Source organism: Vibrio sp. Y29_XK_CS5, from assembly GCF_024181835.1.
GTDB classification, from domain to species: domain Bacteria; phylum Pseudomonadota; class Gammaproteobacteria; order Enterobacterales; family Vibrionaceae; genus Vibrio; species Vibrio harveyi.
In genome coordinates this window covers 618,914-734,256 of sequence record NZ_JAMZAM010000002.1, presented here as the reverse complement: position 1 = coordinate 734,256, position 115,343 = coordinate 618,914, and the positions used below count along the sequence as shown (strand labels likewise).

The window sequence follows — 115,343 nt, the reverse complement described above, 5'->3', positions numbered from 1 at the left end:
GATAACGGTCAAAAATGGCATGTTGAGTTCGATGTGCGCGAAGACGCGAAAAGCAACTCAAACGAAGAAGAATAAATAGAAATCAAACGGCATCCAATCGGGTGCCGTTTTTAAATACACGAAGGTTTGTATGGCATCTCCTCGTTTCCTTGTTGGTATTGACCTTGGCACCACAAACACTGTGGTGGCGTATTGTGAAATCACCGACAACCTTGAACAATCCGAAATATCCCTATTCGACATCGACCAATTGATTGGTCCGGGTGAAGTGGTTCGTAAACCATTGCTGCCCTCTTTCCGCTATCACCCTGCGGTTGGTCAAATCTCCCCTTCTGACCTAACACTCCCTTGGGAAAACGAACCTGTAGCTGGCGACATTAGTAATGTGATCGTGGGTGAATGGGCTCGTGAACTAGGCGCTAAGGTGGAAGGACGTCAAGTATCCAGTGCTAAAAGCTGGCTATCGCACCAAGCAGTGGATCGTAGTTCAGACATTCTTCCTTGGGCGGGCGCGCAAGACGTAGATAAAGTCTCACCCGTTATTGCCAGCGCAAGCTACCTCAACCACATTCGTCAAGCATGGAACTACCGTCACCCTAGCAATAAGCTAGAAGACCAAGATGTGGTTGTGACCGTTCCAGCGTCGTTCGATGAAACCGCTCGTAAGCTCACGCTTGAAGCCGCTGAGTTGGCAGGTTTGAAAAAAATCGTCCTGCTCGAAGAACCACAAGCCGTATGTTACGACTGGTACGCACGCCACCAGCAAACCGCAGCTGATGAACTCAAAGAGTTACCGCTGATTCTGGTGTGTGATGTGGGCGGTGGTACTACCGACTTGAGCTTGATTGAAGCCAGTTTCTCTTCTCAAGATGAACTAGCCCTTGATCGTATTGGTGTTGGCGAGCACTTGATGCTTGGTGGTGATAACCTCGACTTAGCATTAGCACACCTTGCAGAGAGCCGCCTTTCTCAAAATAAAGGGGAACAAAGTAAGAAGCTCACTGCAGCAAGCCTGACTAAGCTGATTCAGCAAACTCGCAAGGCGAAAGAAAACCTGCTTTCAGCAAGTGCACCTGAAGAAGTAAAAATCACCATGCTAGGCAGCGGCTCGAAACTTCTTGGCGGAACAAAGAGTATTGGGCTGAGCAAACAAGAAGTGCACCAAATCGCTTTGGATGGCTTCTTCCCGCTTTCTGATTTCAGTGAAGTACCAGACAAACGCCGCAGCGCGGTTGTCGAGTTTGGTCTTCCATACGTTGCTGACCCAGCAGTGAGCAAACACGTTGCCGAGTTCTTAACTCAGCATCAGCAAGTTGCTCGTGCCGCTCTTGGCATTGAAGACGACAAACAAAATGCCATTCCAGTCGGTTTGCTACTCAACGGTGGTGTGTTCAACAGTGAACTTGTGACCGAGCGAGTCACTACCCTACTTTCCGATTGGCGCGGCGCTCCGGTTACGGTATTAGATAACCCACACCCAGATTGGTCTGTTGCACTAGGTGCTGTTGCGTTTGGTAAAGCACGTCGTGGGGCACAGCTAAAAATTGGTGGTGGTGCAGCGCGTTCTTACTTCTTGCATCTTCAAGAAAAGAACAAGATGGGCAAAGCGCTCTGTTTGCTTGCAAAAGGTACAGAAGAAGGTCACGAGATCCGCTTAAGTGGTCGTCGTTTCTCACTTACCCTAGGGGAACCCGTTCGCTTTAACCTGCTGACTTCTACCCACGACACCTTAACCAATAACACTGCCATTCAAAACGGTGTGATGGTGGACGTTGATCCTGACTTATTTGCTCCTCTGCCGCCTTATATCACCACCCTTGAAGGTGAAGGCGCTGAACTGCAAGCCAACCAGAAAGAGCGTGTAGAAGTACAACTGGCGTGTCAGTTGACCGAAGTCGGCACGCTTAAGATGGAATGTGTCAGCGCAGAAGATGATAGCAAACGTTGGGAGCTGGAATTCGAAGTTCGTAACAAGCAAACCGATGACAGCGAGCAAGTTAAGCTTCACCCTAAACTGAACGAATGTAAGGAGCTGATCGCTCGCCTTTACAGCGGTAACAAGAAAAGCGCAGAAAGCAAAGAGATCAAAACCTTAGCCAAAGATCTTGAGAAGAAACTGGGCAAACGGGACGAGTGGGATTTCACTACCCTACGTCAACTGTTTGATACCTTTGCGCAAGGTCGTAAGCGTCGTCGCCGTTCTGAACAACACGAGAAAAACTGGCTTCGTTTGGCAGGTTTTGCACTGCGTCCGGGCTTTGGCGATCCAACCGACTCATGGCGCATTGAGCAAGTTTGGGGTCTCTACCAGCAAAACATTCAATTCAAGAACCATCAAGGTTGGACCGACTGGTGGGTGTTCTGGCGCCGTATCGCAGGTGGCTTGAGCCAAGAGCAACAAGAGACCATCTTGGCGGACATCGCGAAATACCTACATCCTGGTGCGATGAAAAACCCACAATCAGCCAAAGCGGCACAAGATATGGGTTACGAGTCGATGGTACGTTTGTCTGCCTCTCTGGAGCATCTAGAAGTCGAAGACAAAGTTCTATTGGCAACGTGGTTCTTGAGCAAAGCCATCAACCATAACCAGTTCGAACAAGCGCACTGGTGGGCAATGGGTCGTTTGGCATCGCGTACGCCTTTGTATGGCAGCCAGCATAACGTCATTCCTCGTGAACAAGCGGAACAGTGGTTGCCTAAGCTGTTAGAGCAGAACTGGCAGAAAGAACCAATGATCGCGTTTGCAGCCGTAATGATTTGTCGTAAGACGGGCGACCGACTATTCGATATCTCAGACGACTACCGTGAACAAGTTCTCACCAAGCTGAAGCAAAGCAAGGTGCCTGAATCTTGGGTATCACTGGTTGAAGAAGTCAAAGAGCTTTCTGAGAGCGAATCGAAGCGTATCTTTGGTGATGCACTCCCAAGCGGTCTGACGCTGGTAAACAACTAAGCTCCCATGCTTATAAACACAACAAAGCCCTTCATGAGAAGGGCTTTGTTTTATCTGATTCTAATAGCTGACGAAAAGCGGTTCGTTAGTTCATTTCCGTATTGATCACCACGTCACGCGTTTCATTATCCATATCACTGATGCCAACAACTGAGATTTCACGGTCAGATAAATTCTCAATCATGCTGTCTTCTAACCCACCGTCCGTCATCCACGCATAGAATTTTTCTGCAATACGATCCGAACCTTCCCCGACAAACGTTAATGTGACCTTCTTCATTTGTGACACTCCATCAATTTACGATTCAGCCACTTAAGCGTAGTATGTTTCGCAAATATCGACATAAACTAGGACTAACTTCTTTTATGAGTATCGAAAAATTTGACGCGATTTATCAGCGCGCTGCTGAGCGTAAAGGTGGTGAAGATCAACTTGAAGCGCTTTTGTCTCATCCACTAAGCAAAGAAGAATTGGCAGCGATTCCCGATGACCGTTGGCTGGCCGCTTTTTCGATGAAGGTATTCCAAAGTGGGATTTCGTGGAGCGTAGTTCGCAACAAGTGGCCGAACTTCGAAGAAGTATTCTTCGGATTTAAGATTGAGCCCTTGTTAATGCTGTCAGACGAGCAATGGGAAACCAAAGCAACCGACAAACGCATCATTCGCCATCTCACTAAAGTCATGTCGATCCCTGCTAATGCTCGTATGATCCACGAAGCAAAAATCGAATACGGCTCGTTTGGCAAAATGGTTGCCGATTGGCCGCAAGAGAAAATCACCGACCTATGGGCATATTTGAAGAAACACGGTAATCGCCTAGGTGGAAATACCGGTCCTTACACACTTCGCCAAATGGGCGTTGATACCTTTATCTTGTCTAGCGACGTCGAGGCTTACCTGCGTAATTGCAAGATCATTGAAGGTGGCAAAGACACTAAAAAGTCGCTCGACGCCACCAACAAAGCATTTGTGCAATGGCAACAAGAAAGTGGTAGAAGCCTGTCTGAAATAAGCCAAGTTATTGCGTTCAGCACCGGCGATAATCGCATTTAACCGAGATTAAACCCAAAATACAAACGGCGCACTGATCATTGGATTTAGTGCGCCGTTTTTATGTTCATTGGTTCAAGTACAGACTTACTTTGAACCCAGTGATTCCCACTCAGTCAGTATCTGCATAATGCGGTGAGAGTCTTCCCATGTTGCACAAGGGTTTTCTAACGAGGTACGCCCCTCCTCAACCGCTTGGCGAATAGTGCGCACTTGATAGAAGAAAGCGTCCCCAACTGCCGGTACAAACACTTCACGCTTCGACGTCTCGTAAATTTCCACACTAAACTGGTTATCTTGCGTTGGTAGCCATGGGTTCGAGTCTAACGTAATACAGCCTTTGCTACCCAGAATGATGAATTGGTGTTTCAATCCGTGATCTTCGGCGGTATGCACGCTCGCTGTTTGTTGCTCACCGAATTGCATCATCAAGCTCGATTCACAGATATTCCCATCGTTACCTCGTCGACCAATCGCCGTCATAGAGCGGTTTCCAAAGGCTTGTTCACCCAACATGGTTTTCACCACCAAGTGCACCAATGATATTGGGTAGCAACCTAAATTATACAAAGCACCTTTGCTGTCTGGATTAACAAACTGCGCAATCGACGCAATATAAGAAGTATGGATGGAGCGAAGTTCACCGATCTCTCCCGATTTAAGCACCGAAAGTAACTCGCTGATCAACGGGTGATGCAAGTACATCAAGCCTTCAGCAAAGAATACCTTGTGCGATTCGACTGCCTTTAGAGCCAACTCGGTTTTTTCCATATCTACCGAAAGTGACTTCTCACAAAGAATCGCTTTCCCTTTCTCTGCCGCTTTGATAATAAAGTCATGATGAAGGTGATTTGGCAGTGCGATGTAAATAATGTCGACTTGTTCATCGGCAATCAACGCATCGTAATCGTTGAACGTGTTCTCGATACCATATTGCTCAGCGAATGCCTTCAAGTTCTGCTCCGAACGCCCAGCCACCGCGTAGAGCTTACTCTTGTCATCGCCTTGGATTGCCTCTGCCATGACACCTGAGATAAAGCTTGTGCCTAAAATGCCCCATTTCATGTTCACGTCTCCTATTGCGCTTGAGTTTCGAATGCTTGGACTAACTCTGCCATTTCAGCTGCAATGAACGCTTGTGTATGCGGCATAGCAAAATGCGCTTCAATCGCGGCGCGGTTTTCATATCGCTCCCAAAGAATCACACGCAGTGGTTCTTTCGAATCGTAGGTCGCATTCGCTTGCAAACACCCCGCTTCGCTCTGCATATCAAGGCAAAATTGTTCAATGGTCTCAACCACTTGTTGTCTTGGCTTATCGGCATTCATTTTCAGTTCGGCGGTAACAAAAATCGTCTTGCTCATGATGGATCTCTTTCTCCACTCTTAATCATACGTCCACTGTAATTAACCTCATATGATTGATAAACTCTGCTTTAGTTATTTCTTTATCAACTCTGGGTATGTAATGGATAAATTAACAAGCATGAAGGTTTTCGCTTACGTGGTCGAACATGGCAGCTTTCGTAACGCCGCACACCACTTTGACATTTCACCGACCATGGTTGGCAAACACGTGAGCTTTCTTGAGCAAAACTTAGGTACGCAGCTGATTCATCGCACCACGCGCAAACAGTCCTTGACCGAAGCTGGCAGACTCTACTATCAAGAGTGCCACCGCATTATTGAAGACATCACCAACGCAGAGAACCTAATCCAGACGCTGATCAACCGCCCAACTGGAACAGTAAAAGTTAACTGCCCAGTTACCTATGGTAAAAAGGTGATTGCGCCCATCGTGGCTGACTTCTTAGCAGAATTTCCCGAACTGAACGTTGAGTTAATGTTGGATAACAGTTTGATTGACCCATATCGAAGCGAAGCAGACGTGATTATTCGTATTGGTGAGTTGGTCGATTCATCGTTAGTTGCAAGAAAACTCGGGGAATACGACATGACTTACTGCGCCTCACCCTCTTACCTTGAGCAACATGCCCCTATCCAATCGCTTGATGACCTTGAACATCATCATTGTTTGGGATTTCAGTATCACCAAGGAGAAAGCCAACAAGTGGTGAACATGCCATCTAATACCTTTGGAAACAGCAACACCCGATTAACGTCTAATAATGGTGATGTGCTTAAGTTTGCCGCGTTAAAAGGCTCTGGTGTTCTTCTACAACCAAAGATCTTAGTTGAACAAGAAATCCAGTCTGGCGCGTTGGTAGAAATTCTCCATTCACACATTCCCAAGCCAAAGCCGATCCACCTGCTTTACCGTTCAAAACAGCTTTCCCTTAAAAATCGCACCTTCGTCGATTTTGTTCTTTCTCATGTGAGCCAATAATACAAACAGACAAAACGGCGGTAATTTAACCAAGCAATTAGTTTTTATTGTCGATATGACAAATATTATTTCTCATTAATTATCTTTATTTTTCATAACGTTAGTACAGAACGCTCATTTGATGAACATAATTTATTGATTCCCATCAATTGCATTGCCCTGACAAAGTGACTAGGATTGCCGCCTTTCCTGAGTGAACTATCAAAATAACATCGAGAAATTTAATCTAATTTCTCTCCAAGTTCGTGCGTAATCACGACATTTGCACTCATTTCAAACTGCATAAGCACATTCCTTTGCTTATGAAAACGACATTGATTTCTCAACACTTTTGGTCACGTATGTGACTTTTTTCGTTGGGAGCGATTTTTCAATCAAGGTTGGTCACAAGGACGCTACCCCTTGACTGCATTTACTGGAGGATAAAATGCCTAAAGGTCTAATGCTGACTGACTTAGCCATTGCTGGCTTACTATTGATTTTGGCAAAAGTCATTCGCGTTCACACGCCACTACTACAACGTATGTACATTCCATCGGCGGTTCTCGCGGGATTATTCGGTCTGATTTTTGGACCAGCCCTGCTAAACATACTGCCGTGGACCGATACATTTACCGCTAACGCAAGCCTATTAACTGCTGCACTTTTTTCTGCGTTAGGTCTGGCAACTGATGTCCCATCACCTAAGACCGTCGCACAGCGCGCTGGCTCATTGTGGGCATTCAACCAAATCGCTTCTGTTTCACAGTGGTTATTTGCAGCAATGTTTGGCCTCGCGATCACTACCTTCTTCTGGCCAGAGATTAATCCAGGCTTTGGCGTGACAATGTCTGCAGGCTTTATGGGCGGTCACGGTTCAGCTTCTGTTGTTGGCGAAATATTCACGGGGCTTGGTTGGGAAGATGGCTTCACACTAGGTTTAACCTTCGCAACCGTGGGTATCTTCATTTCGATTTCTGTCGGCATGCTCATGCTGCAATTCGCATTGAAGATGGGTTGGATTCGTAGCTTTACGACATTCGATAGCATGGACGAACACGAACGCAAAGGTCTTGTTAAACCTGATGATCAAGAACCGGTAATGAAAGACACTATGTCTTCCCTGTCGGTTGATTCTTTTGCGATTCACGCCGCATTGGTGGTTGTAGTAACGGCGTTCTCCTATGTTGCTGCTAACTATTTATCTTCCTTCCACGATAAGGTGCAGATCCCAACGTTTGTAACCGGGTTCCTTGGCGGTATGTTGGTTCGAATTGTCGCAAAGCAGACCAAAGCGTCACGTTACCTTTGTGATGGCGCGTTCAAACATGCAGCGGGCATCAGCACCGACTATTTGATTATCTTCGGTATCTCTGCAATCAAGATTACCGTCTTGGCCCAATACTTAATGCCTATGGTAGTACTAGCTCTTGGCGGCGTATGTTTCACACTTTGGTTAATCTTTTGGGTGGCTCCACGCATCATGGGAGACGATTGGTTTGAAAAAGGCATCTTCTCTTGGGGTTGGCTGACGGGTACGGTTGCAATGGGTATTGCCCTACTGCGTATTGTCGATCCAAAGATGCGTAGCAAGGTACTTGATGATTACGCCATCGCTTATGTCCCAGGCTCAATCACTGACATCTTCATCATATCTTTGATGCCAATCGCGATGTATAACGGCATGCACTGGCAAGCTCTTGGTGTTGGTTTAGCATACATAGCCGTAGTTCTTTTTATTTGGCGTTTTGTTTTCAAACAAGGCTCACAGACCGCAACGAATCCATCATAACGACCTGATTTACCGAGCCTCATTTTAGCTGAAATGGGGCTTTTTCTTACTGATATCTCAATAACTTTTTATGTAAAAACAAACACACTTCAAGTTAAAAAAATGAGCAATTTGTTTTATATATAAGAACATGACTACTCATCGCATAACTTCATTCTTTTTCAATACCTTTCCAGCCATAATTTTGTTCCAGAATAGCAGTCTATAAAAGCAAATTCGGAGGTTGGCTGTGCGTAATTCCAAAGGTTTTACTCTGATAGAATTGGTGATTTGTATCGTCATTCTGGGAATAGTAAGTGTTGTGGCGTTTCCAAAATTTTTAGACATCCAAAAAGACGCCCGTATTGCGGTCTTGCATGGCGCAAGAGAAGCTTTGATGACCGCAAACAATCAAGTTTATGCGAAAGCAGTCATGCAATCTCAAGAACAAGTCGATGGTGGAGAGGTCAAGAATATTGACTTGGATAGCGATGGTGTTAAGGATTTAATTGGCTATTACGGATACATAAAGAACGTAATACCTGCACAAGAACTCGCTGGTTTTGACCCTCAATTGACTATCAATCGATGGTATGGCGTGGATGATGAAAATGAACCTTACTTCTTGATTGGCTTTGCTAATAAGCCCGTAGATATCTCTCATCTTTGTTATGTTGAGGTTTACTACCCGAAAACATCAGGTGGTCAAATAAAATACGGAATTCAAACTAGAGACTGCTAAAACCACTCAGAATGAGCTTCAAAAGCATCACTTTTGAAGCTTTTATCCCCTAACAATCCAAAACCCTTCAAAACTTCAAATTAACAATAAATTCACATTATCTCGTTACATCCACACCTTTCAGCGATACATAAGGCAGCAAACCACACTGTTCCTGCCAAATCGACACATTGTATTGTTTTTCATTTCGCTCAAAAATTCCGCTTGTAAACTCATTAATTCGCTCAATAATAGTTCTATAACAAATTCAATAATTTAAGCAGGAGGCGAAATGAGAATATTCTGGCAGCTGCGTTGGTACTTCCAACTCAAATGGAAACAATATGTGGGGTCAATCCTATTGTTTGCCGTCATTTCAGCCCTTCAGCTTGTTCCCCCTAAAGCAGTCGGCATTATTGTCGATGGTGTGGTTGATAACACGCTAGAAACCAGCACCTTACTGATGTGGTTAACCGGTCTTATTGCGTTATTTTTTGCGATATATGGCTGTCGAATTCTATGGCGTATCTGGTTATTTGGCGCGAGTTGGGAATTAGGCACTATTTTACGTAACCGACTCTACCACCATATATCCACGCAACCTCCTCGATTCTTCGAAAGATACAAAACTGGCGACCTGATGGCTCGTGGCACCAATGACGTGCGCAACGTCGTGATGACAGCCGGTGAAGGCGTATTAACCGCGGCAGATTCGGTGATTACTGGTATTGCTGTTTTCATTATTATGGTGACACAAATCAGTTGGAAGCTGACGTTAATGGCTCTTTTACCGATGCCATTCCTCGCGATCATCATCTTTTTCATTGTTCGCATTCTGCATAAACGTTTTAAGATCGCACAAGAAGCTTTCTCCACAATGTCAGACATGACTCAAGAATCATTGAATGGCGTACGTATGCTGCGTGCTTTTGGGTTAGAAAACCAAGAGCAAAAGCGTTTTGAAGATGTCGTCGATGATACTGGCGAGAAGAATATCGCGGTAGCTCGCGTTGACGCACGTTTTGACCCAGCAATCCAATTGACCATTGGCATGTCTTTCTTCCTAAGCGTGGCATCAGGTGCGTATTTAGTTGACCAAGGTGATATTACACTTGGGGATTTGACCGCATTTACCATGTACTTAGGTCTTATGATTTGGCCGATGTTGGCATTCGCGTTCTTGTTCAATATTCTGGAACGAGGCTCTGCTGCGTGGAATCGCCTACAAGAAATATTTGATGAGAAGCCAGAAATCATCAGTGGCGATACACCATTAGGCACGGATCCATTACCTTTGCAGATCAAGATTAATGAGTTCCACTGGTCAAAAGATCTGCCCGCTGCGCTCACCGATGTTCACATCACTTTGGAGCCTGGAAAAATGCTCGGCATTGCAGGTCCTGTCGGTAGTGGCAAATCAACCTTGCTAACCCTACTGCTTCGTCAACATGACATGGACAACGGTACGATTCAATTTGGTGATATCAAAATCAAAAACGCACTCTTACCAGAATGGCGAAACCGCTTTGCCGTGGTCAATCAAAGCCCGTTCTTGTTCTCTAAATCTATCTTCGACAACATCGCTCTAGGTAACCCTGACGCATCAAAAGAAGACGTTTATCGTGCGGCGAAACTGGCTTGTATCCACGACGATATTGAGAAGTTTCCTGAAGGCTATCAAACAGAAGTGGGCGAAAAAGGCATTACCCTCTCTGGAGGTCAGAAACAACGTATCGCTATTGCTCGCGCCATGTTGCTCAATGCACAAGTGCTGGTCTTGGATGACGCACTATCTGCCGTTGATGGGCGTACAGAGCATCAAATACTAAAGAACCTAGAGACGTATTACCGTGACCAGGCGTTAATCGTCATCGCTCATCGCCTCACTGCACTAGAGGCAGCCGAAGAGATTGTCGTACTCAACCACGGTCACATCGCAGAACGTGGTCAACATCGCGCGCTCCTTGAGCGGCAAGGTTGGTACGCAGAGATGTACCAATATCAAAAACTAGAACAAGCAATGGAGGACGAATAATGAAGCAATCAACAACGTTTAAACGGTTATTGTCTTACCCATTGTCGCAACCAAAGCCGATGTTAAAAGGCTTAGCACTGCTGTTTATAGCCGCGTTAGCCAGCGCGGGTGGACCTTGGCTCGTTCAATACTTTATTGATGAACACATCGCGAAAGGTGATTATTCACGAGATATTTTGATTTCATTGGCAGCGGGCTACATCGCATTACAGCTTATTTCAGCGACGTTTCAATATTTCCAATCGCTGCAGTTCAGCATTGTGGCGACCAACACAATAAAAACGATTCGCAAACAAGTTTTCGCTGGCGTCATCAAGCAACCCTTGTCCGAGTTTGATTACACTCCTGCTGGTAAGTTGGTTTCAAGAATCACCAACGACACGGAATCGCTGCAACAGTTTTACGAACTGCTAATCGCGACGGTAGTGAAGAACGCCGTGATGATCTTGGTAATGCTTGGGGTTATGTTTTACATGAGCTGGAAGCTGACTATCGTGGTGTTAGTGCTCCTACCTATCGTTATCGGCTTCATGTACCTGTTCAAAAAACTAAGTACCGAAAGCTACCGCAACATGCGTGATTTACTGACAGACATTAACGCCAACTTGAGTGAGTCTATTCAAGGCATGAGTGTAGTGCAGTTGATGCAGCAAGAAAAACGATTCAACAAGCAATTCAACGGGCTCACCGCAGATCATTTAGTCGCATCAAAGAAAGTTATTCGTTTGAACGGCTTCCTACTGCGTCCGCTCATGGATTTACTCGCGGGTCTTGCACTGCTCTCACTCGTTGCTATCTTTGGTTTTAATGGCGTAGAAATGATTGGTGTCGGCGTTCTTTATGCCTTCATAAGCTACTTAGCGCGCGTAACGGAACCTTTGATTGAAATGACTCAGCAGTTGGCACTACTTCAGCAAGCATTAGTATCGAGTGAGCGAGTGTTCGAGTTGATGGATGCGAAAGAACAAACCTATGGTGACGATCACCGCCCACTCCAAACGGGTGCAATCGAATTGAGCAACCTCACTTTCAGCTACGATGGCAAACAAGACGTGTTGAAAGACATTTCTCTCAAAGCTGCTCACCAAGACTTTATCGCTCTTGTTGGTCATACCGGCAGTGGTAAAAGTACTCTCGCATCACTACTGATGGGCTTTTATCCAACGAACATCGGTGAGTTACGCATCGATGGTCGTCCATTAAAGTCCCTAGGAAAAGACGTACTTCGTAAAGACGTTGCCATGGTTCAACAAGACCCGCATATCTTACCTGCTAGCGTAAGAGAAAATATTTCTTTAGGTAGAGCGGTCGAAGATACTCAAGTTTGGGATGCACTAGAAAAGGTAGGATTGGCAGAACAAATTCGTCGTTATCCGAATGGTCTAGACACACAACTTGGACAAGGCGAAACGAATCTTTCTGCAGGTCAAAAGCAGTTGCTTGCGCTGGCGCGTGTTTTGGTGGCTAAACCAAAAATCCTTATCTTGGATGAGGCAACCGCGAACATCGATTCGGGTACTGAAGCTCTGATTCAAAAAAGCTTAGAAGTTCTGCGCCAAGATATGACGCTTGTCGTCATTGCGCACCGATTATCGACTATTTTAGATGCCGATCAGATTATCGTTTTGCATCATGGCGATTTGGTTGAAAGTGGCACGCACAAAGCGCTGTTAAAACACAATGGACGATACGCGCAGATGTACCAGCTTCAGCAAGCAAATCGACATATTCAGCAACTTGAAGAGGAAGATGACAAACAGTTTGAGGAAGCTGTTTAAACAGTCTACAGACCCAGACATTAAGCCCGTTGGTCATACTGCGGGCTTTTGTTTATCCCCAATACGGGCGAACCGATTTGGTGTCTCGTTCTTCGGTTTCCACCGCCTACATTTCTAGTTTTCTTAGACTATACCCAAGTAACCTCGAGATGCTAGGTTCAGCGAGAATGACTTGGTTTGTAGACGCGGCGACGATTTAAAGATCTAGTCACTCTAAATCAAGAATCGGCAACAAAGTATACAAGCCAAGACAGCTCGCCCTTCGGGAGCGTGGCATTGCCCCGCTTTTTTAATTAAACCAATGGCTGCGTCAAACAACTTGGAAAGAGCTGGCTATTTCGCTGCGTTGTTTTCCTTGACCTCGAATCAATGACAACGCTCTGAATCCTACATCTTGAAGTCACTTGGGTATATAACCCGTTATCCATTCTTATTTTAAAACTATTTACTTTGTATTTTTATGTATTTATTTGTACGTGAACACATACAAAAAAACACCGTTCAATAATGAATTATCTATAAATTCCTTGGTCACATATTACCGAAAACATTATTTAGAATGATAGGAATTGGATGGATGAGTTTAAAAGCGAATATTAAGTTTATAGCGCTTGCTACTGCTGGTTTTTCAATAAGTTCACAAGCTGCACTATATCAAGTAGTGCAAGTCGTTCCCGATAACACTAATTTATCTTCATTTGGTTCCGCGATTCAAAGTGGAGACATTAATGATCCAATTACTGGACAACCTTACTCACTCGGTTGCTTTGAAAAAGAAGCGAATTGTGATGCCAGTAAATTCAAAATAGCACTCGATGTTCGCTCAACGGCTATGCTAGAGGGGAAACCTATTGATGTATCTGAACTGAGAGAAGAAGTACCTTTTGCAATGGATTCTAGCTTTGCATATCGAGGTAGTGAATCTGGTTTTAAACGATACTGTGACAACGAAAAAAAATACAAGATTTGTTCAGCGTGGGCGAGCACACTCTGGCAAGCATGGTCATTGGGTCACAATGAAGCATCTGAGCCAACAGTAACCGCATACGTAGAAGGTGACCACAACACAGCCTTCCCTCTCTTTAACCCAAATACCAAAAACAGCGTGGTTAATGCTTTAACAAAAGACGCAAAGCCAATTGGGACGGTGGCGACTGGATTAGACTCTAAAGACACCATTTCACCAGTTAAACCAAACTTTACTACTGCAGGCGATCAAGCAGCCATAGTCGCAACCCGAGCATGGGCGACAGATGGCGCTATCACTGTTGGCAGCGTGGCGAGAAAATCAGGGTCAAACCACAGTTCTAAAGCTGCAATATGGGATGACAAAGGAAATGCGCTAGAACTCGAATGGCAAAGCAAACGACTCAAAGGCGGCAAAAGACTTGCTCAAGGTAGCATGCGAGACTTTGTTACTGATGGTAGTACTGTCTATGGCGTCGGCTACAACTCGTATCAGAAAGACAACTACATGGACGCCACCGTCTTTGTTGGCGACCTAAATAAAAAAGAAGATTGGGTCAACAAACCCGTGGACGGGGCACAGCAACGAATTAAAAACAAAACACTGCATAGCAATTCAAGGTTAACCGGCGTTAACTCTAACTTCGTTGCGATTGGTGAAGCGAAACGTTCAGGGCAGTATTTAATGCCAACAGGTTCTGCGCCCAACCGTTTATTCGTCGTCAATGATGTAAGAGCAAAAACATTGCGAGCCAACTATTTGCAATCCGGGATTTTCTTTGACGGTGCGAGTGGAAAAATGGGTGCAATCAATACATACAATGAAATTGTCGGCAGAGTGGATGCAGAAAAGGTACGCGCATCGAAAGGCAAACCACGTAGACAACGAGCGTTTATCTTGCCTTATGCAAAAAATAGTAAAGTCAGTGAAAGAGCAAAAACGCTGTTTGATGGAAAAGCGTGGTATTTGGATGATTTAACAAACGGTTCAGATTCAAGCGATACTTCGTCCACCTCTTACTCCCAAGAAAATAACCGATTCAGAATTATCGATGCGAGCGACATTAATGATGCGGGTATTATTTCTGCAACAGCGCTGAAGTGTCATTCTGGATATAAAACCACCGCCAATAATGCGACTTGTTCAGATAAGGAAGAAGTCGTTGCGGTTAAGTTAATTCCAATTAAAGGAAAAACAGCGAAGAATATTGTACCTAGGGATGTTGAAAAAACACCAACGAAACGTAATGGCGCGGGTTTGGGGCTATTTACCGCATTCGGGTTGATTATTCTTTCAATTACGAGAAACGTTAAGACAAGAAAAATAAACATTAAATAGGAAAATATTGGATCAAGTTAAAAACGTGAAAGCTCGTTTTTTATCTCCTCGCTAAAAACACATCGTAGATGACAATGGTGACTCCCCTGTTTCTGAACAACCAATTAAAACAGAAATGGGGGCGTTCATGAGCTTAAAACTCTATTTGAAGTTCAGAACAGGCAAGGCTAATGAGATTTACGCCCTAGCTTTGAGCTTTTGATGAAGACTCGAAACTGACGTCCCTTTCCTTTTACAAAGTCGGAAGTACACTAAGGTTACTTTGGAGGTGTTCAAGTTAAAATCCCCATAAAACCACCTGATTCTATTCATAATCTAAACAATTTTTTTATTTCTTACCTATTATTGACATAACCCCTCGCTATTTTGAGCGATGTCGTTGTAAAATCGCGCTAATTACCGACACGTTTTCCCTCAGCAAAGTGGATTCATTCTGCTTGCCGGGACTCGCGTCTATCAATTTTCCTATTGCATGTTAATTTCATGACTGAAGTCCATGGACCAAGATAAGTTTACTAACATCTATCGCTTGCCAGGTTCGCTACAAATTCGAATCGCTAAGTGGCAAAAGACCTTCCGCGGCACATCTGATTTGGTTCTTCATCAGGTGCTAATGGAACGTAATAAGCAATTTAAGAAACCAAGCTTTTTACCAAAGAGTTGGTGCATCACGCCTATCGATGAGAATGACATCACCATTACTCATCACGGTAAATACATTCAAACCGTCATGCGTACCATGCTGGACAGAAAGGTTTCTTACAAACGCCTATTCTTATCTCGAATGGATGCGGACAAGGGTGAGAAGGTATTACGCGAGTACAAGCTTGAGTGGGTAAGAAAGCACAATCAGATTGCTAAAAAGTACAACCAAATCAAGAAAAAACAGTACATGAACTTTGCAAGAGAAGAGGAAGAAACGCTCTACCCTTCAATCCCAAAAGGCGAGTTCGATAAAGCGTTATGGAATAAATTGGTGGTTTCTACCTTTGGTCCCGAGAAAAAGTACAAAAACCCTCATTACGTGCGCAAAGCTGATTTCTAAAAAATCCCCCGATAATTCGGGGGATTTTTGTTTCACACTAATATTTACCAATCGTAGGTTAAGCTCGCGATAACATTACGACGGTCGCCGTACCAACAAAAGCCATCACATGTCGCGACATACTCTTTATCTGCTAGGTTCTTAGCTGCAACTTGCAACTTGTAATCACCAATACGGTAGCTCACCGTCGCATCCATCAAGAAGTAGCCCGGCACTTTAATTGTTTCAGTGTTATCGCCGTATGATTCACCGGTGTAACGCGCCCCAAGCCCAACAGCTAAGCCATCAAGTGTCCCTTCTAGGAAACGGTAATGCGCCCAAGCGGATGATACCGTGTTCGCCACTTGAGATGGAGAATTGCCCACCCATGCTGCGTTCACATCTTCTTTGATTTCAGAATCCACATAAGCAATGTTACCAAGTAATGTCAGTGACGGGGTCACATTTGCTACTGCTTCAAATTCAATACCCTTATTTTCTACTTTACCAATTTGAGTTAACTGATTGAGGTGGATTCGAGCAAGGTTCTCTTTCGTTGCTTGGTAAGCTGCAATATTAAAGTAGCCATCGAACGTACGAGGTTGGTATTTCACACCGATTTCAAACTGGTCTCCACTTTCTGGCTTCGCAGGCTTGCCTGCACTGTCTTGCTGAATAATAGGATCAAAATACTGCGAATAACTAAAGTATGGCGTAAAACCAGCCTCTGAAATGTATGCAGTACCTACGCTAAACGTCCACTCTTCATTATCAACTTTAGTTCGAGAGCCTGTCGTTACATTGTGAACCTCATTGCTCGTATCATCATAACGTGCGCCAAGAAGAACCGCCCACTTGTCATTGACCAGAATGTGGTCTTGTAGATAGATACCAAGCTGCTCGTTATCAACCTTTGTTCGCTGCTTGTCGGCGTCAGTCAAAGGCTGAAGCGTTGTTGGGTCTAGCAACCAAACATTGTTCGAATAACTTGGGTTGAAAACATCAAAACGCGGTTCTGGCAAGATTCCAATAGGCGTGGTTAAGAGTGAATTTCCATCAGCCACCAATGGGTCGCTTGCAAAGTCTTGACCATCAATACTGACCATCTGATAGTCAATACCAACCATGAGGTTATGTTCAACACTTCCCCATTGCATGTTGTGCATCAAGCGGTTATCAATATTGAAAGCATCAGAAGAGCCCTCTTCTGTACTGGCCGCACGCAGGATGCTTTTGCGCTCATTCAAAGGATCAAGCAGCGGACCTAATCCTGGGACGTCAGCAGCATAGACGTACGAATACATTTGTCGAAGGTTGACGTCCATTTGGCTATAACGAGTCGACTGAACAAAAGAAGTCGTGTCATTGAACATATGTGCAAACTCGTAACCAACAGAAAGCTGTTCGCGTTCAAACGTTTCCCAATCCGTGTTCCCGACCGCAAGACTATCGCTTATCTTACCGTTTTTGTTTGGCTTCAATGTTCCCTCTACAGGTAAGAACTGCAGGTATGGGTCAGAATCATCTTTTTGGTAACTGGTCAGCAAAGTAATTTCTGACGTATCAGTGAACTTGTAAGTCAGTGAAGGAGCAATAAGGAAACGCTCGGCCTCAACGCCATCAACACGTGTGCCGTTCTTTCGCGCCAAACCTTGCACACGAACAGCAAGCTTCTCATTCACTTCTGAGTTCACATCCAGAGAAATCTGTTTGCGATCTTCAGAACCATACTCCACCGACACCTGGCCAGAGCCACCATCAAACTGAGGGCGTTTGCTCACTAAATTGATAACACCACCTGGAGGGTTTTGACCATAAAGCACAGAGGCCGCGCCACGAAGCACTTCCACTCGCTCTAATGCAAACGGGTCAATCTGCCAACTGTAAAATCCAGATGAATACAGACGAGTTCCATCTTGATATAAGCCACTATTCGCCTGCTTAAAACCACGGATAATAAACCAATCTTGCTTGTTATCTTCACCAAAATAATTGGTTTGAATGCTTGGCGTATATTGCAGTGCATCTGAGACACTGATTGATGCGCGGTCATCCATTTGCTCACGAGTCACAACGGAAACAGCGCGTGGCGTTTCGTTGATCGCTAAATCCATCTTCGTTGCAGTACGACTCTTCGCACCAAGGTAGCTAAAATCAGGACCAACGGCACTGTCTTCTTGTAGACCAATTACAACAATGTTTTCATCTTCTTGAGCAAGCACTTGAGGGGTTACTAGCACCATCGCAATAGCCACTGCTGCGGGTGTTAGCATAAACTGCCGATTCATCATTTTTCTCCTTTTTTGTCGGCAACCTTTCCAACCTTTTATGCGTTGAGCGAATAGACAAGCCCACACGGGTTGGTTCCGGCATAACCACTGATTTTCCTTAAATGCAAAAACACAGGACGTGCTTTGCTAGCATCACAAACTGGGTGATGAGAGCGATCACCCAGTTCTAGATTTTTATTGTTTTGATATGTGAGGAATGAAGCCAAATCGTCGTTACAGTCGACGTAGTCCCCACATCAGATACAAACCACCAATAAGAGATGCCACCAATCCTGCAGGGATCTCTTGCGGATAAAGTACCTGTCTGCCCATCCAGTCAGCCAATAGCATCACGCCTGCACCAAGCAAGGCGGCACATAGCATGTGTTGCGATGCTTTATTAAAGCCAAACAAACGTGCCAAATGTGGCGCAAGCAAACCGACGAAGCTAATAGGGCCAACAACCAAAGTCGCGCTGACAGTAAGACAAGCCACAAGCAATAGTAAAATGGCACGAGAACGGTCAACTTTGAGACCGAGAGCTTTAGAAGAAGAAGCCCCGATCGGCAAAATATCTAACCAGCGAACACAAACAAAACTCAAACCAATAAACACAATGGCAGAAAGAGCGAGCGGGAGCAGCGTGTCCATTGACACGTAATACGTCGAGCCTGAAAGCCAAGCCAATGCTTGATAACTGCGTGGGTCACCCGTTGCCAAAATAAAACTCTGGATGGCATTCATGAGTGCAGTAATGGCAATACCTGTCAGCAAGATTCGTTCTGGTTGGAAGCCAGATTTTCTATTCAATAAGACAATGATTAGTACCGTCAACAAGGCACCAATCAAGCCACCAATAGACAAAGTCACAACCGATGCACCGACGCCAGTAAACATAGCAATGATCAAGCCCATTGCTGTTCCTGAGCTGATACCAATTACTTCCGGGCTAGCCATCGGGTTGCCGCTTAATCGCTGAATCATGGTTCCTGCAATCGCCAACATAGCCCCGGCCATCGCCGCGGCTAAAAGCCTAGGTGTGCGCCATTCCAAAAATAGCCATTCATGGGTAGAGAAAAGCGATGTCCAGCCGTCGTTCTGAACTGAAACGGTGCTGAAGAGCACGATGCCCGCCAAGATGATCAACAAAGTAAATGTGATAGCGTGTTTGTTAAGTTTGTTGACGCGCTCCGAGTGACGAGTGAGCACGGTTTGCGTATGCCCTTGCGTCTTTTGTGATAATCGAGGTAGTAACCAAAGTAAAAGTGGTGCGCCTAACGCGGCAGTGGCAGCTCCTGTTGGAATAAAGCTCGCCATCAAACCCGGTAATTGTTGAATGACTAAATCGGTGAGGGTCAAAAGCATTGCACCAATCAACATTGAGATCCAAAGTTTGTGCTGAATCTTATGCACACCAATCAAGCGTGTAATAGCTGGCGCAGCAAGACCGATAAAACCGATGATACCCACCGTCGCCACAACCCAAGAAGTAATAAGCACCGCTAAGCCAAGGCAAACAAAGCGCAGCTTCGCTAGCGACACACCTAAGCTCTTTGCTCCTTGCTCTGATAGCTCCAAAAGGCTCAAAGGTTTAGCAAACAAAAATGCCACTAGTGCAGCAATGGCGACTCTTGGTGCAAGATAGCTGAAATCATCCCAACCACTTTGAACTAAGGAGCCTGCTCCCCAGATCATGAGTCCATTGAGCTTCTCCGTATTCATCATCAAAATGACCGTACTCAGAGAAGCAAAATACAAGTTGATCACCAAGCCAGAAACAACAACAACGGTCGGAGAAAGAGCCCGTCGCCAAGACAACAACATCACTAGCCCCATTGAAGTGATACCACCAACCAAAGCAACTAAATTGGCAGAAAAGTCCAGCATCCAAGGTGTGAATAACGTGGCAAGCATGAGCGTAAAGTTCGCCCCACTCGCAACGCCTAAAGTCGTAGGAGATGCCAACGGATTACGTAGAACCTGTTGCATCAACACACCAGCAACTGCCAAGCCCGCTCCGGAGATCACCGTCGTAAATACGCGTGGCCACCAGCTAAAATGAAGAAGAACGGAATTTATCGACTGGAAATCAGGCTGCCAAAGGCTTGCTAAACCATTGGAAAAGGCGGTGGTTTGACTCAGATGTAACGCTCCAACCGACACCGTAAACATAGAAAGTAAGATCACTAAGGATAAAGGAAAAGCTCTCATTAGAAGTGATCCTTCTCTTTTGCCGCAGCGACTAAATGAGCAAAGCGAACCGCAGAGGGCATGGCACCAAAGCTCCAAACAGGATCAACGCGCATAACAGGGTGACCTGATTGTTCTACGATATATTGCCAAAATTGGTCTTGTGCCAACTGTTGCTCTCCACCATGAGGAAGCGGATCCACAATAACGATCTGCGCTTTTATTCCCGCAAGTTTGTCGATACCGACCATACTAAAACCCCAGCTATTGGTTTTTTCCGTCCACGCATTAGAGAGACCAAGCTGGTTTATTGCTTGTGAATACAAACTGTTCTCGCCAAAGACACGCACGTGTTTAGTGTCCATAAACTGGACCATTAATAATGGCGCTAAATCTTGGTCGACTTTTTCTTTGAGTGAGGCAAGCTGTGCCTCTGACTGTTCAATAAACGTTTCTGCTTCTACCTCTCGTCCCAATTCTTTGCCGAAAGTACGAGTGAATTGAGTCAATACCGACCAATCCGTGATTCCCTGCCCGTAAAGATCTATCGTTGTAACAGGCGCAATTTCCGCTAATCGGCTTTCCATCGCAGAAAAATAAGGGGCAATAAAAATACGGTCGGGTTTGAGTTCGTAGATACGCTCAATGTTGGGTTGCGTTCTTAAACCCACATCTTTTGTTTGTTTTGGTAATATTGGGGCTTTCACCCATGCGTCATAATCTTGCCCTTGTGCGACGCCAACCGGAACAACACCGAGTGCAAGCATGGTTTCGGTCTGTGTCCAATCCACCGACATCACTCGTGGTGATGGCGTCTTATCAACTGCATGAGCAAACAGAGGAAAAGCAAGACTTGTCGCCCAAACAAGTCGCTTCAGCAATGAAATAAGCGGCTTACAATCCATTGTTGACCCCACTTAGCTTGGCATCGCTACTGGATACCCAGCAGGATGGTCAGAAATACGCATTTCAATGCCATAGATTTGCTGCAACTTAGGCTCGGTAAATACTTGTTGAACGTCACCTTGCGCTATCAAGTCACCTTGGTGCAATGCGACAATCTCATCACAAAAGCGTGCAGCTAAGTTAATGTCATGCAGTACGATGATGACCCCTAAACCTAGGTCTTTACTAAGTTTAGAGATCAAAGAAAGCATATCGACCTGATGACTAATATCGAGCGCAGACAAGGGCTCATCAAGCAACAGGTATTCGGTTTTCTGTGCGAGTAACATCGCAAGCCACACTCGTTGGCGCTCACCACCAGAAAGCGTGTCGACAAGGCGATCGGCATATTTGGATGTTCCTGTCATTTCCATCGCCTCTTCCACGATGGTTTTATCTTTTGTACTCAACCGTCCTAATAAACCATGCCAAGGGTAACGACCAAAGCTCACTAAATCTCGACCGAGAATGCTGTCGGTCATGGGTAAGTGCTGAGGAAGGTAAGCGATGTGCTGGGCGAATTTCTTTGCCGATAAACGGTTGATGTTGTCACCATGCAGCAAAATATCGCCATCACTGTATGGTTGTTGCTGAGCGAGCAGCTTGAGAAGTGTGGATTTGCCAGAACCATTGTGTCCGACAAGCGCGTACGTTTTTCCAGTTTCAAACGTCAAATCAAATGCTTTCAACAAAGACTTACCGTCAATATCGAATTGGAGTGCTTTGGCTTCTAACATCCCTACTTCACCTAATCCTATTTACGTCTCGGGGCTGGTGAAACTTCGCTTTGCCGTCTACCTTCCCGTTACGTTTTATAATTTTATTCAACAAAACGATTAATAAGCTTGGCTTTATATAACAGCAAAGATACAAATGCAAACCATTGTCATTATCATTAATAAATAATTTTATAAATCTTATTGGGAGCACATTCTCGCTACAAAAAGCACGTCAGAAGCAAGGGGAAAAGCAATTTAAAACGAAATGAAATAGGGATTGGAAATGAGGACTATCGGCGGCGAGCATCGCCATTCGCAATGCTCGCTCAAGGAATAAGTTAAGCTGCGACGATAAGAAAAGTTGGATGAGAGCCGCAGCGTTGTTGAACCAGTTAATGACGAGCGTCAGCGCCAAACTCTACTTCTTTATAGATATCGGCCAGCGACTTCTTACCTTGTTTGTCTTTGGCTGAACGCTTTCTTGGTTGGTAGTGATACTCTTGGTCATGCAAAGCTTCTTCATGTTCCTTTGCCGACTCTACGAATTCAGCATTCGCAAGTGCTTGTTGGCGTAAGCGGTTTACTCTTTCTAGGGTTTCCCACAACATACTTCACCTCCAAACGAGTTACTGTATACATATACAGTATTATTTATTCCGACCTCCTAGTCAATATTTTGATTCCTTTCATAGTTTGCTCCTCTACTTTCACATTAACCCCATGCCAGCATAATGCTCTGGGTACTTATGAATAATTTGTTTTAAGTAGCCTTGATGTTCGCGCAAAGCATTCACGCATTCTCGGGATAACAAGCCTTGGTAAACGCGTTTTTCAAGCTCTAACAAGGCATACGGGATTGACCACGCTTGACGATATGGATGATGGGTGGTCATGACATCAAACACATTAGCAACTGCCGCGATTTGAGCGGCGATAGGAATCCCTGAACGATCTAGCCCATGTGGATAGCCAGACCCATCGAGGTTTTCATATTGGTAAGACGTAATTTGCTGAAATAAAGTGACACTCGGATGAACTGGATTACCAATTCTCGCCACAATGTTATCTGCTGACTCAACACATTGTTCAATATGCTCAGATAGCAGCGCTTCTTGCTCTGCATTCACACATCGGCGATTACATACCACATCAGCAGGGAGTTTTATTTCACTCAAAGCATGATAACGAGTGAACATTCCAATTTGCTCGACAACTTCATCACTAAATTGATAAACATCGGCAAGCTCTGTCGCAATTAATTGGGCGTACATACCAATACGCTTAGTGTGCGAGTAAACTTCCGGCGAATACCCTGGCATCAAGCACTGCATTCTTTCTGCCAAGATTTCAATCGCATTGACGACGTGGTCTTCAGATTCAACGGCAAATTGCACCATCTCAAAATAGGGTCTTAGCCCATTTAAAGCCTCGACGCTAAACGCATTGGGTTGAATCGAATTGAGAAACACAAACCCAGTAAAGGTTTGACGGTCATAACAAGGAATAGCGACAGACGAGTGGTAGCCTTGTTTCAACAAGGTTTGAATACGTGGACAGTGGTTGATGTCGTAAAGATCGTTAACAAGACGAGGGATGGCATTGTCTGCAGCAATGCTCAGGTTGTGCAGTTTTCGAAGTGGCGCTTCGTGATGAGCCAAACACCAAGTGTCGAACTCACTTTCGGCAAAAGATTTAAGCATGCCTTGTTTAGGGTGATACTTAGCAAAAGACACCCTATCGACACACGGTAAATGTGCCTGCATCCTATTCTTCAACGTTTGCATTTGCTCATTGAGCGGTTTTGCAAACGGGTAAAAACTCCGGTGCGCCATACTTCACCTCCACACCAAGTAGAGAAACCAGAAGAAAAGGCTCATGAAAGTCAGCGTATTTGATGTGATTAGAGCGGCTTTTCTCCACCTAAATTATCGACATACCACAACTTAAGTGTACGAAATAAAACCAGTTTTTCGCCAATCTTTTCACCGAATATTCTACGGTAATTTAATCCAGATCAAAAAAAACCAGTGCTATTTTGAGCACTGGCTGTTTTATGCAAATTGAGTTTTCCGATATCAATCCGTTTGGTGATTAACCCAACGCAGGAAGAACACCCAAAGTAATGAGTAGCTGCGCCATCACAATACCAGTACCAGCGATACCTGTTACTAATAGTGCTCCTTGTCCACCTGCCACACGGTATTCACCCGTAAACTCATCAGAGCGACGCACCTTTACCACCATAACTAGCGGTAGGAAGATAGCAAGAATAGCTAAAGCGATTGCAGCATAACCTAGCGCCATGATGAAACCTTGCGGGTAAAACAATGCAAAGCCTAGTGGTGGTGTAAATGTGATCACTGCTGCAACCAAACGGTTTGGCTTTTCACTGTCGCCTTTGATCGTGTCACCCAAGAATTCAAACAGACCCAAACTCACACCTAGGAAAGACGTCAGAAGTGCAAGGTCAGCAAATACGCCTACCACACTACCAAGATTTGACTGGTGAACAGTTTGCGACAGTTGACCAATCAATGCGCTCAAACCACCGTTTTCAATCAAGGTATCTTGGCTTACTACACCAAGCGTTACGATTTGCCAGAAAATGTAGATCACGAGCGGAATTGTAGAGCCAACGATGATCGCTTTACGCAGAGACGACGTGTCACCGTCGAGGTAGTTAACAATAGCCGGGATACTGCCGTGGAAACCAAAAGAGGTAAAGATTACTGGAATAGCGGCAACGACAAGACCTTGCTCTATTGGCATGCTTAGCAAGTAAGATTCGGTCACGTTTGGCGCAAGAAATGACAAGACTGCAATCATGGTCACCATTTTAAGACCAAACAGCACGCGGTTTACTTTGTCTACAGTGCCAGTGCCCACTGTCACAACCATGGTCACGATAAGGGTAAAGATGATGGTTGAAGTCGAGCCAGAAATATCCAGACCAAACCACTCTGTCAGACGGTCACCAAACTGAGCACCACCACCCGCAATGTAAGCAGCACACAATGAGTAGAACAAGAAGAGCATGGCAAAGCTTGCAACCCATTTGCCCTTCTGACCAAGAATTTGTTTCGCTAGAGTATGAAGAGTTGCACTGCTGTCCGCATATTGGTGAAGCTCCAGCATCAACAACGCAGTAAACGCCATTAACGCCCATAACCCCAGCATAATAATTAAAGAGGTAGAAAAACCAATGCCAGCAGAGGCAAGAGGAAGCGCCAGCATGCCAGCACCAATCGTAGTCCCAGCAATAATCAGGGTGCTACCAAACACTTTAGATCGACTCATTGTATATTTATCTTTACAGCTTTATAAGATTTATCAGCATCAGATCGGGCAACGGCATACCAAACCTAACACCATATTTGGAATGATGACGATTCTGTAGGATCTTTCTAATAAGATCAAGCAAAGTGTAAGGATAAAAATCCACACACGTAAACTTAAGTGTACATAACTTTTTTAAACTCTAATTTCTGCAAGCAATTGGGCGCACTCCTCTTCATTCATAAATTTAGGAACAGGATAATTCCAGTGCGCTTCTTTAAGGATCAAACTCACTAACTCTCCAGTATCAGAGGATTGCAACAGTGGCGATGTTTGTTCGATACCAATTGCGTTATACAAATCTTCTAGCCTATGAATGAAATCTTGTGCACTCGCTCTATCCTCACCTTGCGTTCCGATCAAGGCTTCACTTAGGGCTGTCAGTTGTGGCTCAATCTCAGAGAAAGAAAATCGAAGGACAGGGAGCAAAGCAAGACCATTCGCCATTCCGTGAGGTATGCCATACTTGGCACCCAAGTTATGCGCGAATGCGTGAACGTAACCAAGACTCGCTTTGGTGAAGGCTAACCCAGCATAGTAAGACGCCATTGCCATTTTGTTTCGAGCCTCAATATTACTTCCGTCTTCTACGGCTTGAGGTAAGTACTTGAAGATAAACTTAATAGCCGCAATCGAATAGGCTTTGGTATCAACAGTCGCATTACGGGAAATGAAAGCTTCGACCGCGTGTGTCAACGCATCAATACCCGTATCAGCCGTTATCTTTGCTGGTAAACCAACCAGTAAATTCGCGTCCAATGCGGCCATTAAAGGCACCAATTTCGGATCCATTAATGGGGTTTTGTGGTGGGTGTCTGGTTCAGAAACAACAGCAGCAATCGTCACCTCAGATCCAGTACCAGACGTTGTCGGAATCACAAATAAAGGCGCAGGAGTTCTCCACACACGAAACAAACCAGCAAGCTTCTTAATGGATTTCCTGTTTGTCACCCGGGCTGCGATGACTTTGGCACAATCCATGGCAGAACCACCGCCAAGCGCTAAAATCGCGTCACATCCTGAGTCGAAATACATCGTTAATCCAGTCTCTACTTGATCGTATGTGGGATCTGGTTTTACTTCAGAAAACAGCACAACGTCTAAACCTCTGGCTTTCGCGCTTTCTATTACCTGCTCCGCCATACCAATTTTTACTAAGCCGTCATCAGTCACAAGAAGCAACTTTTTAAAACCAAGATCAGCAATCGCCTCCGTCAATTCATGGAGGCTGCCAGCACCAGAGAATAATGTCGGTTTAGGGAGTGGGAGTACATAGGCGGCGGCTTTCAAACCATTGGTATAACCGCGATAAAGCAGATGTTTTAACATAACAAGTCCTTTTGTTTTGAGCTTTTATTCTAGTTGCTTTTCTACTCAATTCGAGTGAGGAGTTCACAGAATTTTGTATTGATGTGTCTCAGTTTTTAACCCATCAAAACCAATTTTTATCTACTACTCTATAACTTAAGTACTAATGAATAAGGGCGAGCTATGGAATATAAGCTGTTTGTTTTGCTTGCTTTTTCAAGCTCTGCTTTCGGAAACTCGTTAGCGAGCTTCCCTAACAACTTTGAGCAACTAGTACTGGTAAAACAAAGTGTTATACCAGGAAGAAATGTCGTTTTGCCGCCAAGTACACCAACCTTCATTCAAGAAACAGTGAAAATGTACAACTGGACCAATCAAGGCAAAGGTACCAACTTGAATATTTACGTTCCTAGACACAAAGTCGAAGCCTATAAAAACCATGGTCCTTACTCCGACGGTCTAACCGCTGTCGCAATTTACGAAGAGGAGGACATTATTTTTGTCACCGAGCATCTGGCTGGTGAGGCACTTTATGGGAGTTATGATCGACGAGGCAATGACATATCAGATCGCCATCCATCATTAAGGGTCGAAGCTTGCTATCGATGTCATAACGGATATAAGGACATTTGCATAAACGGAACTTGTGCCGTTCCGATTATTGATGTGTTTAATGAGTAATTCATCACGTGGGAACTTCAATAAGAATAAAGATATTCCTATCGCATTTTGTTCTCGTCATTCTCATGATCGGCGGTTTGGGTTACTACAATTTTCATAACTCAATGGACACGATCGTAAAGACGACGATTACCTCTCGCGAACAAAGCGCAAGTGCACTTGTTCACCATGTGAGTGACGCGGTGCACGGGGGTAACTATGCCAACCTAATGCTGCCTAGCTTTAAAAACCAATTAAAAATGCATACTGATCTCCGTTATTTTTACGTCAATGGTTATTCCTCTGTAACTAATACTCCCATGTCTGTTACCTATAATCGCAACGCAGACGAAATCTGGCGGACTGACTACCCTCCCACGTTTGAGCAAGACTTGGAGCAACGCATTGCTAGATTAACCTCCGTTAAAAATGCTGGCTCAAAGTCCAGTATTAAAGTGAACTATCTGCTCGCGCGCCTTAATGACGCTCAAAACCAATTCCACCTCAGTCAGGAGTTGAAAAAGAACTACACGCTAGACCTAGCACCCTGTCGTATCGTTGGAGAAAGCCATCTCAGTTTCGACAAGAATATTCTCTACATAACTTTGCCATTAACAGGGAATAATCAAGGTAATATCGAACTGCTTTATGACATCGAATTGGTTAGTGACATACGTGATGCATTTTTGATGGACTCTATTCGCGAACTTGTTCTGGGCATGATGATTTCATATCCTCTCTTGTTCTTATTGTCTTACCATATTTCCTCTCCTATTAAGAACTTATCGACCTTTATGCGTCAGAACTTTGAGGCTATAAGCCTATTGCAAGTACCTAACATGAAGAGAAAAGACGAAATAGGCGATCTTGCTCGTGCATTTAGCCTTCTTGTAGATAAAGTAGTAAGAAAAAACAGAGAGTTAGATGAAATGGTTAAGCACGATCCTCTTACCGGCTTGTACAATCGGCGTTCACTTGAAGCCTCGTTCCGCTCTCTGTGCTATCAAGCTAATAAAACGTTTATCGCCTGTTTTTTTATCGATATAGACCACTTTAAAGAGTTTAATGACCATAGAGGGCATTTAGAGGGAGACAAAGCGCTTAAGCGCGTCGCCGACGCCTTGGAATCTTTTGCCGCTCAAAGCCATGGTTATGCATTGAGACTGGGTGGTGAAGAGTTCGTTGTATTAGCGCCAGTACATGATGCCAGAGAAGCGATCGCAAAAGGCAATCAGTTACGAGGAAGAATAAAGCAGCTCAAGATTATTCATCAAGATGAACCGGAACCTAAATATCTGACAGTCTCTATAGGAGTTAGCCTTTCTGAACGAACTCAAGCTGATGCGATCAACCCAAACGGGCTGCTAGATGAATCCGATGAGGCACTGTATGCTGCTAAAAATTTAGGGCGAGACCAAGTCGCATTGTATTCAAATGAAAACAGGGACAGCGCCTAAACACTCTCCCTGTTTTTGATTCATTCGCTTAGCACATTTAGTACGTTAATTCTGGATCGACACAATGGAAGATCTCTCCGCTTCCTCTGCCGTCTTCAAGCATGTCAAAAATCAAACGAGCAACTTCTTGACGATATACCAATCCGTGCACTTCTTTCGGCTCGACCAAAACACCGTTGCCTGTCACGTCACCATCTTTAAGACCACCTGGGCGAATAATGGTGTAGTCCAAATCACTAGTCTGTAACCATGCTTCTGCCAATGACTTCTCCCGGACGACACCGCCGAAGCCCGCTTTAGAGCGTTCAGAGAGATACTGCCAGCTGTCACCACAACCGAGAGACGTCACCAATACAAAACGTTTCAGTGAAGCGTGGCAAGCAGCGTCGATAAGATGGCGATGACCAAGATAATCCACCGGAATATCCGCACGAAAGCTGCCCATAGTACTGATGATGATGTCATCTTGATTAAGCTGCTCGACAACCGCATTCACCTCAGCCGCTACCGTTGCATCACACGTAAAGGTCGAGTGGCATATCGTCTTCAATTCCGGATTCTTATCTGGATTTCTTGCTACGCCAATCACTTGAGTACCCTTATCAGCAAAATACTGCGCAACTGCCAAACCAAGACCACTGCTCGCGCCCCATATAACGACTCTTTTCATAACTTACCTTTCACAATACACATGATAATGAGAATACTTTACATCACTATTTGTGTGGTTTTCAAAGGAAGTCAATCGAACAAGGAGAAATCTTTCGAAATCAATACGTAGTTCAAAGAAATGACCAAGAGTTCTGGGCTTCGGATGAATTTTACGTGCGACAAGCAGTATTATTCTCGGCATAACTATAACTAAGCCATGTGCACCCTTTTTAGGTATCAGTTCGCTGTCGCATTCCCCTAAAAAATCAAAATAAAATAAGCACAGGCGAGTAAAAACGTCGGTAATTACAATGAAGCATTCTTCCCACTCCATCTCGGGGTTTGAAGTCGATCTAAAACAAGCCCTGATCTGGGTAGCGCGTGCGTTAGATTACGTAGGCGTAGACGATACACACCATAGCCATCGAGTCGCCTATATTGCCTATCAATGTGCGATCACCTTAGGTTGGGACATCAAAAAAGCAGAGTTCTGTTACTTTGCTGGCATGATCCACGACTGCGGAGTTTCCGAGACCCGCGAGCACATGATGCTGCTTGAACAGCTTGTTCCTCAAGACGCCAAAGCGCACTGCATCCGTGGCTACCACACGCTTAAGCAATGTCGGTTGCTCACTCAATTCGCAACGCCAATTCTTTATCATCATACGCACTGGAAAGAACTCGAACAGATCGATCTTCCGACATTTGAAAAAGACGTAGCTGCACTGCTTTACCTTTCTGATCGTCTCGATTTTATGCGTGCGTATTACGTATCTAACTGCCATAGCGACCTTGTCACCTTGCATGAGGAACTGATTGCCGAGTGTGTAATGGCAAATGCGGGCACGCTGTTTAACCCAGACATGTGCGACGCGATGGTTCAATTGATCATGACAGATGCGTTTTGGTTTGCGATGGAGTCAGAGCATATCGAAACGATTGGACTTCAATTTGAGAATATAGACTGGCTGCAAAAACAACTAACCATAGAAGACATGAACAGCTTGGGTTTGTTCTTAGCTCGTATTGTTGATGCCAAGAGCCCTTTTACTTATCAACATTCACAAAAGGTCGCTGAACTGTCTCGTTACTTGGCGAAGAAAATGGGGTTGGATGAGCACGAACAAGAGATGATTTTTATTGCTGGACTCGTTCACGATATTGGTAAACTCAAAACTCCGGATGAGATCCTTCATAAGGAAGGACCGCTGGACAAACACGAATACACTCGAATTAAACGTCACACCGTGGACACAGAGTTAGCACTGCATAAAGTGTTTCCTAACGCCAAAATTGCTGAATGGGCTTCCAATCATCACGAGCGCTTAGACGGCTCAGGTTATCCATACCATAAAACAGGTGAAGCCTTGGACGTACCATCGCGCATTATTGCGGTCGCAGATGTCTTTCAAGCACTTTCTCAAGATCGTCCCTACCGTGGACGCATGACGCCACAAGAAATCGCCATCATCATGGATGAGCAGATCAAATCAGGTAAGCTCTGTGCTGATGTATATCGAGTTTTGTCATCACACATGCAAACGTGTTATGAGCTCTCCACTCAAGCTTAACGCCAAGCCGTAAACAAAATAAAACAAAGGGACACCAGATTGGCGTCCCTTTGTTATTTCAAACGTATTTCAACGCGACCACAATAATAAGGTCTAGTGAGCGATGTCCAGCTGGTTATCTTTGACACCGTTAATACGGAACCAACCTGCAATACTGAATCGCTCAGCGTTTGTCGGCAACACTTCGTGTGGGAATTGCTCAGATAGGAACACGAACAGACGACCAGAACGCGGTGGAATAGTCGCAATTTTGTTGTCATTCAAATCGTACACCACCAACTCACCTGCATCTTCTTCGCTCCACGACTCATTCATGTAGAACACCGTGGTTAGGCGGCGGTTTTCATTGCCCTTAAAGCAGTCGAGGTGTTTTTGGTAGAAGTCACCTTTCTCGTATTTCGCGAAGTGCGCTTCGTACTCAAACAAGCCTAGAAAGAAATGACGGTTTGCTTCCAAACGGATCTCTTCCATCTTGTCTAAGAAAGACGCCACTGGTGCACCCATGTCGCGTTTCAACCATTGGATCTTGTCACTGCGAATGGTTTCAATACGAGTCACGTCGTCGTTACGACCAATACGTGCTTTCTTCCAATCATCAGGAATACAGTCACGCAGCTCAGCCACTTCCTCTTGAGAAATAAAATCATCCCAGATGTAGTATCCGTGCGTCGATAACGCGTCGATCAGTTTGTTCATTCTATTTTGTTCACTCGTATAGGTTTGGGCGGTCTATATAAGAAATCCGTGCTACAACAACAAATTCCATTTTCTATCGACACGACAAATCCACACAGTTCACAGAATACAGACGTAAAAAAGCCGCTCTCAAGAGCGGCTCAGTTTGGTTCAGTTGCTACGTTTCAATTATCGAGTTTGAAGCGCAACAGAACGAGGTCGGATTGGACGAATTCGTTGAATCACTGGGCGTTGTTTTTTCTTTAGCTGGATATGACACATTTCCAACACTAGACCAAACGCCATCGCGAAATACACGTAACCTTTGTTGATGTGAATAGCAAAACCTTCTGCCATCAACAGACCACCTAGCAATACTAGGAACAGTAGAGCAAGTGTCTTAAAGCCCGGGTAACGCGTCACTAGATTGTTGATTTTCTCCGCCGTTAATACCATTACAATTGCTGACGAGATGATTGCCGCCACCATAATAGGTACCTCGCTCGTTAAACCAACTGCGGTGATCACCGAGTCCATTGAGAACACAGCGTCAACTGCAACGATCTGCAATAGAACCACGGCAAGACCAGTACGAACATGAGTCGAGTGACCGTGTTCTGTATGCGTTAACCAACTCCACAACTCTTTCAAGCTTTTCGCCAACAGGAACGCACCACCTGCAATCATAATCAAATCACGACCAGTAAATGCGTAGTCGCTAAAGCTGATTAACGGCTGAGTAAGCTGCATGATCCAAGAGATCGAGAACACCAAAACAATGCGAGCCATAACGGCAAGACCGATACCTAGGTTTCGGGCAAGTTTACGCTGGTGTTGTGGTAATCGTTCACACAGAACGGAGATGAATACGACGTTATCAACGCCTAAGACAACTTCAAGAGCAAACAAGGTAGCGAAGATAGCCCACGCTTCTGGTTGCATGAAAAGTTCTAACATGAGTACGCCTCCGATGATTGGAAGCCATACAGTGAATTGTTCAGTCGACTAAAGGGGTCGTCCATTAAGTTTATTTAAACCTCTGTTACTTAGGAAAGTTGAGTAAATCACCTCTCCTATTTGTTCGCAATCCCCTATTTTGTCAGGCTTATGTCAACCATCTTTCGTCCTCTAAGGGTTATTGCCACTACTCACCCCCATAAAGTGCCCAGTTGAGCCAAATCTTTATGTAGAACACGAAAAGAAACACCTCTTTTTGCGTGCTTCAACAATCGTAAAAAAATGTTTCACAATAATATTTTGATATACTGAGAAAAATCACACTAGTTAGTCTTACGAATGGATTACATAACACTCTCACGCATTAGCCTTAAACACCTCACCGTATTGCACATGTTGCTCACAACACACAGTGTGACTCAAGCAGCAGAACAGCTTTGCGTGACCCCTTCTAGCGTGAGTAAAACGCTAAGCCAATTGCGCGACATTCTTAAAGATGACCTTTTTTACCGCGATGGTACTCGCTTAGTTCCAACGCCGTTTGCTCTAAACATCGGTCCTTCGGTACACGGCATTCTTTCCAGTATGAACGGTTTGCTTTATCAAGGCTCATTCAATCCTGCGTATTACGAAGGTCGCTTCTCTTTGGCGATGCGTGAAAGTACCTTTGAAATTTTCGCACCAATGCTACAAAACCTATCTCAACAAATGGGCAGTCGAGCACAATTGAACGTCTACGCGAAAGAGCAGATGAGTTTTGATTCTTTAATCCGTGGACAAGTGGACTTTATGATTCTGCCGCACGATATCAGCCAACCACCTACGCATAATAAAGACTTGGTTTGGCAAACGATTTTGGAAGATGAGATGATCTGTTTGATGGGCAGTAACAACCCATTGTCAAAAGAAGCTCTCTCGGTAGAAAACTACTTGTGTGCTAGGCACATTGGCATTCACGATAAAGACTTATCTCAACCTTACTTTGAGCAGAACTTAACTCAGCGCTACGCCAAACGCAGTATCGCGATGCACGTGGCGGACTTTGGGTCCGCAGCTGTGATGTGTCACCACTCAGATTATCTGTTCACTTGTTCAAAGCTTTGGGCACAAATGGCACTACAAGCGAAAGGATTAGTAGAAAGACCATTGCCGTTCGAATATGGACAAGTGGCGTATAGCTTGGTGTGGAACAAAGCGAGCCTCAACGATCCCGCTTTAAGATGGCTACAACAACAAGTGCTTAAGGCTTGTGAAACCTTGGGAGGATGCAGCAAACCAAGAGTGAATAAACTCTAAAGTTATCCCCGCTGCATTACACGTAGACCGATGGCATGGTCATTGGTTTGCTAACGAATTGGCTCAATTGAGCGTGGAAGCGCTCCATTTCATCCTGAGAGCATTTCTCCCAGCCAAGGGCTTCGCCTGTTACACCATGATGCTGAAACGCGTTCAAACGAATGTTGACTGATTCAGGTAACGCTTGCAGATAGTGCCCAACTGTTGCGACTTCCGTATCGAGATCGCTCTTACCTGGAATATGCAGTAAACGCACTTCATACAACTTGCTTGCTTCGGCTAAATACTGAATTGCTTGAAATACACGGTGATTATCCCGCCCTACTAACCAGTGATGCGTTTCACTTTGCCACGATTTTAGGTCGATCATCGCCCCATCCATATACGGTAGGACTTTTTCCCAACCTGCGGTAGATAAAGAGCCATTGCTATCAATGAAGCAAGTAAGATGTTGCAATTCAGGGTCCTGTTTAATCCCTCTAAACAGCGCAATAATGAAAGGAAGCTGTAAGGTAGATTCCCCACCGGATACCGTCACACCGCTAATAAAAAAGCGCTGTTTTCGTATCAAATCGAGCATTGCTTCCACAGAGTAGTCAGTAATTTTTGGATTAGATTGGTGCTGACATATCTCTATACAACGGTCGCAGTGGGTGCACTCCTCTTTAAGCCAAACAACGTTGTTGCTTTTGTCGAACTTCAGTGCGCCAACAGGACACTCGCTCACACAATCACCACAATGGTTGCAGTGATTGATTGTGTGCGGATTGTGGCAGTTGATGCACTGATAGTTACAACCCTGTAGAAAGATGACTAGACGGTTTCCAGGTCCATCAACACAAGAGAACGGAAGGATACGAGTTACCTTAGCCAAGAGGTGTTCCGATCGTCTAGCCATCTTATTCTTATCCGTCACCAATTACTTAGCGTAAATCGGTGACATTTCATGACTCACCACACGTGGAGAACGCTCCAAAATACCAGTGTTCTTCGCCGCTTCTGCGCCTAGGAATGTAGTATTAGTACGTGAACCTTCTGCATCGTATTTCGCGATATCAGACAGCTTCACCATGTAACCCGTCACGCGAACCAAGTCGTTCGATGCTACGTTTGCCGTAAACTCGCGGTAACCAGCATTCAATGCGCCTTTACATAGGTTGAACATCGCTTCTGGGTTCGATTTCACGGTTTCGTCGATAGTCAGAATGTCACTGATGCCAGAACGGTAGTATTGGTGATGACCTGCCGTCGCTTGCACGTAAGACACTGGATCTGGTTCGTTGCCGTAAGGAATGCGCACACCCGGCGTCACGTCCAAATCTAAGCTGATGCCACCTTGCGCGTGCAGTAGCGCTTTGCCTTCCAAACCAAATTTCACTGATGTGCTTTCTACCAATTCAGCCAATTTCGCAGAGATCTTATGGCCTAGCTCATTTGCCGCTGTGTCTTGACCATAACGGCTCGCATTGCCCTCTTTCTCTAGCAATACGTTTACCGCTTCTGCCATGCCATAAATGCCATACATTGGCGCAAAACGAGACTCTTCGATCAGACCTTCTTGCGTTAGAAAGCCTTTAAAGAATTCAGATTTCTCATGCAAATGTGAAGCTCGAGCATCCATCAACTCAACCATCAAACCGTGGTATTCTGGCAGAACGTTGTTGAAGAAATCTTTACAGTTATCTGCACGATTCGCCGCTTCTTTTAGATTCATACGCACTAACGTGTTTGAACCACCAGCCAATGGCAGAGAGTTGTAGCAACTCACGATACCAAAGCGACCACCTTCGTACGCGCTCACATGCATTGGGTAGTTTGCGATGTGCGGCTTGCTGCACTCACAAATGTTTTGTGTTGCTTGTTTTAACAGGTCGTCTGGTGTAACTGCTTTGTCGTACATGAACGTTAAGTTTGGCGCGATCTGTTTTAGCTCTGCGTCAACTTTCAAAATCGTACGACAAATGATGTTGTCCGTAGGACCAATATTCACGTGCATGAACGCGTCTGGCAATGTGCGATCAAGCATGACCCAGAAGTGTTTCAGTTTTTTGTATATTTGCTCGTCAGTTAGGTCACCCACGTAAGGCATTAGCACGTCATCAAGTTGACCAAGGTAAACGGGAATGTTGGTTACCGAAGGCACGTGATGATAAATGATGGTCAACATGTTGATCGCATCATCAAAATCTTCTGCTGGAGCTAACTCCAAGTATTCAGAACCTTGAGAAAGAAATTTTGCGTAATCTGGCAAAACATAGCGCGGCTTAAATGGCGCGTGACCTTCAAACATGTCACATATGACGCCTTGCTGCATCGCTTGGCTTACCTCGTCAGAGACGGTCATATATGGAATTGTGGCTTCGGCTTCCAAAGCAAGAAAGTTTGATTTCTGTTTTGGAGATAAGTTGCTATCGGTCGCGATAGCAAGGAAACGCTGCTGAAGATCAGAAAGGCTTTGAGTCATCTAAGATGTTCCTGGAGAAAATACAACGAATACGTCCTTTCAAATCGTCTGCTCACTTTTGAGCATTGGTTGAAAGGACGCGTTGAATTCTACGCCTTGAGAGTCTTTGCCACTAATGAAAAAAACCAAAAAGTTGATTTCCATTTTGGAAATAAGATTTTGCTAATTTAGCCTAAGTTTTAATAACTTAGCGAAATAATTATCAATTCAGCTACGATGCGCAGTCGACAACATAACGCCCGCGCTAATGAATACACCGCCCGTTAAACGATTGAATAACTTCGCTCGTCCTTTCGCAAATAACCAATCCGATGTTTTCACTCCCAGCAAACCATAGAAGGTCAGCCAGCTCAGTTCAAACACCACAAAGGTACTAGCAAAGACAATATATTGAGTGAATAACGATGCAGATGGGTCAATAAATTGAGGAAACAGCGCGGTAAAGAACACAATGGCTTTCGGGTTACTCGAACCCACAATAAAACCACTGGTAAATGCGCTTAAATAATTCGAAGAAGATTGCTCCGGTTGCGCTTGTGAGAAATCCGTTTGTTTAGAGCGTAATGCTTGAATACCAAGCCAAATAAGATACGCAGCACCACACCATTTAATGATGTTAAACACCAGTTCTGAAGAGGCGATAACGACGCCAAGCCCAGTAAAAGATAAGGTAAGAATTATGGTAATTGCCGTCAGACTACCAAGGGCGGTCGCAAAGGCATGGCGAAATCCATTACTGACGCCCTTACTCAAACAAAGCAGCGAGCTAGGACCAGGAGAGGCAGTCAGAACAAGTATCGCAAGGGTGTAGTAGATCCAAGTATCGAGTTGCATTGGCGCTCCTTTCCAATGTGTTGATGGGGGTACAGATCGTGTAGCCTACTTGCCTTTCTCGACGTTTCTATCCATGAAACGTAACGCGGAAAGACACCACATAGCTTTTATGAAAGCTGAACGACGATAACTGAACAGGCTCAAAACCAACCTAGCTTTTAATAAAGCCTATGAGTAAGCAAGCTAAGTAGAAAAACTCAGTTTGCCTCGCTTCTAGTCCACTTTGAGCTGTTTAGTTATGCAATCAACATACTGGTAATATGCAACCGTGTAAAGCGATTCGTTACTCGACAGATATTGTGAATAACCCACCTTAATTGCGCTTAATCGTAGAAAGGTTTTGGATCCACTTCTAGCGATGATGGCGCTACTGCTTTCTCAACCGAATGTGAGCTGTTTTTTAAATCTACCATAGCAACATCGATGTAACGCTTATACTTACGTGAGTAGAAACACTTCACGATGGGTTTAAGTGGCTGAGAATCGTTGGATGTCCACACAATGCCAACTCGACCATCACTCAATTGTACTATCGAGCCCACAGGGTACACACCTATGCAGTTGATGAACTTGTACACCAAGTCGGGATCAAGGTGGAAGGGCGTCAAACTCAATAAGATTTTAAACGCTTCTGCCGAGCTCATGCCCTTTTTGTAGACGCGATCCGCCGTCAATGCATCATAGATATCAACGATACAGCTCATGCGCCCATGCATCGGAATTTGCTCACCTGATAAGCCCAGTGGGTAACCAGTACCATCAAGTTTCTCGTGGTGCATCAAGCACACATCACGACTCACGCTACTCAATCCTTTAACGCCAACAATGATCTCACCTGCAAACACTTGGTGGAGTTTCATGTGTTCAAATTCTTCCGGTGTTAAGCGAGCAGGTTTATGCAAGATCTCATCATCAACTTTGATTTTACCAACATCATGAATGATGCCGCCGATCGCAAGTTGTTTCAGCGTCTCTTTGTCTAGCCCTAAATGCTTACCGAAAGAAACCAACAAACAAGCGACATTCACTGAGTGCTCCAAAAGGTAACTGTCTTTTTGGCGCAGCGCTGATACACATTGGAGTGCATCAGAATCGATGAATACGCTGTCAATCATGTCATCGGCCCACGATTCAATCTCGTTGACCTCAATGATTTTTCCTTCAAAGGTTTGGTTCAGCAGCTTTTGCGCTAAACACTTCGCTTCCGCAATCAGTTTTTTGGCACGCTTGTGCTGCGCCTCGCGGGAACGGAACGCTCGCTGGATTTGAGGAGTGGTCGTGATTTCAGAAGCTGACAACGTAATGTCATGCTCTTCCTCAACAGGCTTAAAGACGCACTGCTGCGCTGAGAGTTTCTGATCGACCCAAACGTACTTTACGCCGCTCGCATGCAGTTTTTTGATGCCCTGCTCCGTAGAGACACGACCAGCATTCGCGAGGTTGACACGTTTGTTCTGTTCAATCGCAGTAACGAACATACCGATACTGACGTCTGCGATCGCTATTTTTATTGAGTCTTCTGGTTTGTACTGCATACGCGCAACTTGTTAACACTTATTATTTAGCAAACGCATTATAAGAGATCTGACCATTCACTGTTATAAGAATTCACTATCATTTAGAATTAATGAGCTTTTGGTCAATATATGAGACAACATCGCCACAATAAACCACTTTTATTTTATGGACTTAGGTCAAGATTTCATCACAGATGCTGACAATTTCGATAATTTGGGTGCTGAATCAATAACTTCTCAATACAAATGGTATTTACTGTTGACTAAGTTTTATAAATACCGATTATTAGTCGCATTACTCTAATAATTATTCTACTTACACATAAACACCGTAAGCTCATTAACATAACAGACTGTCAATCTGGACCGACTTCTTTCGTTTGCAGTGTAAAAGGACAAACTTCAAAAATATGTCATTTGCGTGTAGCTCGACTTATATACTTATCTCCAAGACGGCTTGGGTTATGGGGGAAGTATCTTGACCAACAAGGTTGATCAAACTATTTCAGAACACGATCGTGATTTTTTACAGATCGTTGAACAACGCTTCATTCATATCTTCGATGTGTTTAATGAAGGACTCTTCTACATGGATGAGTTCGGCAGCATGGTTTTTTACAACCAGCGTTTTTATGAGCAGTTCGGCATCAACGCTGGGCGTATCAACCTCGATAGATGGTTAGAGTTGGTGCACCCGTTAGATCGAGAACGCTTATCTAAACGTGTCGATGAACACATCACGACCGACAACACTCGCGTCACGACCACCTACCGCCTTCGTAAACCCAACGGACAATATGTTTGGATCGAAGGCGTTGCAATGACCAAAGAAACCGAACTGGGTCATTATATGGTTGGCAGCCATCGCGATATTTCTGAACGTAAGTTGATGGAGAGTTACATTCATCAAGTCGCTTTCCATGACAACGCATCCGGTATGGCCAACCGCGCTCACTTACTGCTTAACATCAGTGAATGCGTAAAATCCAACGGTGCTCATGCGTCGATTTTTTACATCCAGATCGAAGAGATCAAGTCGTACCTAAACCAATACGGTAGCGAGCTTGTTGATGGTTTAGTAGAAAAGCTATTGCAAACGCTTAGTCACTTACCTTCACCAAACTGCACGGTTTATCGTGTTCACGATGACGACTTCGCGATTTTGGTACTTGACGACGTGCCGCTCGAACAGTTGCAAGAATACGCTCAGACCATCAAGCAAAATTATCACGATGCCGTTGTCGAACAAGGGCAATATCTTGGCAGTAACATCAGTATCGGTTTATACCCTTCCATCGATCCGGAACACTCTGCTGAAGAAATTTTGCGTAAAGCCGCACGCACTTGCCAATACGCCAATGAGAAGAACAAAGATCGTATTGCCGTATACAGCCAGAAAACGCAGTATGCAGTAGATCGCTATTTCTTTATTGAGCAAGGCTTAAAAAACGCACTTGAAGAGCGAACACTGAGTGTAAAATTCCAACCAATCGTCAGTGCATCCGATCTGCAAGTCGTGAGTTTCGAGTCTTTGGTACGTTGGCGCAGTAAAGAGTTCGGTGAGATCTATCCAGACGAGTTCATTCCCGTCGCAGAAAACAAAGGCTTGATCGTTGAGCTTGGCTATCAAGTATTCGAGAAAGCGTGTCAGTTCATAAAGAGCTATCGTGAGCGCTATCAAAACCAAGTAAGGGTGAACGTAAACGTATCAGTATTACAGCTTCTCAATAGCGAATTTCCAAACAAAATTAAAGCAATGGCTGACGAAGTAGGAGTCGAGCCACAAGCAATTGTTTTGGAGCTTACTGAAACCTTTATATTGGACAATAACCAGGCAGCTATTGCTCCTTTGAACACCTTGAGTGAGTTGGGCTTCGCTCTCTCTTTGGATGACTTCGGTGCTGGTTACAGCTCATTAAACTGCTTCTTCGATCTGCCAATGACACAGATTAAGATTGATAAGTCGATGGCTTGGAAGACATTAACCAACCGCTCCTCTCATGAGTACCTGAAGTTCTTGATCACTATGTGTCGCGAACAAAATATAGAAGTGGTTATCGAAGGGATTGAAGACGCAAAAATGCGCGACTTCTTTACCAGTATGGGCGTGGACTACCTACAAGGCTATTGGTTCTCGAAACCGCTTTCAGTGGCGAGCGCAAGCCGATATACCTTAAGTCAATAAAGGCGCTCACTAAGAATCGGTCCTCATCATTGAACTTCCCTGAGCTGGAGACACTCCAGCTCAGGCTTTTCATTTTGTTTGCGATTTATCTCAAGCGATCAAACACAACATTTTGATCTAAGTGCTCATGATATTCGGTGTAGTCTAATCCCATATCAAAGATATATTTAGTCACCAAATTTCTGACACATTCGACCAATTGTTCCGCTTGCCATGGCTTTTCAAAGTAACGGTCAATACCTGCCGAGTTAATCGCATTAATCGTATCCGTATGGGTTGCTTGTCCTGTCAGCAGTACTTTTCGCGTATGGAGAAAACGACTGTCTTTGGAAATTTCCGTTAGCAGCTCTACACCTGTTTTCCCTGGCATGACGTGATCTGAAATAATGAGAGCAATCATCTCACCTTCCGCATCCAATTCGTCCATCAGCTCAAGAACTTCATCGGCAGACTCGCAATCTTCAATGTTGAGCCATTGGCTTAACGACTGTAAGTCTTGCAGAACCGCGCTTAACACCTCTCGCTGGTCATCAACGCAAATTAAATTAAGCTTGTCCATGTTCATCCTCTACCGGTAATTTAATTCTAAATATGGTTTTCTCACTGTCGCTTTTCACCGCAATTGAGCCGTTATAGCCAGCCACAATACGTTTCACTATCGACAGCCCCAACCCTAAGCCAAACGACAACCCACCTTTTTTCGTGGTGAAGTTTGGTCGAAAAATCTTTCTGCGCGTCGCTTCATCAATCTCTGGACCATTATTCGCAATGGTCACAAGTATCTTGCTTTTACTCACACGAGTTTGGATCTCAATCGCAGGTGATTCTGTCTCTCTCATCGCATCACATGCGTTCTTTAGGATGTTGACCCAGATCTGCACCAATTCCGTTTGTGAACCAACAAACAAAGGCAAGTCAGCAGGACTAAAGCGCACGCTTACGCGTCGTAAATCGCTTTGTAACAAAGCAAGCGCTTGGTTTATCGAGTCATTGACTCTAAGCCCTTCTTCTTTATCGATGTCAGTGCGACCAAGCTGTTTCACCGATTTCACGATGCCAACAGTGTGCTTGGAGGCAATGCGTAAGTCGTGTAAATCACGCCCCATTTGCCAGTAACGAATGGCTTCTTCTGGTCGCTTTAACCAATGTTCATTTAGGTAATCAGTCGGCACTGCACGGGCGAGTTCACGAGCCAATTCTTTGGGTAAACCGTAATATTTTTCGAAATGGCGTCCCCGCTTTCTTGCCTCACTGGAAGAAACTTTTTGCCCTTGCATCAAACCAAAATCAAAGAACTGACTTGCTTCCGGATGAACTTCTTCAAGTAATTCCATGATCACGGATTCCAAACGCTCCGACTTACTACTCACCACCCCAATGGCATTATTAAGCTCATGCGCAATGCCTGCAGCAAGTTGACCTAACGTCGTCATTTGCTCTGCGGTGTGCAGCTTTTGCAGTGCTTTCTCTTTGGCTAAGGCTTCTTGCATCGCTCGACGTTGACGGCGCGACAGCTCATTGACCATGACAGGCATAAACTGCGCCGTTAATGGTCCGTATTTGCCCGCTTCCACAGCCGGAGTATTGCGCTCTATCCACGCTAGCTCAACATCCGTTTGCGCTATCACCGTTGACGACGCGGTCCACGTTCCTGAAAAGAAACTGTGCACACCGATAAATGCCCCTTTCGATGCAGAAAAAACTTCGGTTTGCTTTTTACCGTCTTCGGAAAAGTAGCCAGCAAGCTCGCCTGATAACACGTAATAGAGTCGCTCGTTGTAACCGTCTTGTTCAATCAATACCGAACCTGCCGCTACGGTAATGCGACGCTCGATATGATTGAAGTAACGCTCGACCAGCGTATCTAATTTACTTTCGTACATGGCTTAACCAATGTGTCCAACCGTGTGAAGAATCCACACCATCAAGAAGCTCAACAACACACCAACCACACCGAGCACAACGCCGACACGAGCCATTTGATTGCTTTGTACATGCCCAGTTGCATGAGCCAATGCGTTTGGTGGTGTACTGATTGGGAGAGACATTCCTAATGACGCTGCGAAAGTCACTACTAGAATCAATGTCACTTCACCACCCAACGGAGTCAAGGACGCCATAGATGTACCAAGCGCAGCCATAATAGGCATCAGCAAGTTAGCCGTCGCCGTGTGGGACATAAAGTTCGCCATCACCAAACATAAGAACGCCGCACCAAACAACACAACATAAGGTGAGAATTCATCAAACGGAATACTATGCACTACCAGCTTAGCTAGACCCGTTTTATCCAGAGCAAGCCCAAGCGCAATACCACCAGACACGAGCCAAAGCACATCCCAAGAGATTTTTTTCAAGTCTTCTTTGTTGATGATGCCAGTTAGCGAGAATACCGCGACAGGAATTAAAGCGACGGTGTACGAGTTCATGCCATGAGCAGAACCCATCAACCAAAGTAAAATGGTGCCTGCAAAGGTGATATAAACAATCATCGCTTTCGGTGTTTTTAGGAATTTGCTCTTAATATTGAGGTCAATCGTGGTTTGTTCCGCTTTATACATAAAGCCGATTAAGAACCAAGCAAGAGCCATCATCACAACCACAAAAGGAACACCGAAGACCATCCACTCACCGAAGGTAATTAAGTTATCACCAACGAGATACTTCAAGGCAATCGCATTTGGAGGCGTACCAATTGGCGTGCCGATGCCACCAATGTTTGCAGCAACAGGAATACACAAAGCAAACGCGATACGCCCAGGGTCTTTGGGACCAAACACCGCAATCACTGGCGTTAGAATCGACAACATCATTGCGGTTGTCGCGGTGTTCGACATAAACATCGAAAAAATCGCCGTGATCAGCATTAAACCTAACATCACGTATTTAGGATTTTGCCCAAAAGGCTTGAGTAGCACACGCGCCAAGTTCACATCCAAGCGATATTTAGTTGCGGCCATCGCAAGAAAGAAACCGCCCAAAAACAGCATAATGATTGGGCTAGCAAAGGTCGCCATGATGTCGTTGTATTGCAATAGCTCGCCAAAATGAGGCTGCCCTTCATCAAACCTAAAGAAAATGATGCTCTTGTTGGATACGAGCAACAGCTCAAGCACGATGATCACCACCGACGTGGCATAAATTGGGATCGGTTCAAATACCCAGCAAAGCGCTGCAAGCAAGAAGATTGCAATCACTCGTTGCTGAATAATGGTGATTCCTTCGAATGGAAAGGCTGACAATGGCATCAGCAAAACGAGCAAAGGGATCACCGTTGGGATGATGTATTTGAGATAAGGGCGCATAGTACTACTTCTCTTCCTGAGATGGTTTACCGTGAGATAACAAGCGTAAGAAGCTGTTTTTATTGGCTTCCTTTCGCCACTCCGAGAAGAAATTATGCGCGCCCTTTAGAGGAGGGTTTCTGGTGTTAGATCAATGAACTCTTATTCACGACGGAAAACATGCGGTATCTGTGTTCAAGCTCACTAATTGAGCGAAATATATTTATCGATCACACAGCGCTTCCATCATACGCTCGCTCCATAACATAGTTCGTCAGTATCGCTCCACGCACCTCAACTTGTTGTTCCTTAAGCACAGAGAATCCCATGTGCTCAAAGAACGGACGAGCGGTAATACTCACCTCCGAATAGAGCCGTGTCAGCCCTTTTTCTTTAGCTTGCTTGAATACATGCGCCATTAGTGCGCGTCCAACCCCCTGCCCTTGATATGCGTGATGACAGAAAAAGTGGTCAACAAGCCCGCTTGATTGAACATCGCTATAGCCCACAATGACCCTATCTAACTCTGCGACAAAGGGTTGAATGTCCGTCATTTTCTGCAGCCAAATTTCTGAATCAAACTCGTCTGGCGCCCACGCTTTCAGTTGCTGTTCGTTGTAGTCTCGACGGTTGACATTACGTACCGTGTTATAGAAAAGTGCCCAGAGTATTGGTGCATCTTGCTCACGAAAATCACGAATAACAATCATAGTTTTTCTATTAAATCGAACTGCATTAATTGGCCTCGCACACCTGGCTCACCTACTGGGTACCAACCATGCTTGAGGTAGAAACGTTCTCCCGCATCATTACCCGGAATATAACGCAATCTTGCATATACGCAGCCCTCTTCAACAAAGCGTTTGAATAGGAAATCTTGCAATTGCTTACCCAGCCCTTGATGACGAAACTCCGGCAGCAAATAAAACAGGTTGATGTATCCGAATCTATGACCCTCTTCATCGACTACCGGATACCGACACTCTAATTGCCCGATAATTTGGTCATCTTTGATCACATGAAAAAAACCCGCTTCGGGATCTTCCACTATCGACTTGAACCACAAGGTGATTTCTTGAGTATCGAACCCATTTTGATGACCAAAACTCACCTCATACGCGTCTTGTCGAAATGCAATGCACAAATCCAAATGACGAGATAAATCGACGGGAACAAATTCCATTTAAGCCTTTCCTTTTCTTGCTTAACTTGCCTATATAGACATTAGTTATTTTATATAACCATAAATTCAAGAATTTTATAATTCAACCGTCGGTCATTTGAAATCATGCTTTTATAGGAGAAGTTATTATGCATGCATCATCTATTACCCAAAAACCGACTCAATTTGGCTACTACCTAGGCGTATTTGGTGTTGCCTTGGTTCTTATCTGGCTAGGTATTTATAAGTTCACCCCTACAGAAGCCAAGCTAATTGAACCTTTGGTGCTTAATCACCCAGCAATGTCTTGGCTGTACAGCATCATCTCAGTTCAAGCAGTTTCTAATATCATTGGTCTGACAGAAATCATTGTCGCACTTGGATTGATCATCGGTTTGAAAAAACCAACCGTTGCCTACTGGTCTGGTATTGCGGCTAGTGTCATCTTTCTTGCTACACTGAGCTTCTTAGTTACGACACCAAACACATGGAAAGTTTCCGACGGTGTTCTAATCGCGAACTTTTTCCTAGTGAAAGATATTTTGTTCCTAGCAATTTCAATCAGTGTGATTGAGAAGAATAAACCGAGCTCGTTTACAAAGGCAGCCGCTTAAGTAACAGGCACTTTTAAAGTGAATGAAGAGGAGCGCCATTTGATAGTGGCGCTTTTAATCAGGCGTAATACAACGCAGTGTTTTTCCATGTCAGCTCCCTTTTTAATCCTTTAAAATCGAACTTGTTAAAGTGCAAATAAAAGTACGCTTTGAAGTCCTTGAAGTTCCCAACTTAAATATCATCTATAAGAATCATACCTCCCCTATCACGCTGATTTAAATAAACATTTAATCTCGGCTCATACATAACTACTGATAAATAGTTACTTCGCTTCGAAAATTTTCATTGGGCAGCTTTTCTGTGATTGGTGCGTCTGAAATTTAGCTTGTAATCGAATACACTCCATATGCACCCCGTGCAATAAAAAAGGAATTATATGAAAACGCTTATTTACGACACGCTTGTCAACCTTGCTAACCAAGAACCTGAACACCACGCAAAGATCCGCCAAAACTTGTATGAGCAACTCGATCTGCCATTTGATAAGCAACTTGCATTGTATGCATGCGCTCTTGGCCCAGCGAGTTCAGGGAAACTGGAAAGCCGTGAAGGAATAGACAATGCAGTAGACAGCGCGATTAGACTGTTAACGACTCCTGAGCGTTAATTTGCTTTTTGTTCTGTGACGGCCCTACTCCCCTAAGGGCCGTTTTTCTTTCCGAGATTTAATCAGAAGTCGTGAGTCGCTGGACTTGTTCTGAGTGTGAGAAGTCGATGCAATAAGCGAGCTCTACCGTCCCTCCTCTTTTCGCTTGATACTGTTCTACCGCTTTACGGTCAATGAGTTCATGAATACCTGCAAACACTTCTATCGATAGATCTGAAAACTCTACGTACCCCTGCATTGCCACTTTCGCGTCTTTTGCCACTTCTGTTTTTGGATAAAACGTGGCGATGCACGAAGCAAGAGCAAAGTTCGTCAACAACTGCTCGTTACTGTGATTTTCAAGCGGACTTGCTCCTACCAATAAACTGTAAAACCAACCGACACACCCTAACCAGACGCTATTTTTCAATGTCTTCATCCTTGAGTCTCATCCAAAAAGTTTAAACTTTAAGCTAGATGCAACCTAGCGCACCTTTACGTCTCATTGCACCCAGCATTTGGAATTTGCGACACATTCGAGGAAAGTGATTGTTCATTGGGAGTGAGGACGTCATATGTAATCAAGCCAGCAACGACCTTGCTGGCTTAAGGTTAACGTTTAAGGAATTCGTTCAAGGAGAATGAGTTGAAACCCTATTCAAGAGCGAGCGTGACACCATCTGTTGTTGATGCCATCTTTGTGGTCACTTGGTAGTTTTTATCTTTAACACTAGAGAGCATGTACCAAGTAGATTGCGCTTTTTCTGGTGTAAAGGTTACACGCATAAAGCCACGCTGTTTAATGTCTGTCCATTGCAACTCAGAAACCAAATGCGGCAATGTGTACTCCATTTGTGCGATGGCAACGGGCTCTAACGCTAAGTATTCTTCTAAGCCCGGAGAGCTAACTGAACTTGTCGCAAACTCGACACCAACAGGGTTATTAGATACATCCTTTAACTCACTGGTCCATGCATTGTGCGTATCACCAGCTAAGCAAACAAAATGACCTTCACTCGCTTTTGCAATCTCATACACTCGCTCTCGCTCAACATAGTACCCATCCCAAGCATCGAGGTTATATGGCAGCTTAATCGTATCTGAGCTTGGATCAGCGAGGTAATTTGAAATCGCACTGTTCACCGCGAGAAGAGCATCCATTTTCTGCTCGTCTGTGGCATTGAATAACTGAAACATTGCTAACATAACCGAGCTCGGAAGCTCCATACGCGACATAAGAACTTGCTGCCCAAGAACATTCCATTTGGCGTCTTGGCTGTTAAACGCATTCATCAACCAAGCCAGTTGCTCAGTACCAAGTAACTCCCTATCAGCACTGCGTGATTGCGCTACGAGTCCACCAATCGCATCCATTGTCGGTGCACTAAGCGAAAAGTAGTCCAACGGCTGATCTCGCCCAACTAAGCGAGTATCGAGCATCATTAGGTTGATCAAATCACCAAACGAGAACTGACGATAAATCAACATATTCGAAAAGGTATTCTCGCGAACAGGCAACCACTCAGTCCATGCTGCGGCAGCGGCGGCGCGTCTGTCGACAAAACTGCCTTCATTATCTTGATGGTTTTCTGCACCATTTTTCCATGCGTCATTTGCAAGCTCATGGTCATCCCAAACCGCAATCATTGGCAATGCAGCATGCAAAGCTTGGAGATCTTGATCTTGACGGTATTGAGCATAGCGCTTTCGATAGTCATCTAAAGTAATGCATTCGGTACCTTTACTTGGCTCACGCCCCAACCTAGCTGCATCTTCACTAGCATAACCACCAGCACCATATTCGTAGATGTAATCACCAAGGTGCAAAACTACATCGAACGACTCTGTTTGATGCTGTTTGAGAATCTCCTTATAAACGTTGAAATAACCCGCGGGATAATTTGCGCAAGACACGACAGCCATGGATGCTTTATCTACGCTGCCTTCAGGTAGAGTTTGTGTCATCCCAACGATGCTAGTGGTCTCGCCCACCATGAAGCGGTAGTAATACTGAGTACTCGGGTTGAGGTTTTGCACATCCACCTTAACCGTAAAGTCTCGACTAGTGTCCGTGGCGAAAGTACCGCTTTGCTCAATGGTTGAAAAATCTTCTGCTCTTGAGACCTGCCATGTTACATCCACGTAACTGGCGGCGGTGGTCACTCGAGTCCAGATAATCACTTGAGTTTGGGTCGGGTCGCCGCTGGCCACACCGTATTCGAATGATCCCGTGGGAGTCGCATCGCTATCATCGCTACCACAGGCGGTAAGTGTTGTTGCAACAGCTCCTGAAGAGACGGCTTTTATGAAATCTCGACGAGACAATGACATAGTAACTTCCTTTGTTATTGTGTTTTATTAACGCGCTCGTTCCTGCACGATTTAACCAGTCAATAGACGCATTATGCTTCTTTGGCTAATTACTCTAAAAAACATTAAGTTAGAAGGTAGTTATGACAATTGCATTTCTTGATGTTACATTTTTGTTAATTTAAGTGTAAATACTCTATATTCATCACACTTCCAACAAATCATGAAGGTATTTATAAATCTGATAGGTAAAACAAAAAAAGCGACCTTTTGACAGGTCGCTTTTGTGTTTGGGGATCGTTCCTTGGGTGTTAGAGCCTCAAATTCAGCACATCTTGCTCGGCAGTTTCTACTTTTAGTTTGCTTCGAGATTCAATGTACTCAATCTGCTTTGAGTCTAACGAATAAGGCATAACTACACGTAATTCATGGATCCCTTCATGTTTTGCTAGCTTCACCAACATCACTAGATTGGATTCATCACTCTGACGTGAAGACATCGATTTTAAGGCAGCATCCCAAAGGCGATCCTCTGGTAAGCTCAACTCCGCGATGTTCTGTTTCCACATCAAGCCAAAAATGGGAGCGATGGTGGCGAATGCCTCCAAGAAGGTCCACTTCTTACTTCCCGTTGCCCCTAGGAAGCTTGTGTAGTCGAATTCAATGCATGTCTTTCCTTGTTGCTCCATCCTATGCCTCGACACTCTGAAATGAGATATACAAAATATCGTTCAATTACTTTGATATAGCAATAGGATATAAAACAATGGTCTTTTATGCCCTAATTTAACCTCAAAAGGAAATATTAAAACCAGCTTTGTAACAAATGGAGTACAGCTTCGCCATATATAAGCATTCAATTGATTAATATTTTAAACGACGAACTAAAACTATGGTGTGCCAAGGCATGCCAGTGGATGACGACTATAAGTTCAAAAGACAAATATCAAGTCCTACTTGCGTTTGTGATTAATCATAATCTATCAAGGTTTCTCCGTAGTCGTGATACCCCTGCACATACAGACCTAAGATGTCATTAAAGTACGAGGTGTCGCTTAGTTCGATTCCGCCTTTACTATTCCGGTTTAGGTTATTTTACATCGAGCACTCGGCTGGCTTTCTTATATTGCACTTTCCAGCCTGACCATCTTGGTAGCTCCCAGCGTTTTGGGTCACCTTTCCGGTTACCTTCTGTGTAGATGACATGAACCAATTTACGTGACACAAAGTACTCTACGTCGAGTTTTAGTTCAGCTAACACCAGCTTAAGTGGAAACTGTTCTGCAAAATCTTGATATTCCCAACCTGGAATACCTTCGAAAGGGATATCATCCGCGTCAAACAGTTCGATGTCTTCTACACTTTCGACACCAAGCGTTTCCAGCTGTTCGGCCAGCCAAGTAGAAAAAGACAAATCATCAAGCATGCTCTTATCAACAGGAGTTTGGTTTAACCCGAGAGCGTTATAGATCTTCCAATGCTGAATTTGTTGCTTTCTTAGTGGCGCAAATCCCGGCAATAGCGCTTGTTCATCAATCATCTCAACAATAGACTGAACCGCCACTTCTCCTTGAAGTGCTTGGTATTCAGTACAAATGGTTCGCCCTGCATAGATCAAATGCATGGTCGCGCGCGGGACTTCTTCTTCATAATTGGTTTCGCCTTGCTGCCATTCGCCAAGTTCTAATTCACGTAGCAGCGCCAAGGAAACAGGTAACATCACAGATGCAAGGTTAAGCGTCTGCTTTACGCCTCTTCCGGGGACACTATGGCTATCGAGTACCAATGCTGCCTCACTTTTATCAGGGAAGCGGCTATTGCGACCGACCACCATTTCCATCAAGCCATTGCCCAAAGCGTCACGGCGTCGTTCTCGACGAACGAAGACCAGCTCAGGATGCAACTTGGCGATTGCTTTGGTCAGTTCATCACGTTTGTATCGCGATGCTACGTCAAGTTCTGGCAATTCAAACACTTCTCGCATCTGTTTCGCCAAGCCTTGTGCTTCTTCAAGTACGCTCACATCAACATTAACGCCGGGAAGTTGCTCTACTCTCACCAAGCGAATCATCAGCGATGCATCACAACCAAATGGTTCTTCTTGCGCTAGGGCTTCGGCAGACTCACCGCCTTGCAATTGATACAACTGAGCTGGAACAGAGAGTGCGGCAGCTAAGTCGATCATCGCTTCTTTTCTGATTTGGTTTGCATACGAGTGACTAAATCAGCAAACAATGCGTCAATAGGTAAGGGGTAAACTTTTTTACCATGCTCGGTTACATCACCTTGTTGGTCTATCGCTTCCATACCTCGCAAGGTTTGGCTCGCGGAGAGCAGCGATTTTTCAGGTAACGCATCAAGAAATTGAAGTTCGGAAAGTCTATAGCCGCAACAAGCAGCCGCAAGCATAGGCTCCACAAGTTCTTCACGATGTAATTCGGGTGGGGTAACCAATTCTAATGGCGCATGTTCACCAAACAGACGAATACACGCCCCTTCTGCAACACGACCAGCACGCCCCATTCGCTGAGCGGCACTGGCTTTGGAGATATGAGTTAATGTCAGAGCTGTGCGTCCGTTTCGTTGCACCGTTCTGCGTTCCAAACCACTGTCGATCACCACGCGGATATTGGGAATGGTCAGCGAGGTTTCCGCCACGTTGGTCGCTAAAACCACTTTGCGTTGATTTTGTACCGTTAACGCAAAGTGTCGCTCTTCATCACTCACCGAAGCATGCAGCTTCACAATCATTACGTCATTGATGTTTTGCAGCATTTGTGCGCATTGAGTAATTTCTTTGCGACCCGGTAAGAAAACGAGAATATCGCCCTCTTCGTCTTCCAGCGCCTCCTTCACTGTTCGAACGACATCATTCTCGCAACCTTTTTTGTTCGGCAAGTAACGGCTATCCAGTGAACGATGGGTAACGGTAACAGGAAAACAACGACCTTCCGATCGCAGCCGTTTGGCATCCAAATAGTTCGCCAGTTTTTCACCTTCTAAGGTTGCTGACGTCACGATCAAGCGGTGTTGCTTTTCTTGCTTTAAAATCGCCGTAAGGAGATCAATGTCCCAGCGACGCTCATGAAATTCGTCCACCATCACGATATCGAAGCTAGCAAGCTTGTCTTCTGCGAACCAACGTAGTGCAACACCAGGCGTCACAAACACGACTTTGGTGTTTTCATCATAGTGAGCGTGAAGCTTAATCGCGTAACCAATCTGCTTCCCTAACGGTTGACCAGATTGATCAGCAAGAAACTCTGCCAATGACGTACATGCGATTCGACGCGGCTCAATGACCAATACTCGACCATGATTAGCAGACCAAAGCGGTAAACGCGTAGATTTACCAGAGCCCGTTTCGGCTTCTACCACCAAATGGTGGTGATTCACGAGTTGGTCAAATTCAGCTTGTAAGCTATCGATAGGCAATTGAGGCATAACAAATAAGAACGTGATAATGGATTGCGGGGCATTATACCTGAGTGAGAAATTCCTGCTTTAGGAATCGATTTCATGGTTATGTTTTCTTTCCAGTGACGATATTTTCGTCGGGAACTGAATTTTTTTGCGACATTACGTTGATGTACATCAACGAATGTTTACAACTAAATAGTGAACCCGTTAGAATTTTGCACGCATCCTTCAACCCTACATTTAAGGCACCCAATGAACAACGACAAGCGCCCACTCTATATCCCATATGCGGGTCCGGCTCTTTTAGCGACTCCTCTATTGAACAAGGGCAGTGCGTTCTCTGCAGAAGAACGTAGTTCATTTAACTTGGAAGGTCTTCTACCAGAGACAACTGAAACGATCCAAGAACAGGTAGAGCGTGCGTACCAACAGTACAAAAGCTTTGAAAGCGACATGGATAAGCACATTTACCTGCGCAACATCCAAGATACAAACGAAACGCTATACTACCGACTAGTTCAAAACCACATTTCAGAGATGATGCCTATCATCTACACACCAACTGTTGGTGCAGCGTGTGAGAACTTCTCAAATATCTACCGTCGTGGTCGTGGTCTATTTATCTCATACCCGAACCGCGATCGTATCGATGATCTGCTAAACAACGCAGCCAACCACAACGTTAAAGTTATCGTAGTGACTGATGGCGAACGAATCTTGGGCTTGGGTGACCAAGGTATCGGCGGCATGGGCATTCCAATCGGTAAACTTTCTTTATACACGGCGTGTGGTGGTATCAGCCCTGCGTACACGCTACCAATCGTACTGGATGTAGGTACTAACAACCCGCAACGTCTAGCAGACCCAATGTACATGGGCTGGCGTCATCCTCGTATCACGGGTCCAGATTACGATGCGTTTGTTGAAGAGTTTATCCAAGCAGTACAACGTCGTTGGCCAGATGCACTAATCCAGTTCGAAGACTTTGCACAGAAAAACGCAATGCCGCTTCTAGAGCGCTACAAAGATCGCATCTGTTGTTTCAACGATGACATTCAAGGTACAGCTGCGGTAACGGTAGGCTCTCTACTAGCAGCATGTAAAGCGGCAGGCACTAAGCTTTCAGATCAACGTATTACTTTCTTGGGTGCAGGTTCAGCAGGTTGTGGTATCGCCGAAGCGATCATCGCACAAATGGTGTCGGAAGGGATTTCTGATAAGAAAGCGCGTTCACAAGTTTACATGGTTGACCGTTGGGGTCTATTGCAAGAGGGTATGCCTAACCTTCTTGATTTCCAGCAACGCTTGGTTCAGAAGTTCGACAACACAAAAGAGTGGGAAAATGAAGGAAATGGCTTCTCACTTCTTGATGTGATGCACAACGCGAAACCAACAGTGCTGATCGGTGTATCGGGTGCTCCGGGTCTGTTCAGTGAAGAAGTAATCAAAGAGATGCACAAACACTGTAAGCGTCCGATCGTGTTCCCATTGTCGAACCCAACTAGCCGTGTAGAAGCAACGCCAAACGACATCATTCGTTGGACAAACGGCGAAGCATTGGTTGCAACAGGTAGCCCATTCGAGCCAGTGGTTCATGAAGGTCGTTCTTACCCTATCGCACAATGTAACAACAGTTACATCTTCCCGGGTATTGGACTTGGTGTTCTGGCGGTAAATGCGAAGCGTGTAACCGATGAAATGCTGATGGAATCAAGCCGAGCGTTGGCAACATGTTCGCCATTAGCTATCAACGGCAACGGTGCCCTACTTCCACCACTAGAAGAAATTCACTTGGTATCGAAGAAGATTGCATTCGCTGTTGCGAAGAAAGCAATTGAGCAAGGCGTTGCGCTAGAAATCACCGATGAAGCGTTAAACGACGCCATTGACCAAGCGTTCTGGCAGCCTGTTTATCGCCGTTACAAACGCACAGCATTCTAAATTTTGCTACGCTTTGTATAATAATTAGCCCTCGCATTGCGGGGGCTTTTGTTTTTTATGCTTTTTTTTCTCATCCTAACCGTATTTTGGCATAAATGGGCTTCTCTCTTTTCATTTCTATCAGATATGATGAGGGATACACATTGAAATAAGGACATCGAACGTTTTGCTGTTTTCCCGCATAAAGTCAAAGTGGAAGCTTAAATTCTCATGGAAGCGTCTGGCTTTGGTTTTGTCGATCTCTTTAATCGGTCTCCTAGTCACCGTTATCGCCATAGACCGTTGGGTTGTGCTACAAGCACAAGAACAAATTTTTACCGACTACGAGCAAGTACCCGAGCATGAAGTCGCCGTTGTTCTTGGTACCAGTAAATACATTGGTAAGGTGCTCAACACCTATTACACACACCGAATCAATGCGGCTATTGAGTTGTACAAACAAGGCAAAGTGAAGCAATTTTTGTTGAGTGGGGATAACGCTCACCGCTCTTACAATGAACCTTGGACAATGAAACGAGACTTACTGAAAGCTGGTGTGCCGGAGGAGGTCATCCATCTCGATTACGCAGGATTTCGTACTTTGGATTCGATTGTTCGAGCAAAGAAGATTTTTGCCTCTGAGCGCTTCCTAATTGTCACACAGCGATTCCACTGTGAGCGTGCTCTTTTCATTGCCGATGCATACAATATCGACGCGCAATGTTTGGCAGTAGCAGGTCCAACGGCAAGCAAGCAAAAACTCAACATGCGCACTCGTGAACTTATGGCTCGTGTAAAAGCATTCTTAGATCTGTACGTAATGCATACTCAACCGCGCTTTCTTGGTCCTCAAGAACCAATCGTTGCCGTGGAAGAGGTACCAGAAACCATCGATAACGAACGTAATATCCCTGTGCAGTAAACCTTATGAGATGTCGTTTATTTCAACCACTCAGCCATGCATTACACACCGATAACAATTCATTAAAAGTAAATGGGTAGCTTTCTACCCATTTCTAATTCCCAACCTCACACTTTCTTGCTCGACCGTCGATTCAGACAAAATTACCTTTCGCATTCGCAGTAACATTTAATCAATAAATAACTACAAGTCAGTTACTTTGCCATAAAAAACCAACACTAAGGCAATGCAAAAGGAGCACAACCATGACCGCACTCGCTGTGACATTGAAGAACTGGTTCTTCACTCGCAACAGCATGATATTAACGTCTAATGTCCTGCTATTCGCTATATTGTTCAACACCCTACCCTTTGACCCTCAAGTCGTAACTGGCTTGTGTATTTTGATTTTCGTAGCTGTACTTTGGTTAACGGAAGCAATCCATGTGAGCATCACGGCTCTTTTGATCCCGCTACTCGCGGTATTTTTAGGGGTCTTTAATACGCAAGCCGCACTGAACAACTTCTCAAACTCGATCATCTTCTTGTTCTTGGGTGGATTTGCTCTTGCCGCTGCCCTTCATAAACAAAAGCTCGATCAAGCTATCGCCGATAAAGTGTTGCTCATCGCACGCGGTAAGATGTCAGTTGCTGTGTTCATGTTGTTTGGTGTTAGCGCGGGTCTTTCAATGTGGATTTCAAACACTGCAACCACAGCCATGATGTTGCCATTGGTTCTAGGTGTAATGAGCAAACTGGATGCGAAGAAAAGTCACAGTACCTACTTGTTCGTTCTACTGGGCATTGCTTACAGCGCCTCTATTGGTGGCATTGCAACGCTAGTTGGTAGCCCACCGAACGCTATCGCAGCGGCAGAAGTCGGTTTGAGTTTTACAGAGTGGATGGAACTAGGTTTACCAATTTCATTGATTCTCATGCCTATCGCTATCTTGGTCCTTTACACCATGACTAAGCCTGATTTGAGCCACAAGTTCGAACTTGACCACCAGCCTGTTGAGTGGACAAACGGCAAAATGATCACGCTAGCCATCTTCCTATTGACGGTTACTTTGTGGATTTTCAGCAAACCAATCAACGCGATGCTAGGTGGCTTTGCTAAATTCGATACCTTAGTGGCAATCGGTGCAATTCTTTTGCTTGGTGCGTCACGAGCAGTGGAATGGAAAGATATTGAGAAAACCACCGATTGGGGCGTACTGATCTTGTTCGGCGGTGGTATCTGTCTGAGCAATGTGCTTAAAGCGACAGGAACAAGCGTATTCCTAGCAAATGGTCTAGCTGGATTCCTAGAGCAAGCAGGCGTGCTACTGACTATCTTAGCCGTTGTCGCATTCGTCGTTTTCTTAACTGAGTTTGCAAGTAACACGGCGAGTGCTGCACTGTTGGTGCCTGTATTTGCAACCATTGCTGAGGCTCTTGGTCTATCGCCAGTGATTCTATCTGCGCTAATCGCTGTTGCTGCGTCTTGTGCCTTCATGCTTCCAGTAGCAACACCACCAAATGCTATTGTTTTTGCAACGGGTCATATTAAACAGAAAGAAATGATGCGAATTGGTATGGTTCTGAACATCGCATGTATTGGTGCACTAACGCTGTTCGCTTGGTTGTTCTGGTAACAACGAGGTTCTGGAAAAACGCAGAGAGCTACATCATGCGCAGCTCTCTGTCGTCAAAGTCTAGCACTACAGCTGCTGTTCTCGGTAATCATATGAATACCTAGCTACTACCCCATAGTCATGTTCAGCAGTTTCCCTTTTGGTGGTCGGTCGGCCACCTTTTTTCTTCTCTGTATTTCTCTGTCTAAGGCTGGATTTAAGACGCCACATCTGACTTCATTTGCATGCCGTAATTCACTTCGATTCGGTTGCGACCATTGCGCTTAGCTAAGTAGAGCACTTCGTCTGCACGAGCCATCGTCTCAGAGACTCGTTCATTTTGCATCTGAGCGACACCGATACTGCACGTCAAAGGTTCACCATGAACCCACAAGTGACTTTCAACATTCTGTCTTATGACTTCTGCTTTTTTCACCGCTTGTTCCACATTGGTGTCTGGGCAAAAAACCACAAACTCTTCCCCACCCCATCGAACCAGGCGATCTTCGGGTTGAATCGAACTTGAGATTACCATGACGAACTCACGCAGAATATCATCACCCATCTGGTGACCGTACTTGTCGTTCACACGTTTGAATTTATCTAAGTCCATATACAAAATGGAAAATGAGTCGTGCCCCCATCGAACCTGTCGAGCTTGCTGTTCTAGCCAACTTTGTACCGCATGACGGTTCATCGCTCCAGTCAATGCATCACGGTGCGCCAGTTCAGCGAATTCATAATTTTGCGCACGTAACGTGTTGTTAACTTTCTCTAGATGACGATGACGTTTTTTCGCTTTGTTGTAAGCCATTTTGTTCTTTCGCATCTCGTGCAGTGAAAATGCCAAACCTAATGCCATCCAGGAGAACAATAAAACAAACAACAGCGTTGATTGCTGGACGTACGCACCTTCAAACTCAATTTTGTCGATCACGATCTTATGTTTACCAAGCGCCGCACCTGCACCTGTCGCTAAATCAATGCGTGTAATGTTAGAAAACTCCGGAGCAGAGTGCTCAATAGCAACATCATTGTCATTCAACCACCATGTCATGACTTGAAGGTTCTTAATTGGAATCTCAATAATCTCACTGAAATCGGAAGGAGAAAACTGCATACCATTGTATTTAATGGTGTATTCATCCGTTGGTATTGAGTAGGCAGAGTTAAAGTTTCTTAAATACAAACGTAGATTTTTGCTTGGGCTTTGCCCATCACCTGCAGCCTCGTAACGGATCTTCAAACGGACCGTGTGGTAACTAGAAAGATCCAACCCCTTGGTTGCTTCTTTTACATCGGTGTACACGGAAATTCCACAGTATGGCCATGCGTACTTACTCTCTTTGAGATCACAATTTAAAGTCAAACTGTGGTTTTGATAGGTAATATCTGACTCACTCAGACCGCCCGCAATAGCGTCATTGGTTACATGGATATTGAACTTGTCTGGTGTAACTTCAAGTTTGCGGGTGTCACCAAGCAAGCTATATAACGCCACCAAACTGATGGTGCATATCGATAATGCAAAAATTAATCTATGTATCCATTTCATCACGACCAACCTAGTTACTGAGTATCATTCTGTTTATATCGACCAATGTACTGAATGTTATTTCACTTTTCAAATAAAGTTATTTATCAAGCCAAAAAGTGATTTTTAACTCAAATTCTCACTATTGATACATTACATATGGTTATACAACATGATCTTGCTCCAAAGTAGCCTGTGTATTTTCATTTAGGTGCTTGTGCGAAGCACTTCAAACCCTAATAGAGTACATCGATTAAAAAACCAACAAAGAACACTCAAATCCCGCAACTTCGCCCCCTCTTCCTGCCTATCGAGCCCGGTTCGGTATATACTGTGCAAAAACACAATAATGAGTAATGTCATGTCAATAATTGCTACTGGTACGCTAAGTAAGATGCGTGCTTCTCTAGACGGTGCCGTAAGTTACCGTTTACCTGTCGGTGATGAAGAAGTGGATCTAAGTCCGTTTCTTGGTCAAACACTTACCTTGACTCACACTGGCAATATTTACTGCTGCTCTTGCGGCAAGAAAACTAAGAAAAGCTATTCTCAAGGTCACTGTTTTGTTTGTATGAAAAAGTTAGCGAGTTGCGACATGTGCATCATGAAGCCAGAAACTTGTCACTACGAGCAAGGCACCTGCCGTGAACCTCAATGGGGTGAAGATAATTGCATGGTAGACCACTTCGTTTACCTGTCGAATACGTCAAGCTTGAAAGTTGGTATCACACGTCATACTCAAATCCCAACCCGCTGGATCGATCAGGGTGCGACGCAAGGCCTACCGATCTTCAAGGTGAAAACCCGCCATATCTCTGGTCTGATTGAAGTAGAGTTAGCGAAACACATTGCCGATAAGACGAATTGGCGTACTCTATTAAAAGGTGATGGAGAACCAATTGAGCTACAAGAGCGTTTCGCTGAGCTGCTGCCATTGGTGGAAGATAAAATTGCTGAGATTAAGCAACAATACGGTGATGATGCTATTGAAGTATTAAGTGAGAACATCACTTCCCTGAGCTACCCAGTTCAGCAACATCCAACAAAAATCACCTCACACAACTTTGATAAGAACCCTGTCGTCACTGGCACGCTACAAGGCATTAAAGGTCAATACCTAATCTTTGATACTGGGGTGATTAACGTACGTAAATTTACTTCGTATGAGATTGAAGTGAGCGAATAAGCCTCGATTAATTGAATTTAGAGAAACGAAAAAGCTCGAGCCAAGTGCCCGAGCTTTTTGTTCTTTGAGTTTTCGATTCTTACGCGTCCAGTATACTCTCTAACACATCAAATAACATATCGATCTCAGCTGTGGTGTTGTAGTGCATACAACCAATTCGCACCACGCCACCAGATTCTTCGAGCCCCAATTGGCGAACCAACCCGAGTGCGTAGAAGTGCCCGTTCCAAACGCAGATATTGTGTTCCCCCAACGTTTTAGCAATGAACTCTGGAGCGTATTTATCAAACGTAAGAGCAAACGTGGGTGTCCTCAGTTGGCTACTTTCATCGTTAATACCAAACAGATTCACCCCATCAAGCGCACTCAGACGCTGTAAGAAATGCGCACTTAATTGCTGTTCATGCTGATTATATAACGCGTAGCTTTGCTCTAAACGCTGACGAAGTGATGCACCTTCATCACCAAATTGCGCTAAGTATTCGATAGCAGCAGTCACGCCTGCTAAACCTTCAAAACTCTGCGTTCCTGTTTCGAAGCGTCCTGGTCCGATATTCGTTGCAGGTTCCACTTTATACGGTTTGATACTGTGCAACCATTGGTCAGCAATGTAAGCGATACCGACATGTGGTCCAAAAAACTTATATGCGGAACACGCCAAGAAATCACACCCTATAGCTTGCACATCGACTAAGTGGTGCGGCGCATAATGAACAGCATCCACATAAACCTGAGCACCAATGCGATGCGCCAGTTCTACCACTTGATGAATGTCGACAATTGAGCCGGTGGTATTCGATGCGTAAGTCACAGCGACTAAGCGAGTTTTTTTGCTCAGCAGACTTTGCAGATGTTCTAGATCTAACGTACAGTCATGTTCGTTGATTCTCACTTGGTGAACAATGACGCCTTTGTCTTCTGCGGCTTGCTGCCAGCTAGATACATTGGAGTAGTGATCTAATGCCGAGACAATGATTTCATCTCCCTCTTTCCAATCGCGACTGATCGCACGGCTTAACTGGAAAGTCAGTGACGTCATATTGGCACCAAAAACGATATTACCGGATGAAGGTGCATTGAGCAGTGCTTGCGCAGACTCACGAGCGGATTGCATAACGTCAACCGTCGCTTGACTCGAGAAATAGTGCCCACCGAGATTAGAGTTAAAATGCCCAAGGTAACTCACCATACTGTCTAACACCGACTGCGGTACCTGTGAACCGCCAGGACCATCAAAAAACGTTACTGGACGGTCGTTATGGTATTGCGCCAATGCCGGAAACTGCTCTCGAATTTGATTAAGATTGAAGTTCATTTCGTTTGTCCGTCGCTGTCAGTACAAATACATCCATGTGACCTTCTTGATCATTAATCACTGAGCGAATTGGAACGGCGTTGTGCCACAGTTTGCTGTCTGCCAGCATTGCTACTTCCCCATTCTCCAGCACTTTACGGAAGAAAGGCGCTTGATTGTGGCTGCTGTAAAGCATGATGTCCCCGCCCATGATGTTGTGACGTCCCACGCCGACAAGCGCGATATGGTCAAAGCCATCTTGGTGCACGCCTTCGGGAGCAACTTGAGTTTCATCATAAATCGCTGTGATTCGAATCTGGTGAATTTCGATTTCCTGACCTTCTGGTAGGTGATTAGCATTAACAAACAACGCGCACATTTCACGGAAGCCGTCACTTGAAAGAATACCTTTCTCAATCGGCTCAAATTGACGAACGACATCACCTTGAAAGCGGTTGATATCCGATGACTGAACAAAGCTGTTCTTATTTAAATCAATCACTTGACCATTTTCAAACCCCACGACGGAGTAGCGGCGTAAACGATACTGACCATCGGCATGTTCTGTCCGAGGTAGTCCTTCAAAGGAAGGAGAAAGTTGCTCAATCGCGGCCATGCTGAGCTGAGTTAAATGTAGGGTGTTCTCACGTGAATGTAACATCATTGGCTCCTTTAATGAGGCACATCTAGTTTGTTTTAGTTAACATTTAATTTACATTCTAGGATACGCAAATATTCTGCAATTACCAGAATTTGACGTTGATAGCTTCAACAAAAACAAAAAAACAACATACATATCTAATATTTTGTAAAATATCAGTCTAAACATTCAGAATGAAGCATTCACCACATTTGAAACTAGAACTCTCCACTATGAATAGAATTTTATTCTGGAATGGCACACTCGATGATATACCCAAGTGACTTCAAGATGCAGGATTCAGAGCGTTGTCATTGATTCGAGTTCAAGGAAAACAACACCGCGTAATAGCCAGCTCTTTCCAAGTTGTTTGACGCAGAAATCGAGGCAATGACACGCTCCCGAAGGGCGAGTTGTCTTGGCTTGTATACTTTGTTGCCGATTCTTGATTTAGACCCACTAAACCTTTAAATCGTCGCCGCGTCTACAAACCAAGTCATTCTCGCTGAACCTAGCATCTCGAGGTTACTTGGGTATAAACATCAGCAAGTTCTAACCTATAACCAATAATTCGGTTGGCTCCTTTCGTTTATGCTTTTAAAGCACTAAGAATTTCCATACAATCGGAGAAAATGTTCAGCCCTCTATGGAGCCATAATGAGCGACGTAAAACACTGTAAACTATTAATTCTTGGTTCTGGTCCAGCAGGTTACACCGCAGCAGTCTACGCAGCGCGTGCCAATCTAAACCCTGTGCTTGTGACGGGAATGCAGCAAGGTGGTCAGCTAACGACCACAACAGAAGTAGAAAACTGGCCTGGTGATGCAGAAGGTCTTACTGGTCCTGGTTTGATGGAACGCATGAAAGAGCACGCAGAACGATTCGAAACAGAAATCGTGTTCGATCACATTAACGAAGTGGAATTGTCTCAACGTCCATTCCGTCTAAAAGGTGACTCTGGTGAGTACACTTGTGATGCGTTAATTATCTCTACCGGCGCATCAGCAAAATACCTAGGTCTTGAATCTGAAGAAGCGTTCAAAGGTCGTGGTGTATCGGCATGTGCAACCTGTGATGGTTTCTTCTACCGTAATCAAAAAGTAGCGGTAGTGGGTGGTGGTAACACAGCGGTAGAAGAAGCGCTTTACCTATCAAACATTGCCTCTGAAGTTCACCTGATCCACCGTCGCGACTCATTCCGCGCTGAAAAGATCCTCGTGAAGCGTCTGATGGATAAAGTAGAAAGCGGTAACATCATTCTTCATACTGATCGCACTCTAGATGAAGTGCTAGGTGACGACATGGGCGTTACTGGCGTTCGTATCAAAGATGTGAACAGCGGTGCGACCGAGGATCTCGAAGTAATGGGCGCATTCATCGCAATCGGTCACCAACCAAATACACAGATCTTTGAAGGCCAGGTAGACATGAAAGATGGTTACATCATCGTTCAATCTGGTCTTGAAGGAAACGCGACACAAACCAGCATTAAAGGTGTGTTCGCAGCGGGTGATGTGATGGATCATAACTACCGTCAAGCTATCACCTCTGCAGGTACTGGTTGTATGGCTGCACTGGATGCAGAACGTTTCCTAGACGCACTTACTGACAAATAACTTTTCACATTTGTGTCATATCCTTAAAGCCCAGCGGTATTCCCGCTGGGTTTTCTTTTGTATACTACCGCCTCATTAAAACAATTATCATTAAGCCTTCACGATGGATAAGAAAAAGCAAAGCAGCTTGAATAAGTGGCTTAAGCAACAAAGTAAGTTAGCCAAGCGCTGGCTGATGGTTGCGATAGGCCTAGGCGTACTATCAAGCGTGTTTTTATTGGCTCAAGCAGCCCTGCTCGCCTCCATTCTCCACCAGTTAATCATTGAGCATGTCGACAAAAGTGAACTTGTTTGGCACTTCGTCGGATTAGGAGTCACCGTTGTTGGTCGCGCAGCCTGTACTTGGGGACGCGAAATTGCGGGATACCGTTGTGGTGAACAAATCCGCGTTTATATTCGTCAACTGATTCTCGATAAAGTCCACCAACTTGGTCCTGCTTACATCAAAGGCAAACCAGCGGGCAGTTGGGCAACTCTGATTTTAGAGCAAGTAGAAGATATGCAAGATTTCTTCTCTCGCTACCTTCCACAAATGTCGTTGTCTGTATTGGTGCCTTTCATCATTCTGGTGGTGGTCTTCCCTATTAACTGGGCAGCGGGTTTAATTTTCCTAGTAACTGCGCCATTGGTCCCAATGTTTATGGCCTTGGTTGGTATGAAAGCCGCTGACGCAAACCGCAAGAACTTCAAAGCGCTACAACGTCTTTCTGGGCATTTCTACGACCGCTTACAAGCGATGACAACGATTCGTTTGTTCGATCGCACTAAGTCAGAAACCGAGACATTAAAAGGGGCATCAGAAGTCTTCCGTACACGTACGATGGATGTCTTGAAGATTGCCTTTCTATCTTCTGCCGTGCTTGAGTTCTTCACTTCGATTTCAATTGCGATTACTGCGGTATACTTCGGTTTCAGCTACATCGGTGAACTGAACTTCGGCTATTACGGCGCTGGCGTAACCCTCTTCGCCGGTTTGTTTATTCTGATCCTTGCGCCTGAATTCTATCAACCACTGCGCGATCTAGGCACTTTCTATCATGCGAAGCAGCAAGCAGTCGGTGCAGCAGAAAGCATCGTTGAGTTCTTAGAGCTAGACGTTGACCAAGTGAAAGACGGCAATAAAGTCGTTGAGCAAAACGCAGCGATTCACATCGAAGCCAGTGACCTTGTTATCTTCAGTCCAGAAGGCAAACAACTCGTCGGTCCCCTAACCTTCTCTTTAGACGCCAACCAAAGCACGGCATTAGTTGGCCCTAGTGGTGCAGGTAAAACCAGCTTAGTGAACACCATCCTTGGCTTTATGCCATACAAGGGCAGTCTGAAAGTTAACGGTTGTGAATTATCTGAGTTGGACTTGTCTACATGGCGAAAAGCCATCAGTTGGATTGGGCAAAACCCGATGCTTTTACATGGCAGCATTCGTGACAACGTCACCTTGGGCAAGCAAGATATTCAAGACCAACAAGTCCATTCAGTACTCAACGACTCTCACGCCGCAGAGTTTGTTGAAATGCATGGCTTGGATTACCAAATTTCTGACCGCTCCGGTGGTCTATCTGTTGGTCAGGCACAGCGTCTTGCACTTGCGCGTGCGATGCTACAAAACGGGCGTTTTTGGTTACTCGATGAGCCAACCGCCAGCTTGGATGCTCGGAGCGAGAAACTTGTGATGGAAGGCATCGGTAAATACACCGAATCCACCACTAACTTGATGATCACTCACCAATTGGCACCACTGCAAAATGTGTCTCAGATTTTGGTGATGCAAGAAGGTCAAATTGTCCAACGTGGTGATTACGAAACTCTGGCATCTCAAGATGGTTTATTTAAAGAAATGTTGGCTGCCAACCTAGCTCAACGTGAATCAGACAAGGGGAACTTAGATGCGTGATTTACTCCCTTATCTAAAACTGTATAAAAAGCACTGGTTTGGTTTGTCGCTGGGTATGCTACTGGCTTTCCTAACACTGGCCGCTTCCATTGGTCTGCTAACCTTATCAGGCTGGTTTATTTCGGCTGCTGCTGTGGCAGGATTGACCATAGCTCGCGAGACCTTTAACTACATGTTGCCTGGCGCAGGTGTTCGTGGTGCGGCAATGGCACGTACGGCAGGTCGTTGGGGTGAACGAGTGGTTAGCCACAATGCAACCTTCAAGCTACTAACGGATCTACGTATCTTCTTCTTCAAGAAGCTTGCGCCGTTGATCCCCGGTCGTGTTTCGACTTTGCGTGATGCAGACTTACTAAACCGTCTAGTGGCGGATGTAGATGCAATGGATCATGTTTATTTGCGTCTTATCAGCCCTGTGATTGTTGGCGTATTCGGCATCTTGTCGCTAACCGCAGTGCTTGCTTTCTTTGACTGGCATCTTGCCCTATTGCTTGGCGGTATTCTAACGGTAATGCTGTTAGTGTGGCCGGTACTGTTCTACAAACTGGGTAAGCATAACGGCGAACATCTGACACAAAATAAAGCACAGCTACGCGTGGCAACATTAGACTGGTTGCAAGGTTACAGCGAACTAAGCTTATTCGGCGCAGAAGAGCGCTACCGCAATGTGATTCTTGAGAAGCAAAAACAACTGCTATCCAACCAGTTTGTCAACGCGAACCTAACGGGCATGGCGTCTGGCCTGCTGATGCTAGCGAATGGTTTAACGCTCGTTGCGATGCTGTGGTTTGCTGCGGATGGCGTTGGTGGTCGTGCACCAGATCCTTGGATTGCGCTGTTCGCATTTGCCACCATGGCGAGCTTTGAAATTCTGATGCCAATCGCCGGTGCTTTCCAATACCTAGGTCAAACACTGACTTCAGCACGTCGATTAAACGAAATCACGCTAGCTGAACCAGACGTTATCTTCCCTGAACGTTCTAAACGCGAAGATAAGCCGTTAGATATTGAGTTCAGTAAGGTAGATTTCACCTACCCTGATGGTCAGCAAAAAGTACTGAAAGATCTAACGCTATCACTGCCACTGGGCTCGAAAACGGCGATTGTTGGTCAAACTGGTTCAGGTAAATCAACACTTATTCAATTGCTTTGTCGCTACTGGGATGTAAACCAGGGTCAAGTGAGCATCGGTGGCGCACCTCTGCAAGATTGGAGTGAATCTGATCTGCGCGCGGCAATCACAGTAGTAAGCCAACGTGTTGATGTTCTTAATGGCACATTACGTGACAACCTGCTGCTTGCAGCCCCTGAAGCCTCGGACGAGCAGCTAGCTGATATTCTGACCAAAGTGGACTTGGCGAATCTCTTAGAAGAGCCAGGATTGAACGCTTGGTTAGGTGATGGCGGACGTCAACTGTCTGGTGGTGAAAAGCGTCGAATTGGTATTGCGCGCGCTCTATTGCGTGATGCCCCAATCCTGCTTCTTGATGAACCAACTGAAGGTCTAGACAAACGCACAGAGCAAACGGTAATGGCATTGTTCAAAGAGCACTTTGCGAACAAAACCGTGGTATTTATCACCCACCGTTTGATTGAGCTAGAGAGTATGGACAACATCTGTCTGATGGAGCAAGGCGAGATCATCGAACAAGGTAGCCACCAAGCGCTACTAGCTGAGAAAGGTCGTTACCACCAGCTATTACAATCTCTGTAGTCTGGAATTAACATAAGCAAAGGGCTCATCCATTGATGAGCCCTTTTTTATACCAATCACAGTAAGCAAGTGTTCAAAGTTAGCGCAGGAAAAACGCTTGAGAACAAGGCTAAAATTTTCGATAAGTAGTTACTCTACAATTAACTTACTTTGAAACGAAAAGTAAACAAAGTTATCAAGCGTTATAACCAGCTAGAATGACCAGTTATTTGCTACGATTGGTATTAGTCTCACAGTTCCCAAAGCAAGAGTAAACTCGATTACCGACCAGATTTCGCAAGGTACGCCGACATTTCAGCCTCTGGCACCATGCCGCCACCCGTAGCCCAAACTAGGTGAATGGCGTTCTTCATCTTATCTTCACTAAATTGCATTCGAGCTTGGTAAACTTGGTCTTGTGAAACGTGAACTGCTCCCATCATGCCCGCCAACGCAGAAGGCTCTAAACGAATGTCTTCTTGTTCACTTAGCTCACATAGATGATGGTACATGCGCTCATCCGTCATGGTGTAGTAACCATCAAGCAGTCTTTCCATTGCTCGTCCCACAAAACCAGACGCACGCCCTACCGCTAGACCATCAGCGGCAGTAATGTTGTCGATACCAAGATCTTGCACCGCGATGTCATCATGTAAGCCAGTGTGCACCCCAAGCAGCATACACGGAGAGTGTGTCGGCTCCGCGAAGATACAATGAACGTGGTCACCAAATGCCATCTTCAAGCCAAACGCCACACCACCAGGGCCACCGCCCACCCCACAAGGTAGGTAAACGAACAGAGGGTGCTCCGCGTCAACGATGATACCCATATCATCAAACTGTTGCTTCAAGCGTTCGCCTGCAACGGAATAACCTAAGAACAAGGTCTGAGAGTTCTCATCATCAATAAAGAAGCAAGTTGGATCTTTCTCCGCTTCTTTGCGTCCCTGCTCTACAGCAACACCGTAATCTTGCTCGTACTCCACCACGTTTACGCCATGAGAACGCAGCTTGTTTTTCTTCCACTCTCGTGCATCCGCTGACATATGAACCGATACCGAGAAGCCAAGTTTTGCACTCATGATGCCGATAGACATACCTAGATTCCCTGTCGAACCTACGGCAATGCTGTACTGCTGAAAGAACTGACGAAACTCTTCACTGAACAATTTGCTGTAATCATCACTTTCACTTAGAAGCCCAGCTTCAATCGCCAACTTCTCTGCATGTGTTAGCACTTCATAGATGCCACCACGCGCCTTTATTGATCCTGAAATAGGCAAATGACTGTCTTTTTTCAGCATCAAACGTCCAAGAATTTGAGTGCCGTATTGCGCTTCCAAGCAGGACTTCATCTTGTCGATGTCAACAACGTTCGATTCAATAATTCCGTTAGAAGCCACCGTTTCTGGGAAGGCTTTCATTAAGTATGGAGCAAAGCGTTTTAGTCGTTCACTCGCGTCTTTGATGTTGGCTGCACCTAAACCAACGTACGGCAGACCTTCTTCAAGTGTGGTGATATTTGGGTTGAACCAAACCACCTCTTCTAACCCAATGAGTCGCTCAACCAAAGGGAATTCTGCTACTAGTGCGTTTACGTTATGCGTAGTCATTATTGTTTACCTTTATTAGATCATGTACGACAGAAGGAATGTGCCTGCTAATGCAACAAAAGAGGCAATGAATGTCGCTGTCGTGTAGTACTTGAAGATTTCTGTCATCGTGGCTCCGCAATATTGCTTCACCAACCAAAAGAGCGAATCGGTCACTATCGTACAACCAATTGCGCCAGAGCCTATAGCCAGAGTAATGATTTCTGGACTTACGTTCGGATAAAGTGGGAGTAATGGAGCCACAATTGCCGTCGCGCCCATCATGGCAACGGTGGCAGAGCCCACTGCCGCATGCAGAATAATCGCGACAAGCCATGCAAGAAGGATCGGATGCATATCGAGATTAGAAAGTAACTGTGCCAATACATCCGCCAAACCACTGCCCTTTAATACGCCGTTGAATGCACCACCAGCGCCAATAATCAGCAAGATGTTGGCAATCGAAGAAAATGCACCTTCCGTTTTCTCAAGCAGTACACTCATGCCCATGTTCTGCTTAATACCTAACATGTAATAAGCAACAAAAGCGGCGATAAACATTGCTGTAATTGGGTTACCGATAAACTCCAAAGTGGTGTACAGCGCACTGCCATGTTCCATATTGAGTTCTGCCGCCGTTTTTAACAGCATCAGCGCAATAGGTAACATCACGGTGAATAGCGTCGCCCCCAAAGATGGTAATTGTGATTCATCTTTCACTTCTAATGAGGTGAACTCTTCAGGTACGGTTTTGAAAGGTAGACGAGCACCCATCATCTTCAAGAACAGCGGACCGCCAACTAAAGACGCAACCAAACCTATGAGTAAGCCATAGAAAATCACAGAACCGATATCAGCACCAAGCTCATTGGTCACAAACAATGCGGCAGGGTGTGGAGGAACAATACAGTGCACTGCCATCAAGGCGGTACAAAGCGGAATGGCGAGATTTAAAAGTGAGGTATTGGTTTTTTTCGCAATCGAAAAAGCCAGTGGAATTAACAGCACCACGCCAACTTCTACGAATAGGGTAATTCCGCAAACAAGGCCGATTAACACCATAATGACTTCAGGTGATAGCCAGCGAATCTTTTGTAGGGTAAGCCCAATTCGCTCAGCGGCCCCAGACACTTCCATCATCTTGCCAAGTATGGTGCCTAAACCAATCACGACAGCAAGAAAACCAAGAGTGCCGCCAATGCCACTTTCGATAGCACTGACCATCTCTAAAGGTTGCATGCCCATCATCCCACCAACGTAAAAACTGGCGAGTAACAGCGCTAAAAAAGGATGGAGTTTAAACTTAACGATCGCAAAAACGATCATTAAGATACTCGTTATGAGGGTAGTAATGACCCAAAGGTTGGATTCCATGTTCAGACCTATGTTGTTGTTTTAATTGACTGCAATTAAACGAGGAATCCATAGCCCTGACAAACGATCAAAACTCACCTTTAGATGAAGTAAATTTAAACAAAAGCGTGATTTATACGACGTTTAGTAAATTTTTCGACCAATAGGTGAATCCAACTATAACAACGCCGTTATTATGTGTTCTATCAAGTTCGGCTCAATAACGCACATGTACACCAGAGATAATATTTTCGCCAAGAACCAACGCATCAATAGTTTTCAACTTTCCAAGCTTCATACTTTTGAAGTGGCAGCACGACACAGTTCATTTTCTCTTGCAGCAGAAGAACTCTCCATGACGCCCAGCGCCATCTCTCACCGTATCAACAAGCTAGAAGAAGAACTTGGCATTGCCTTGTTTACCCGCTCTCACCGAAAAATCACGCTCACTGAAGAAGGGGAACGTATTTATCTCGCCTTGAACAGAACGCTCAACGAGTTAAACCAAGAGGTCATGGAAGTCAGAAATGGCGAAGTCTCCGGAGAGCTGACGATTTACTCCCGCCCTTCTTTTGCACAATGTTGGCTTGTGCCTAGGTTGTACCTATTTAAGCAAAAGCACCCTTCCATCGAGCTGAATATTCTTACTGGCAATGAGAACGTCAATTTCCAAGGTTATGGCATCGATGCCGCGATCTATTTCGATGAGCAAATGCCAGAAAAGTTGTGGTCGAAAGAATTGATGAGCGAAGAGATAATCCCGGTCTGTACTCAAACATATGCAGAACAATTTAACCTATTTGAAAAGCCAGCGAATTTGGTAAACGCCACCCTACTTCACGACAACCAAGCATGGGATTACAACTCCCATCACGATGAATGGACACTGTGGGCAAAGCAAAATGGCATAACAGACATTGACGCTATTCCAAGCATTTCATTCGACAGATCCGATTTAGCCGTCAGTGCTGCTATGCACAATGCGGGGGTTGCTATCGGTCGATTATCGCTGGTGGAAAAACGACTTAAATCCGGCGAACTGATCACCCCTTTTAGAAACCAAACTCTGCAATGCAAACAGAAATATTATGTCGTTACGGCTAACGAAAAACATTCTCGAAAGCTTGAGCTTTTTATTAACTGGCTAATTGAGCAAATCAGTATAACGAGAATATAAGAGAAAACGATTCAGAAGATCTATTACTTCACGCGCCGATTTCGCGTCACAAATAAATGTTAAGGCTGACTGAAAAACCAGCGCCTTCATTAGAAAGCGCTGATGCTTGAGCTTTGTCTGTCTCTCCCTATAATGACCCAACAATCAATACCCCAAACAGAACAAACTTGGTGAGGTAGTTAATGTTCGGTGATTATCTAAAGCAATTGAGATATCAACTTGGATTAACGCAAAGGGAGCTTGCGACAAAATTAAACTTGGCAAATCCAGAGTTTTCATCTGTGGATTCAGTCACTATTAGTCGCTGGGAAAGGAATGCAACGGCTCCTAAGACCGTCAAAGCAATTAAAGTGCTACGTGAGCTTACCTTAGATCTCAGACCTTTTTTGCTCTCTTTGCCTTCGCCGGAGAACGAAACGTTTTTGGACGATATCATTTATGAACGTTACTACTCACAAAAAGCACTATTACTTTCTTCTGGATATGAAGAATTAAAACCCCAAGAAGAAGCGCCTATTATCGAAGAGGCACTCTTTGCTCATGACATCGACACTCACCTCCCACGGTTGCATAACTTCTTCCTAAATGCCGATGCTCACTACCCAGGAATGCTGGACCTTGATTTCTTAGCATTAGATGAAGAAAACAAATTGATAGCCAAGGTGTATAGAGATAGTGAGTCCAACAAGGTAAAAGGACATTCAATTTCCTTCTTATTTAAAACAAAGGACCTCGACGAACACTTTACCAATCCTAACCAAACACTGCCATTTGAGCTCGTGCGGTCTTATTCGGAGCAGTATCAATTCGCCATGTGTTGTTTGAGTCGTTATGCCATGAGTGAACAAGTCTTCATGACACTGCACCCAACGTTTGTGGATTACATCGCGAGCAAATCCAATATTACTGAGATTTACTACTATGCCTTCGATAACAAATTCAGTGATTATCTAGTGGACCTTGGTGCAAAAAAAGTCGCGTATGACAGCCCAGCTCGGACCGGCTCTGTCAAAATCGGTCGAAAAGCATATCGAAAGTGTTTATTGAAATTGGATACTGCCGTGCTGTTAGCTCAGCCAGCGATGATCTACCTGCTCCACCAACATCAAACCAACATGGCTGCTCAAAGATAAATATAAAATGACTATGCAACGTTATTAATGGCTTTAGTTCGTATATTCCTACGTATAAGAGGTTGAAATTCACCTAAAGAACACCATTCCATTAATACCTATTATTTTCTTATGAAATATATTCTCTTTGATGAACATTTCTCATTTTTAAGATAATGGCAAAAAATATTAGCTCGAATTAAAATTCAATTATTTTTGTTTGGACATTGACAAATAAAACAATAAAATCATTATTATTCATATGGTTATATGAATGCAAAATAATATCCTTCATTTTCAACTAGGCATCTCATGCCTATAGAATACGCACAATGCCTTCTCAATTAAACGACAAACATAATACGATTTGCATGATATTTATGAGCAGCACGACATAAATATTAATGCATTTCCAACTTCCTATATGTCTCATCAATTTTAAATGATTGTACCGTACCGGAATACCATTTCTCAAAATTGACACATTTGGCAGAGAAATGTCATGCACATAACTTAAACGAAAAATAACAATTAGCTATGGACATGTTTTAAACCTATGGGGGAAGTAAAGTGTTCGGGAGTTATCTAAAATCAATAAGAACCACATTAGGGTTAACTCAGGAGCAAGCATCAATAAGACTAAATCTATTAGGTGGTGATTTAGCAAATATAGACTGTGTTACTTTTAGCCGATGGGAAAGAGGAATCACTCAACCGAGTCTAAGCCGACGAGTCAGAGTGCTTCGTGCATTTGAAAACAACCTGCTGCCATACCTTTGTAATTTAGGGTTAGATACGCCTTTAAAAGACGAGGTTGAACAGTTTGAATTGTCTTTGAAACAAAGATACCAAGACGCAATGTCTATCATCTCAGGGATTGACTACAAAAATGCTTACCCTGTTGTGTATGATCATATTGAAGAGGAAGAACTGAGCCAAAATAATGAGCAAGAATTCATTAATAGTCTGAACAACTTTCATAATCAGCTTAAGTCTTTAAATATTAAACATAGTCTTGCGACTATTGATTTGGTTGAATATCAGAAAGACAATCGAGCAATTGCTTATAAATACCTTTCCAAAGGTGAGCTAGTCGGTCATAACATTGGTATGTTTTTTACTGTGCCCACATTGGAAAATGAGCTAGATAGAACTAAAAAGCAACGCTTACCTATCGACACGATTGACCTTAGATTAACCAAGCCATTGAGAGAGAAAGGAGTATATTCTTACTACGCCATCAGTCAGCACTCCAAAAATGAACGCGTATTTCGTAAACAGCTGCATACAGAGTTCACTTTCTTGGCTCAAAACGCGCATATCCATCATTATTACGCAAGTGTCACTTTAAAGAGCTCGGTCGATGTGATGTTTAAAATGGGCTTTAGTGTTGCGGCTTACGAAGGAGAAAGCCCGGTAGGTGCAATCAAAGTTGGCGCTAAACGCTATACTCGCGCAATCATGTATATTGAAACCAGTGAGCTGTTTATTCAGCCAGAATTTCTCTATTTATTGACGTGTTGTGGTGTTTGTACTCATCGCCAATGTGACAGTTGTACAGAACACCCTAATTGCATTTGTTAAACAAATACCGGCTTTTACGCTTTGCTGTCGATTGTTAGTTTAGATTCACTGTGCCTTCATATCGCTATCTTTGACTTCTGATAACGGTTCACAGCTCTATAGCGGCATTCAAATGATTGCCGCTATATCACTTAGCAATCAAGATGCTCATCAATTCTCAAATGCTATCCTGCTCAACATCTAAGTCGTTAAGATCTATACCCAAGCGCTTTAATTTATTAGCAGGTGAAACGCATGAAAAAGATTCGCTATCCATTTGATTTGCACGGGACACTCTCAATTCAATATCGGGATAAAGTTAATCCAATATTTCTAGACACTAATGAAGAAAACCAATCCATCATTGATATTGATGACTTTGCAGTAAGAGCATTCAGCTATGAAGCGGAAGATCGTCTATTAAAAATCTCACTACAAAAAGCGGTAAATTTATCTGAAATAGCTGACTGTGATTCAGTATTGACGGGCATCGAACTTAAACAAAATAATATCAAACTTGATATCGTCTATTGCCTATATAATGCAGGCATTGTCAGCTCTAGTATCTCCTATCCTCTCGATGATGACTCACCGATTGAATCCATTGCTATCGCGAAACCTCTGACTCTGCACCTTAACTAACCTAACGTTTAAAACCGGATACGAAAAAGCCCTTAATTCGGCAAGAACAAGGGCTTTTCTGTCTGCGATTACTCGTTATTACTTCTGATAGAAGGCGCGTTTTTTCTCATACATAGCTTCATCCGCGATCGAAAACAGATTTTCAATCGACACAGATTCACTTGAAGCCCCTCCAACAGAAAACTGAACTGGGTAGCGGTTATGCTCAGATAGCTCAACCCACTTATTCTGTTGAGATACCTCAAGACGTGTAATCAACTCGTTTAGAGCGTCAATACTCAAGTCTTTTGCAATGACGGCAAATTCATCACCACCAATTCTGTACAACAAGGATTTTCCGTTGAGAACCGACTTGATGAGTTGCGTTGACTTAGCAATCAAAACATCACCACGGTCGTGCCCATAATTGTCATTGAGGTTTTTTAAGCCGTTTATATCAATCACAATAATAGCCATAGATTGCCAATGTCCTTGAATGACTGATTGGCAAGCAAACTCATAGTCTTCGTCAAACGCCTTACGATTAAAGCACTTTGAGAGTTTGTCTCGACGTGCGAAATCTTCTAACTCCAGCCACGAGTATAACTGCTTCTTAAATAGCTCCAATAAAATGCGATCTTCTCCTGTCATGACATAATTGCCATAACAGAAGTAACCAATTTCAGCTCCCGTAGAAGATCGCATGGTTTTCGCATTTTCGCTGCGCGGTTTTTCAAAACTAAAGCGCATGTCTGAGTCTGGAAACAAGCGGGAGAGCCCTGAATTAATCACTTCCGGAATCGCATGGAACCCTACCCCTGCATGGCTAGTGGTAAAGTTAATCAGCGTCATGAGTTTTGCTTGGTGCGCTTCTTCGCGTGTTAAGTTTGCCCGCAACTCCGCCGTTTGCTCTTCAACTCGATGCTCTAGCTTTTGGTTGAAGTTCGCAAGTTGCGCGTTAGTATCTTGAACTTGTTGGTTGGCGTTTCGCAGCGCTTTGTTTCGTACTTCCAACTCATCCATCTGACTGGTCAATTGCGCCCAAAGCGAATCCAATAGGCTCATCAACTGTCTAAACTCTTTAAATTGAAAACGCTTAGGCGATAAATCTGGTCGTTTATTCGTTTTAAATCGACGCACGACCACTTCCATCTGACGAATAGGTTCTGTAAGCCATCGGCTTGCCACAATCGCAATGCATAGCGTCACAACCAAGGTCGCAATGATGATATTTAATAGCTGTTGCTTCGATTGCGTCAGTTCTTGGTTTCGTGCTGCGTCTGACACAGTGTGAATCATAGTCACTTCTAATGGCTTCACAAAACTGTTGTTCTGGACGGTAATTTTACTCAAATGATGCGTGGTATCCCCCTTGGTATTACTCACCGCACCATAGTGGAAGTTAACGCTTTCTTGAGCATATAAGAATGGTTGCGAAATTCGGATTAAATCCTGATATGACACTAAAACAACCAAATAACCTTGCGGCTCATACTCTGAACCTGGCAGCAGCGTGTACGGCAGTAACGGGCTGACAAAGGCGATACCACTTTGCCCCCCATTTAATACCAGCCCCTCATCAAAGTAAGTACTGTGATACATCTTACCTTGCTTATAAATGTCTTCAGCGGCTCGAATTTTGGTCAGCAGCTTACTGTTTTCTAGGTGATATACTGAGCCATTGCTTTCGTACATTGGTTGCCAGTTTTTATCGATAATGTAAGTCGTACTGACATTGACCGCCAACTCTTCAAATGTCTCTATCATTTGCCAGATAATGGATGAATACAGGACGTTATCCATGCCTTGAACGAGTAAGCGATCCTTGGAATACCAGCGAGTTAAGTTCGCCACAAAGGTCAGGTCTTCACCTATCGTTTCTTGGATACCTTGATTGGTATTTTCCAGTTTAAGTTCTTTTTGCACCAACAAATCGGTTTGGTGCTTATCGATCATACTGGTGCCCACCCAATAAGCAGGCAGTAACGACCCTACCACCACAATCAAAGTTAAGATGCTACGCAAACTTATCATAAGGATGCTTTCCTACTCTTGTGAATGTGATTTGAATGTTTATTGATGAAGTCCACCACAAATTGAGCGGCGCCGTGTGCAGGCATGCCTGCTTTGTAGCGCTTATATCCGCGAATCAACGCTTCCCAAGTCACCGCCATTTCTACGGTACTTGGCATGGCATAAGCGGGGGTCAGCTCTTTGTACAAATCGCTATAGTAGGTGTTCTCTTCGTCATACCATTTGCGGTTGATTGAGCGATTGGTAGAGATCAAGTTCTGGTTGATGATGACGTCTTCAATAAACTCCGGCTTTTGTACGATCATCGCCAGAGTACGCATTGCTTTTTTCTTCGCCGGATTGCGCATTGCTTCAGCATTAAATGCCAACACCTTACCGCCACTCAGTGAGTGCATGTGGTGATTATTGTACGTCGGTAAACTGCTGATTCTGAGTTCTGTTGAGAAGTGTTGCTTCAGCTCACCTAGCGCCCAATCACCATCAATGAGATATGGCGCTTTCCCTTCAATGAACAACGCTCGCGCTTGATCTTGGTTGTAATCATCAATCACCACACCTTCTTTAGGTAAACGACCATAAAACTTAAGAGCCGCCGCCAGTGCACCAACATCAATATCGGTGATAGGTTGCGTTCTATGATCGGAAAACATAGGCACAAACGACATCAAGAAGTACATGTTCGGATACTGCATTGCGAGCGTGCTTTTGCCCTGTTTGGCATCTTCAATAAGCTTTTCCCAAGTTGGCTGTACTTCGTTGGTCAGCTTCGTATTCACATACAAAACCAAGTGATTACCTAAACCAAGCGGTACCCCATAAATGGCGTCGTCCACGGTGACGAGTTCCAGAGCTTTTGGCTCTATGCTTTTCTCTTCTAACCAGCTTGGCGGAATTTGGGCGAGATCAAAGTAGTCATGTAGTCCCAAGAAATCAGAAGGAACCCAAATAACATCAGGCACGGTAATACCAGTTTGCTTGGCGAGTAGTAGTTCTGAACGGATATTGTTTACATCGAACTCTCTGATCGCGAATGTGTTGCCTGTTTCGGCTTCGAAGCGCTCGTTAATTTCTGCGACGGTAGAATATTCAATGCCACTCCAAACTTGGATCTCTTGAGCGGAGACCAAGGAGGAAAACAGAAATAACAACAGGCTCAGGTTTCTCACTAGAATTCTCGAAAATTGATGGTATTACAAAAGTAGCGAACGACTGGTGCTTATTCAAAAGCGCCGACAGGAAATGTGCGGGTGCTTCCATTGGTGCTTCACCCTACCATAGAAAGCAAAAAGCGCCGCAATTGCGACGCTTTCAAAGATTATATCACAGTTAGTGATTAAGCGTACTCTTGCTCGAACTCACGCATAAAGTCCACGAGAGCTTGCACTCCTTCAAGCGGCATCGCGTTGTAAATTGATGCACGCATACCACCAACGGCACGGTGACCTTTTAGTGCCTTCAATCCTTTTGCATCTGCCAACTCTAGGAATGTGCCATCAAGTTCTGGTTTTGCTAGTTGGAACGGTACGTTCATCAGAGAACGGTTCGCAGTGTGCACTCCGTTACGGTAGAAATCAGACTGATCGATGTAATCGTATAGCAATGCTGCCTTTTCACGGTTTACTTGCTCAATCGCTTTTACGCCACCTTGCTCTTTTAACCACTTAAACACTAGACCTGATAAGTACCAAGCGAATGTAGGAGGCGTGTTGAACATCGACTCTTTTTCTGCCAACACTTTGTAGTCAAGAATACTCGGTAGCACTTCTTTCGCCAAACCAAGAAGATCGTCACGAACAATCGCAATTGCAATGCCTGATGGACCAATGTTCTTTTGTGCACCAGCGTAAATGACACCGTATTGAGAAACATCAATTTCACGAGAAAGAATGGTCGAAGACATATCTGCAACAATTGGTTTATCCGTTACTGGCAGATCGTTGATTTCAATACCATCAATGGTCTCGTTCGGGCAAAAATGGACGTAAGCCGCATCTGGCGAAATTTTCCATTCTGTTGCAGGTAGAACTGCCGCTTTACCGTCAATCACTGTTTTTGCGTTGAACACGTCAGGTTCACAGTACTTTTTCGCTTCTGCTACTGCGCTTTCTGCCCAGTAACCACCATCAATGTAAGTCGCAGTTTCCGCGCTACCTAATAGGTTTAGTGGAACAGCGGCAAATTGAGCACGAGCACCACCTTGGCAAAACAATACTTTATAGTTGTCTGGGATATTTAAAAGATCACGAAGGTCTTGCTCTGCTTCTTCTGCAACCTTAATGAACTCTTTGCTTCGGTGACTGATTTCCATCACTGAAGTCCCAAGACCTTGCCAGTTGATTAGCTCCTTTTGTGCTTGCTGCATGACTGCTTTTGGCAGACCTGCAGGTCCTGCACTGAAGTTAAATACGTTGTCCGTATTTTGTTCCATGATGCTCATTGCTCCTGCTAAGTAAAGATTACGAAATTAATATCACGTTTTTGCAGGGATAAAAACAAGAAAAGAGGTCTTACGACCTCTTTTTAAACTGGAAAAGCTAAAAACTTACTTTGTAAACTTCTCTATTGCATCAATGCAGGCATAAGCAGTGCGATTAAAGGAAATTCTTGTCCATTTTCGAACTTCAATTTCCCATCAGAAATTTGTGCTTTTAGTTCATAGCCCTTGTCTTTTTTCTCAATAAGTTCCATCACCATCAACTCGTCAACGCCTTCTTGAATGAATGGGTACAGATCCACCAACTCATCAGAGAAGTAAGTATTCAGCGAGCCTTTTGTCGCTGTCATTAGCTTCATCGGGTCTTGCGTGATGTGGTCGGTACCTTCCGGCACGGATAATTGCCATTCATTACGGAATTTGCCGTCTCCAAATGCAAGAGATAGCTCGTTGACTGATAGGTTAAAGCCTTTGCTAAACAAAGTATCAATATGCGGCAACAGCTTTTGAATCTCTTGCTCATCTAGCATTGGCGAACTTTGGTAAATCGACATAATTTGATCGAACGACTGGCTGTCAATATCACCGATAGCAAAATCAAGCTTGAAGTTATCAACGTCTGTACCATCCGTTAAACGCATTTGCTTAGCGTCTAATACCAACTGGGTGTTCAGTTTGTCGCCAGATTCATTCAGGGATGTATTGCCACTGTAGCTTGCGTTCTCGATTAGGAACATCGGGGCAAGTTGCGCATCAACAATATCCAGTTTTTGTAGAGAGAAAGATTGCTCCCCTAGCCAGTATCCTTTTGCTTGCTTACCTTTGCCTTCACCTTTCAGCTCTGTTAGATGAATCTCTTCACCATTTTCAAAGTCGATTTGTACCGAAGGAATCGACACTTGGTAGTTTAAATCACCCAGCACAGTCACATTACCTTTAACTTGCGCAGGACTAGATGAAAGGTGCATACCTTGAGCGTCGTTTTGGTAATTCCAACTTGCTAGGTTAAGCGTGAAATCCGTGTTTCCGTTGAGCTGTGTTTTACTGTGCATCGTCAACGGTAGGAAGTCCGCGTCGACGAGTTTAGAATCTGCACTTAAGCTCGTTAAACCATGTGTTACGTCGCTGGTCACATCAAAAGCTGTCGGAAGACCATCACGCTCAAGCTGCGCTTTGATTTCTGGGTCGACAACGGTGTAACGCGTCAGAACGACCGAAGACAGGTAACCGCGGTCATATTCCACAATTTCACCTTTGACCATTTCATCGTTCATATTGGCGATGCCATCTTCAATGATAGTTTGACCAATTTGACCAACTGCTAACGGCCAACACAGCGCAAGAGAAATAGCGCCACCAATGGCACCGATTTTTTTAAGATTTTCCATAACGTCACTTATTGAGTATTTGTGCTCAGTCTAACCCAAACCCAAAGCGGATAAAACATTGAGATATATCAGACTATTGATGGTTATTTTAGTTCATTAATCGAGAACAATACTCAGCTCTCAACCATTTCTATATTTAATTGATATGTTGTTGGTGCCAAGTTTTAACCGGAGCTCAAACCACTGTGAACCGTTACGCCGTATTGTGCCTCGACAACAATCCAATCAGTGCCGAACAGTTTCGATTGGAGTTGTCTGCCTTTTCGAGCAAGTTTGATATTCTCTCTGTGGAATCGATAGAAGAAGCACAGAGCGCTCTCGAATATCTCGAAGAAAGAGAACAAAAGGTTGCGCTGGTTATTGCGAGCCATCATGCACATTTTAATGGCGTTGACTTCCTCATCGGTCTCGACCGCAAGCCACACACTGAGCAAGCTCGCAAAATCCTTATTAGCTGCTCGTCCGATATTGAGGCCATTTTAACCGCCGTCAATGAAGGACGCCTCGATCACTGCTTAACCAAGCCTCTTCCGGATAAGGTCCTGTTCAATACGGCGCAAAAAGAACTGACCCAGTTCATTCTCCGTCATGATAGAGAAGACTTGCTCAACTACAGCCAAATCCTCGACCAGCATAAATTGCTGCGCGCTCACATCGAAAATCAGATGAGCAACTATCAAGCAGGATTCTTGAACGACTACCATGCCCTCTCTGATGGGGAACTCGCAGAACAAGTCATCACGGCGTTGCAACACTTCTTTGAACAAAATGACGATACCAAGGCTTGCCGTACCTACTCTCCTGAACACCTACTTACGATTGAAGGCGAGCCAAACAGTTTCTTGTGGTTTATTACCAGTGGTGAGGTAGCGCTCTACAAACGTGATGAACTTGGCATGCAACGTGAAGTGGTGCGCCATTCAAAAGGAAACATTGTCGGCGGCATGTCATTTGTCACCGGAGAGAGTTCGTTTTCAACTGCACTCACCCTAACAAAAACGGAAGTCATCAAGCTTGACAGAAATGTCTTCCGTAAGGTGATGCAAGGTGATTCTAACTTACTACCTCTGTTTACCAACTTGTTGCTACGTCATTTCAACCGACGATTGCAACGCAGTATCAACACTAAGTTGCAACTGCAAAAAACATTGGAATCATTGGAGTCCGCCCACCAGCAACTCATCGAACGCGAAAAAATGGCGATGCTGGGTCAACTTGTTGCGGGTGTCGCACACGAATTAAACAACCCCATTGCAGCTATCTTGCGAGGGGTAGAAAACCTAACTCTGACACTTGAAAACCTACTCACTCAGCTACCTAGTTACGAGGTTCAAGAAAAAGGCATTGGTTTACTGACAAGAGCTCAAAGCGCCAAACCGGCTTCGACCGCAGAACTCAGAGAGCGAGTAAAACAATTGAGTTCCAGCCTTCCTGACAGAACATTAGCAAAGAAAGTCGTTAATCTAGGGCTTGAGGGCGACCAAACTTTGGTTGCACAACTTAACCGTCAAAACGCCGAGTCATTGGATTCACTTGGCACGTTAGAACAATATCATCAAGTCGGCGCATCACTTCGCTCAATCAATGTTTGCGCAGCTCGCATCGCTGATATGGTAAAAAGCTTAAAAGGCTACGCACGCTCAGACGACGAAGGTTTACACTTTGCCAACTTACATGAAGGCATAGAAGATACGTTGGTGATCTTTGAGAACAAACTCAAGATGCATAAGGTCACAACAAACTACGCAGAACTTCCTAATACACTCTGCCAACCCATTGCTTTACAACAAGTTTGGACAAATCTGATTTCCAACGCCATTGATGCCTTTCCTGATAAAGGCGAACTCACTATTCAATCTCGCTTGGTAGAAAAAAACCAACAAAAGTATGCCGTAATTTCATTTACAGACAACGGATGTGGCATCCCCGAATCGCAACAAAAAGCCATTTTTGAACTCAACTTTACAACCAAGAAAGAAGGTAATTTCGGTTTAGGTATCGGACTGTCTATCTGCCAACAGATTATGGCAAGCCATAAAGGCTGGATAGAGGTGGAATCTGAGCTCAACCATTTCACTTGCATGACCGTCTGGTTACCTATCACTCAAGAAGGAGATGAAGTATGACTAAATATCTGATTTTATGTGTGGATGATGAAAGAGAAGTCTTAGATAGTGTCCTTCAGGATTTGATGCCATTCGAAGAAAATTTCGTTGTTGAGGGTGCGGAATCTGTCACGGAAGCAAAACAAGTGATTGAAGAAATGGCGGAAGACGGTATTCAGCTTGCCTTGATTCTGTGTGACCACATTATGCCGGAGCAAACTGGCATCAGCTTTTTAATCGAACTCAGTCAAAATGGTGACACTAAATCATCTCGCAAGCTGCTCTTAACGGGTCAAGCTGGCTTAGAAGACACCGTTGAAGCAATCAATCATGCGAGCCTCGATTACTACATCGCCAAGCCTTGGAAAGGTGAAGAGCTCAGAGACGCTATTGTTTCGCAACTGACTGCTTTTATGATAGAAAATGATGACAACTTATTATCGTGGACATCCATCCTAGACGCAGAGGCAATCCTCAACGCGATGGCACAACGACGTGCAAGCTTTGGTGAATGAGTACTGGGATAGAAAAACAAGTCATATTCGTCATCAACATGGCGCGTTTTTTGCTGATAAAACGGCACAATGAGTCATTTGACAAAACATCGACACATTTTTGTTGGTCGTAGACCTTCGTTTTTATTATGATGTCGAACAAATCAGATTACGGTTCAAGTGGTTACTTGGATCCATGGAACTATAAGACAAGGTTTATCGTTAGTTATGCGTAAAACACTATTAGCCGCTGCCCTTTTGTTGGCATCAAGCCAAGCTCTAGCTGCGAACGACTACAACGCTCCAGCAACAATGAGCAACTTTAGCTACGACTACATGGAAGCTCGCATTGGTGCTAGCCCAGTAACGTTCGGTGCTGGTTTCAGCAAATCAATCCACCCAAATGCACACGTAATCGCGCGCATCGACTCTGAGTTTGATGGTGATTTCGATTCAGCAGCAGGTTTTGGTTTCCACTCACCACTAAACAACTGGGCTGACCTAACGGGTGCAATGCTAATGCGCGTTGTACAACCGTCAAACTCAAGCAGCACTGACGTTGGTATGGAACTTAACTTAGGCGTGCGCCAATGGCTTGGTCCTCAACTAGAAGTTGGTGGTAAAGCGGGTTACGTTTCTATCGACAACGATGACGATTGGATCGGTTCTGTTTACGCTCGTTTCCACTCTACAGAGCTATTCTCTCTGGGTGCTGAAGCGCGTATCAACGACTTCTACGGTGATCAAGTAATGTTCACTACTCGCTTTAAGTTCTAAACGCCTACTGAGCGTACTTTCTTAAAGTATGAACTAAAAAACCGAGGCATTTACCTCGGTTTTTTTGTATCTACAAACTGTCGTCTTGTTGCAATGACTAACTCAAATGAAGTGGCCAAAAGCATCAACTTCCTTTTGTCGCTTTCAACACTCACCTTTTATGACTCGCTAACTTCATCCTAAACGAGTCAATCATCGTGAAACTAAAGCGATTTATTCACACATTGCCAGCAGTTGTTTCTTGCGTGGTTCTTGGAGCAGTTTCCAGTGAATACCATCAGTGGCGCCAGCAAACTTCCATAGAAGCTTCACATCAACATCACTACCGTATGTCACTCTTACTTTATTAAATACTTCTACTGGTCCTAGTTCCAAAAACGTTTCTACGTCATCAATACCTGCTTTTTTGACCATACGCTCTAGCGTCAACTGCATATTTGGTAGGTCACGCAAACGTCTACTGGCTGAAGACTTTTGGTATTTACGTTCCTTAATAGAACATTCAATCGATTTTTGTAACAACGCGTCTAGACCCGCAAAACCTGAGTCAAATAGATCGGTTACATCATAGTAGTTAACGGTTGCCGTCGTTTGTTTTTTGACGTGCTTATATTTTTCACAGTTTAGTTGAGTAAATTCTTCATCTAACCCGTTACCACCACGTAAATAACAACAGTCGTTACTTACTAGTGCGAACATTGCGTCGTTGCTGAATAAACCAATCCCGCCAAACATTGAACGTTTTTGGTACTCACTAAAATTGCTTACATAGTTAAAAAAAGCTTGGTCTGTCATGTCCATTGACCTCTGTAATTGGAATAAATTACCCCGATTAGCGATGTCACCAGATGAACAGCAGCTTATAGCGAATTATAAATTGTCGATATGTTGGCGATATTTTTGTGAATTGCGCTCACCAACTGTCTTAATCATACTTAACGTTGAAAAATAAGTTAGGATCTATGTCACAGTTGCCGAACTACAAACTCCACATACGTGATTAGTTTCACATTTACTCATCCTTAAGCGATGTTTTTTTGACACAGCAACTGCCAAAAATCAAACATCATGGTGATAAATGCGGCAATTGCGAACGTGAAATAGGTATTTAATTGATAAGCAACATAGTGTGGAGGTACACTGTACGAAAGCTCTCTAGCACAACGTCATAATGGAACATCTATCATTTTTTTGGCTACCAAATAATAAAGATAAGCTTATAAAAGCACTCGAATCTGAGTTCGCCCACCTAGTAGAACAATCAATTTCTACCGGGAAAATCTCCCTTCCTCCTATCCCTGATGTCGTACTTAAAATCCAGCAACTCTGCACAGAAGAAAACACCACGATTTCCGACGTCGCAAATGCGTTACTAGAAGATCCTAGTCTTGCTGCGGTTGTGGTTCGCGTCGCGAATTCCGTGATTTTTAATCGCCGTAATATTACCTGTAATGACCTAACAACAGCGGTATCTCGCTTAGGCATTTTACGAGTGAGGGATATCGTCACAGCTCAAGCAATTGAACAGTTAAAGCATTCGGTCAACCTTTCTAAAGACTGCAATAGCATATTGGTGAAAAGTGCCGCGGTTTCTCGTGAGCTAGGCGCAACCATGGTATTGGTTGTCCAAGAGTTCCGTAAGCATGAACCAGCGACATACGGTCACCTAGAGCAAGAAAAAGCGCTATTAGTAGGTTTGTTGGCGGATATTGGTCTGTTCTGTCTCATCAACGAATACCACTTATATCTTGATCGTGGTAATTACTTAGATGCAGATATTGCACTACAAATATTCCAAACGCGCTGTTCTGCGACAAGCAAATTAGTATTGGAGAAGTGGGGGTTTGACAATGATTTCCGTGAGGTTTCATCGAATGAAAAATATGAAGCATCGCGCCCAGAAGTCAGCTACCTGGATATTGCTCGTATCGCAAACCACTTATTAATGTTCCGTAACCAAGATGAACGCATTGAAGATCATGAAGTGGAATTCAATTTAACGGGTGCAGAAATCTTGTACGAGTTGAGCAATATGAGTGATACTGACTTCCATTGTGAAATTAAAGAAGTTCTAAGCGCAAGCGGTCTTTAATCTCTCAATACTTCATTTTAAGCCACGCTAAGCATCAGATAGTATTCTGAACTGTTTATGCGTGGCTACGTATTTTGCTTACCTCATAAAGGAATCATTGAGTTTTATGTTCTCAGGGATGCTATTCATCTTTGCCCCATTGGTGGTGGGCTACTTAATTCCAATTTCTCAGGCGTCGGTACTTGAAAAAATCAACAAGTCGACCTCATACCTGATCTACGTCATTCTCTCCTTGATGGGTTTAAGCCTTGCTGCGCTCGACAACCTCGGCAGCAACTTGCAAACCATCTTGCTTTACGCTGGTACTTTCTTCGTCTGTTTGGGCGCTTGTAACCTACTTGCCTTGCCGCTAGTCGATAAACTGCTTCCTTTGCAAACCGACCAAAACCAGAAAAAACTCCCACTGTCTTCTATGGCATTAGAATCAATCAAGCTTGTTGTCGTCGTTGGTGGTGGTTTGATTGCCGGTTTGATCTTGCCAATTGGTCTTTCTTGGGTGGATACAGCGAGCGAATGGATTTTATTTCTTCTACTGTTCTTTATTGGCATTCAATTGCGTAATAGCGGCTTAACCCTTAAGCAGATTCTGTTGAACAAACAAGGCATGGCGATTGCGACAGTCATTATTGCAACTTGTATGCTCGGTGGTGCAATTGCCTCAGTGATCTTGGATTTACCACTCTACCAAGCGCTGGCAATGTCTTCTGGCTTTGGTTGGTATTCGTTAGCTGGCATCTTGATGGGTGATGCATTTGGTCCCATTTTTGGCGGCGCTTCCTTCTTGATTGAATTGATGCGTGAGTTGGTCGCATTAGTTGCTATTCCATTGTTTATTCGCACCTACCCTTCAACAGCCATTGGTTACGCAGGAGCAACAGCAATGGACTTTACCCTGCCAGTCATCCAGACAACTGGAGGTGTTCGATGTGTGCCTGTCGCGATCGTAAGTGGTTTTATTTTGAGCTTATTGGTGCCTGTCATGATGCTTTTCTTTGTGTCTCTTGCTAGCTAGATCTCAGGAATATTCATTAACATCCATTACAATACGGCAAAAATTCAAATACCCACGTAACCTCAAAATGCTCAATTCAAAGAGAATTTTCTGGATTACCGCTTAGTTATCGAGCCCTTTGATTTTTAAACTCTTGGATCGGTAATCAGTGACAGGCAAGGCATAGTGCCTATTGGGGTTACAAAGGGAATTCAACCAAAAAGGAATAACAATGAAACGCTTTGTCGTTGCAGCGCTCCTCGCTACAAGCTCAACTTTTACCTTTGCTGCTGACCAGCAATGTCTTGCAAACAAATACGACGGTTATATAGACGCCTCTTTACAGTGGTATCAAGACCTTGTAGACCTAACCGTTACTCAATACCCAGATTTAAAAGAAGTAAGTCAATGGTTCTTAGAAGGTCGCCAACACCACTTTGAATTAAACCGTGAAGCGGTACATTACTTCCTGAAAAATGATCCTAGCCGTGTTGCTACAGAGCAACCTGTTGAAGCGTGGCTCAAGCTAGAACAACACGATGTGAAGCAGCTTGCAACACGCAGTGATGAGCTCGGTCAAGCTGCACAAAAAACGTTTAGTGATCGTCAATCGGCGAACCATCCAAAGAACTATGACCTACGTTCTGCATTTGCTGACTTATTGAGCCACCCAAAACAGATCGATTCTGCGCTTAATAAGTACAATCAATCAATTGCTAAGATTGAAAAGCAGAAGTGTGAATAAACCTCGCCCTAGAATTTCATTTCAGCAACATGGGTTTCAATAATTAAAACGGGACTTTGCGCCCGTTTTGGTTTAGATTGTGCCGCTCGCATTACCAAAATAACTACAAAGATTCTTTGCTATGGTTAAGGAACAAAAAACCGCTGACGTTAGCTTCGAGAGCTTGTTAAAGATCTTCACAATTCCTGAAGGTCCAGATTCTACGTTGACCAAAATCGACGAGAGTCTCTCCCAGAACTTGAACAAATTTCTTCGTGAACACATCGTGGCAGAAGAAAAGCCTTTACGTGAAATTGAGAAAGACTTTTCTTCTGCTCAGATTCCTGAGCAACCAGAGTTCGTGTCAGACCATACCGAGCACCTACTAGATACCTTGGTATCTCACTCGGTTCATACCTCTGCGCCAAGCTTTATTGGTCACATGACTTCTGCCCTGCCGTATTTCTTAATGCCGCTGTCGAAGATCATGATCGCCTTGAACCAAAACTTGGTAAAGATTGAAACTTCGAAAGCATTCACACCACTTGAACGCCAAGTACTTGGTATGCTGCATCGCCTTATTTATGGTCAGGACGACAAGTTCTACCGTAAGTGGATGCACAGCGCGAAGCACTCTCTCGGTGCATTTTGTTCTGGCGGTACCATCGCGAACATTACTGCGCTTTGGGTTGCTCGCAATAAAGCACTAAGAGCAGATGGCGCATTCAAAGGGGTAGAAAAAGAAGGTCTGTTCAAAGCCATGAAACATTATGGCTATGAAGGGCTGGCAATTCTGGTTTCTGAGCGTGGGCATTACTCACTGAAGAAAGCTGCCGACGTACTTGGGCTTGGTCAAGAAGGATTGGTTGCCGTCAAAACAGACGCAAACAACCGCATTATCGTTGATGACTTGAAAGCAAAAATTGCGGAACTTGAGTCGCAAAATATCAAGCCTATTGCGGTGGTTGGTGTTGCTGGTACGACAGAAACCGGTAGCGTTGACCCGCTTCCTCAAATCGCTGAAGTGTGTGCTGAACACGATTGTCACTTCCATGTGGATGCAGCATGGGGTGGTGCGACACTGATGTCGAACAATCATCGTCACCTACTTGGTGGGGTCGAACTTGCAGATTCTGTGACGATTGACGCGCATAAACAACTCTACATCCCTATGGGTGCAGGTATGGTTCTGTTTAAAGACCCAGATGCGATGAAGTCAATCGAGCACCACGCACAATACATTTTGCGTAAGGGCTCAAAAGACCTAGGTAGCCACACCCTTGAAGGCTCTCGCTCCGGTATGGCGATGTTGGTTTACGCGGCAATGCATATCATTAGCCGACCTGGTTATGAACTGCTGATTGACCAGAGTATCGCCAAAGCGCGCTACTTCGCTGATCTTATTAACGAGCAAGAGGACTTTGAGTTAGTGTCTGAGCCTGAGCTTTGTCTGCTGACTTACCGTTATTTGCCAACCAATATGCGCACAGCATTAGAGAAAGCACAAGGTACGCAGAAAGAGAAACTGAACGAGTTACTCAACCAACTGACTCAGTTTATCCAAAAGCGCCAGCGTGAAACAGGTAAGTCCTTTGTGTCACGCACTCGACTGAACCCAGACCAATGGCAACGCATGAACACCATTGTATTCCGTGTTGTGTTAGCGAACCCATTGACGACCAATGACATTCTAAGTGCGGTATTGGACGAGCAGCGCGAAATTGCTCAACAAGCCCCAAGCTTAATGGCAAAAATTGAAGAAACTGTCGACAACATCCTCAATTCTTAAGCGCCAATGTGAGTTACATCAAATTGAAAATTTCTTTCTTTTTGATGTAACTCAATCATCATTATTGTGCCACTAGAGCAACAAACCATCGATCCCACATCCAATTCTGTAGTTTTTACAACATTTTGTTTGAGGCTTGTCAAATTCTCACGAAATAGTAACCGTATTTGGTTTAGCCAGATTGAGGATCGGGTTTATACTGAATTTATGGCGCTGGTAGTTTTCGTTAACGCCCCTCTAGACCGAGAAGCCTTTGGGTTTCCATTCGTTAACAGAGCCAGCGAGTTGTTCTCTATACCCTCGTGAACACTATGAATACATTAGAAAAAATTCAAAAAAATCTGGAGAATTTCAGTAAGTCAGAGCGCAAAGTTGCGGAAGTGATTATGGCGTCTCCACAAACTGCAATTCATTCAAGCATTGCAACGTTAGCTAAAATGGCTGACGTGAGTGAGCCTACTGTTAACCGTTTCTGTCGTCGTCTGGATACCAAAGGTTTCCCAGATTTTAAACTTCACCTTGCGCAAAGCCTTGCCAATGGTACGCCTTACGTTAACCGTAATGTGGAAGAAGACGATGGTCCTGATGCCTACACGCACAAGATTTTCGAATCGACAATGGCGTGTTTAGATGTCGCAAAAAACAGCCTTGATGCGATGCAAGTTAATCGTGCAGTTGATCTCCTGACTCAAGCGAAGCGCATCTCATTCTTCGGTCTTGGTGCTTCTTCTTCTGTCGCACGCGACGCTCAAAACAAGTTTATCCGCTTCAACATTCCTATTACTTGTTTTGAAGATATCGTAATGCAACGCATGAGCTGCATTAACTGTAGTGACAATGACGTTATCGTTCTGATTTCTCACACGGGTCGTACTAAGAGCCAAGTTGAGATTGCGAACCTTGCACGTGAAAACGGTGCAACCGTTATTGCAATCACAGCAAAGGACTCACCACTAGAGAAAGCGAGTTCACTGGCTATTACACTAGACGTGCCAGAAGATACCGACGTGTATATGCCAATGGCAAGTCGCGTAGTACAAATGACGGTTATCGATGTGCTAGCAACAGGCTTCACGCTGCGCCGTGGTACTGGCTTCCGTGAAAACCTAAAGCGAGTAAAAGACGCATTGAAAGACAGCCGCTACGATAAGCTAAGTCAATACTAACGAATCGACTTAGTCTGTAATAAAAAATAGAAAGGGGAGCTAAGTAGCTCCCCTTTTCGTATCTGTTCAGGTCGTATTTCTATTGATTCACATCCGATAGATCAGAGCGAGACTCCAGCACTTCTACTGAACTTACGTGATGCGAACTCTCTCCTACACACGCATCGCTACAATCACAAACTTGACGAAGAATGTACACCAACCGATCCTGCGTAAGGGGTAAGGGGTTGCCTTTGATTGCTACTGACTTCAAAGCATCATCCGCAACTTGCTCAAAAGAAGTTTGGCATACTCCAAACTTACCTAACTGAGGTAGCGCTAGCTTATCTAACACCATTTTCACCCAAAGCACGCCATCGTGCTCATTGGCATTAGTTCGGTCCGTCACTAATTGCGCTAAACGCTTATAACGACTGATCACATCACTTCGTCCTGCTTGCTTTGCTGCATTGATATTCTCTTGCATCACATGCGGAGCCAGACGTGCAGTAATCACACTATGCGGCGCATCAAGCTTGCCTCCCAATGCGGAAGCTAAACCATGCGCAGCGCCGAGCTTGGCATTTGTGATTGCCATTCCGCCTAAAAGTGCCGCAAAAGAAAGGTCTGATCTGGCTTTGTGACTGTCTTGTTTACACCCTGCAATTACTGAGCGGCTTAAGCGACGTAAACCTTCTTCACACACCATATCGGTAAGAGGATTTGGATCACCACAAACGTAGGCTTCCATAAGGTGAGTAAACGCATCCATCGCGCCACGACCAGAGGTATACTTGTCAGTACCATAGGTTAAGGTTGGATCAACAATCGCAACGTCTGCGAGCATTTCCGGGCTTCTTAAGCTTACTTTCACTTGGTCTTGCCCCGATTTAAGCACAGCATTTCTGGTTACCTCTGACCCTGTGCTTGCTGTCGTAGGAATAGCAATAAAATGAATCGGCTTGGTTTTCAAAGGAACGTTTCTTCCAACGACTTCGACGTAGTCATAGACGTCACCTTGGTTAGGTATGATCGCCGCGAGCGCTTTGCCCATATCAATGACACTACCCCCTCCAATCGCGATAACCATATCAGGTTGGAACTTACGTCCAAGCACTGCGGTTTCTTCTACCATTGTGATATTAGGTTCACCATTGATGGCAACGTGTTGATAACGCATGTTCTGCGCTTTTAGATAATTAATGATAGGTGTGGCACGTTGCGTATCTTTACCAGTCACCAGTAAAACGCTGTAGCCAAATTGATTGATTACAGACAGCGAAGATTGGAGTGCTCCCTCGCCGAAGATAATCCGTGTCGCAGTCATAAACTGAAACATACACTTCCTCCCCAAAACAACAACTCACACTAGAGTGCTATGCTTTCCACCAAAAAAAGTTGACCAAGTGCACCTTGCCGCCATTAACCCTTCAAAAAGTGTGTTTTTATGCGTCACTTCACATACTTACGTCATGTGCTTTTGCGGTTAAGAATCATTCTAAAAAGTGACTTTTCATGGCTTCAAGCTTAGTGCGTGTTTAGTTTTTATACGATAGATTTCGCCTATCGAGACAAGAGGTAAATGCTGCTTTATTTCCGTATCTGGATCGGGCATAGTTGTCTCAAGAAACGAAAGCATGTACCGACATGAAGTCTAGTTGTGCTTTCAAAAAGAATAGATTTTAGGAGAAATAAGATTATGTTCGTAGTTATCTTTGGTCGCCCAGCTTGCCCATTCTGTGTTCGCGCGAAAGAGCACGCAGAAACACTTAAAGCAAAACGTGATGACTTCAACTACCGTTACGTAGACATCCACGCTGAAGGTATTTCTAAAGCTGACCTAGAGAAAACAGTTGGTAAGCCAGTAGAAACTGTTCCTCAAATCTTCATCGACCAAACACACATTGGTGGTTGTGATGATTTTGAAGCTTACGCAAAAGAGCACCTAGGTCTATTCGACGAGTAATCCAAATTACTGAATTTTTAAAAGCCGCTATTAGCGGCTTTTTTATTGTTTATTCAATTTGTTATTCCCTTACGTCAAGTAATAGTAAAACCTAAAAAAATTCACTTATCTTTTTGCTATATTTAGTTACAATTCGCAACTCTTAATCTTTTATTTGGCACACACTTTACCGAGCCACACAGTGAACATAGACGTCGTACACCTTCTTGAACAAAACCCTATTCTTCTAATCTTCGTCGTATTAGCAATTGGTCTTGCCATTGGTAAAATTCGCTTTGGAAACCTACAGTTAGGTAACTCCATAGGCGTCCTCATTACTTCTCTTGTTATGGGTCATCTTGGTTTCTCCTTTAACGCAGAAGCCCTAACCATCGGCTTTATGCTATTTATCTACTGTGTAGGTATTGAAGCTGGTCCAAACTTTTTCGGCATATTTTTCCGCGACGGTAAACATTATTTTATTTTGAGCATGACCGTATTAGTCTCAGCGGTAGGGTTAACCTATTTCTGTAGCCATTACATGGGACTCGATTTTGGTCTATCTGCGGGTATGATGGCCGGCGCTCTTACCGCTACGCCTGTATTGGTGGGCGCACAAGATGCGTTGAATTCTGGTCTTGCAACCATCCCACGAAACATGGATTTTTCTTTAGTATTAGAAAATCTATCGGTTGGTTATGCGATGGCTTATTTGGTGGGTTTGATCAGTATGATCATGTTCGCCAAACTGTTGCCAAAACTGCAAAAGCAGAATCTATCCGATTCAGCTCAGCAAATTGCGCAAGAACGTGGATTGGGTAACTCTAGCCAACGTAAGGTCTACTTGCCAATCATCCGCGCGTACCGCGTTGGTCCTGAGCTGATTGACTGGACAGATGGTAAGAACCTTCGTGAGTTGGGCATTTACCGCCAAACAGGCTGCTACATAGAGCGTATTCGCCGTAATGGTATCCTTGCTCACCCAGACGGTGATGCAATCCTGCAAGAAGGTGACGAAATCGCATTGGTAGGCTTCCCAGATAGCCATGCACGTCTTGATCCAAGCTTTCGCAACGGTAAAGAAGTATTCGACCGTAACTTGTTAGACCTTCGAATCGTCGAAGAAGAGATCGTGGTTAAAAGTGATGCAATTGCTGGTAAGCGCCTATCTGATTTGAATCTATCGGAATTCGGCTGTTTCTTGAACCGCGTCGTGCGTGCCCAAATTGAAATGCCAATGGACTTAGACATTGTTCTAGCCAAAGGTGATGTGCTCCAAGTAAGTGGTGAGAAGAGTCGTGTTCATGGCCTCGCCGAGAAAATCGGTTTCATCTCGATCCACAGCCAGATGGCAGACCTGCTCGCATTCTGTAGCTTCTTTATTCTAGGTATTATGTTTGGTTTGGTGACCATGACGTTTGGTCAAGTGTCATTCAGCCTAGGTAACGCAGTTGGTCTGTTGCTTTCAGGCATCACACTGGGCTTCCTACGAGCAAACCACCCTACTTTCGGTTATGTACCGCAAGGAGCATTGAATATGGTCAAAGACTTAGGTTTAATGTTCTTTATGGTTGGCATCGGCTTAAGCGCCGGTGGCAAGATGTTTGAACACTTAACTCAAGTGGGTCCACAAATCATCGGTTTGGCATTTATCGTTAGTGTTGTGCCTGTCGTGCTCGCGTACCTAGTTGGCGCTTACGTACTTAAGATGAACCGTGCTCTACTCTTTGGTGCCATCATCGGAGCTCGTACGTGTGCACCAGCAATGGACGTAGTGAACGAATACGCAAAGTCGACTATTCCTGCCCTTGGCTACGCGGGTACCTACGCGATTGCCAATATCTTAATGACTTTAGCCGGTACGATTCTGATTATTTTGAGTTAATCTCTTTGAGCGCGCTTTTCAGGTGTGTTCAAGCAGCGCTCATTATTCAGCACAGAGATTAAAGACACAAAAAAGGCGCTCAATGAGCGCCTTTTTAATACCGTTAGAAACGATTAGATTTGAGTGAAATCTGTTTCTACTGCTGGGTTAACGTCTGCTTCGTAATCCACACCGTCAACACCAAAGCCGAATAGCTTCAAGAACTCTTCTTTGTACTCAACGTAGTCAGTCAGCTCTTTTAGGTTTTCAGAGGTAATTTGTGGCCATAGATCTCGGCAGTGTTGCTGGATATCTTCACGTAGTTCCCAGTCATCCAGACGCAGACGGTTTACTTCATCTACTTCTGCTGCGCTGCCGTCTTCTTTGTAAAGACGTTGGCTGAACATACGGAAGATTTGCTCCATACAACCTTCGTGTACGCCTTCTTCACGCATTTTCTTGAACACCATCGCGATGTAAAGAGGCATGACAGGAATTGCAGAACTTGCTTGAGTCACAACAGACTTAAGTACCGCTACGTTTGCGCTACCGCCAGTTGTTGATAGTTTCTCGTTAAGTGCTGCTGCTGCGCGGTCTAGGTCCATTTTCGCTTTACCTAGAGCACCATCCCAGTAGATCGGCCAAGTAAGCTCTGTACCGATGTAGCTGTACGCCACAGTTTTGCAGCCATCTGCTAGAACGCCAGCTTCTGATAGTGCATTAATCCATAGTTCCCAGTCTTCACCGCCCATTACGGTTACTGTGTCTTGGATTTCTTGCTCAGTAGCAGGCTCTACGCTTGCTTCGATGATTACGTCTTTGTTGGTATCAACAGCAGTCGACGTGTAAGTTTCACCGATAGGCTTAAGTGCTGAACGGATCAGTTCACCCGTTTCTGGCATTTTACGTACTGGAGAAGCCAGTGAGTAAACCACCATATCCACCTGACCAAGGTCTTCTTTGATCAGATCGATTGTTTTCTGTTTTGCTTCATTTGAGAAAGCGTCGCCGTTTAGGCTTTTCGCGTACAGACCCTCTTCACGAGCTAGCTTCTCGAAAGCAGCCGCATTGTAAAAACCTGCTGTACCTGGCTTCTTCTCTGTGCCTTCTTTTTCGAAGAAAACACCAATAGTTGAAGCGCCGCCACCAAATGCCGCAGCGATACGAGAAGATAGACCGTAGCCACTTGATGCACCCACAACAAGAACGCGTTTTGGCGCGTTTTTAATTGGACCTTGCGCTTTAGTGTAAGCAATTTGTTCTTTTACGTTAGCTTCACAACCCACTGGGTGCGTAGTAGTACAGATAAATCCACGAATTCTAGGTTTGATGATCATATTCAACTTCCTTTAAAAAACGTTGCTAGGATAAAAGGTTCAGCCCTACTTCGCACCTAATTTCTGTAAAAATGCTGCGAAAATGCAAGTGGTTGGAGCACTCAACAAAAAAGCTATAGGCTCAAACACGAAAAAGCACCTCAATTGAGGTGCTTTTCTTATTTTATACGCAGTCGTATTACGCTGCCGAGTTCAAATGCGATTTTTTGCTTGGTGCATTTGTACGAACTTCTGAAAAGTTGTGGCTAAAATGGTCGACTTGAATCGCTTTATAGCGCAGTTTGTCTGCTGCCATAATTTGATCAATTTCTTGCTCAGTAAGTACGTCCGCTTCGAATGCTTGTTGCAGGCGGTCATGCAATAAACCTTTACGCGCTACCTTGCCATCTTTCGCTGCTTTCATCAGTTTGCGTTCAAGAGGCTTCACGTCGTACATCGCAAGGAACGCTCGTTCCATGAGCCCTACGCTATCATCCTCTGATTGACCGATGTAGCATAAGCTCGTCATTCGGTCACGTTGAGCTCCAGGCGTCATCATTGCCTCAGCAAGGCTCACACAGAGCTCATCGCTTGGAGCTTTGAAGTGATTACCCAATGGGAACAACAGACCTTTCAGAACGCCACCGACGTATTTCACTGGGAAGTTTGAATACGCTTCATTAAGCGACTTCGATGCGTTGTACAAACAGTGCTGAACGGCATAGTGCACAAAGTTCAAATCACCTTGTTGACGACCTTCATCTTCGTACTTCTTAAGTGCAGCGGACGCCATGTACAAGTAACTCAAACCATCACCAAGGCGTGCAGAGATCATTTCTTTACGCTTCAGATCGCCACCTAGAGTTAACATTGCAAAGTCTGCGCTCACTGCAAGTGCGCGGCTTAAGCGCGTGATGTCTTTATAGTATTGCTGCGTAGGACCGCTCATGTGCGCTTTAACAAAGCGAGAACCTGTCAATGCCGCGCCAAGAGCACCAAAAGTATTACCCATCGCATGTTTAATATGTTTGAACAACAATTCGTCAAACTCTTTTGCGCCTTCTTTTACATCTGGGTTTGCTGCTGCTTCCATTTCTTTCAAAACATATGGATGACAACGTGTCGCACCTTGACCGAAGATCATCAAGTTGCGAGTCAGGATGTTTGCACCTTCAACGGTAATCGCAACGGGAATACCCAAATAGTGCTTAGCTAGGTAATTCATTGGGCCATCTTGAATTGCACGTCCTGCATGAATATCGAAAGAATCGTTCAGGATAGTACGAGCCATTTCGGTCATGTGGTATTTGGCAATTGCGGTCACGATGCCCGGCTTCTCCTTCATATCCAGAGAAGTGGTTGTCAGCGTTCGTGTCGCTTCCAACAGGTAAGTTAAACCACCAATGCGACCCATCGCTTCTGCCACACCTTCAAACTTACCAATCGACATACCAAACTGCTTACGAACATATGCATAAGCACCGGTTGTACGCGTTGTAAGGTGACCAATCGCGGTGCCAAGTGCAGGAAGAGAGATACCACGACCAGCCGATAGACATTCCACCAACATACGCCAGCCTTTACCTGCGTATTCGGAACCACCAATCAACCATTCCATTGGAATGAATACATCATTACCGCGTGTTGGACCGTTCATGAATGCAGAGCCTAGTGGGTCGTGACGCTCACCGATCTCCACACCTTCATGATCTGCTGGGATAAGTGCACAAGTAATGCCCACGTCTTTTTTGTCGCCAAGTAGACCATCAGGATCTTGAAGCTTAAATGCCAACCCAAGAACTGTTGCTACTGGCGCTAGAGTGATATAACGCTTATTCCAGCTAACACGGATACCAAGAACTTCTTCACCTTCGTGAGTTCCGTAACACACTACGCCTTGATCTGGAATGCCACCGGCATCAGAGCCCGCTTCTGGACCTGTAAGGGCGAAACACGGAATGTCCGTACCATCTGCTAAACGCGGCAACCAATAATCTTTCTGTTCTTGAGTACCATAGTGAGACAGCAACTCACCAGGTCCCAGAGAGTTTGGAACCATCACTGATACCGCAGCACTGATACTGCGCGTTGCGATGCGCGAAACGATGGTCGAGTTAGCCAGTGCTGAGAACTCACGACCGCCATACTCTTTTGAAATGATTAACGAGAAGAAACGCTCTTTGCGCAAGTATTCCCATACTTCAGGCGAAAGGTCTCTGTCTTCCTTAACGATCTTTTGATCATCAAGCATTTCAAGCAATGTTTCGAGTTCATTGTCCATGAAAGCTTGTTCTTCAGAAGAAAGCGCAGGTTTTGGATAATGATGTAACGTCGTAAAGTTAGGTTTGCCTGAGAACAGCTCAGCATCCCACCATACGCTACCCGCTTCCATCGCTTCTTTTTCCGTGTTCGACAATGGAGGGAGTACTTTCTTAAACATTTTGAATGCTGGGTCACTAATCCATTTTCTTCGTAGAGAGCTCATAGTTCAGATCCTTTTGTTCACGTCACCGCTCGCGGCTTTAACTTATTTTATTATTGATTTAATTTTGTTTACTTGGCTGACATACCTGCCGACAAGTATGGAATCAGAAGATCAACGACAGACTTTGCATCGACCTCTTTTTCAAACTTACTTTCTGCAATCTCGGTTAACGCTTGGCTTGATGCCATAGTGAAAACACAAGTGCCTAGTGTGAAGTGCAATCTCCAGAACAACTGTTCTTCCGTCAATTCCGAATTTGCTTTCATGATGGAAAACATAAACAGCTTTAGCACTTCCTCATATCTTGTACTAATAAACCAACGTAAATGACCTTGGACATCGGTATATCCACGACCAATTAGCAACATAAATAACGCAGTACCATTCGGACGCACATCATTCAGTGCTCTTAGAGGCAAACGTAGCGATTCAAACACTTCATCCATGTTGTAATCATCGCGCGTGTTTAACTCGATCAAAGACGTCTTAATATTTGGCATTAGCGCTTCTAGGTATCGGTCTAATACTGCCCTCACCAGCGTTTTCTTATCGCCAAAGTGGTAGTTAACCGAAGCTAGGTTGACATTCGCCTTACCAGTAATGGTTCGTAGTGATGTGTCATTGAAGCCGTATTCTGCAAATAGTCCTTCTGCTACATCGAGTATTTTTTCTTTAGTTGTACTTCTCGGGGCCATTTCAATCACTCGTATTAAACAACTGTTTGAAATATACTCCCGAAACCTGAGATTAACAAATGATTAACATCACATTTTCAAGCATTGGTCTGACCAGAAAAAAGAAGTGCGAACTTAAAGGAATGAATTTAAAGCGAATATTGTTTTGTGAAAAAAAATTCTAAAAAAAATGGAACTGTTTGGAATTGTCTCGGTCTGAATTACTGTAACAACTAGGGCATTTAAAGTTTCACAGGCCGTCAAACTTGTTTCTATCTAGTTGCTACATTGCTGCTTTTTCTTATTAACTCCTATGTTTGTATCCGCCCAGACAATTTTTCGTCTGGGCTTTTTTTCGTCTGTCATTTGAGTTTGCCGCCTTCACTTAACCTTGTATTACGTTGAACAAACTTCACCGATCCTCGGATACAAAAAAGCCCCCCTGTCGGGAGGCTTTCGTTAAATTATTCTATCTTAGCTTACGCTTTTTTCTCGCTTGCGACTTCTTCAGCCGCTTTCTTTGGCAAGGAGAAGTGCAGTAGTGCGTAACCAATTACAGCAGCTGTCGTTGAGCCCATCAGGATACCTAGTCGAGCGTAAGTATCAAATTCTGGACTTACATTGCCAAACGCAAGTGACGAGATGAAGATCGACATGGTGAAGCCGATACCACACAACACGGACACAGCGAAAATATGTACAAAGTTCACACCTTCTGGCAGCTTAGCCACGCCCATTTTCACTGCAGCCCAGCTAAATGTGAAGATACCAAGTGGTTTACCAACCAAAAGACCCAGCGCAATACCCAGAGGCAACATTGAAGTCAGACCTGACATCGATACGCCTTCTAGTGAGATACCTGCATTTGCAAAAGCAAACAGAGGAAGAATGCCGAATGCTACGTATGGGTGAAGTGCGTGCTCCATGTGTTTCAGTGGAGAGTGCTCGCCCTTCTTGCCTTTAAGTGGGATAGCGAAGCCGATAACCACACCTGCAAGTGTTGCGTGAACACCAGATTTAAGTACGGCAAACCATAGTATCGCACCGACAATCATATAAGGTGTTAGCTTGGTGACCTCTTTTGCGTTCAGCATGAACAAGACACCCGTCATGATGAAGCCGACAATCAATGCCATCGTTGATAGGTCGCCAGTGTAGAACAGCGCAATAATCACAACCACACCAAGGTCATCAATGATCGCCAACGCAAGTAGGAAAACCTTCAAGCTGATAGGAACACGCTTACCAAGAAGCGCCATGATACCTAGAGCGAACGCAATGTCTGTTGCCGCAGGAATTGCCCAGCCAGAAATCGCTTCTGCATCACCTGCGTTGAAAGCAACGTAGATAAGTGCCGGAGCTAACATACCACCTACCGCTGCAATTGCAGGGAAGATTGCGGTTTCTTTTGATTTAAGTGCGCCTTCAAGCAGCTCACGCTTTACTTCAAGACCGATTAATAGGAAGAACACAGCCATCAGGCCATCGTTGATCCAGTGAGACACTGACATACCAAATACATAAGTATGCAGCATTGCTTGATAACTTTCGCCAAGCGGTGAGTTTGCAATGGTCATAGCGATTGCTGCTGCAATCACAAGAAGGATACCGCCTGCGGATTCCATTTTGAAAAAGTCACGAATGACATCGTTCATGGTTTCGCCCTTATATTTATTATCTTAATAAACGATTAACAAAGAATGATGAGAGTGTATAGCTGCTGAAAATTTTAGAATAATCGCTTGTTTAGAGTTTAAACTTCGATTTTTCCGAGGTTTCATTTACGAAACATCGTATTTTTCAACAAGAACATAATTATTTACAAGACCTGCCTATCTCCTTATAAGCTCAATCTATTCACATAGACTACTATTAAGTTAGTATAATATCTGACTAATTTTCGTGATTAACGTGCGGTTTTACACCGAAAACTGCGTGTTTCAGTAACGAAAAAGCCACCCTTGTTGGGTGGCTTTTTCGTTGTTTCTAGTAACCGGTGAGTTGCATAAAACCCCAGGCTTCATTGGAACCCGATGCGAGTATCGGTCCTTCCCAATATGGAATCACAAAAGGAAGCCACATGTCCGATTTTATGATCCGTGTCGTTAAATTGATGTTTTGCCCGGGGACATTGATGATCCACTGAAGTGGTAGCCTTCTTCCATTAGACAAGTTAGTGACGTGCAGTGGCGTCATCGTCAGCTCTTTTTCTGTTAGGTTTATCACCTTGCCAGAACGCGTTGATAGTGTGCCGAATAAATGAGGAACCTGACCATTATGACGATAACGACTCACTGTAAGCGCTCGTCCATCATCAAGGTTAAACACAAACCAATCCCAACCTTGCTGCCCTTCGCCAATCAGACCACTTCCCCACTCCTTCTGTGTCCATCCAGAGCCTGATACCGGGATTTCACGTCCATTAAGGGTAAGGGTACCTTTGACATTGAGAAACGGCGCACTGAAGCTAAAAGACGCGATAGATTGCAGCGCATGTTTAACTTGGAACCCTTTTTCACCATTAACAACAAAAGGACCGCTCGTTGTAGTATTTAAGTCAATTGCAAACGTATCGGTCGAGACATCAAGATTTCCTGGGAATGGTGTGGAGCCAAGTGCACGCCAAGTCCAGTTGTCAATCCATAAACGGAAAGGACGATTCGTCATGCCCGCCTGCCCAATCCCTCCACGAGCGACACGCTGCTCTTTCCAAACATGCGAGCCAGAACTGACAACAATATGAGAGATAAACAATTGTGGGTTTTGCCAACCTCGAGTATCACGCTCGTCGGTAGCAACGCGGAAATAACTCCATTGAATGTTGTAAACCTTGCCGTGCTTGTCTTGCACCTTAGCAAAGTAGTTCCACCATTCATGTTGGTAATCTGGATGAAAACGGAAATCATGCGGCAGCGAAACGTGCTCATTTGGTAGAACTGGCTCGAAGATAGTCTTACTTTCGCGCTTTAATACATCGCTGATTTCACTTTGTTCAGTTGCTGTCGCTTCTGCCCAATACGTAAAATAAAGAGTCATGCCCGCGAGGGTGACAAATACGACAAACACTAATGCAGAAAGAGATAGCAGCTTTTTGAGTTTCATGTTTTTCACTACAGCGCATCCCTCAATGACTTCATTGGCGTGCTCTTAATCATCCTGATAACAGGTAAAGCTCCTGCTATCATGATCGCCAACATTGCCCAAGCGATCGTTTGAGCGTATTCCCAAGGAATCGTCTGTAACTCTAGCGACCAACCAAATGATTGTTTAATGATGATATCAACGATCAAGTGTGCCAATGCTAAACCAAGTGGGACCGCAATGATGGCTGAGATGGTACCGAAGACAAATAACTGTAAACCACCCAACATGACTAGTTCTTTGCCTGATACACCCATACACCTCAGTAGTGAGAAGTGTCTTTGCCGAGAAAGTTCTCCCGCAAGTGTTGCAAAGAACAAACCAAATACCGCAATGATCAGAGTGATGTTGCCCAAGGTGCCTGCAATAGCAAAGGTATGGTCAAACACACGCATAGCTTGGTTGTAGATATTGTTGTTATCAAAGACTCGGTCTTGGGACAAACGGAATACGTTCTCTAATCTACGCTTCAAGCCTTCGCCATTGACATTATCTTCCAGCAAAACACCAAGTCCAACATTACCAGAGCCCGCAAACGCATACAGCCAATTACGATGAGACATCATGATTTGGTTATATGGGTTGCCATAGTCGTAGTACACGCCAACCACTTGCCAACCTCCCCCTAAAGGAGGTTGAAGGTCGATATAGTCGCCAGGGCGAATGTCGAGCTTCAAAGCCATGGATTCACTTACCATCAAACTCTTAGAATGGTGCAAGTGATACCAGTAATTTGGAACGCCTAGTTTCACCGTAAGAGAGTCCAACTCCCCTTCTGAAGAACCCGTGCTCACCACTTGTAATGCACCGCGCTCAGTAGGGACATCTTTTTCCCAACGCCACCAAACAGCATCCACTTCGGGTTGCTCTTTTAACCAAGCACTCATGCGTGCTGCTGAGTTATTAGTTGGGTAAATATAGATATCAGCCGCAAGGCGTTGGCTCAGCCACTTATCCGTTGTATCACGGAAGCTGCCCACCATGGTCTCCACGCCAATGTTCGCTGCCAATGCGAGCATAAATGCCATGGTTGCTACACCACGGTAACTCATACTTGCTGCAGCATCGGCAAAGAACCAACGTACACGAACCCAACGAAGTGAATAAGAGAAGCTTTGGAACATATGCCACATCAAAAACGGCATAAACAACGCCACACTGATCAGCATGAGTGCGATAATCGCAAATCCCGACTCTTGAGTTTTTGGCGCTTGATAGACGGCAACTGCAGCTACACAGAACGCACACGCCGCGAAAGCCTGCCAAGAGAACTCTCGCCCAGCAAAACGCATCAGAGACAACCGAGAAGAAAGTCGAATCGGTTGTGACTTTAACAAGCGAATCAGCGGCCACAGACACGAAATCAAAGCGCCCATCGCTGACATTGCCAAACTGTACAGGCTCGACTCCCATGACCAGCCAATCGTCAAACCGACGTTTGCGTCATAAAGATCGCTCAAGCTTGAAGAGACAGCAGGGATAAGCTCATTTGCCAAAATAAGACCAAAGAAGTTACCACACGCCCAAGCAACAAGAACAAGGATGGTCAGTTCAAGCATGAGCGCTTGCGCCAATTGCATGCCATTCACCCCCGTTTGACGGAGGATACCAACCAAGCGCTGACGTTGAATAAAAGACAGCGACATTGCTTGATAGAAGATGAATAAGCCAACTAAGAACGACAACATACCCATCGCCGTTAAGTTCATGTGGAATGCTTTTGTCAGTGACTCTAATTCGGAGCGGCTGTTACGCACCAGTGTCATACCGTTTGGCAGCATATTTTTTAGTGCCAACATTTTCTCTTCGGACATTTCACCACAAGCAATAGCGGACAAACCGGAGCTGCGCTTAAGCATACGAAGAAGAGAAATATCGGTAACGAGGCGAGTGCCAGAGAGTAAGTTGTCCGTATCGACTTTTAGCGGTCCAAGTCGACTGCCATCATTGAGCTCAATAAAGTCGCCATCATTCCATTGCATGTGTGCAGCCAGATCTTGGCTAGCAAGGATAGGATACGGAGGCTTCATTAAAGACAACATAGGAAGGTCTTTAAGTGATTTACCTTGGTGAAGCGGCAACAGCGCTACAGGATCAACGCCTACTAGCATCAGGCTTAAGTCGGCTTTCGTATCGAGATGAAGAATATCAAAAGGCGCACATTGGTTGAAACCAGCGCGACGCAATTGAATATAAAAGCCCTGAGGAATTTTGTTAGCAGAATGCTTAGTACGAATACGGTAAGGCAAAGGGTTTGAAAAAAGTTTCTCACCGGTTTCGTAGCTCTGTTTAGCGTGTTGGTTAATAGAAGTCACACCGACAAGGAGGGACACCCCGAGGGTTAAACCAAGCCAAACAAGAATGATTTGAAGTGGATAGCGACGGTAATGACCGAGTAGTGCCTTAACTACGGGCCATAACATGTAGCTGTCCTCCTTGAAGACGGATTCGACCTTCCATGTGTTCTGCCACTTTTTCACTGTGTGTCACCAGCAGCAAAGTACACTCTAACTGGCGAGCAAGACTCGTTAGCAAACGCATTACCGCTTCAGCATTACGCTCATCCAAACTACCAGTTGGCTCATCGGCAAGCAGGATTTTCGGTTCCATGTACAACGCACGAGCAATCGCTGCACGTTGTTGCTGACCACCAGAGACTTCTTCAGGGTAACGACCTAAAAGCGGCATAAGGTCTAGAGCTGAAAGAATTTGACGCCACAAGCCTTTATCTTCTGGTAAGCCTTTTAATTGGCGACAAAAACGGATGTTGTCAGCGATGTTCAAAGTAGGAAGTAGGTTAAACTGCTGGAAGATATTACCAATATTGTTGCGACGGTATAGAGTTCTTAAGTGCTCTGGAGCACTGTGCATGGCGAAACTTGGGTACTGGATCTCGCCAGAATCAGCGGTATCAAGACCAGCTATCAAGTTAAGTAAGGTACTTTTACCTGAGCCACTTTCCCCCATTAATGCAACTTGTTCACCTTGTTGTAATGTTAATTCTGCCCCTTGTAGTACAGGATGAAATTCTCCCCCGTCTACATAGCCTTTACATAGGTCTGACAGTTTTAACATTGATTTTGCCGCTCAAATGGTGTTTAAAAATTGGAATCAGAATCTACACTAAAATCCTGTTGGTAGGAAGTATTTTGAATAGTTGATCACACTATCAGAGTACAAATGCAACTTGTCTCGCGACACCATTCAAGCTTCGATCAAATTTTTCATCCATTTCTTGCTCGCCATGCGGTGTAGACATGTTCCCCACTTCACCACTTCTTCGGTCAAAAACAGCAAATAAACCCACTGAGGCTCAAAACCAAGATAAATTGCACCAAAAGCAGCAAGAGGGATACTGATCACCCATTGCGCGATTAGATCTTGGTATAAACAGAACTTCACATCCCCACCAGCACGAAGTACACCAACAATAGCCATCATAGGTACAGAGCGAAGAACCACACCGATCGCAAGAATCACCATAAACTGTTCAGCTAGGTGGCGCGTTTCTGGCGTTAGAGCACTAAAGGCATCGAGAATAAGTTGGTTTGAGAGCAGAAGTAAAATCGCGACAACAACAGCTATCAACACATTGAGAATCACGGTTGCCCACGCTTGGTAGTAAACCGGACCAAAGTTCTTTGCGCCTAATTGATTACCCACCAATACCGCAGCAGCGTTAGATGAACCAATCATCATAGCAAGAGCAATCGACTCTACGGGCGTCATTACTGACAATGCCGCTAAGCCTTGCACGCCTGCTTGTCCCATAATCGCGTGATAAGTAAACAAGCCGCCCGCCCATGCTAGGAAGTTAAATGTTGTCGGAAGGGAAAGTTTTAAGAAACGGGTGATTTTATCCAACACTAAGCTGGCACGAATGTCATCCAAACCAAAAGCAATGATGTGCTTTTTAAACCACAGATAACTGAATAAACAGGTTATTTCAATTGCGCCACTGATGACCGTCGCAATGGCAGCCCCTTTAATCCCCATTGCAGGAAAGCCAAATTGCCCAAAAATAAGCACCCAGTTAAGAAAGATATTAGACAGAATGCCGATGCCGCTAAAAAACGTACTTAACCCCGGTTGATGCATGGCGCGTAAACCCACCGCCATACTGGCAACACAAGCCACGGCAAACATGCTGACCGATGAGATCACCAGATAATCGGCACCAAGACGAATCACTTCTTCTGAATCTGTTGTCAGACGCATAATGGGCTCGGGGAACAACACAAATAACACGACAGTGAAAGCCGCGAATACCATGGAGATCATCCAAGTGAGTGAAGTACTCTGGCGCACCCCCACTTTATCGCCCGCCCCCCAATATTGCGCCGTTAACAACGCACCACCAGTTGTTACGCCAAGCAACATAATTGTAGTAACAAAGGTCGCTCTAGCTGCAACACCCACAGCCGCAATTTCTGCCTCGCCCAGCTGACCAAGCATCAACACGTCTACTAAGCCACGGCTGGAGAACATCATACTCTGTAAAGTAATGGGTAATGCGATAGCAAATAGTCGACGTAAAAACGACTTATCAGCATGAGTAACCAATTGTGAGAAAAAAGTCATGCTCGCTCCGACGACAACTTATTGATAGAACGGGAAAAGTGTCTCATGATTATACCCAGTGGTGACTAATCCACCAGCAATAAAAAGGACTCAGAATGAAAAAGGTGTTGGTACTTGGGGCTTCAGGATACATTGGTTCACAGCTTCTTCCACAACTGCTTGATAAAGGTTACATTGTCACGGCAGCAGCGCGTCATATTGACTATTTAGAATCCCGAACTCAGCCACACCCTAATCTCACACTCACTTATTTAGACCTCGCCGATGCAGAAGCGACGCTCGAAATCGTGAATGATTTTGATTTGGTTTTCTTCCTTGTGCACGGTATGGCGCAAGGTCACGACTTTGTTGAATACGAATTAAACCTCGCAGAGAACTTCAAAAATGCCCTTGAGAAAAGTCGTGTAAAACACGTTATTTACTTAAGTGCAATTCAGCCTCAAACCGGAAACTCTCAACATTTGGCAGCACGCAAAGCGACGGGGAAGATCATTCGCCAAGCCGGTGTGCCTGTTACTGAACTTAGAGCTGGCGTAATTATCGGTCCCGGTTCTGCGGCATTCGAGATCATGCGCGACTTTGTCTATAACCTGCCGATTCTAATTGCACCTAAATGGGTAGACTCCAAAGCCAACCCAATCGCCCTACCCAACCTCAATCACTATTTGCTTGAATTGGCAGAAACCAAACCAACAGAAAGTGAAATTTATGAAGTTGGTGGTCCAGATACACTAAGTTATCGCGAGCAATTTGAAGTCATTTGTAAGATCACTAAGAAACCTTACCGACTTTGGTCAACACCCCTGTTGACACCTAAAATGGCATCGTATTGGTTAGCTATTGTGACATCTGTCCCCGCAAGTATTGGTAAAGCGCTACTTGCAGGTTTGGAACACGATTACATTGCTGATACCAAAGCCATTCATGAGCGATTCCCTCAAGAGCTGATCAGCTATGAGCAGTCCGTTACAGACACCATAGCAACTGAAGGGACTTTTGTGCGCAGTAATGTTTGGGGATTTGAGCCTGCAGCACTCAAACGTTGGCAACCAGGCTACGGGTACTATCCAAAACAAGCGGGAGCTAACATCAAGACAAAAGCCTCTGCGGAATCACTTTGGAAAGTCGCGCAAAAGATCGGAAGCCCGGAAAAAGGCTATTACTTTGCCAATCTCCTTTGGCGAACCCGCGAGTGGCTCGATATCTTCTTTGGTGGTGGGAAACCTATTCGAGTTTCACCACCAGGACCAGAGCTTAAGGTGGGTGACTTCATTGATTCATGGAAAGTCATTCGCTGTGAAGAGAACCAGTTCCTCTCACTGTTCTTTGGAATGAAAGGACCGGGACTTGGTCGTTTGGAAATCACGATTAAAGACGATGGCGAAGAGCGTGAGTTCGACATTACCGCATGGTGGCACCCACAAGGCTTTCCGGGCTTACTTTACTGGTTTGCGATGATGCCCGCGCACCTATTTATCTTTAAAGGAATGGTGAAAGCCATCGCCAAAGAAGCAGAAGTGCTAGAAAGCCAAAGCAAAGCCCAACCTGACGGTTAAGGCAATAATCGGCGGATATTTTCTAGATGAGCAAGTATTTCTTGCTTGTCATAAAGTGTATCCGCCTTTGCTGATGTGCTTTGTCGTTCAACCAAGCTGACAGGCAATACTTCTGACACAACGCCTTGTCCTTTTTCCATCTGGCTCAGCACTAACTTGACCGCCCTTCGTCCAAGTTCGTTGAAATCTTGCTTAATCGTTGTCAGAGGGGGTGAGAAAAATTGGCTATCTTGAATGCCATCAAACCCAACCACAGATACGGTTTTAGGTACATTAATACCCGCCTCCGAAAGCGCGCATAACACGCCAAGCGCCATCTGATCATTCGCCACCAATACAGCATCAAAAGGTACACCTTTTAACACGGCATCTTTAATGGCGTTGTATCCACTAACTGCTTGCCAGTCCCCCTCATAGAATGCCGTTTGCATCAGTCCATGCTGCTGAATCTGTGACTGCCATTCTTGGTAACGAATCTGAGAAGCCGTGGATGCCTTTGGTCCAGAAATGCACACAAAAGATTCGCGTTTGTACTCAATCAAATGGGAGATCGCCAAATTTGCCCCAGATTTATGATCACAACTGAGAGAATTAACGGGCGTCCCCTCGGGTACATCGATAAAAACCAGCGTGAGCTGACTGAACTGCTCCACTAGGGTCTCTGCCATCTCTCTGGTTACCGGAGCGTTGATAATAATGGCATCAACTTGTTGGGCAATAAGCTCTCGGATTGCACTACGGAATTCCTCAATGGAGTTGTCACCTAACACTGCCAGCGCCGTCGCGTAATCCATCTCATGTGCTTGGTTGCGAACGCCATTAGCAATAAGAGCCACACCGTGCAGTGAGATATCCAAAGAGACAATACCGATGATCCGCGACTTCGCTCGGCTCAACATTTGTGCCCCTTTGTTCGGCACGTATCCAAGCTTTTTGATTGCGTCGTTAACTCGCTTTCGTGTTTCTTCTGCGACGTTATCCGCGCCGTTGGTTACGCGCGATACGGTTTGCGTCGAGACACCTGCTAACCGTGCAACATCTTTAAACGTAACTGCCACTGCGTTCTCCTATTCTGATTTGCTGTTCACTCTACCAAATTTATTCGAATGCTCTCGTGAACAATGTCGTAAAAACATGAAAAAATGTTCCCGAAAACAGCAGATCTAGCACACAAAACCACGCTCTAAAACCTGTTCAAAGTCACATTTAAACGGCTATTCAATCGAAATAAAACCAAACAAGCGCATGATTATTTGCAGACTATATGTTTGCGAAAACAGAGAAACAACATGCAAAAAATTGTTCACTTAAAATCCAAGAATCACAGCATGATCATTAAAGTGGATCGTGTTCCTGAAATCCTTCATTGGGGCGCAAAAATCGCTCAGATCGATCCCGATTTAATGCTCTCAACCGAACGTCCTATCTCGCAGGCTCGTCTTGATGTCGACGTACCCTTATCACTCTGCCCTGAGCTTGGTAGTGGTCACTTTAATGCGCCTGGGATTGAGGGACATCGCAATGGTGAAGACTGGGCTCCCGTGTTCACAACCACATCCGTAGAGCACGATGACAACAGCGCGACATTTACTCTGCAAGATGACATTGCTGGTCTTGAATTATTGATTGAGCTACAACTGGACTTTAACAGTGATGTGGTACAAAAACGCATCACCGTAACAAACACAACTGCCGGTGAGTATTGCTTGGGTAAGCTCTCCTCTACCCTGCCACTTCCTAACCATGCAAACGAGCTGATGACGTTTCACGGACGCTGGTGCCATGAGTTTCAAACTCAGCGTTTGAGCTTTGAGCATGGTGGCTTTATGCAAGAAAACCGTCGCGGTCGCACCTCTCACGAAAACTTCCCAGGTTTGTTCGCAGGCACTAATGGATTTAGTGAACAATTGGGACAAGTTTGGGGCTTCCATCTTGGTTGGAGTGGTAACCATCAACTGCGTGCCGATGTTCGTAGTGACGGTCGCCGTTTTGTTCAAGCAGGTGAACTGCTGTTGTCTGGTGAAAAGCGCCTACAAAGCGGTGAAACCTACCAATCACCATGGCTTTACGCGACATACAGTAACTCGGGTTTGAATGGAATATCAGAGCGATTCCACGAGTTTGTTCGTGCCAATATTATTCAATTTCCAAACAACAAGCCTCGTCCTGTTCACTTAAACACCTGGGAAGGCATCTACTTCGATCATAAACCCGAATACATCATGCAGATGGCAACCGAAGCCGCCGAGATGGGTGTCGAGCGCTTCATCATTGATGATGGTTGGTTCATAGGTCGTGATGGCGAACGCGCTGCACTCGGTGACTGGTACTTGGATGAAACAAAGTACCCAAATGGTCTTGAGCCTGTCATCGAGCACGTAAACAACAAAGGCATGGAGTTTGGTCTTTGGGTTGAGCCAGAGATGGTCAGCCAAGACTCAAATCTATATCGCCAACACCCGGATTGGGTATTGAGTCTGCAAGGCTACCACCAGCCCTCCGGTCGCTGGCAATACGTCTTGGATTTGCAAAACCAAGATTGCTTCAACTACCTGTTTGAACGTTTGAATGACTTACTGACTCGTTACAACATCGGCTACCTGAAATGGGACATGAACCGTGAATTGGTTCAACCGGGGCATCAAGGTAAACCTGCTGTACATGGTCAAACGAAAGCGCTTTACCGCTTGCTGGACGAGCTTCAAGCAACACACCCTGCGGTTGAAATTGAGTCTTGCTCTTCGGGTGGTGGTCGTATTGATTTTGAAATCCTTAAACGCACTCACCGTTTCTGGGCTTCTGATTGTAACGATGCGCTGGAACGTCAAGCGATTCAACGTGGTATGAGCTACTTCTTCCCACCTGAAGTTATGGGCGCTCACATTGGTCCTGCAGAGTGTCACTCAACCAATCGTCGTCATGCGATCAACATGCGTGGTGTGACAGCGTTAAGCGGCCACATGGGTGTGGAGCTCGATCCAGTAAAAGAAAGCGCGGAAGAAAAACAAGCGTTTGCTCATTACATTCAACTGCACAAACAGTATCGCGATTTGCTTCATTCTGGACGTACTTTCCGCATCGATCCTGCCGATCAAAACCAGAACATCTATGGCGTTGAGAACGAGCAAGAAATGCTGATTACGGTGTGTCAGTTGGCAATGCCAAATCATGCGCTGCCATCTCCACTTCGCGTCAGTTGTGCGGATGAAAGCGCCCGTTACGAAGTCAAGATTGTTGAAATGCCAAAAACCAGCTTCCAGTTGATGAAGCAACGTCCGCAATGGCTAGACAAAACCCTGACGTTAAGTGGCGATAACTTAAAGGAAATTGGGGTGACGCTTCCGATTCTCGACCCAGAATCGGCGCTCATTGTTCATCTTAAGAAAATTTAAACCTCTATCTGTGCCCTCTAGCGACCGGGTTTCAACTTCGCGTTGTTCCTGATAAAACACTCCTATACGCGCTAGAGGGACACCCTACAACTAACAAGCAAAACTTAATTGCTTAACTTGTTAAGGAAACAAAATGTCTATTACAGTATTACTTTCGTTCTTGCTGTTTACAGGCTTTGTTGTGGTGTTCACTTACAGCAAAGTTAAAAACGATAAAAACACCTCTCAAGACGGTTTCTTCCTTGGTGGACGAAGCTTAACAGGTGGGCTGATTGCCAGCTCCTTGATTCTTACCAACCTGAGTGCTACTAGCTTTGTTGGCATGAGTGCACAATCCTACACCCACAACATGAGTGTGATGGGTTGGGAAGTGGCCTCTGGCGTCACACTGGTTATCATTGCGCTGCTGCTTGTTCCTCGCTACCTCAAGCAAGGTATCACCACCATTCCTGATTTCTTAGAAAGCCGTTACGACATGTCGGTCAAGAAGTTCGTTACCCTGTTGTTCTTGTGCCAATACGTCATCAACATTCTACCTACCACTCTTTACGCTGGCGCAGTGGTACTGGGCGAAATCTTTGATGTGCAAGGTTTATTGGGTATTTCTGAGTTCAGCTCTATCGCCCTTATTTCTGCCACTATTGGTTTGCTGGGTTTCTTTTACGCGATTTACGGCGGTCTAAAAGCCGTGGTAATTGCAGACACGATCAATGGCGTAGGCTTGATCACCGGCGGTTTGATGATCCCTGTATTTGGTCTGATGGCATTAGGCGGCGGTAACTTTATGGAAGGTTTAGACGTATTGCTGACTGCCGCCCCAGAAAAGCTGCAATCCGTAGGTAAAGAAACCGATCCACTGCCGTTCTCTACCCTGTTCACAGGTCTATTGTTGGTGAACTTGTACTACTGGGGTACTGACCAATCTATTATCCAACGTGCACTTGGCGCGAAGAACCTGAAAGAAGGTCAGAAAGGTGTGATTCTCGCGGGTGCGATTAAAGTTATCTCTCCACTTTTCCTAATCATTCCGGGCATCATTGCTTTCCATATGTTTGGCGCAGATGCAGGCAACCCAGACACGATGTACACACGCTTGGTGAACGAGGTATTGCCTAAGCCGCTTGTTGGTTTCTTTGTTGCGGTCATGTTCGGCGCAATCCTAAGTACCTTTAACGGTGTATTGAACAGCTCAACAACCTTGTTTGCTTTGAACGTTTACAAGCCACTATTTGGCAAAGGCAAATCGGATGAAGAGTTAGTCGGGAAAGGTCGTATCTTCGGCGTTATCATTGCGATCATTTCGGTCTGTATTGCCCCTTTCATCATGTACGCACCAGAAGGCTTGTTCCAATACCTACAAATGGTTGCGGGCTTCTTTAGTGTGCCTATCTTCACCATCGTATTTGTAGGCTACATTTCCAAACGTGTACCCGCTATTGCCGCTAAAGTTGCTTTGGTCGTATTTGTTAGCTCTTACGCTGCGATGCAATTGGTCTTTGGTACACCAATCCACTTCCTACACCAATTGGCGATTCTATTCGTCGTGTGTACTGCTCTGATGTTTGCGATTGGTCACTTCATGCCACGTGAAACAGACTACGTAATGCCTGTAAATGAGAATATCGATGTGACGCCGTGGTCATTCCGCTTTGAAGCATCAGCGGTCATCATCTACATGGTATTGGGCGCTTACGTAATGTTCTCAGACTTCGGTTTTGTCTCAAGCGATCCGACTATCATGCAAGTGTACGGGTTCTGTGGTCTGGTCTTGATGTTCGGTGTGGTTTCTAACTACTTCATCAAGCGTAGAAAGCATAAGCAAGTGACTAAACTGAATGACATGTACATGCCATAAATAAGATCGATAAGTCACGGATATAAAAAATCGGAGCACAGGCTCCGATTTTTTATGATGCGATAGATGAATTAGTCTGCTTTAAATGACAGTGGAATCTCTGCCAATTGATTGCCTTCGTTCGCAGGGAAGATAAGGTACTCACCGTGGTATTTCACCATCGATTTGTAGTCAGTGACCTTGTGCACCATGTAACCTGCTTGCGATGCTTTTTCAACGAACTCTGCGTGGTTACCGCGAACAAACCAACTCATCGGTTTTACCAACAGCTCACCATCAAAACAGCTTTCACACTGGTCAGCACATAAGGCTAGTGAGTTTTGACCTTCTGTGTAGATTTGTACTTTACCGCAACCAACTAACTGCTCAGAAGTTGACACTTCCCAGCCCGCTTGCTCCATCGCATCAAGAAACGCTTCAATGTCAGAATCTTTGATCACTTTAGACTCTTCACCTTCAGGGAAAAACTGCGCGTAAAAGCCTGAGATGCGTTTAAAGATAAATAGCAAACCAGCATCGTTGCCTTTTGAGCGACCTGCTTTTTGCCAACGCGTTAGATCATCACCTACAGTGCGACCAAAACGCTGTGACTTCAGCGCCTTGGTTACCCAACGAACCAAGTAATGATTGTTCGCTACTGGTGCATTTGCCAATTTACCAGAGCGATGCTCTTGGTCTAAATCTGCCAAAGCAGCGTTAACTAAATTTTGAATTTCTTTGGTGTAATTAGACATTACGCCTTTCTTCCTAAAGTCCAATAAAACAGTGCAGACAGCACTGAACAAGCAAACATAACAACGATCATCGGCCACGCAACGCCACCGGGCATTGCTGCAACAAGCGCACCAATCAATGAACCTGTGCCAAAGCGCAGAGTACCAGCAAGTGAAGATGCAGTGCCTGCCATCGTTGGGTAGCCACTTAACAGCAGCGCCATCGAGTTACTACCAATCGTAGACAAGGTTCCGATAAACAGCACTACAAATGGCACGATGCCCCACAAACCAAGATCAAGCATCCAACCAGCAAACAGTCCAATACCAGCAATCAACTGGATGGTTAGACCGAAGCGCAGCATAAAATGGGAACCGACCTTTTTCACCATGCGACCATTGAGACTGGTCATGATGATCATTGCCACAATGTTCAAGCCAAATAGGTAACCAAATTGGTCTGGCCGAACACCGTATAAATCGATATATATAAATGAACCCGCAGTCAGGAATGCAAACATGCCTGAGAACGAGAACGCACCTGAGAGCATTAACCCTAACGCTTCAGGGTTAGAACACAGACGTGCATAGTTACGAATCGTGGTTCTGAATCTTAATGGCTGACGGTTTTCTGGTTTCAATGTCTCTGGAATCATCCATAGAACAAGCAAGATCACCACAACCGCGAAGATAGCAAGCACCCAAAAGATTGAACGCCAACCGAACCAGATCGCGAGGTGACCACCAATCATCGGTGCAACCAAAGGTGCAATCGTGATCACCAACGTCACGAATGACATTGCACGCGCAAAATCTTCACGGTCAAACATGTCTCGTACAACCGCTTGGATAATCACAGCCGCTGCCGCACCAGCAAAACCTTGTGCCGTACGCACATAAGTAAGCGCATCAATACCGTTAGTCGTTGCACTGACTACCGCTGCCAAACCAAAAAAGAGCACACCTAAAATGAGTACAGGTCGGCGACCATAGCTGTCGGCTAACGGACCATGAATCAGCTGACCTATTGCGAAGCCTGCTGTATAAGCCGTTAACGTAATCTGTACAGCACCTGCGGTTACACCAAGATCTTTAGCGATGGTTGGCATAGCCGGCAAATACATATCGATAGCAAGTGGCGTCAACGCACCAATTGCACCGAGTACAAGGAACAATAAAAAACTGATTTGTGACTGGGGAGCACTTTGGGCTTTTTCTGTCATTGCCTTACCTCTTGTTGTGTCCTCCCATCAACATTCCACATTGATTGAGATAGATGATTGACGCTTCCCTTACCCCGAATCCGTAACAATCACGGAGACAGTGCATAGTATCCTTACTATTGAGAAGATCATAAAAGACGAAAGTATACCAAGGCGGTCTTGCCTAACTCGACGCTAAAACCTGCATGATGAGTATGCAGAACGAAAAAGTAACCGAGCTAAAACGAAGAGGCGACGACGTTAACACCGTCTGTACTTATCGTCAGTAAGGACCAACAAGAGAAAAGACTTTTCTCAGATTAAATACAGTTCTGCCTGCGTTTATGAGCGGCGAATGCGCGTCTTGTTCAGACACTAAGACTTATTTGGTAGGAATCCCCATTCTGAGCGATTTCCTACCAAAACACTAGTTCCTATCAGGAATTAAACAATTTCCCAGAACAGCAATTACTTCCAACCAGAGTGAATCATTTCACTACTGATTCGACTTCTTCTTCTGTTAAGAATCGGTAATCACCCGGCTCAAGCGATTCATCAA

General features: G+C 44.7%; 90 protein-coding genes and 2 pseudogenes (2 of these 92 running past the window's edge). 41 read left to right on the top strand and 51 right to left on the bottom strand.

The genetic code is table 11. The features are described 5' to 3' along the window. Together NL647_RS13490 and NL647_RS13485 are read left to right on the top strand one after the other, a co-directional pair. Nucleotides 1-75, top strand: partial view of an Hsp70 family protein gene (locus NL647_RS13490; RefSeq protein WP_253650262.1) — the 3' portion only. The gene continues 1,890 nt to the left of window position 1, outside the view; only the last 75 of its 1,965 coding nucleotides appear in the window; the start codon falls outside the window, past its left edge; it ends in the stop codon at nucleotides 73-75. Between the two features lie 55 nt (nucleotides 76-130). Continuing rightward, entirely contained in the window at nucleotides 131-2,956 is a 2,826-nt protein-coding gene (locus NL647_RS13485; RefSeq protein WP_253650261.1) for an Hsp70 family protein, read from the top strand. 85 nt (nucleotides 2,957-3,041) lie between these two features. Here NL647_RS13485 and NL647_RS13480 read toward each other — a convergent pair whose 3' ends face one another. Further along, a complete protein-coding gene (locus NL647_RS13480) occupies nucleotides 3,042-3,236 on the bottom strand; it encodes a hypothetical protein (protein ID WP_005377692.1) in 195 nt (64 codons plus the stop codon). Between the two features lie 86 nt (nucleotides 3,237-3,322). Here NL647_RS13480 and NL647_RS13475 point away from each other — a divergent pair, with 86 nt between their 5' ends. Beyond that, nucleotides 3,323-4,009: a DNA-3-methyladenine glycosylase I gene (locus NL647_RS13475; protein WP_017819464.1), complete on the top strand. Its 687-nt coding sequence runs from the start codon at nucleotides 3,323-3,325 to the stop codon at nucleotides 4,007-4,009. An 84-nt stretch (nucleotides 4,010-4,093) separates the two neighbouring features. Here NL647_RS13475 and NL647_RS13470 read toward each other — a convergent pair whose 3' ends face one another. Further along, complete coding sequence (locus NL647_RS13470; protein ID WP_253650260.1) at nucleotides 4,094-5,071, bottom strand: Gfo/Idh/MocA family protein; 978 nt, start codon at nucleotides 5,069-5,071, stop codon at nucleotides 4,094-4,096. Nucleotides 5,072-5,082: 11 nt separating this feature from the next. Further along, nucleotides 5,083-5,370: a putative quinol monooxygenase gene (locus NL647_RS13465; protein WP_253650259.1), complete on the bottom strand. Its 288-nt coding sequence runs from the start codon at nucleotides 5,368-5,370 to the stop codon at nucleotides 5,083-5,085. A gap of 103 nt (nucleotides 5,371-5,473) precedes the next feature. Here NL647_RS13465 and NL647_RS13460 point away from each other — a divergent pair, with 103 nt between their 5' ends. The 7 genes from NL647_RS13460 to NL647_RS13430 all read left to right on the top strand — a co-directional run bounded on the left by NL647_RS13460 (nucleotide 5,474) and on the right by NL647_RS13430 (nucleotide 15,986). Next, nucleotides 5,474-6,352 carry a LysR family transcriptional regulator gene (locus NL647_RS13460; RefSeq protein ID WP_053049172.1) on the top strand — a complete coding sequence of 293 codons (879 nt, stop codon included), beginning with the start codon at nucleotides 5,474-5,476 and terminating at the stop codon, nucleotides 6,350-6,352. A gap of 427 nt (nucleotides 6,353-6,779) precedes the next feature. Next, entirely contained in the window at nucleotides 6,780-8,123 is a 1,344-nt protein-coding gene (locus NL647_RS13455; protein WP_053049171.1) for a sodium/glutamate symporter, read from the top strand. A gap of 229 nt (nucleotides 8,124-8,352) precedes the next feature. Continuing rightward, complete coding sequence (locus NL647_RS13450; protein WP_005451816.1) at nucleotides 8,353-8,844, top strand: type II secretion system protein; 492 nt, start codon at nucleotides 8,353-8,355, stop codon at nucleotides 8,842-8,844. A 271-nt stretch (nucleotides 8,845-9,115) separates the two neighbouring features. After that, nucleotides 9,116-10,858, top strand: a complete 1,743-nt coding sequence (locus NL647_RS13445) for an ABC transporter transmembrane domain-containing protein (RefSeq protein ID WP_253650258.1) — start codon at nucleotides 9,116-9,118, stop codon at nucleotides 10,856-10,858. After that, nucleotides 10,858-12,636, top strand: coding sequence for an ABC transporter transmembrane domain-containing protein (locus NL647_RS13440; protein WP_253650257.1), 1,779 nt, complete (start codon nucleotides 10,858-10,860; stop codon nucleotides 12,634-12,636). Before NL647_RS13445 ends, NL647_RS13440 begins: the two co-directional genes overlap by 1 nt. Before the next feature lie 577 nt (nucleotides 12,637-13,213). Next, the gene (locus tag NL647_RS13435) at nucleotides 13,214-14,941 is read left to right on the top strand and encodes a DUF3466 family protein (RefSeq protein WP_154203753.1); all 1,728 of its coding nucleotides are present in this window, start codon (nucleotides 13,214-13,216) and stop codon (nucleotides 14,939-14,941) included. A gap of 496 nt (nucleotides 14,942-15,437) precedes the next feature. After that, nucleotides 15,438-15,986, top strand: coding sequence for a hypothetical protein (locus NL647_RS13430; protein WP_005442115.1), 549 nt, complete (start codon nucleotides 15,438-15,440; stop codon nucleotides 15,984-15,986). A 44-nt stretch (nucleotides 15,987-16,030) separates the two neighbouring features. Here NL647_RS13430 and NL647_RS13425 read toward each other — a convergent pair whose 3' ends face one another. From NL647_RS13425 to NL647_RS13390, 8 genes are all read right to left on the bottom strand, one after another. Further along, on the bottom strand, nucleotides 16,031-18,253 hold the full coding sequence (locus NL647_RS13425) for a TonB-dependent siderophore receptor (protein WP_253650303.1): 2,223 nt from the start codon (nucleotides 18,251-18,253) through the stop codon (nucleotides 16,031-16,033). Nucleotides 18,254-18,469: 216 nt separating this feature from the next. Beyond that, nucleotides 18,470-20,446, bottom strand: a complete 1,977-nt coding sequence (fhuB, locus tag NL647_RS13420; protein ID WP_009699514.1) for a Fe(3+)-hydroxamate ABC transporter permease FhuB — start codon at nucleotides 20,444-20,446, stop codon at nucleotides 18,470-18,472. Continuing rightward, the gene (locus tag NL647_RS13415) at nucleotides 20,446-21,330 is read right to left on the bottom strand and encodes an ABC transporter substrate-binding protein (RefSeq protein ID WP_253650256.1); all 885 of its coding nucleotides are present in this window, start codon (nucleotides 21,328-21,330) and stop codon (nucleotides 20,446-20,448) included. Before NL647_RS13415 ends, fhuB begins: the two co-directional genes overlap by 1 nt. A gap of 12 nt (nucleotides 21,331-21,342) precedes the next feature. After that, nucleotides 21,343-22,107, bottom strand: coding sequence for an ABC transporter ATP-binding protein (locus NL647_RS13410; protein ID WP_005444434.1), 765 nt, complete (start codon nucleotides 22,105-22,107; stop codon nucleotides 21,343-21,345). Nucleotides 22,108-22,481: 374 nt separating this feature from the next. Next, the gene (locus tag NL647_RS13405; RefSeq protein ID WP_005433984.1) at nucleotides 22,482-22,697 is read right to left on the bottom strand and encodes a hypothetical protein; all 216 of its coding nucleotides are present in this window, start codon (nucleotides 22,695-22,697) and stop codon (nucleotides 22,482-22,484) included. 99 nt (nucleotides 22,698-22,796) lie between these two features. Beyond that, the gene (locus tag NL647_RS13400; protein ID WP_029789404.1) at nucleotides 22,797-23,921 is read right to left on the bottom strand and encodes an HD-GYP domain-containing protein; all 1,125 of its coding nucleotides are present in this window, start codon (nucleotides 23,919-23,921) and stop codon (nucleotides 22,797-22,799) included. A gap of 259 nt (nucleotides 23,922-24,180) precedes the next feature. Next, nucleotides 24,181-25,386, bottom strand: coding sequence for an aromatic amino acid transport family protein (locus NL647_RS13395; RefSeq protein WP_009698092.1), 1,206 nt, complete (start codon nucleotides 25,384-25,386; stop codon nucleotides 24,181-24,183). Nucleotides 25,387-25,560: 174 nt separating this feature from the next. Beyond that, a complete protein-coding gene (locus NL647_RS13390) occupies nucleotides 25,561-26,754 on the bottom strand; it encodes an iron-containing alcohol dehydrogenase (RefSeq protein WP_253650255.1) in 1,194 nt (397 codons plus the stop codon). A 162-nt stretch (nucleotides 26,755-26,916) separates the two neighbouring features. Here NL647_RS13390 and NL647_RS13385 point away from each other — a divergent pair, with 162 nt between their 5' ends. Continuing rightward, nucleotides 26,917-27,414 carry a hypothetical protein gene (locus NL647_RS13385; RefSeq protein ID WP_029789407.1) on the top strand — a complete coding sequence of 166 codons (498 nt, stop codon included), beginning with the start codon at nucleotides 26,917-26,919 and terminating at the stop codon, nucleotides 27,412-27,414. Nucleotides 27,415-27,479: 65 nt separating this feature from the next. Continuing rightward, the gene (locus NL647_RS13380) at nucleotides 27,480-28,850 is read left to right on the top strand and encodes a GGDEF domain-containing protein (RefSeq protein WP_199828291.1); all 1,371 of its coding nucleotides are present in this window, start codon (nucleotides 27,480-27,482) and stop codon (nucleotides 28,848-28,850) included. A gap of 37 nt (nucleotides 28,851-28,887) precedes the next feature. Here NL647_RS13380 and NL647_RS13375 read toward each other — a convergent pair whose 3' ends face one another. Beyond that, nucleotides 28,888-29,520: an SDR family NAD(P)-dependent oxidoreductase gene (locus NL647_RS13375; RefSeq protein WP_053052749.1), complete on the bottom strand. Its 633-nt coding sequence runs from the start codon at nucleotides 29,518-29,520 to the stop codon at nucleotides 28,888-28,890. Between the two features lie 292 nt (nucleotides 29,521-29,812). Here NL647_RS13375 and NL647_RS13370 point away from each other — a divergent pair, with 292 nt between their 5' ends. Next, nucleotides 29,813-31,072, top strand: a complete 1,260-nt coding sequence (locus NL647_RS13370) for an HD-GYP domain-containing protein (protein WP_253650254.1) — start codon at nucleotides 29,813-29,815, stop codon at nucleotides 31,070-31,072. A 93-nt stretch (nucleotides 31,073-31,165) separates the two neighbouring features. On the opposite strand, the gene NL647_RS13365 is transcribed toward NL647_RS13370, so the two are convergent. Further along, the gene (locus tag NL647_RS13365; protein WP_009698095.1) at nucleotides 31,166-31,768 is read right to left on the bottom strand and encodes a 2OG-Fe(II) oxygenase; all 603 of its coding nucleotides are present in this window, start codon (nucleotides 31,766-31,768) and stop codon (nucleotides 31,166-31,168) included. A gap of 168 nt (nucleotides 31,769-31,936) precedes the next feature. Then, on the bottom strand, nucleotides 31,937-32,704 hold the full coding sequence (locus tag NL647_RS13360; protein WP_009702297.1) for a TerC family protein: 768 nt from the start codon (nucleotides 32,702-32,704) through the stop codon (nucleotides 31,937-31,939). A 339-nt stretch (nucleotides 32,705-33,043) separates the two neighbouring features. Between NL647_RS13360 and NL647_RS13355 the strand changes: the two genes are divergently transcribed. After that, on the top strand, nucleotides 33,044-34,000 hold the full coding sequence (locus NL647_RS13355) for a LysR family transcriptional regulator (protein ID WP_239969270.1): 957 nt from the start codon (nucleotides 33,044-33,046) through the stop codon (nucleotides 33,998-34,000). Between the two features lie 16 nt (nucleotides 34,001-34,016). Here the strand turns inward: NL647_RS13355 and NL647_RS13350 are convergent, their stop codons facing one another. The 4 genes from NL647_RS13350 to NL647_RS13335 all read right to left on the bottom strand — a co-directional run bounded on the left by NL647_RS13350 (nucleotide 34,017) and on the right by NL647_RS13335 (nucleotide 38,833). Further along, nucleotides 34,017-34,898 carry a YjjW family glycine radical enzyme activase gene (locus NL647_RS13350; protein ID WP_239969268.1) on the bottom strand — a complete coding sequence of 294 codons (882 nt, stop codon included), beginning with the start codon at nucleotides 34,896-34,898 and terminating at the stop codon, nucleotides 34,017-34,019. 21 nt (nucleotides 34,899-34,919) lie between these two features. Beyond that, on the bottom strand, nucleotides 34,920-36,464 hold the full coding sequence (locus NL647_RS13345) for a YjjI family glycine radical enzyme (RefSeq protein WP_253650253.1): 1,545 nt from the start codon (nucleotides 36,462-36,464) through the stop codon (nucleotides 34,920-34,922). A 207-nt stretch (nucleotides 36,465-36,671) separates the two neighbouring features. Then, nucleotides 36,672-37,298 (bottom strand): LysE family translocator, encoded by a 627-nt coding sequence (locus NL647_RS13340; RefSeq protein ID WP_005444463.1) that lies wholly within the window; start codon nucleotides 37,296-37,298, stop codon nucleotides 36,672-36,674. A gap of 323 nt (nucleotides 37,299-37,621) precedes the next feature. After that, nucleotides 37,622-38,833, bottom strand: a complete 1,212-nt coding sequence (locus NL647_RS13335) for an HD-GYP domain-containing protein (RefSeq protein WP_005444470.1) — start codon at nucleotides 38,831-38,833, stop codon at nucleotides 37,622-37,624. Between the two features lie 460 nt (nucleotides 38,834-39,293). On the opposite strand from NL647_RS13335, the gene NL647_RS13330 reads away from it, so the two are divergent. Further along, nucleotides 39,294-41,000, top strand: a complete 1,707-nt coding sequence (locus NL647_RS13330) for a bifunctional diguanylate cyclase/phosphodiesterase (RefSeq protein WP_005444471.1) — start codon at nucleotides 39,294-39,296, stop codon at nucleotides 40,998-41,000. 85 nt (nucleotides 41,001-41,085) lie between these two features. Here NL647_RS13330 and NL647_RS13325 read toward each other — a convergent pair whose 3' ends face one another. The 5 genes from NL647_RS13325 to NL647_RS13305 form a co-directional block, all read right to left on the bottom strand. Beyond that, complete coding sequence (locus NL647_RS13325) at nucleotides 41,086-41,559, bottom strand: response regulator (RefSeq protein WP_053052743.1); 474 nt, start codon at nucleotides 41,557-41,559, stop codon at nucleotides 41,086-41,088. Continuing rightward, nucleotides 41,546-42,883 carry an ATP-binding protein gene (locus tag NL647_RS13320; RefSeq protein WP_009698101.1) on the bottom strand — a complete coding sequence of 446 codons (1,338 nt, stop codon included), beginning with the start codon at nucleotides 42,881-42,883 and terminating at the stop codon, nucleotides 41,546-41,548. The genes NL647_RS13325 and NL647_RS13320 overlap by 14 nt, the downstream gene beginning before the upstream one ends. A 3-nt stretch (nucleotides 42,884-42,886) precedes the next feature. Then, the gene (locus NL647_RS13315) at nucleotides 42,887-44,305 is read right to left on the bottom strand and encodes a DASS family sodium-coupled anion symporter (RefSeq protein WP_005444477.1); all 1,419 of its coding nucleotides are present in this window, start codon (nucleotides 44,303-44,305) and stop codon (nucleotides 42,887-42,889) included. Nucleotides 44,306-44,514: 209 nt separating this feature from the next. Further along, on the bottom strand, nucleotides 44,515-44,994 hold the full coding sequence (locus NL647_RS13310) for a GNAT family N-acetyltransferase (protein ID WP_049536172.1): 480 nt from the start codon (nucleotides 44,992-44,994) through the stop codon (nucleotides 44,515-44,517). Then, entirely contained in the window at nucleotides 44,991-45,467 is a 477-nt protein-coding gene (locus tag NL647_RS13305) for a GNAT family N-acetyltransferase (protein ID WP_187992326.1), read from the bottom strand. Before NL647_RS13305 ends, NL647_RS13310 begins: the two co-directional genes overlap by 4 nt. Before the next feature lie 128 nt (nucleotides 45,468-45,595). On the opposite strand from NL647_RS13305, the gene NL647_RS13300 reads away from it, so the two are divergent. Together NL647_RS13300 and NL647_RS13295 are read left to right on the top strand one after the other, a co-directional pair. Beyond that, entirely contained in the window at nucleotides 45,596-46,060 is a 465-nt protein-coding gene (locus tag NL647_RS13300) for a DUF417 family protein (RefSeq protein ID WP_253650252.1), read from the top strand. 377 nt (nucleotides 46,061-46,437) lie between these two features. Next, nucleotides 46,438-46,668 carry a PAS factor family protein gene (locus NL647_RS13295; RefSeq protein ID WP_009698104.1) on the top strand — a complete coding sequence of 77 codons (231 nt, stop codon included), beginning with the start codon at nucleotides 46,438-46,440 and terminating at the stop codon, nucleotides 46,666-46,668. A 58-nt stretch (nucleotides 46,669-46,726) separates the two neighbouring features. Here the strand turns inward: NL647_RS13295 and NL647_RS13290 are convergent, their stop codons facing one another. The 5 genes and pseudogenes from NL647_RS13290 to NL647_RS13270 all read right to left on the bottom strand — a co-directional run bounded on the left by NL647_RS13290 (nucleotide 46,727) and on the right by NL647_RS13270 (nucleotide 52,401). Next, a complete protein-coding gene (locus NL647_RS13290; protein WP_009701546.1) occupies nucleotides 46,727-47,086 on the bottom strand; it encodes a T6SS amidase immunity protein Tai4 family protein in 360 nt (119 codons plus the stop codon). Nucleotides 47,087-47,301: 215 nt separating this feature from the next. Next, nucleotides 47,302-48,978, bottom strand: coding sequence for an alkaline phosphatase (locus NL647_RS13285; protein WP_253650251.1), 1,677 nt, complete (start codon nucleotides 48,976-48,978; stop codon nucleotides 47,302-47,304). Nucleotides 48,979-49,268: 290 nt separating this feature from the next. Continuing rightward, nucleotides 49,269-49,646 carry a hypothetical protein gene (locus NL647_RS13280; protein WP_005444488.1) on the bottom strand — a complete coding sequence of 126 codons (378 nt, stop codon included), beginning with the start codon at nucleotides 49,644-49,646 and terminating at the stop codon, nucleotides 49,269-49,271. 280 nt (nucleotides 49,647-49,926) lie between these two features. Next, nucleotides 49,927-50,037, bottom strand: a pseudogene (locus NL647_RS27255) (phospholipase); the annotation flags it as partial. A gap of 10 nt (nucleotides 50,038-50,047) precedes the next feature. Beyond that, nucleotides 50,048-52,401 (bottom strand): annotated as a pseudogene (locus NL647_RS13270) (helicase-related protein). Between the two features lie 228 nt (nucleotides 52,402-52,629). Between NL647_RS13270 and NL647_RS13265 the strand changes: the two are divergent. The 3 genes from NL647_RS13265 (at nucleotide 52,630) to NL647_RS13255 (ending at nucleotide 56,835) form a co-directional block, all read left to right on the top strand. After that, a complete protein-coding gene (locus NL647_RS13265) occupies nucleotides 52,630-54,318 on the top strand; it encodes an NAD-dependent malic enzyme (protein ID WP_005444490.1) in 1,689 nt (562 codons plus the stop codon). Nucleotides 54,319-54,484: 166 nt separating this feature from the next. Further along, nucleotides 54,485-55,219 (top strand): vancomycin high temperature exclusion protein, encoded by a 735-nt coding sequence (locus NL647_RS13260; protein WP_009700901.1) that lies wholly within the window; start codon nucleotides 54,485-54,487, stop codon nucleotides 55,217-55,219. A gap of 245 nt (nucleotides 55,220-55,464) precedes the next feature. Beyond that, the gene (locus tag NL647_RS13255) at nucleotides 55,465-56,835 is read left to right on the top strand and encodes a DASS family sodium-coupled anion symporter (RefSeq protein WP_009698107.1); all 1,371 of its coding nucleotides are present in this window, start codon (nucleotides 55,465-55,467) and stop codon (nucleotides 56,833-56,835) included. Between the two features lie 196 nt (nucleotides 56,836-57,031). Here the strand turns inward: NL647_RS13255 and NL647_RS13250 are convergent, their stop codons facing one another. Next, nucleotides 57,032-58,369, bottom strand: a complete 1,338-nt coding sequence (locus NL647_RS13250) for a GGDEF domain-containing protein (RefSeq protein ID WP_017188153.1) — start codon at nucleotides 58,367-58,369, stop codon at nucleotides 57,032-57,034. Between the two features lie 340 nt (nucleotides 58,370-58,709). Here NL647_RS13250 and NL647_RS13245 point away from each other — a divergent pair, with 340 nt between their 5' ends. Beyond that, complete coding sequence (locus NL647_RS13245; protein WP_005444495.1) at nucleotides 58,710-59,534, top strand: DUF2797 domain-containing protein; 825 nt, start codon at nucleotides 58,710-58,712, stop codon at nucleotides 59,532-59,534. Between the two features lie 79 nt (nucleotides 59,535-59,613). On the opposite strand, the gene NL647_RS13240 is transcribed toward NL647_RS13245, so the two are convergent. Then, nucleotides 59,614-60,849, bottom strand: coding sequence for a cysteine desulfurase-like protein (locus NL647_RS13240; RefSeq protein ID WP_253650250.1), 1,236 nt, complete (start codon nucleotides 60,847-60,849; stop codon nucleotides 59,614-59,616). Further along, complete coding sequence (locus NL647_RS13235) at nucleotides 60,833-61,492, bottom strand: 2OG-Fe dioxygenase family protein (RefSeq protein ID WP_005444497.1); 660 nt, start codon at nucleotides 61,490-61,492, stop codon at nucleotides 60,833-60,835. The genes NL647_RS13240 and NL647_RS13235 overlap by 17 nt, the downstream gene beginning before the upstream one ends. Before the next feature lie 633 nt (nucleotides 61,493-62,125). On the opposite strand from NL647_RS13235, the gene trxB reads away from it, so the two are divergent. The 3 genes from trxB (at nucleotide 62,126) to cydC (ending at nucleotide 66,690) form a co-directional block, all read left to right on the top strand. Continuing rightward, the gene (gene trxB, locus NL647_RS13230; protein ID WP_005444498.1) at nucleotides 62,126-63,085 is read left to right on the top strand and encodes a thioredoxin-disulfide reductase; all 960 of its coding nucleotides are present in this window, start codon (nucleotides 62,126-62,128) and stop codon (nucleotides 63,083-63,085) included. A 103-nt stretch (nucleotides 63,086-63,188) separates the two neighbouring features. Next, nucleotides 63,189-64,976 carry a cysteine/glutathione ABC transporter permease/ATP-binding protein CydD gene (gene cydD / locus NL647_RS13225; protein WP_005444500.1) on the top strand — a complete coding sequence of 596 codons (1,788 nt, stop codon included), beginning with the start codon at nucleotides 63,189-63,191 and terminating at the stop codon, nucleotides 64,974-64,976. Then, nucleotides 64,969-66,690 carry a cysteine/glutathione ABC transporter ATP-binding protein/permease CydC gene (gene cydC, locus NL647_RS13220; protein WP_172580552.1) on the top strand — a complete coding sequence of 574 codons (1,722 nt, stop codon included), beginning with the start codon at nucleotides 64,969-64,971 and terminating at the stop codon, nucleotides 66,688-66,690. Before cydD ends, cydC begins: the two co-directional genes overlap by 8 nt. Before the next feature lie 260 nt (nucleotides 66,691-66,950). Here cydC and NL647_RS13215 read toward each other — a convergent pair whose 3' ends face one another. Both NL647_RS13215 and dsdX read right to left on the bottom strand, forming a co-directional pair. Continuing rightward, on the bottom strand, nucleotides 66,951-68,282 hold the full coding sequence (locus NL647_RS13215; protein ID WP_253650249.1) for a D-serine ammonia-lyase: 1,332 nt from the start codon (nucleotides 68,280-68,282) through the stop codon (nucleotides 66,951-66,953). Between the two features lie 15 nt (nucleotides 68,283-68,297). Next, nucleotides 68,298-69,635: a D-serine transporter DsdX gene (dsdX, locus tag NL647_RS13210; protein WP_026138392.1), complete on the bottom strand. Its 1,338-nt coding sequence runs from the start codon at nucleotides 69,633-69,635 to the stop codon at nucleotides 68,298-68,300. 208 nt (nucleotides 69,636-69,843) lie between these two features. Between dsdX and dsdC the strand changes: the two genes are divergently transcribed. The 4 genes from dsdC to NL647_RS13190 all read left to right on the top strand — a co-directional run bounded on the left by dsdC (nucleotide 69,844) and on the right by NL647_RS13190 (nucleotide 74,108). Further along, complete coding sequence (dsdC, locus tag NL647_RS13205) at nucleotides 69,844-70,791, top strand: DNA-binding transcriptional regulator DsdC (protein WP_005444507.1); 948 nt, start codon at nucleotides 69,844-69,846, stop codon at nucleotides 70,789-70,791. 182 nt (nucleotides 70,792-70,973) lie between these two features. Next, the gene (locus NL647_RS13200) at nucleotides 70,974-71,924 is read left to right on the top strand and encodes a helix-turn-helix domain-containing protein (RefSeq protein ID WP_050908859.1); all 951 of its coding nucleotides are present in this window, start codon (nucleotides 70,974-70,976) and stop codon (nucleotides 71,922-71,924) included. A 549-nt stretch (nucleotides 71,925-72,473) separates the two neighbouring features. Then, nucleotides 72,474-73,487: a helix-turn-helix domain-containing protein gene (locus NL647_RS13195; RefSeq protein ID WP_017188162.1), complete on the top strand. Its 1,014-nt coding sequence runs from the start codon at nucleotides 72,474-72,476 to the stop codon at nucleotides 73,485-73,487. A gap of 234 nt (nucleotides 73,488-73,721) precedes the next feature. Then, nucleotides 73,722-74,108: a hypothetical protein gene (locus tag NL647_RS13190; RefSeq protein ID WP_005444511.1), complete on the top strand. Its 387-nt coding sequence runs from the start codon at nucleotides 73,722-73,724 to the stop codon at nucleotides 74,106-74,108. A 78-nt stretch (nucleotides 74,109-74,186) separates the two neighbouring features. Here NL647_RS13190 and NL647_RS13185 read toward each other — a convergent pair whose 3' ends face one another. The 4 genes from NL647_RS13185 to NL647_RS13170 all read right to left on the bottom strand — a co-directional run bounded on the left by NL647_RS13185 (nucleotide 74,187) and on the right by NL647_RS13170 (nucleotide 79,943). Next, complete coding sequence (locus NL647_RS13185) at nucleotides 74,187-76,121, bottom strand: diguanylate cyclase (RefSeq protein WP_029789428.1); 1,935 nt, start codon at nucleotides 76,119-76,121, stop codon at nucleotides 74,187-74,189. After that, the gene (locus NL647_RS13180; protein ID WP_253650248.1) at nucleotides 76,118-77,287 is read right to left on the bottom strand and encodes an extracellular solute-binding protein; all 1,170 of its coding nucleotides are present in this window, start codon (nucleotides 77,285-77,287) and stop codon (nucleotides 76,118-76,120) included. Before NL647_RS13180 ends, NL647_RS13185 begins: the two co-directional genes overlap by 4 nt. A 167-nt stretch (nucleotides 77,288-77,454) precedes the next feature. Then, a complete protein-coding gene (gene serC / locus NL647_RS13175) occupies nucleotides 77,455-78,549 on the bottom strand; it encodes a 3-phosphoserine/phosphohydroxythreonine transaminase (RefSeq protein WP_187992332.1) in 1,095 nt (364 codons plus the stop codon). A 131-nt stretch (nucleotides 78,550-78,680) separates the two neighbouring features. Then, nucleotides 78,681-79,943: a DUF945 family protein gene (locus tag NL647_RS13170; RefSeq protein WP_009698120.1), complete on the bottom strand. Its 1,263-nt coding sequence runs from the start codon at nucleotides 79,941-79,943 to the stop codon at nucleotides 78,681-78,683. A gap of 185 nt (nucleotides 79,944-80,128) precedes the next feature. On the opposite strand from NL647_RS13170, the gene NL647_RS13165 reads away from it, so the two are divergent. From NL647_RS13165 to NL647_RS13155, 3 genes are all read left to right on the top strand, one after another. Beyond that, nucleotides 80,129-82,069, top strand: a complete 1,941-nt coding sequence (locus NL647_RS13165; RefSeq protein ID WP_253650247.1) for an ATP-binding protein — start codon at nucleotides 80,129-80,131, stop codon at nucleotides 82,067-82,069. Then, a complete protein-coding gene (locus tag NL647_RS13160; protein ID WP_009698122.1) occupies nucleotides 82,066-82,563 on the top strand; it encodes a response regulator in 498 nt (165 codons plus the stop codon). The genes NL647_RS13165 and NL647_RS13160 overlap by 4 nt, the downstream gene beginning before the upstream one ends. Nucleotides 82,564-82,770: 207 nt before the next feature. Continuing rightward, nucleotides 82,771-83,319 (top strand): hypothetical protein, encoded by a 549-nt coding sequence (locus NL647_RS13155; RefSeq protein WP_005442235.1) that lies wholly within the window; start codon nucleotides 82,771-82,773, stop codon nucleotides 83,317-83,319. A 213-nt stretch (nucleotides 83,320-83,532) separates the two neighbouring features. Here the strand turns inward: NL647_RS13155 and NL647_RS13150 are convergent, their stop codons facing one another. Next, nucleotides 83,533-84,120, bottom strand: a complete 588-nt coding sequence (locus NL647_RS13150) for a TfoX/Sxy family DNA transformation protein (RefSeq protein WP_005444533.1) — start codon at nucleotides 84,118-84,120, stop codon at nucleotides 83,533-83,535. 370 nt (nucleotides 84,121-84,490) lie between these two features. On the opposite strand from NL647_RS13150, the gene NL647_RS13145 reads away from it, so the two are divergent. The 5 genes from NL647_RS13145 (at nucleotide 84,491) to NL647_RS13125 (ending at nucleotide 90,081) form a co-directional block, all read left to right on the top strand. Next, entirely contained in the window at nucleotides 84,491-85,411 is a 921-nt protein-coding gene (locus NL647_RS13145; RefSeq protein WP_005444535.1) for an HDOD domain-containing protein, read from the top strand. A gap of 106 nt (nucleotides 85,412-85,517) precedes the next feature. Beyond that, complete coding sequence (locus tag NL647_RS13140; RefSeq protein WP_005444536.1) at nucleotides 85,518-86,423, top strand: lysine exporter LysO family protein; 906 nt, start codon at nucleotides 85,518-85,520, stop codon at nucleotides 86,421-86,423. Nucleotides 86,424-86,634: 211 nt separating this feature from the next. Beyond that, nucleotides 86,635-87,147: a hypothetical protein gene (locus NL647_RS13135; protein ID WP_005444538.1), complete on the top strand. Its 513-nt coding sequence runs from the start codon at nucleotides 86,635-86,637 to the stop codon at nucleotides 87,145-87,147. Between the two features lie 121 nt (nucleotides 87,148-87,268). Continuing rightward, the gene (gene panP / locus NL647_RS13130; protein ID WP_005444540.1) at nucleotides 87,269-88,915 is read left to right on the top strand and encodes a pyridoxal-dependent aspartate 1-decarboxylase PanP; all 1,647 of its coding nucleotides are present in this window, start codon (nucleotides 87,269-87,271) and stop codon (nucleotides 88,913-88,915) included. A gap of 311 nt (nucleotides 88,916-89,226) precedes the next feature. Beyond that, on the top strand, nucleotides 89,227-90,081 hold the full coding sequence (locus NL647_RS13125; RefSeq protein ID WP_005444542.1) for a MurR/RpiR family transcriptional regulator: 855 nt from the start codon (nucleotides 89,227-89,229) through the stop codon (nucleotides 90,079-90,081). Between the two features lie 79 nt (nucleotides 90,082-90,160). Here NL647_RS13125 and NL647_RS13120 read toward each other — a convergent pair whose 3' ends face one another. Further along, entirely contained in the window at nucleotides 90,161-91,399 is a 1,239-nt protein-coding gene (locus tag NL647_RS13120) for an iron-containing alcohol dehydrogenase (protein WP_253650246.1), read from the bottom strand. A gap of 360 nt (nucleotides 91,400-91,759) precedes the next feature. Here NL647_RS13120 and NL647_RS13115 point away from each other — a divergent pair, with 360 nt between their 5' ends. Together NL647_RS13115 and NL647_RS13110 are read left to right on the top strand one after the other, a co-directional pair. Then, nucleotides 91,760-92,026 (top strand): GrxA family glutaredoxin, encoded by a 267-nt coding sequence (locus NL647_RS13115; protein WP_005428550.1) that lies wholly within the window; start codon nucleotides 91,760-91,762, stop codon nucleotides 92,024-92,026. Between the two features lie 181 nt (nucleotides 92,027-92,207). Beyond that, nucleotides 92,208-93,890 carry an aspartate:alanine antiporter gene (locus NL647_RS13110; RefSeq protein WP_005444545.1) on the top strand — a complete coding sequence of 561 codons (1,683 nt, stop codon included), beginning with the start codon at nucleotides 92,208-92,210 and terminating at the stop codon, nucleotides 93,888-93,890. Between the two features lie 113 nt (nucleotides 93,891-94,003). On the opposite strand, the gene fabV is transcribed toward NL647_RS13110, so the two are convergent. The 8 genes from fabV to NL647_RS13070 all read right to left on the bottom strand — a co-directional run bounded on the left by fabV (nucleotide 94,004) and on the right by NL647_RS13070 (nucleotide 106,066). After that, nucleotides 94,004-95,206 carry an enoyl-ACP reductase FabV gene (fabV, locus tag NL647_RS13105; RefSeq protein WP_005444550.1) on the bottom strand — a complete coding sequence of 401 codons (1,203 nt, stop codon included), beginning with the start codon at nucleotides 95,204-95,206 and terminating at the stop codon, nucleotides 94,004-94,006. A 178-nt stretch (nucleotides 95,207-95,384) separates the two neighbouring features. Then, nucleotides 95,385-97,670 (bottom strand): acyl-CoA dehydrogenase, encoded by a 2,286-nt coding sequence (locus tag NL647_RS13100; RefSeq protein ID WP_253650245.1) that lies wholly within the window; start codon nucleotides 97,668-97,670, stop codon nucleotides 95,385-95,387. Between the two features lie 68 nt (nucleotides 97,671-97,738). Beyond that, a complete protein-coding gene (locus tag NL647_RS13095) occupies nucleotides 97,739-98,365 on the bottom strand; it encodes a TetR/AcrR family transcriptional regulator (protein WP_005444555.1) in 627 nt (208 codons plus the stop codon). Nucleotides 98,366-98,823: 458 nt separating this feature from the next. Beyond that, the gene (nhaA, locus tag NL647_RS13090; RefSeq protein ID WP_005444559.1) at nucleotides 98,824-99,999 is read right to left on the bottom strand and encodes a Na+/H+ antiporter NhaA; all 1,176 of its coding nucleotides are present in this window, start codon (nucleotides 99,997-99,999) and stop codon (nucleotides 98,824-98,826) included. Nucleotides 100,000-100,330: 331 nt separating this feature from the next. Further along, nucleotides 100,331-101,455 carry a lipocalin-like domain-containing protein gene (locus tag NL647_RS13085; protein ID WP_253650244.1) on the bottom strand — a complete coding sequence of 375 codons (1,125 nt, stop codon included), beginning with the start codon at nucleotides 101,453-101,455 and terminating at the stop codon, nucleotides 100,331-100,333. Next, nucleotides 101,455-103,908 carry an ABC transporter permease gene (locus NL647_RS13080; protein WP_009698130.1) on the bottom strand — a complete coding sequence of 818 codons (2,454 nt, stop codon included), beginning with the start codon at nucleotides 103,906-103,908 and terminating at the stop codon, nucleotides 101,455-101,457. The genes NL647_RS13085 and NL647_RS13080 overlap by 1 nt, the downstream gene beginning before the upstream one ends. After that, nucleotides 103,889-104,560, bottom strand: coding sequence for an ABC transporter ATP-binding protein (locus NL647_RS13075; protein WP_005428554.1), 672 nt, complete (start codon nucleotides 104,558-104,560; stop codon nucleotides 103,889-103,891). The genes NL647_RS13080 and NL647_RS13075 overlap by 20 nt, the downstream gene beginning before the upstream one ends. Before the next feature lie 129 nt (nucleotides 104,561-104,689). Then, the gene (locus NL647_RS13070; RefSeq protein ID WP_253650243.1) at nucleotides 104,690-106,066 is read right to left on the bottom strand and encodes an MATE family efflux transporter; all 1,377 of its coding nucleotides are present in this window, start codon (nucleotides 106,064-106,066) and stop codon (nucleotides 104,690-104,692) included. Nucleotides 106,067-106,161: 95 nt separating this feature from the next. Between NL647_RS13070 and NL647_RS13065 the strand changes: the two genes are divergently transcribed. Then, nucleotides 106,162-107,622, top strand: a complete 1,461-nt coding sequence (locus NL647_RS13065; RefSeq protein WP_253650242.1) for a DUF2867 domain-containing protein — start codon at nucleotides 106,162-106,164, stop codon at nucleotides 107,620-107,622. Here the strand turns inward: NL647_RS13065 and NL647_RS13060 are convergent. Then, on the bottom strand, nucleotides 107,619-108,680 hold the full coding sequence (locus NL647_RS13060; protein WP_009702488.1) for a LacI family DNA-binding transcriptional regulator: 1,062 nt from the start codon (nucleotides 108,678-108,680) through the stop codon (nucleotides 107,619-107,621). The genes NL647_RS13065 and NL647_RS13060 overlap by 4 nt on opposite strands. A 231-nt stretch (nucleotides 108,681-108,911) precedes the next feature. On the opposite strand from NL647_RS13060, the gene NL647_RS13055 reads away from it, so the two are divergent. Next, nucleotides 108,912-111,014, top strand: coding sequence for an alpha-galactosidase (locus NL647_RS13055; RefSeq protein ID WP_253650241.1), 2,103 nt, complete (start codon nucleotides 108,912-108,914; stop codon nucleotides 111,012-111,014). A gap of 133 nt (nucleotides 111,015-111,147) precedes the next feature. Next, complete coding sequence (locus NL647_RS13050; protein WP_029789440.1) at nucleotides 111,148-112,869, top strand: solute:sodium symporter family transporter; 1,722 nt, start codon at nucleotides 111,148-111,150, stop codon at nucleotides 112,867-112,869. A 71-nt stretch (nucleotides 112,870-112,940) separates the two neighbouring features. On the opposite strand, the gene NL647_RS13045 is transcribed toward NL647_RS13050, so the two are convergent. From NL647_RS13045 to rsuA, 3 genes are all read right to left on the bottom strand, one after another. After that, nucleotides 112,941-113,603, bottom strand: coding sequence for a DUF2913 family protein (locus tag NL647_RS13045; RefSeq protein WP_009702485.1), 663 nt, complete (start codon nucleotides 113,601-113,603; stop codon nucleotides 112,941-112,943). Beyond that, nucleotides 113,603-114,805, bottom strand: a complete 1,203-nt coding sequence (locus NL647_RS13040; RefSeq protein WP_005450614.1) for a Bcr/CflA family multidrug efflux MFS transporter — start codon at nucleotides 114,803-114,805, stop codon at nucleotides 113,603-113,605. The genes NL647_RS13045 and NL647_RS13040 overlap by 1 nt, the downstream gene beginning before the upstream one ends. Before the next feature lie 467 nt (nucleotides 114,806-115,272). Continuing rightward, nucleotides 115,273-115,343: the final stretch of a 16S rRNA pseudouridine(516) synthase RsuA gene (rsuA, locus tag NL647_RS13035; RefSeq protein WP_009698137.1), read on the bottom strand. It continues 631 nt past the right edge of the window; 71 of the gene's 702 nt are visible here — the last part of the coding sequence; its start codon lies beyond the right edge, outside the window; its stop codon occupies nucleotides 115,273-115,275.

Bases quoted from the DNA above. Each gene is read 5' to 3' on its own strand.
- NL647_RS13075 (WP_005428554.1), bottom strand. From the start codon at position 104,560: ATGTTAAAACTGTCAGACCTATGTAAAGGCTATGTAGACGGGGGAGAA.
- NL647_RS13475 (WP_017819464.1), top strand. From the start codon at position 3,323: ATGAGTATCGAAAAATTTGACGCGATTTATCAGCGCGCTGCTGAGCGT.
- NL647_RS13265 (WP_005444490.1), top strand. From the start codon at position 52,630: ATGAACAACGACAAGCGCCCACTCTATATCCCATATGCGGGTCCGGCT.
- NL647_RS13145 (WP_005444535.1), top strand. From the start codon at position 84,491: ATGGAACATCTATCATTTTTTTGGCTACCAAATAATAAAGATAAGCTT.
- NL647_RS13045 (WP_009702485.1), bottom strand. From the start codon at position 113,603: ATGTCTAATTACACCAAAGAAATTCAAAATTTAGTTAACGCTGCTTTG.
- NL647_RS13445 (WP_253650258.1), top strand. From the start codon at position 9,116: ATGAGAATATTCTGGCAGCTGCGTTGGTACTTCCAACTCAAATGGAAA.
- NL647_RS13125 (WP_005444542.1), top strand. From the start codon at position 89,227: ATGAATACATTAGAAAAAATTCAAAAAAATCTGGAGAATTTCAGTAAG.
- NL647_RS13385 (WP_029789407.1), top strand. From the start codon at position 26,917: ATGGAATATAAGCTGTTTGTTTTGCTTGCTTTTTCAAGCTCTGCTTTC.
- NL647_RS13390 (WP_253650255.1), bottom strand. From the start codon at position 26,754: ATGTTAAAACATCTGCTTTATCGCGGTTATACCAATGGTTTGAAAGCC.
- NL647_RS13095 (WP_005444555.1), bottom strand. From the start codon at position 98,365: ATGGCCCCGAGAAGTACAACTAAAGAAAAAATACTCGATGTAGCAGAA.
- NL647_RS13135 (WP_005444538.1), top strand. From the start codon at position 86,635: ATGAAACGCTTTGTCGTTGCAGCGCTCCTCGCTACAAGCTCAACTTTT.
- NL647_RS13170 (WP_009698120.1), bottom strand. From the start codon at position 79,943: ATGGAAAATCTTAAAAAAATCGGTGCCATTGGTGGCGCTATTTCTCTT.
- NL647_RS13280 (WP_005444488.1), bottom strand. From the start codon at position 49,646: ATGGAGCAACAAGGAAAGACATGCATTGAATTCGACTACACAAGCTTC.
- NL647_RS13255 (WP_009698107.1), top strand. From the start codon at position 55,465: ATGACCGCACTCGCTGTGACATTGAAGAACTGGTTCTTCACTCGCAAC.
- NL647_RS13360 (WP_009702297.1), bottom strand. From the start codon at position 32,704: ATGTTAGAACTTTTCATGCAACCAGAAGCGTGGGCTATCTTCGCTACC.
- NL647_RS13460 (WP_053049172.1), top strand. From the start codon at position 5,474: ATGGATAAATTAACAAGCATGAAGGTTTTCGCTTACGTGGTCGAACAT.
- NL647_RS13285 (WP_253650251.1), bottom strand. From the start codon at position 48,978: ATGTCATTGTCTCGTCGAGATTTCATAAAAGCCGTCTCTTCAGGAGCT.
- NL647_RS13350 (WP_239969268.1), bottom strand. From the start codon at position 34,898: ATGGCTAGACGATCGGAACACCTCTTGGCTAAGGTAACTCGTATCCTT.
- NL647_RS13430 (WP_005442115.1), top strand. From the start codon at position 15,438: ATGGACCAAGATAAGTTTACTAACATCTATCGCTTGCCAGGTTCGCTA.
- NL647_RS13295 (WP_009698104.1), top strand. From the start codon at position 46,438: ATGAAAACGCTTATTTACGACACGCTTGTCAACCTTGCTAACCAAGAA.
- NL647_RS13400 (WP_029789404.1), bottom strand. From the start codon at position 23,921: ATGGCGCACCGGAGTTTTTACCCGTTTGCAAAACCGCTCAATGAGCAA.
- cydC (WP_172580552.1), top strand. From the start codon at position 64,969: ATGCGTGATTTACTCCCTTATCTAAAACTGTATAAAAAGCACTGGTTT.
- NL647_RS13435 (WP_154203753.1), top strand. From the start codon at position 13,214: ATGAGTTTAAAAGCGAATATTAAGTTTATAGCGCTTGCTACTGCTGGT.
- NL647_RS13070 (WP_253650243.1), bottom strand. From the start codon at position 106,066: ATGACTTTTTTCTCACAATTGGTTACTCATGCTGATAAGTCGTTTTTA.
- NL647_RS13455 (WP_053049171.1), top strand. From the start codon at position 6,780: ATGCCTAAAGGTCTAATGCTGACTGACTTAGCCATTGCTGGCTTACTA.
- NL647_RS13315 (WP_005444477.1), bottom strand. From the start codon at position 44,305: ATGCGCCCTTATCTCAAATACATCATCCCAACGGTGATCCCTTTGCTC.
- NL647_RS13240 (WP_253650250.1), bottom strand. From the start codon at position 60,849: ATGAACTTCAATCTTAATCAAATTCGAGAGCAGTTTCCGGCATTGGCG.
- NL647_RS13425 (WP_253650303.1), bottom strand. From the start codon at position 18,253: ATGAATCGGCAGTTTATGCTAACACCCGCAGCAGTGGCTATTGCGATG.
- NL647_RS13215 (WP_253650249.1), bottom strand. From the start codon at position 68,282: ATGACTACGCATAACGTAAACGCACTAGTAGCAGAATTCCCTTTGGTT.
- NL647_RS13235 (WP_005444497.1), bottom strand. From the start codon at position 61,492: ATGATGTTACATTCACGTGAGAACACCCTACATTTAACTCAGCTCAGC.
- NL647_RS13345 (WP_253650253.1), bottom strand. From the start codon at position 36,464: ATGACTCAAAGCCTTTCTGATCTTCAGCAGCGTTTCCTTGCTATCGCG.
- NL647_RS13200 (WP_050908859.1), top strand. From the start codon at position 70,974: ATGTTCGGTGATTATCTAAAGCAATTGAGATATCAACTTGGATTAACG.
- NL647_RS13080 (WP_009698130.1), bottom strand. From the start codon at position 103,908: ATGTTATGGCCCGTAGTTAAGGCACTACTCGGTCATTACCGTCGCTAT.
- fabV (WP_005444550.1), bottom strand. From the start codon at position 95,206: ATGATCATCAAACCTAGAATTCGTGGATTTATCTGTACTACTACGCAC.
- NL647_RS13245 (WP_005444495.1), top strand. From the start codon at position 58,710: ATGTCAATAATTGCTACTGGTACGCTAAGTAAGATGCGTGCTTCTCTA.
- NL647_RS13155 (WP_005442235.1), top strand. From the start codon at position 82,771: ATGCGTAAAACACTATTAGCCGCTGCCCTTTTGTTGGCATCAAGCCAA.
- NL647_RS13405 (WP_005433984.1), bottom strand. From the start codon at position 22,697: ATGTTGTGGGAAACCCTAGAAAGAGTAAACCGCTTACGCCAACAAGCA.
- NL647_RS13290 (WP_009701546.1), bottom strand. From the start codon at position 47,086: ATGAAGACATTGAAAAATAGCGTCTGGTTAGGGTGTGTCGGTTGGTTT.
- NL647_RS13480 (WP_005377692.1), bottom strand. From the start codon at position 3,236: ATGAAGAAGGTCACATTAACGTTTGTCGGGGAAGGTTCGGATCGTATT.
- serC (WP_187992332.1), bottom strand. From the start codon at position 78,549: ATGGAACAAAATACGGACAACGTATTTAACTTCAGTGCAGGACCTGCA.
- NL647_RS13395 (WP_009698092.1), bottom strand. From the start codon at position 25,386: ATGAGTCGATCTAAAGTGTTTGGTAGCACCCTGATTATTGCTGGGACT.
- NL647_RS13465 (WP_253650259.1), bottom strand. From the start codon at position 5,370: ATGAGCAAGACGATTTTTGTTACCGCCGAACTGAAAATGAATGCCGAT.
- NL647_RS13355 (WP_239969270.1), top strand. From the start codon at position 33,044: ATGGATTACATAACACTCTCACGCATTAGCCTTAAACACCTCACCGTA.
- NL647_RS13380 (WP_199828291.1), top strand. From the start codon at position 27,480: ATGATCGGCGGTTTGGGTTACTACAATTTTCATAACTCAATGGACACG.
- NL647_RS13160 (WP_009698122.1), top strand. From the start codon at position 82,066: ATGACTAAATATCTGATTTTATGTGTGGATGATGAAAGAGAAGTCTTA.
- NL647_RS13150 (WP_005444533.1), bottom strand. From the start codon at position 84,120: ATGGACATGACAGACCAAGCTTTTTTTAACTATGTAAGCAATTTTAGT.
- NL647_RS13370 (WP_253650254.1), top strand. From the start codon at position 29,813: ATGAAGCATTCTTCCCACTCCATCTCGGGGTTTGAAGTCGATCTAAAA.
- dsdX (WP_026138392.1), bottom strand. From the start codon at position 69,635: ATGGAATCCAACCTTTGGGTCATTACTACCCTCATAACGAGTATCTTA.
- fhuB (WP_009699514.1), bottom strand. From the start codon at position 20,446: ATGAGAGCTTTTCCTTTATCCTTAGTGATCTTACTTTCTATGTTTACG.
- cydD (WP_005444500.1), top strand. From the start codon at position 63,189: ATGGATAAGAAAAAGCAAAGCAGCTTGAATAAGTGGCTTAAGCAACAA.
- panP (WP_005444540.1), top strand. From the start codon at position 87,269: ATGGTTAAGGAACAAAAAACCGCTGACGTTAGCTTCGAGAGCTTGTTA.
- trxB (WP_005444498.1), top strand. From the start codon at position 62,126: ATGAGCGACGTAAAACACTGTAAACTATTAATTCTTGGTTCTGGTCCA.
- NL647_RS13250 (WP_017188153.1), bottom strand. From the start codon at position 58,369: ATGAAATGGATACATAGATTAATTTTTGCATTATCGATATGCACCATC.
- NL647_RS13040 (WP_005450614.1), bottom strand. From the start codon at position 114,805: ATGACAGAAAAAGCCCAAAGTGCTCCCCAGTCACAAATCAGTTTTTTA.
- NL647_RS13185 (WP_029789428.1), bottom strand. From the start codon at position 76,121: ATGATAAGTTTGCGTAGCATCTTAACTTTGATTGTGGTGGTAGGGTCG.
- NL647_RS13375 (WP_053052749.1), bottom strand. From the start codon at position 29,520: ATGAAAAGAGTCGTTATATGGGGCGCGAGCAGTGGTCTTGGTTTGGCA.
- dsdC (WP_005444507.1), top strand. From the start codon at position 69,844: ATGTACACCAGAGATAATATTTTCGCCAAGAACCAACGCATCAATAGT.
- NL647_RS13115 (WP_005428550.1), top strand. From the start codon at position 91,760: ATGTTCGTAGTTATCTTTGGTCGCCCAGCTTGCCCATTCTGTGTTCGC.
- NL647_RS13325 (WP_053052743.1), bottom strand. From the start codon at position 41,559: ATGGACAAGCTTAATTTAATTTGCGTTGATGACCAGCGAGAGGTGTTA.
- NL647_RS13440 (WP_253650257.1), top strand. From the start codon at position 10,858: ATGAAGCAATCAACAACGTTTAAACGGTTATTGTCTTACCCATTGTCG.
- NL647_RS13065 (WP_253650242.1), top strand. From the start codon at position 106,162: ATGAAAAAGGTGTTGGTACTTGGGGCTTCAGGATACATTGGTTCACAG.
- NL647_RS13410 (WP_005444434.1), bottom strand. From the start codon at position 22,107: ATGTTAGAAGCCAAAGCACTCCAATTCGATATTGACGGTAAGTCTTTG.
- NL647_RS13055 (WP_253650241.1), top strand. From the start codon at position 108,912: ATGCAAAAAATTGTTCACTTAAAATCCAAGAATCACAGCATGATCATT.
- NL647_RS13470 (WP_253650260.1), bottom strand. From the start codon at position 5,071: ATGAAATGGGGCATTTTAGGCACAAGCTTTATCTCAGGTGTCATGGCA.
- NL647_RS13320 (WP_009698101.1), bottom strand. From the start codon at position 42,883: ATGTACGAAAGTAAATTAGATACGCTGGTCGAGCGTTACTTCAATCAT.
- NL647_RS13300 (WP_253650252.1), top strand. From the start codon at position 45,596: ATGCATGCATCATCTATTACCCAAAAACCGACTCAATTTGGCTACTAC.
- nhaA (WP_005444559.1), bottom strand. From the start codon at position 99,999: ATGAACGATGTCATTCGTGACTTTTTCAAAATGGAATCCGCAGGCGGT.
- NL647_RS13340 (WP_005444463.1), bottom strand. From the start codon at position 37,298: ATGCAACTCGATACTTGGATCTACTACACCCTTGCGATACTTGTTCTG.
- NL647_RS13120 (WP_253650246.1), bottom strand. From the start codon at position 91,399: ATGTTTCAGTTTATGACTGCGACACGGATTATCTTCGGCGAGGGAGCA.
- NL647_RS13310 (WP_049536172.1), bottom strand. From the start codon at position 44,994: ATGATTGTTATTCGTGATTTTCGTGAGCAAGATGCACCAATACTCTGG.
- NL647_RS13485 (WP_253650261.1), top strand. From the start codon at position 131: ATGGCATCTCCTCGTTTCCTTGTTGGTATTGACCTTGGCACCACAAAC.
- NL647_RS13190 (WP_005444511.1), top strand. From the start codon at position 73,722: ATGAAAAAGATTCGCTATCCATTTGATTTGCACGGGACACTCTCAATT.
- NL647_RS13050 (WP_029789440.1), top strand. From the start codon at position 111,148: ATGTCTATTACAGTATTACTTTCGTTCTTGCTGTTTACAGGCTTTGTT.
- NL647_RS13415 (WP_253650256.1), bottom strand. From the start codon at position 21,330: ATGGATTGTAAGCCGCTTATTTCATTGCTGAAGCGACTTGTTTGGGCG.
- NL647_RS13365 (WP_009698095.1), bottom strand. From the start codon at position 31,768: ATGAACAAACTGATCGACGCGTTATCGACGCACGGATACTACATCTGG.
- NL647_RS13140 (WP_005444536.1), top strand. From the start codon at position 85,518: ATGTTCTCAGGGATGCTATTCATCTTTGCCCCATTGGTGGTGGGCTAC.
- NL647_RS13100 (WP_253650245.1), bottom strand. From the start codon at position 97,670: ATGAGCTCTCTACGAAGAAAATGGATTAGTGACCCAGCATTCAAAATG.
- NL647_RS13305 (WP_187992326.1), bottom strand. From the start codon at position 45,467: ATGGAATTTGTTCCCGTCGATTTATCTCGTCATTTGGATTTGTGCATT.
- NL647_RS13335 (WP_005444470.1), bottom strand. From the start codon at position 38,833: ATGCAGTACAAACCAGAAGACTCAATAAAAATAGCGATCGCAGACGTC.